The organism is Herbaspirillum sp. RV1423 (assembly GCF_000577615.1).
Lineage (GTDB): Bacteria > Pseudomonadota > Gammaproteobacteria > Burkholderiales > Burkholderiaceae_D > Herbaspirillum.
Map to the genome: position 1 here is coordinate 1 of NZ_CBXX010000004.1, position 113,203 is coordinate 113,203.

The window sequence follows — 113,203 nt, forward strand, 5'->3', positions numbered from 1 at the left end:
GAGAGACGCTTCTTGAATGACTCCAGGTTGCGTCGGATCCATACCGACCGTACCCCCGATGGAGAAACGAAGATGCCGCGCTTACGCAGTTCGTTGGAGACACGGACCTGACCGAAAGCCGGCTGTTCCAGGGCGAATTCGGCCACAGCCACTTCCGTGGCCTCTTCAACGCGATTTCTGAGATTGGGCTTGCGACGATTGGCATCGATCAGGGCATCGACGCCACCGGCTTCCAATGCCGTTTGATAGCGATAAAACGTATCGCGGGAAAATCCCATTACCTTGCAGGCACGAGACACATTTCCAAGTTCTGCAGCAAGATTGAGCAGGCCAACCTTGTGCTTGATCACATTCTGAGGAACACTACGCATGGGGTTACTCCTTGGCGCTTAGGCGCTGGTTTAATAAAGATTCGCACCTCTATCAAACCGGGTAACCCCACCATTTGGCAAGGCCTTACTGTCCGATCAAGTCGGAACTACTACAAATGAGAGAGGCGTTAGCTCAGTTGGCAGAGCAGCGGACTCTTAAAAGTATCTTCCCCGACGACAAAGAATCTTCGGCATTTTACCTCCCAGTTTCCACCAGAAAATCATATCGGCATCAAAGAATGTCGCGGCATTAAAGATTCAATTGCAAGAAGTTTTTCTAAAATAGAATTTCACGAATTACATTAGCTACCTAATCGACATTCTGCGCACTGCCCGCGCCAGCATTTGATTGCTGATGTGATCATCGTATTGAGTGCCCGTGCCAAAGAACTGATTCCAGGCATAGAATGAATCTGCCGCATGCTTTTCACTAGACCAATACCATCTATCTTGGAAACATTCCCTGCGATTAGCAAACAGCAATGCCAATTCTCGCCTGCTGGGCAAGTCGCCCCCACTATCTTGCGCCCACTGGTTCGCAGTCTGCCAACTGACTCGTAGCGCTTCGCCCGGAAGCAGAATCAGATGATGAGACTGATGGCCATCTTTTCCCAAAATAAGCCCTACATACAGTTCGCCGGAATGAATTTCACATCGAACCTCATCCACTAAAATCATCATCAACTCCACGAAGGTTATTTACTCTCATACACAAAATTCTAAAATGCGTAAAAACTGCCTTTGGGAATAGGTAACCACGCCACGGACGAAGTTCCTGACGTTGTTGAGCATATTGCATCGAACAGCCAGAAGCATTTCCACACGAGATTACAACCGACTTTTGTACAGATGAGGATTTCAATAGGCCTAAAACTCGTTTCATAAATGCCTGCGAAGCAAAATCATAGAGCAAGCGAGATAACTGATCGATCCGGGCACCGGCACCTCTTGGCCGACTGAGAATTTACCAGTGGCGCCGGAACACAAGCGCAACAGTGTCTAAACCGATCATCATTGGACAGCGCAGGGGAAATCATAGAGACTTTCTTCAGGCGCATGAAACCATCCATCGTGGACGACATGGACACGCCTGCCGTCACTATCCCATCCAGGAACAACAACGCCAACGAGAAAGCAGCCACTTGCGCCGCGCCAGTAGATACTTCAAACACCTAACTACACACCAGTGACCTGCCTTCGCTCACTCCTTTTTGATTTGTGACAGGGCTAACCATTGATTGACTACAACCAAAGAGCGTATTCAACTACCAGTTGAATACAAGGGTGTTGAACGGAAATCACTATTGGTTTTTATAATTTTTATCGCCACATCGATAGCCATTGCAGAATAGCGCAGCAATCAGGCGTTTCGGATCAAGCAATTAGAAAATGGAGGAATGGCGGCACAATGAAGCCGTATTACGTGATTAAGTGCACTCAACTGGCAGAGGTCTCAACGTAAAAGAAGCTGCATTGGCGGCGACATTGGAAACAGAGCACAATGAAGATAAGAAGAAAGAGCTTGCGGAAATGCTATCCCCATCCTATAATGCGTCCTCTCTCGAAACGAGAGGGGGCGTTAGCTCAGTTGGTAGAGCAGCGGACTCTTAATCCGTAGGTCGAGTGTTCGAGCCACTCACGCCCCACCAAAGAATACAAAGGGTTACAGCGCATGTCGTCTGTAACCCTTTTCTCTTTCGGGTTCATGTAACCGCTATGTAACCCGATTTGCTCCTCGCCGATCCATCTCAATCATCATGTTGTAAGCTATGGTCTGAAGATACGTTATAAACGGAGCTTGGGGACAGCAGTGACAAAAACAGAATTGATGGGGCCGAGTGCGAGTGCGTTCTGGCTTGAAACCTTACACAAAGTCGATCTGCCCAAGCGCGAATACATACCTCTTGCCGATGCAGCAAGCGAACTGAAACGTTTACCGAGCGAATTACTTGACAAAGCGATTTCCGGGGAACTTGATATATACGCACCGGTTCTGGACGAAGGCACGTATGTATGGCCTGTGACAGAGTATGGGCTTCGGCACTCGCGCATATTGGGTAAGGCCGATCCGATATTTACCGTGAGGCTCAAAATCGGCGACTATGCAATCCTCACAATCCCTGATCTCAAAAAAATCAAGCTGGGAGCGTCGGTAAAGCCCGAAGGTTTTATTTGTCCTGCAATAACGTTGCTCTTCATTGATGACTGGGAAACGGAACGACAGTCCGAGCAAGCGCTAAAAAAGCAGATGTCGGCCCTCTTATATCCTCGGGTAACATGTCGAAATGGCGGAATGCCGCCGGTGAGCGTATGAAAGCGCTTGTCAAAGAAGTTGCGTGGACCGCATCATTTGATCAGACAGTGGAAAAGCTTACGGTTAGAGCTGACATGCTGTGGATTGACAGTAGCGACATGCAGCATTTGCAAGAGGGGCCGGAGCGTCCTCAGTCCATCACGGAAAGCCCAGCAACCTCCACTCAACACAAAACCAGCAGACCGGGCAAGCGGCCTGGACTTTACCAAGAAATTATCCTGGCCCAAGTCGAAGCCATAGAACGACAGCACGATCCTCAAAATGCTGATGTGATCTGGGGCATTCTGTGTAATGGCGTAGGTGCCTCCACGTATCCGCGCTTGCATAAGTATGACCGTAATGGCATCTGGTTCCACTCCGGTGATGGGCTAAAGCCCTATACCCTAGGCGCATTAAAAAAATACCTAAACCCGAACAAGACCAAAAAGCACAAGGCGGTCACCAAAAAGAAGGCGGCAAGCAGCACCAAGTAATAAATCTCCCTAGCCGTTATCCCCCGATATTCCCGGATACCCCCGGCACTATCGCCATGGCGTTCTCTATCCTTAATGCTGTTGCATGTTGATTCTTTTCGACATGCGTAGCAGCGCCGCATCCTGCGCTGTTTATCAAGGAGAGGGAAATGTCCCTGATTTTGAATGCCACCAACGGTGCTAGCTTTGTCTGGACGACTGGAAAATTCGCGGAAGCTAACTTAGTCAAAAGCCAGACCGTCCGCAAACGTTTTTGTGCGACAGGTAGTTACCACGGTGTAGTACCTACCAAGTTGGCGAATGGTCGCTTGCTTTGGCCTGACGTGATTGTCACGCTGCGTGATGGCGCCATTGCGGCGAACGATGCTTCTCAGCGCATCAATAACGAAATGGCGGTGTAATGAACACCTCGACGCAAACGGCCCCGGCTACGACCGTGGTCAGTACCTACGCAAAGCTCCACCGCGCCTCTCAAGTATTTGGACTGGTTCATTCTGCCGATGGCGAGGTCACCGTGTTCCGCGACCACTTGGCGCGCCATCTTTCCAACGCAGTGAACATTACAGGGAAGGCCTTGGGCGGTGACAATCCTCTGCGCGTTACCGTCCACCAGCAGGACGGCGCGATGGATGCCATCACTTTGTTAAAAGCGTTAAGCGACTGCGAGCAACTTGTCCGTTACAAGGATTTGGGCTTTGTGTCTGCCGTGGAGTACCTCGTACACAACCCGCAGTATGAAGACGTGGTTGCGATCGGTAATTTCTGGTCTTCGGACCCTTACGGGGAGACGGCTCGACTGAACAAGCTGCTGGCAGATCTGCATCATGGCGGCCTTCGCCAGCACGTCACCACGCAGTCGGTCGGGTGGCAGAAACAGTCCGATGCACGCTGGGCCAGTATTCAGTCCAGTATCGAAGGCGTGTTTGCAGCGAATGACACAATCTTCGCCTGCAAGGCCGATCTTCTCCATCAGGATTATGTGCCGAAAAATAAGGTGCAAGTGATGACGCGTTATGACCAGCTTACGCAAGGGCAGACATTCACGCACGCAGATGTAGGCCAAGTTCAGTCCTGGCAACGCGCATTCCATACGGCGCTGTCTGAATCCATTACTTGCCAGCAGAAATTGCTTGCCTGGGTTTACGTTACCAGTTATTCGCGCATCACCGGGCCTTACACCACAGCCGTCCTGCTTTTCGATGGAGCAGGTGTCGCTCCTGACGAGGTACATGACGTGTTACAGACGTCCTGGAACACCGCAACGGACGGTCAAGGCTATTGCTTTCACTGGTCGTCGTCCAAATGCCTTTGGGCGGGCAGCATCGAGCCCTGCGACGATATCAAGCGCCACGGGTTACTGCATGGCCTGGAATGCGTAGCGCTGGCAGAAATGTATGTGCGCCCCCACTGCCTGAAAAACCTGTCGACCTTTGTAGTTGGCAATATTTTTTCTGAATTGCATAAGGAATCCGAACATGGACACCCCTAAAAAAAATGACGGCATCATTCTGAACTTCGCGAATGAAATTATGCTGCAAGCCATGTCATGGTTGTGGCGCTTCTGGATCGCCTTGGGCAAAGTCCATCTGTTGGTCGGCGACCCTGGTTCGGGTAAAACGACCTTGCTAGCAGACCTGTTGGCAGCTTTTTCCACAGGTGGTCTATTGCCGGATGGCGAACGCGCACCCAAGGTCTTTTGCCTATATTGGCCGGGAGAAGAGAGCATTGAGGATACAGTGGCGGTGCGCTTAAAGGCGGCTGGTGCAAATCTGCGCAACATCATTATTCTGCGTGGTGTAGCGGAACACGGCTGCAAACGCTCTTTCCAGCTATCTGACTTGCCTATTCTGGTCAATAAAATCAAACAACTACGCGCCCAGGGTATTGATGTCCGCGTCATTGCGATTGATCCGCTGCTTATGGGGTCCGGCAATTCCAACAGCAACGATAACGTTCGGCGGCTCCTCGATCCGCTACGTGTCTTAGCCGAAGAAGAAAGTATCGCCATCATTGGTGTGCGCCATCTGAGCAAAGCATCAGCCAAGAAAAAACTGGCAGATCGTATCAATGGCAGTGTAGCAATCTCAGCCCTCTGCCGCCTCGCAATGTTTGTTATCAAAATTGCTGGCACCGGTACTTCACCGGACAACCCGACTCGCGGCGTGGTAGTGCGCGCCAAGACAAACATCGGCCCAGTAGAGGGTGGCTTTGCCTTTACGATAGCTCCAACGAGCATCGAAGTGGAAGGCGGTACAGCAGACAGCACCACTCTGAAGTGGGATGCAGATTCACTTACTGGCGATCCCGAGTCTATCGTTCGGACAGCAGAATCTAATGCTGGGGCTTCTATCGATAATGACCTGACTGGGGAAATTCGCTTCCTGCAAGACATGCTGGAGCGTGGCCCGGTGCATTCCAACGAGGTGCTTGCGCTTGGCAAAGAGGAGGGGTTCACCCCTGACAGGCTGCGTCAGGCACTTGTGACGCTGGGCGGTAACTCGGGAAAAGAGCCAGGTAGGCCACGCGGCCCATGGTACTGGTGGTTGCCTGAAACAGGTTTTGACGACCGCCGAGATCGTCCATATGACGGCGATCGTTACCCGAATCGCCATGATGATAACCGGCGCACAGCCTCTCGCCAGGAAACCAGTACGCAGGGCTATGGCCGTCTGCATTTGCACCCACGCAATGAGGGCCGCTTCGACGACTATAGCGAGAAAATGTCGAAAGACGAAAAACACGGCAAAGTCGAAAAGTCGGCAAACCCGGAACACGACCGTACGCCGCGCTGGTCGCCTCAGATTGATTTTCCTGGCAATGGTGATGACGACCTTGCCGGTGATCCCGTGGGTGTCTAATCATGGTGCATCCCCGCTTACACCGTCCTGCCGCCCTCGGCATGGCATTGGCGGCAACAGGCACAGCGCTGTGCCTGTCAGTCTCCGTAGCGTGGCATCGCGTCCCTGTCCTGTGGGAGCAGGTACTGGGGGCGGCGGTGGCTGTCCTCGTCACTCTGGGCGTTCACTTATTACCGGCACTGGTGCAAACGCCCATACGCATGGGGCGCGGTGCTGTCCGTGCCGCGTGGTGTCTGGGCGCAAGCTTGCTTTGGCTGATGGGCATGATGTGGGTGTTATACGGCCACGCGACATTCATGCTCGGCGTTCAGGCTAATGCAGGGCAAGCGCGCATGGACGCCGTTTCATCCTTGTTCGAAACGCAGGAACACATCCCGTTCCTACCTACCCACAGTTTGACAGTAATCGCTCAGGAAACCACCAAGCTCGTTGCCGAGCAAGGTAGGCTTGCCACCCTTTCCTGCGAAACACGCTGTGCCAGCTTGCAAGCTAAACGCGCAACATTGGCGGCACGGCTGGATGCACTGTCCGTAGAGGCTAGTGAGGTACGCCGTTGGCAGGCCGAACGTGACCACCAGGAACAAGCGGCCCCTCGTGAGCAGGCACGCCGTGACGCGGCGCGTGACGATGCGGTGATGGCGACCGTGGCCACGTGGGTGCGCATCCCGGTCGCAACGCTGCAATGGATCATGGCAGTAGGCTTGGCCGTTTTCCTTGAAGGATTCGCGTCGCTGTGTTGGGTGCTGGCGTTACCGCAACCAGAACCGCATGTTCCTGACCCCGTAACATCCGAGCAACTCGCCGTAACGGATGAGGCATACGATGATAACCACATGCTCCTGAAGGAAGTCCCAGATGTTACGGTAAGAAATTCCAGTGCCGATTCCAGTTACGAAGTTCGGTTACGCTGTGCGCGGCAGGCGGTGCGATCAGGACAGCTTAAGTGTACCGTTCGAGCTGTCCGACATTACCTTGGCTGTGGAAGTGATGCAGCCAGCGCCATTTGCAAGACATTGATTCGCGAACAGGAGGCATGACTTTCTACTGAGCGGGAGCAATATGGCGCGGCAGAATCCGCGCAATTTGTACTCTGTGGCCTGTTGCATATTCGGAGGAAAGAAAAATCGGCATAGACAACGTGATTTCTCGATAGGGTATGGATTCCCTAATGGAAAGCGTGGTTCTTTCATCCATGTCATAGCCCATCAGAAATTGCAGTCCCTATGTAATAGGTTCTAGAAGCAAGTCTCTACTTCAATTCATTCAAGCAATAATTTCTTATCGCATGACCTGATCCGTTGGCATAACCACCAACGAGGTCAATCATGATAGATAGCAGCAAGAAGTACTGGTTCGATAAGAACGATGATTCCCATACCCAGAAACGCAAGAAACAACGTTTCATCAGAAATCAGATAACAGGTCTGAACTTTGAGGATGAGATGTTCGAGTTACGCAAGAGCTATCAAATACTGTATCCCACCCTCAAAATCGATGAACGGTTACGCGATGACGTTACCTTCATCACCATGCAGGGTTATCGAGATCGCCTATTCCAGCGCATCAAGGATGCACATGCCTATGAACGAAAACGTAGACGTATAGGTAAACCGCTCAAGGACTTTGAACGCACCATTCTGAATGACATCCACGGGTTGATTTGGCGACAAGAATACGGCGAGGATTGTGGGGCGCATCACATCCATATCGTTGCCTTCGCATCAGTCAGTAGACGTGATCATGTCACAGCTTGTGATGATTTAGGCATGGCATGGGTACGGGTAACAAACGGATGGGGTGATTTCCATAACGGAAACCGTTATGTGCACTCATACAGAAACAAGTGGGGCGTAGCCATCGGCTATGTTCACCGCGATGACGATAAAAAGCGTAGTGCCTTGCAGAAGCTCATCGGCCTATATATGGCGAAAGTTGCTGGCCAGGAGCCCATTGATCGTGGCGAAGACGACAAATTGTTCGGAAGGCGGATGTTTGATCGGTGAGGCCATGATGACTTTAACCCATCGGACAGTTTGGTTAGATCAAGTGTAGTAACTTAAACTTGACCTGACACGCAACGTCAGATAGGAAGCGGCTTTCGGCCCGTTGCGGCCATTCCAACTGATTTGCCCAATGTCTACCTAGCAGCGAAAGCGTCCCTGCCGCTAAAGTAGGTGATTCATTGAGAGCGATAATCTCATGTCGCCTTGAAGATGCTCGGCAAACTCCACATATCCCTCGCCCATCTCGCGCGGCTCATTCGGTGGTAGCGCTCTTTTTTTAGTGCTCGGCCTGCAACTCTGCAACCAACTCCTCCCTGGTCGCAGCGGTGTAGTCATCTCGCTTAAGCTTGAGGTTGTCGAGCATGAAGCCGTGCGTCAGCTCAAAGCCATCAAGCAGCGTGTACCAGTTCATGACGTATAGCTTCATGCGCGGATCATCAGTCACGAGGCCCGGGTCGTTGCGCAAGACATGAGCGTTCAACCGACTAGTGATGATGGAGTCCGCAGAGGAAATCTGGCGCCCAAGGAGGATAAGCTCAAAGTGCATCTTCTCCGACTTGAACTGTGGCTCGCTAGCGATGATTTCCGCGTAGTCCTCAAGCTGCCGAAGGTGCTTCTTGTTGAGCGATATTGCCGGCCGCTTTATCTCCACCACGATGCATTTGTAGACCCTGTTCCCCAACGAATCAAAGGCTGGGAATTTTCGTGCCATGAAGAGGTCAACTTGCCGCTGTGCACCGGGGAAATCTGCCTCCTCATCGACGTCTTCCATGCTCAGCGGCGACCGTGCCATGACCTCGTCCCGCATGCGGCGAACAATCTTGGCGAAGGTGTCCTCCTCCGCGCCTATGGTCTCATAGCGCGGCCCGAACAGCCATGTGTTGCTCTCGATGATCTTTTGCAGGTCAGGCGTCTCAAGGACCTCGCGGTAGTGCTCGTTCATCACGTACCGCAGTTGCTGTACCGCGTTAGCTCGTCGTTGCAGTACCTCGATGCTCGCGACAATATTCTCGAGCGTCGTTCGATGCAGTTGCTTTGCTAGGTCTTGCATCGACTTCGCATCGAGGTCGAGCGCGCCTTCGAGCACCTCAAACAGGGCATCGTTCTCGTTTGAGACGGCGAGCCTATCTAGAAGTCGAATGATGAGCTTCGCCTGCTTCTTGGTGGTGTTGTGGAAGACACGCGGTTCAGCGATGTAGATGTTCCGCACCAACTCGCGGGTATGCTGGTGCCGCCATACTTTCTCCGTGTCATCCATTCCCGCGTAGCTCGGAAAGTAGCCTTCATCTTCGTAGACCTGCACCACTTCCTCGGCTCGCTTGCGCAGGAAATCGTCGTAGACGGACTGACTCAAGCGGTCAAGCTGTGACTTGAATTTCTTCCACGTTGGCGATGCCGGCGTGTGCGCTTCCGGAGTCAGCAAATCCTGCTCTTTCGAGAAAGTATCAGCCCATGCAGATATCACGCATATGCTGGTGAAAAAGTTGGGCTTCTGGTTTAACGAACTTAGCAATTTGTAGACCGGTGCACCACTGGAATTGAGCAGGTATAGGTATGACTTCTCCGAGGTGGGCCGTTGCTCCCAGCGAATCACTTGGACCTGGAATACAACGTCGTCGGCCAAAATTTCCTTCTGAACTGCTTCATGTTTCGGAACCAGAAGGGGAACTCCGTTCAGTACCACCTGTTTCACCGGATGCACGGCAAGATACCACCCAAACTCGACGGAGAACTTCTCGCGAAGCTCATCCAACTCCGGCAGAGCGCCTGTGAAATGCGTGAGCTCCACTAGAGTGCCCTTTCCTTGCGTCAGCAGCTCCAGCTTTTGCTCGGACCTCTCCAGAAGCCGCCCTTCAAAATCTTTGATGGTCGACTCGGTGACGTCGATTACGGCATCGACGTTGTTGAACCTAGTGAACCATGATGCGTTGCGGCAAAGCAGATGGAACGCGAGGCGCCCGCGACCATGCTCTCCCTTCATCGAAAGGTTGGCCTTCTTCGCCGAGTCGTTGAAGCTACCGAACGTGTCGTTCAGGGTATCGAACTCTATGCCGTCACCGTTGTCCAGCACGACCACGCGCTCCACGCCGTGCATATCGTTCTCGACTACGGTGACGGATACGAAGCTCGCGGCAGCATCAAAGCCGTTCCAGACCAGCTCGAATAGAGGTTGCCAAGGCTCCGCATTCTTGAAGTGCTTCTTGATACCAGAATTGCCGATGGCGGCGCTGCCTTTGAAGACAGTATTCGTTTTCATACGCTCCTCCGTCATATTTTGGACGATTTTTACATACCTCCTCGGGATGAAGCGAGGCCGCTTCCAGCTTGAAACAGTCAACCAAGAAAAAGTGCTAACCGACTGCTTCTGGCCGAATACGAACTAGCCCGACTAGCAGTCTTTGTAAGGTCAAGTCTGAGCTACAACAGATCAAGCTTAATCGAGTACAACCAACACCTAGGATTTTTGTCAAAGATCTTGAGGTCTTACTCATTCACTACGATCCATAATCTTTTATTAGGGCCAGTCCCTCCGCTTTTCCCTTAGCCAAGACATCAAGAAGGACAATGCACTGTTTCTCGGTTGGAATCTTTGTCGGTATCTGCATGGCCACCTTGAGCACTCCTGCTTCCTTCGGCATTAGAAGCCCTTTCTGCAATAGCAATTGGTGGACTCTGGCCCACTCCAAGGCAGGTATCGCTACTACTTGTCGTTGAGCCTCAATGCCGTCGTCTACCCTTTGTATTTGCTTCGCAGTTCGTATGGTAGCGACCTGATCATCGAGCGGAACAAGGCAATCATAGAAGTCCGAAGACATGAGCTTTGCGATGGCTTCAGTACGAGTCTGTATCCTAGTCCAGCATGCGTCTCTTTTGCACCACTCGGAAATATTCGAAATACCCTGCGGTGGCCTGATGATGTCATCACCAACCACTGCCGATACTGTAACAATGGCACTTTCGAGCACCGAATCGATTCTCTGCGCATTCCAGATGACCAAGAAATCGATGCTCTCTTTTCTGCTCTTCGTAATCTCTCCAAGCACTGCCAACGTATAGGCCACGATGTTGGCCCGATATCCGCCGTTATACCAAGGTTGTGCAGAAACGATGCGTTCCGCAGACCGGAAGATCAAGCCGCGCGCAACAGCTCTCTTGAAATAGAATTCATTAAATGTGTCGGACGATTTTTCCCACTCACTACCAATTCGTGCGGCATATTGCGCAAAATTCTTTTGAGAACCGAGATTCACCCACTTTGGGTGGTCATCCCAAACGTTCTCAAACTTCGCAAGATCCGTCTTCGTGAACATTTGCGGCTTGGGATGCTCCACCTTGAAACGACGCTGTTCAGCAGGAGTGAGTTTCGACTGCGCATCGGCATATTGACCGCGCGCACGTTCGTAGAACCATCGTGTTTCGCGCTGCGCTCCGTTCTCCGCCGGAGCCCAGATACGCCGAGAAAAACCTTCCATCCGCACATGAAATGGATGGTTCGAGAAAAAATCGGCGGCGTTCACCCGATTCTGGGTGTTGGCGTACTCCGAAATTCTTTGAACGACAGTTTCACCCTGCTGGCTATCAATAACGGACAGTTTCATTTGAACGAATATTTGCGAAAGATCCGCCTTGTCACGCTTCCGGGTGTGGAACAGTGATGCTGTTGTTTGCCCTCCATTGACAACCTGGAGATCAACAACTCTCGTGATTGCAAGACCAGAGTCCGTTATTTTGGTTTCGACATTCTGTGCAGTAGCCGTAATTCCATTGTTATAGGCAAAAAACATTCCCGGTTCGTTCAAAATCGTTGTTCTTATTCCCTTATTCACATTGCCACGGGCTTGCAAGAATGTTCGGACGTTTTGTTCGAGCAGTCGTGCTCCGAATTTTTCATATAGAGTCCCCAATACTTCGGCAGGCATGACCATGAGATAGGACTGATACGCATCGGTCCCCAGATGCGCAGGAAGACAGGCAATTCCCCTGCCAAACATCTGCTCGAAGTCCAGATCGAGCGGTTCCTTGTGACTACGCGAACTTCGCTGACGATGGAGTCGTGAGAGATCCCAAATTTGATGAGTGGTAGGAATACCTGCCACTTCAGTATCCTGAAGAACTTGGATTTTTTCGCTGAGCGTGCGTTCGGAGAAAAGAACCAGGTTAATTTGGCTGATAACATCACTACGATCGCCAATCTGTCTGGCGAGGCCATACTCCGGCGAGGTGACTTCCAATTCGCCAGCCAAATTCTTGTTGGCGCTAGCTTCAAAGAAATTTGTGACACGCTTAAATGCCGCGTCCACTTCGGTCTTGCCTAGGGATGCCAGTTCACTACGGGAGTCAAAGTCCGCGATGAAAAGATCCAAGGCGCCCTCGTCATTGAACCAGTAACCGTCCACTCGCATACCGCGCTGTGCACGGAAATGGCAGAATTCGAACCCTTCCGCGAAGCCCGTCTCGATAAGCTCGTTCGCGACTGTCTCCATGAACTCAGAAAGCTGAAAAGCGCCATTGGCATGGGCACCTGCCAGCAATTCCTGACGGAAGTCGTGGAAGAATTCCTCTCTGGTCTGCTCCATCACATCTCCTCGAAGACGACTGCGCCGTCACATTCGAAGGGCTCGAGCGTTTCGAGTCTGATGTCGTAAGCTACGCTAGCAATCCCTGTCGGCAGTTGTGATCGCATGAGACGCGGGAATCCGTTGCCGACACGATAGCTGCGCACGTTGCTGACGACGAATCGTGGCTGGTCATAGTCAGGAAGTGGTGCGTAACCATACGCGACCAGTTTTCGGTCGAAGGCCTCGACGGCCCCTGCTTCGCTGAGACGCGCATGCACTGAAGTCACGATCTCATTGAGCGAACAGGCGCCTGTCGCATCGGTCAGACTACTCAGTCGGTATATACGCAAGAACAGCGCATCGTTCAGTGATTCGAGCTGATCTTCGGACGAAATACGGACGGTACTTCTCTCCGCACCTGAAAGAGATTTAATCTCGACGGCCGTGTTGCCAAAAATGAAATCTTGATGCGATCTCTCTGGTCCGAGCCAAGCTTCGACTGCGGCATTGCTGGACATTCTTCCATCGCTCAGTTCCAGCAGGAAGGTGATTTCAGCAAAGAGGCCGCGAACGTCCTCGGCTGAAAGATGCTGACTGCGCCCGGCCAGAAAGGTCTTCCATCGACGGACATGTGCCAGCGAAACTGCAAGTGAACTAGCCGAATCAGTGGCATGCACGAGCGAGGAAGCAAGTGTACGGCAGAGTCCCTCGAAGAGATCGCGATCTACCTGTCTTTCAAGAGCGAGAACTAAACGCTGCGCCCCCTTATCCCCTAGACGAAGATCTATATCAATACCGTTCACCGTGACTGCATTTTTTCTATACTGGGCCGCATGGTCACCTTGAAGTTCCACAATAAACAAGCAGGCACCGTCGGCATCACGCCCCCAGAAACACGGAACGACCGTGTCTCCAGCAATTTGGCGGACATTGAAGTCGGAGCCAGGAACGGTGATGTCATCCCATGGTGAGGACTCAGGCATCATAGTCCTCCTCCTCGTCAGGATCATCGGCCGGACCCTGGATCTGCTTGAGCCACACTTTGTTCACGACAACGTTGATAGTTGTTAAATAATCTCCGTAGGGAAAACTGACACCAAATGCAGCAATCGGACCGATCACCGATTCACCCTTGGGCTCCAAACTATGGATCATGAGAAGCGGCTTGTTACGGACCATACGGTAATGTGTGTCCGATACCGCTCCTGTGCCATCTTTGCCGACAGCCAGGGCCTCTGCCTCTCTAAGTTGTGGGTCACTAAGTCCAAGCCTCTCATCGCCACGTGAAGCAACCCTGTCCTTGTTCAAGTGCCACGATGTGCCTTCCGGCTGCCCCTCGCCAACGGCGCGAACCTGATTTCTCAGAGTGAATGGACTTTCGCCGCCCAATCCGCCTACCGGGGAAATTAACAGAACATCAGCCAGCGGACGTTTCGCCGCAATCCGTTCAAGATAACTCACAACAGATGACTTCGTACCTGCAAAGGACGAATGGCATTCGAATCGAGTAAGAAATTCATCGATTATCTTGACTGGCACATCTTTGAAGATGCACCCCTTTTCTATTGGTGTTTCCGGTCTTCCCCCGAAACCATTCCGCCAGTAATCTGCTATCAACTCGAAGTTTTTGGCATTCACACCCAGATCAGTGGAGACGATGTAGCTCTCCCGCAGTCTCCCGCTAAAACTCTGTTCGACTGTGAGTTCTTGACCAGACCGCATCTTGTTGGCCGCAGTTATCAGCAGACTGTCAGGATGTGAGCGTACATAAAGGCCAAAGTCCTGTGGGCTGAGCTTATCGCGCCGCATTCGCTTAACCTGCTGCACGAGCTCTTCGGCGGCATCAGCGATATGAGAATACCAGTTGATGGAATCTCGTGATAGGTGAACCCGACACAAATCTTCGAATCCCGGCCGATAACCAAACCACCGGCCCATCTGCATGAGGGCGTCGTACATTCTTGTGTTGCGATACATGTAGCTGACAGTAAGTCCCTCGATAGTCAGGCCACGTGAAAGACTTAGGCCGCCGACTGCGACCGCAGTCAATCCGATACCTTCCTTTTCATACCGTGCGTAGTCGAGCACCTCATCACTTTTGCTATTGATGACATAAAGATGGAGATGCTCGAAAACTTTGTTGAGTTCAATCTTCACCTTCTCCCAGGTGAAGCCAGCATCAGAATACTCTTCGTCAAAAACATTTTTCAGACTCTGCATGTAGATGTTTTTTGAGGAGATTTCTTCTGGCATCGCGTAGTTGGCGCGGACTGCTTCCCTGATCTTCTTTTCCCTTAGGCTCAAGAAGTCACGCACCGCCTTCTGCACTGGCACAAAACGCGATACGTTGACCATCATGGAGCAATGCTTCCCGGTTTGCCCACGGAGGTTTCGAATAGCACGAGCAATAATGAATTCATCGAGCGCACGATAGAGGCTGGGCGGTAATTCTTGGACGGGGTCGTCGCGCTTGTGCGCGAATGGGATAAGATCCTCGCAGTCGTCGATCGGTCTCAAGACTAACTGACTTGTCTCTTCATTAAGGAAAACTTTCTCGGCACCGAAATATGTCGTTGGCGCGTCTAAGCAATAGATAAAGTCGCGTGGGAACAAATCTTCGCGTACATCAGGAAGATATGTGTCAGGATTGATAAATATATTCGCAAATGGTGTCGCCGTGTAACCTACATAGCAAGATTTCGCAAACAAACCGAGAATTTCTCGGATTTTTGCGTTGGTCTGTGTAGGGTCCAGATCCTCTTTGTTGGTATTAATTGATGCGTTGTCGGCCTCGTCATCTATCAACAACATTGGCACATCTGAAATCCGACCCGCATCCCCCGCATTTAACTCCTTAAGCCATTTGTGAAGTGACCTCAGAGTGGAAACATTCTTCTTTATAATGAAAATTACTGGCTTGCTAAAATCATTTATTTTCCAGCCACTATCGTCAGCGGTTTTCTTGGTAAAGTCTCCATTGATGTTGGTCACAGTAACCGGATGCGGATAACCTGGGGCAAGACCTACACCAATATTCCGGCGATCCTTTGGATCACTTGATCGGCCGATAAACGCCTCGTCAATACGTTGTTGGGTCTGTTTGCGCAAGTTATTGTGAATACCCGCAATGACGATAATAAACTTGTAGCCAGCATCGGCAGCGCGCGCAATCAAGCCGGTGTAGTTAGCCGTCTTTCCTGACTGCACATGGCCGATGACCAATCCACGGCGGTTCCAAGCTGCACCTTCACTTAGTGGATCCTGTAGATGGCCAAGAATGCGAGTCGTCACATCGCTCAATGACTGGACCATTTGCGGAGGCCAGCCTTCGTTGCGAAGAAATTCCTCGTAGGCTTTTGCATAGGCCCAATTAACATCTTCGCGCTTGTGAACCCACTGGTCGTCATGGTCCGCATTGACATCAACCAGTGACGTACCAGCACCCATGCTGGTTACAACAGAGATCCTCGCCTCGGAAATGATATTCCTGAGATCTCCCGTGTAACCAAAGATCGCAGCTATTTGTTTTGCTTTCTCCTCCACCTGCTCGGGCGTCGGTATTTCGGTCATATTGCCAAGGCCCGAAATGAGTGCGTTGGCGATGTTTCGTTCTTCCGTAATGACTTTAGTACTCATGCAAAAGCCTCGTTGATGAATTTTTCGGCCACTTCGATCTGGTCATCAAAAAGATGTGTCGAGAGTACGATCTGGAGAAAAGCATTCGGATCACCCGGCCCATCGCCAAAGAAAACCTGCTTGAGACTCTTCAGGCGATCCAGAGTCTGACCTTCATCCACTGCCTTCTGATTGATCTCGCGTGGATGAGTCGAGTAATCCGAATAGATCATTTCCACCGGCAGAGAGGCGGCGATCGAATCGAGCAGAACGCGAAGCAGACCTACATCCTCGGATGAGAGCCTTGTACCCAGCGACGCGACAAGCGGGTGCTGCCCATTGATTCCAAACCGGATGCCTTCATGATCGGCATAGCGTTCCCAGAATGGAGCTTCGCTTTCCTGAAACAATTTTTGCCCACGACCCCGATGTACCGTTACGCTGCGAGCGGTAATCTTGGCGATAATCTGGCGTAAGCGCTCCCGCACCGCATGCGGCGGGCGGGCCCGTGATTTCTTGATGTCGATGGTCCAAGCTTCATCCAGACTGTTGGGAAAGTCGATTTGTACTCGTGCCAGTTTCGTGGCCTCGCCTTTCGGTACAAGCCTGAACCAGTCGCCCCAAGCCATCAGGCGCCCATTTCGATATACATAGGCACCTTGGTTCGAGATGAAATCGCTGCGATCCTGATAGTAGTCATAGTCGGATGTAGACAGACGACTGTGGTGTGGCAGCACGTAGGGCTGTAAGCGCACCTCCGCATCACCAATAGGGACGCGCTCTTCTGGAAGCAATTGGGTAGCTGGATTTTTTCTACAAAAGGGATCAAATGCGGCGATTGGATGACCATTGATGCTGAGCGAAATCCTAAGATGTCCCTTGACCTCACCGGAGAGGAACCGATGAAAAACGAGAGATAGATGTCTGCGCACGGCTTCAAGCTTCTCGTTGACGATCTCGTCTCGACGATCCCCTGCCTCATCTTCCATCAATCGGTCGAGTTCTCTCCAGATGACGGCTGTACCTCGGCGACCGAGGTGCTCGACATACGGCAACGTCTTGATGTCCGCATCATCCAAGATGGACAGAATCCAGTCATCTGCGGCATCAATGCGATCCAGGTTCCATTCTGCTCCACAAATGGAATCATCCTTTCTGCTCACGACTGTCAGCGAGCGACACTGAGAAAACGAGGCTGTCTTCAGACCAAGGCCAAAGCGCCCAAGGTCCTGGGGCACCCGATACTGCTTGGGACTGTCGGTCCCGTGACGCATTGCAGCCAGCAACTCGCCCTCTCGCATTCCTTTTCCATTATCAAGAATGACCACCGCCGGATACTTACCAGACACATCGCAGATGATGTCGATGGTAGTTCCACCTGCAGAAATGCTGTTGTCGATCAGATCAGCGATGGCGGTCTCGAGCGAGTACCCAAGATCTCTCATCGATGCCGAAAGGCAGGCTGCGCTCGGTGGATGTCTGTATTCGCGAGCCATCAGTTTTCCCCTGTGTATTATCGTAAATCGTCTTCATGCTAAGCTCTTAAGCGTCAATTCTGGCTTTCTCTCCATTCACTTGGATTGCTTGGCAGATGCGTGAGCTTACCGTTTCTAAACAAATTCTTGCAGCATGCCTTCAAGACCATGCGTATTCCTACCACTCCCCAACGCAGCCGCATGATGTCGAGTATTCGTGGAAAGAATACATGGCCGGAACGAACACTCCGTTCCCTTCTTTTCGCCAGAGGATTCCGGTATCGACTTCATGTGCGAAAGCTACCTGGCTCTCCCGACCTTGTATTCCCCAAGCACAAGGCTGTGATTTTCGTTCATGGCTGTTTCTGGCACCGACATGAAGGCTGCCGATATACAACCACCCCGAAGACCAACGAAGACTTCTGGCGGCATAAATTCCAAGGGAATGTCGATCGCGACAGACGGCATGCAGGAATGCTCCTCGCTCTTGGATGGCGCGTGGGCGTAGTCTGGGAATGCGCCCTGAAGCATTCTCTCGAGAAAGCTACGCAAACGGTTGATGAGTGGTTGCATGGCAATGACGCTGTTCTGATAATTGGTCAAACTGATTAGGCCACTTCAGCAAACAATGGAACATCAGGTTGTTGCAAAGGGTTCCTTCGCGCACTTCCCGATGGTCTCTTATTCAGGGAATCACTTGGCTGCCGATTCTTATTCTTGTTCATTTCGTTCAGCAGACTGCGCACGACCTTGGCTAGTTTGTGGGCAAGCAATGGAGGCACTGCGTTGCCAACTTGGGTATATTGTTCTGTGCGATTACCTGCGAAAAAATAGTTGTCGGGAAACGTCTGAAGGCGGGCAGCCTCTCTGACTGTGAGGCTCCTGCACTGGGAGGGGTCGTAATGGATATAGTAGTGACCGTCCTTGGCAATGTGTGCCACCACCGTAGTGGCCGGCTCGTTCCTGCACTGCACTCGGAATCTGTCATTGAACGGAATAGAATCGGATTTTTGTTTTACATGCGCATTTGCATGGTCAGGAAGTAACTTCTGAGGAAATAGTTCCAATCGAGGTGAATACCCTCTCGAATGAGCGAAGCTAGCCGAAAAAAGATAACGTGCAAGATCTGATGCCATATGTCCACGTGCCTCATGTTGGCAGATTCCATTCAAGCTTCGGTCATGCAGCCACCGCTGAAGTTCTGTCTTTTTTTTGGGTTTTCTATAATTCCGTGAAATGAAGGCGCCTCCAGTCGTGGTACTGGTTGCCATAGCGGCAAATGCGTACATTGTTTCGATCATTTCAGACTCATTTTCGTCGCCCCATCCTCTGACGTAAGAGGGAGCAGCATGAACAGCCTTGCGCCAAGCATCCAGTGAATCGTTGCGCGATAGACGGCTACGAAGTCGGGGGAGATCATCTATGGCATGCCTAGCAGTTACAGGCCTGGGTACAGGCGTCAACAAACGATGTTGTGACATTCCCATTTCCTTCCTTACTCCAAGCAAAATCACTCGATGCCTACTCTGCGGTATTCCATAGCGTTCCGAATGAATGATGTAGTCAGTAGGATCAAGTGACTCACTATTGCCCCTCTTTATAAATGAGCGAATTTCATACTCGAGTCCCTCAGCAGGCATAGAAAGATCCCCGATGATCTTTTCGAACATAGGGTTGCCGGCGTGTTTAGAGGATAAAAGCCCCTTTACATTCTCCATCACGAAGATGGTTGGCTTGTGTACCTGAATAATTCTCAGGTACTCCCTATAAAGAAAGTGCTTCACGTCTTTGTGAAACTCCTTGTCTTTGGCACGCCTAGAACGGCCAGCCAAGGAATAAGCTTGACAAGGTGGCCCACCGATCAACACCCAGGTCTTTTGGTCTTTTAATGCAGCACGAATTTCTACGTCAATGCTGATTTCATCTGACTTGCCCAACTCCAAGCATCTCGCCTCGATGGCAGCATGTTCGAACGCATTAGCCACGGCGGGAACGTTGCGAAACGTCGCTTCGTCAGTCTCGCCGCGAATGTAGCTGTAGTAGTGCTTTATGTCTTTTGTACCGCGTAGACGCCTGAACACTGCTCTGAGCATTAACGTCCGATGAGCAATAGCATCTTTCTCTATGGAAAGACCAATCTCAAAAAATGCCTGCTGTTTGGAGCCTCGAAGAGAAGAAAAACCCTCGGCAAGTCCTCCCGGACCTGCAAAAAGATCAATTATGGGCACTGGCATTCTTTACCTTCTTAATATTATTTACACAACAACGTTCCAGTTGCTAATCAGACCCCGGTCTGCCAGTCTACCGCGCTGTGTATTTTTTCCAGTTGAGATCAATCAATATTCGCTTTACGGCAATTCTAATCTATCCAATATATGCCCGCAGCCTTGATGAGAGAAAATCATCGGCTTGTCCCTTGAGGCAGTTAGCATCGAAAGCAGGTTTCTGAAGAGTATTCCAAGCCTAGCCCCACAGATTAGAATATTTCATCCATATATCACCTCATTGAGTACGCATTCGTGTACTTGGGCAGCGTCGCTCTGCCTTAACCTTCATGAGGCTGATATGAACCATTTCCTTTGCTGTCCTCGCTGCAACTCCACCAAAATCTCCACCCGCGACTATGCCCGCAAAGCCGGCAGTGTCGTAGGTACTGCTGCGGGCGCAGCAGGCAGTGCTGCTGCTGCACTAGGTGGCGCCGAAGCCGGTGCTGCGCTCGGCATCGTCGCAGGGCCTATTGGCTCCATCTTTGGCGGCTTGGCCGGTGCTCTCATGGGCGCTCTGTTCGGTGGCGCCGCCGGTTGTGCTGCTGGCGCTGCTGTCGGCGAAGTCATCGACACTACCGTACTTGAAAACTACGAATGTCAAGACTGCGGCCATGCCTTCAGCAAGCCCCCGTCTCAAAGCTAAGCATCTCCGATGTAGCCTTTCTTCTTCACTCCATCACATGAAATACCTACAGCCCCTCCCGGGCTGTAGGTATTTTCTGTTGTCCATTTTTATCCTTCTCTATTACAGGAATATTCATCATGCATCTTGTTCAATCTATGGCCTACGTTAATGAAATACCGTGGCACGGCCTCGGCAATCAACTCGCTCCCAAGCAACCACTCGAAGTCTGGGCGTGGCAAGCTGGCATGAATTTTCGCATTGAAGAAGCCGAAGTGCGTTTCGTCTCTGATAGCGCTGGCTCTACCCTCGGCTCGATCCATGCCTTTCCTGAACAAAAAGTCCTATATCGCTCCGATACGAAGACACCACTTTCCGTGGTGTCGACCCGCTACAACGTGGTGCAACCGGCAGAAATTCTCGAATTCTATCGAGACCTCACAGAAGTCGGTGGCTTCGAATTAGAAACTGCCGGTGTGCTGAAAGATGGCAAGAAGCTGTGGGCACTCGCTAAAACTGGCCAGACTGCAACGCTCAAAGGCAAAGACCGTGTTAACGGCTACCTGCTACTAGCCACGGCCTGTGATGGCACGCTAGCGACCACCGCGCAATTTACCTCGGTGCGCGTAGTCTGCAACAACACCTTGGCCATCGCCTTGGGTGACGGCCAAGGTGCGATCAAGGTTCCCCATCGCAGCCAGTTTGATCCCCAAGCGGTCAAGCGCCAGTTGGGCATCGCCATTTCTTCTTGGGACGGTTTCCTCGCCCGGATGAAGGCGCTGACCGACTGCAAAGTCAAGGATGATGCGGTCGAGGCTTTCCTGCGTCGTGTGCTGACCTATTCGGTCAATCCCACTCCTGATGGCAGCACGTCTGCTGTTAATGATCGTGCCATGAAAGTGGCACATGAGCTATATACCGGTCGCGGCCAGGGTTCAGATATGGCCTCTGCCTCCCGCACAGCCTGGGGGCTGCTCAACAGCATCACCGAGTATGTGGATCACCATCGCCGCGCCCGCAGCGGCGATCACCGCCTTGACGCTGCTTGGTTCGGCTCAGGCGCAACGCTCAAACAAAAAGCCTGGGATGAAGCACTCAAGCTCGTCGCATAACCTTTCTCTATTCTCAATGACGTCAGGCCCGGCAGCGCATGAGCGCTACCGGGCCTGTGCTTTAAGGAGGTCTCAACATGGCTGTATTGAAACAACAATCTACTTCTCGCCCAGCACTTCGTTTAGTCGATACCCGCAAGATCGAGCGAGCCGACTGGTTGGAAGTACGCAAGACCGGCATCGGCGGTTCAGATGCCGCTGCCGCTGTAGGTCTCTCTCCCTACAAGAGTCAACTTGAACTATGGTTAGAGAAGACCGGTAGAGATGCCGATCTTCCTAAGCCCAATCCTGACGACAGCACGGAGCCTGTCTATTGGGGAACGCTGTTGGAGCCCATCGTCGCGGCAGCTTATACCAAACAAACCGGCCATCGTGTCCGCAAGATCAATGCCGTGCTGCAGCATCCCAGCATCCCCTTCATGCTGGCGAATCTGGATCGCGAAGTGGTGGGTGTGCCTGGTGTGCAGGTGTTGGAATGCAAAACGGCAGGCGAGTATGGCGCGAAACTTTGGCAAGAAGGCGTACCAGAATACGTCCAGCTTCAGGTACAGCACCAGCTTGTCGTCACAGGCAAGCAAGCTGCTGATGTCGCCGTTCTGATCTGCGGCCAGAAGCTTGAAGTCCATCGCATCCAGCGCGACGATCAGTTGATCTCCCGCCTGATACCGTTGGAAGCCAAATTCTGGGAATACGTCGTCAACGACATTCCACCACCGGTCGATGGCTCCGAATCGGCAGAACGAGCGCTTCGCTGTCTGTACCCGGGCAATTCCACTTTCGTCGACTTCAGCAATGATCGTCGCTTGTCTGCAGTCTTTGCCGATTTGATCTTGCTGCGAGAAGACATCAAGGCTAAAGAAGCTCAGGCAGAACAATTCAAGCAGACGCTACAGCAGGCCATGGGCGATGCCTCGGTCGCCCGGCTTGAGACCGGCAAGATCACGTACAAACGCAGTAAAGACAGCGCCAGTATCGACCTCGACAAGTTGCTTGCCGATCACCCCGCGCTGGCGCTGGAATACGCTATCACCAAGCCTGGCTCACGGCGCTTCCGTATTTATGACTGATAACAATCCCTCAATCACAGGAGCCTTGATATGCTGAAAGGACTAGCAATTACGCCGCCCGTTATGGGGCGCATTTCCATTGGTCGTGTCGTTGAGAAAAACGGCAAGCGGCTACCGGAGAAGGACGACCAGTTCACGATTACCTCACAAATCCAGTCCAGAGATGGCTGGATTCCCCATCCCTACGATGCAACACTGCGACATGGCCCCAATGCCAGCAAATTACGCATGATTCCCATCCGGGTGCTGTTCAACGATCCTGAATTGAACCTGCGTAGCGAATACTGCCTATTCGACCGCACAAATGGACGACCACTATGTGCAGGCAACGGAAAGGAATGCCGACGCTATTCGGATGGGCAAGTAAAGTCACTGCCCTGCCCATCACCGGATGATTGTGAATTCTCTGGGGGCCTGTGTAAGCCATATGGCCGGCTGAACGTAAAAATCGATGACGAAGATGATCTGGGTACGTTCATCTTCCGAACCACTGGCTACAACAGCATCCGTAACCTGACTGCACGCTTGCATTACTACCAGGCGGTGTCCGGTAATCGACTGGCTTGTCTGCCGTTGCAACTGCAATTGCGCGGCAAGAGCACGACGCAAAGCCATCGTGCACCGATCTACTACGTGGATATCACAATTCGCGATGGTTTAAGTCTGGTGGATGCTATTACTCGCGCCAGGGAAGAACAACAACTTCGCCTGGATGGCGGGTTCGATCAGGAGGCGCTGGATACCGCAGCGGCCCATGGCTTTGCAAATGGCGCTTTCGAGAACACAGCCGAAGAGATGGTGGATATTGCCGAAGAATTCTTGCTAGGACAGCATGGCAGTGCCGAGACTGGGACGAAAGGAGAAACTACCAAGCCCAGCCTCGCCGACAAGCTTCAGAACAGGATCGAGCAACAGTCATCCGGCTGAGTCATCACTGGCTACAAGTTGTCCTGTAGTTGGTTGACCAGTTCTTCCACCAGGTAGCGCTTATGCGGCGGCAAAGACTGGATCTTTTGTGCCAGTTTGATCGCGTCAGCCGACGCTGCTACCGCCTTCTTGCCCTCTTCCTTGGACGGCACAGGGCCGTAATGGAGCCAGTGTTCGTCCACGTTCAACCACTTGGCAAGAGTCGCCAGCTTGGCGTGGGTCGGAATCGCTCGGCCACTAAGCCACTTGTGCGCCGTTTGCGTCGAGACAGGTGTTCCCTCTTTGTAACGCAAGTTGAAACGATTCGCCAATTCGGTCGCGCCGACAACCATGCCTTCGCTGCGGCGTAAGGCAAGTTCCAGACGTTTCGAGAAGGCGGTTTTTTCGACATTGGTAGGCATTCACACATTGTGCGTTGTCAGATCATGTCACATTACAACTTTTAGAGATACAATTATCTTAATTAGTTTAAATTCATTTACTTTCGGTCGTTATCTTTATTTTCAAACAAGGAGAAAAACTTGAAATACGCATTCCGATTGCTCGCCCTCGCCAGCGCCATGACAACCTGCACAGCGTCCAACGCCGGTGACGCCCCTTTTGATGTGTCCACGCACATCGAACAGAATGTTCCCATCATTCAGCTTGAAGCCGCGACCGATCAGGTTGTACTCACAGGCTTCAATGTCAACCGGGGCAATTGCAAAGCCAAACTTGGTGGCGTCTACCCACTGCCGCTTACCTTCAAATTTGGACAGGGGGTCAAGCTCTTTGCCTATAGCTGCAAGGTCAAAGAAGTTGTATTGACCACGGATCAAGGCAATTACACCTACTCGTTCCGCTAATACACCATGCAAACTCTCATACAACGGTCTGTATTAATTGCCTCCGCACTGGTCTCGTTATCGTTAGCAGCTTCTAGCTCTGCGCAATCTCCGAGCCAGACGAGCGATTCAGTTCTCAAACCGGTCCCTGGGGCGGTCTTCCAGCACAACGTCCAACAAAACAACTGGCACGTCTCCTGGAAAAACAAGAAATACGCCCTACCCAATGCCAGTTGGGACACGATGACCATTCATCAAGTCAAGAATTACGGTGTCTCGAAGATCGTCCTGGCGTCCGGCAGCTCTGGTCGTGCCTGCGAACAGGAATATCGCCTGTACCTTTTCACGCCGTCTGGGGAAGTAGATGAGTGGCGCGATTTCAAGATCTGTTTCGCTCAAAAGCAGTCCATCACGGTGAAAGGCGACTACATCACCGTGACGCTTGATGGAAAACGCACTGACATCAATCCAAATGAAGATTCGGCAGCAAGTCCGAATGCCCTTCGTTGAACATGAAAATGCCTCCGATATCGGAGGCGTTTTCTTAATCATTTAATCCCGAGGCATAGGCCACAACAAATGAAATCCCTTCCTATTAGTTTTATTTTTTGGTTCTTTCTGTCCATTTTTGTGGGGCTCGTCGCAAAAGGGTCTGGGCGTACCCATGCAATAGGACGGGCGATTCCGGCATCTTGCGAGCAGTAGATCAGTGCCGTCAAAGTTTGTACGCAAAACTCCATGGCTATATGGAGCGTGCCGATCCGGCTCGCATAAAGTCTGCAAAGGAGGCTTTAGCAAGCATGCGTGGCCTACGGACCAAAATTCAAGATGTCATAGCTAGGGAAGACTCTGACGTTATTGCGGAAAGATGTACTCGTCCTGAATTCATCAAGGGCATGAACAACTCAGTCTCGGGGATTGCTACCTACCTGAGCTTTCATCATGCGCTAAGCAAGGACTGCAAAAAAGAAAATTCAGGGAATGCAGGTTCCGGCGTAGAGCAGGTCAATGCCGCGAACACGAACAACTACAGAAAGGTTTTCATGGACGACAAAGAATTGCCACGAAGAATTGCCGCCTTAGAACGCAAGGTTGAAGCTTTACAGGAAGAACTCAATCAAAGAGCGTTGGTTTTCGAAAAACTGACGCAGGAATTGACTGCAAGATCTAATGTTTTCTATCGAACTGAGGTTGCTTTATTGAGGAGGCATCCAGAGCGCGCTGCAATTGCAAAAGAGTTGCGGTTGTCTACACAGTTAGAGCTTGACGATAAGGCGCAGCAGGCACATATGATGCCTCACTATAAAGCTGTGACGCTTTTGGCCTTGAACGCCATGCTTTGCGCTGCTGGTGAACCACCGAGACTATAAATGAGTGGCGTGGCGAATGCGGGCTGCCTTCACTCTAACCTGTCAATTCAAAACAATCTTGGGAAGCGCGCTCAAACTGGCCGCTTCTGTTTTTGTACTGTCTGCTTACTTTTCACCCACTGCAATGGGCTGGCAAGTATTTGATAACCGATGAAAGAATTACGGTGGATGAACGATTAATTCTATCGTGAACGTTTACCAAGGCTTGGCAAGCCTCCTGACATTGGAAGCCCTTTAAATTTGGCTCCCTCATCAACCTTATTAAAAAAATTCTTAGGGCTACGTTGATCAGGTCTCGTTTGTATTTCCTTCTCCTCATTGGCGAGAATTTTTTCATTGTTCTCTTCTAACTGTCGGCAGAATTCAATTAACTCACGATGAGCCGACTTGATCTGAGTAAGTTCATTCTCCAGCAGGGATTTTTCGTCAGATATATTTTTCAGGATGGCGACATGACTTTCCTCCAGTTCTTTACTGCGTATCCGAATCGCCTTCTTATATTCGTTTTTTTGCGCTTTTAGCTCTTGTTTGTATGCCGCGCATTCCCGCTCTAATTGATCAACTTTTGCGGCATGTTCGATCGTACGCCTTAAAGTAGTAGGGAGCACTTCTATTCGACGTTGAGCACGGCCATCCACCGTATATTCCATTATGGAATGAAAGCGAAAACCTTTAAGAAATTCAAAGCCTTTCGGTAAGTCGCTTTTGTGCGAAGCGAAATCTGACGCATTTAATCGCTTGGGGCGGGCCATTTTTTCATCCAGAGGTAAGAAAATTAGTTAGCGTATTCTCGACAATTATTAGATAACCGAGTTGCTCCATTATAGTCACCTTGCCATCAGACTTGGGGAGGCCTATGCAAAAATATTGACCAGACCAGCCACCTCATCGACGGGCTATCAAACGGTAATTGCCCATCCCACCAGCCCTACCACTAACATCCACTAGAAAAAATGTGCCGTGCCTGTATGGACGGCATTCCTTGCCTCAAAAATTAGCTTAAGTTCAAGTCTCAACTGGAACCTTTGTTGTTTCGTTTTTTGCTTGAGCATCGGAATACTCTTCGCTCACTCTTGGGAGGAGCGAAGAGTATTCCGTCGGCCCTTTCAGTTATTGCATTTCCGCCAAGACCGGCAAATAGCAACTGCCAACCAAAATCGCAAGACCGAGAATCTCGTCAAATGATAAATCGGTCATTTCGCCGTAACAATTTAAGTATAAATTTTATAGCGATCTATGAAAAAACATATGATCACATCCTTAAATTTTATATTTTATTGGAATTAATTATGAATTTTATAACTGAATACGAAGACGTGTCTTCTACGTATCAATACACAAATGACCAATCTACACAACTGCGGGAGTTGTCCTCTTTGGAGGCTATTTCGGTATCCGCAGCACTGCATGACTCCACTCAGCCCCTTTCGTCCCCTGCCAAGCCTCTTTAATTAGAGCGCTCGCCCGATCGTGAGTAGTGCCATCGGGCGTTAGTACAGTCAAATAAAAATAGAGAAAAGTTCATGATGAAAAAAGTGATCGACAACACCATTGTGACTGCAGTGGCTGCGGCAGTTCATTCTCGAATTCCACCTACAGAAAAAATTGCCTTTTCCTATTTATCAGGCTCGGTCACAGAAGGATTGGCTACGCCGAAATCGGACTACGACGCGTATGTCGTAATGCGTGAACCCGTTGAAGAGACTGAAATTCAGGTCGCGACCGAGATTGGCATGGTGGAGATAACCCTACTTTCTCTTCAGACATTTATTGCGATATCAAGCAAACTCTCGATGGGATACTCGAATAGAGAAGGCGTTCTAACTCTCTATGAATTGCACCTGGCACATCGCCTAGTAACGGGAGTCGCGCTACACAACCAAGCGGAATTCTCAAAGCTTCAGACGAAAATTAACTCTCGTGAATTGAGTTCGTATCTGGCTCAATTTTCGGCCGCATTCGCTGAAAAATGCTACTCCGATGCATTTGGAAATCTGCTTGCCAATGACGAAGATAGCGCTATTTTCAACGCGGATAGAACTGTCCACCTGGCGTTAGATTTATTGCTAGCACACAAAGGAAATACCTCCTCCCTTGTGAAATGGCGCTCTCGTTATGCCAAAGCAATTTTGAGCGAGGCTCATCCAGTATTTATCAGATACATGGACCTCATATCCGCTATGCCCAGCCATAACAGGAGGCGAAAGCGTGAATATATTGCACATGTGGGCCGCTTTTGGCAGTCAGTTCTAGATTATGTGCATGCTCAAAAATACTTCCCGAACGCCCACGTCGAATTCACTGAAGCCAGAGTATATGGACGAGATGAGCTAGTCGAGCATCGACCCGGGGTGCTAAAAAAAGCACCCTGGGCCAGAGTGATCGATAAAGATCACAAGCTATATATAGTTGGCCATACTCCTCTCTTCGAAATCTCACGCGATTTTTTACTCATTTGGCTCCTAATCGATAACGAGTCCACAGAGGGCGATATCTCACTTCGACTAGAAGAGTCGATTTGGGACCAATCTCGCCCCAAAAATCTGTCAGCCAATATCTCCCAACTCAAAGAGCGCGGACTAATTCTCTAGTGTCAACTATAAAAGTCGTTCACAGAAAATATGTTTGCTCACGCCCAGTTGAAGCGCATTTCGATAATTAGAAAAGTCACCATTCCTGCGAATCGACTTGCATATGAAAAAAGGCATGCTGTTCTGGAAGATCTCTTTCTCCTCGTCGAACTAGGGCGAGATGCCGCGAGAACCCTGGCGACGAGTGTCCTTGAAAGTTTTACAAATCCTTCGCAGGTTGAAGAGAAGATCGCTGCATCTCTCAATCTCAGCCCTGGCTCGGCACACGTGACCGGAACCGTAGAAGATCGCCTAATCTTCATCTTCATGAACAGCAATACAGGAGTCGTCTGTTCGCTAGGAGCCCCGCTCAAGCAGAGAGAATCACATCCACAATCGGCGACATATAGCCTGACATCGGAAATATCAGAGTTCATAGGCCATTTCCACCTAGATCATCAGCAGCGCTCTAGCTTACTAAGGCCCTACACCTATCTTGTCTCTCTCTATCACCCGGAAAACTTCCCGCTACCAAGATTCTCGCTTGGCATATCAGATATAGCACGTGCAATCAGAAAAGATATGAGAGGAAAAATACGCCTCTTAGATATGCAACTTGGGATCACTATTCGGGAAATTGTTGACGACCTTATCAGAGAAAAGCCCGATGTCCTGGGAATATCTGCAACGTTTGGTCAGCACGACATTCTCGAACTTCTGTTGGAAGAGCTAAAACAGCGATGTTCCCACTCACCACTTATCGTGGTCGGAGGGAGCTTAGGAGTCCTCAATAAGGAGATTTTACTCAAACAGCATGCCGTGAATTTCATAGCAACTGGTCCGGGTGAGAAGACTATGCGAGACATAGTTAGCTATTGGAATTCGGAAATCAGCGAGAACGCAATTAACGATGCGTGCTATTTAGACAGCACTACCGGCAATATAGTCCATACCCAACGCGTCAATAACCGGCACTACGATGACATATTGCCGGAGCTAGATTTGCTTGATGACACCCTACGGAAAGGGGGCGTAATGCAGCTCGAATCGAGTCGCGGGTGTAGTTACGCCTGTTCATTCTGCCCGAGAGAACATAAAGGTATCTGGGCCGGAGAAGATGCCAATGCTGTAGTTTCACTCATGCCAGAGATTTCTGTAGTTTTTGATCGCTACCCAACAACGGATCGAAGAATTTTCTTGGTAGACGAAGAATTTGTAGGCTATGAAACCGACGAGCTCTCTCTCAACCGGTGCCTGAATTTTGCAAAAGCGATCAAGCAATACAACTTTGACTTTGAAACCAGCTCCAGAATCGATCAAGTCCATCGTCCGCGCAAAGATAAAGCATGGCACGTGAACAGAATAGAATTTTGGAAAAATCTAAGAAAAAATGGCCTTTCAAGATGCCTATTCGGAGTTGAGTCTGGCGTCGACTCGATACTTCAGAGATTCAATAAGAAGACAACCTCTCATCAAAATTCCCTTGCTATCCGCATACTGACCGCCATCGGACTCCCACTTCGCTTCACCTACATCACCTTCGATCCATTAATGAGTTTTGAAGAACTGGTTCAGACATACCAATTTCTTGGAAGAACGGACTTGGTGCTCCGAGAATGCAAAGAAATAACGCCCGACGCCTTATGGGATGGCCTGGAGAACGAAGATTTTATTCGAGATCACTCTACTAACACCCCATTCTTTCAGCATGTTTCCTACATGCTGGTATCGATGGAGGCGCTAACTAATTCCCCCTATCTAAAAATGGTAGAGGAAGCGGGGCTAGCCGGCGAGCTCAATCCTCTGATGGGGCGGCGAGAAGTAATCTATCTAGATAGTCGGATAGGAACTATCAGTGAGATCAGCCAACGCTGGATTGATCGTAGCTTTAGCCTTGATTATCTACTTAAGAGCTACGAGAAAACCACTTCTGGCGATGAACGTCAGAGCCTTCGATCTCTACGCGTATTTCTTAAGAATTCTTCGTACGACCTGCTCGGAGCGCTCCTCATTCAATTCGGCATGAAGAAGAAATTTTCTAACCTGGCACTTGACATCCCCGAAATCCAATTTGATCTATCCAAAACTTCAGAAAAATTAGCGTTCCTGAATAGGTCATTTTCGGTGCTAGCTGGTGGATTCAACACAGAGCTAGGTAATTACAAGACGGCTCTTTCATCTGCCATTTTCAACGAGATCAAGCGACACGTAGCTGACTGGTCTGCACGTAGCGAATGGACATTAATCAACGGTGCATGCGAATAACCTTAGCGATGAAAATCATGAATGACATTCAAATTAAAATGGAATTGTTGGCATTCGGAGTAACGTTGAGCGAGAGTTTCATGCGTAAATACGGAGCGCCATACCTGCTCAAACGACGAGCATACGGTAATTCCGACTCACTCTCAGCACTATCATCATTTGTCCCCCAAGAAATCTATATTGGCGATCAGCACCTGGTCTGTGCCGTGAATATTCGAACGGGCTCTTCATGGCAGCTAGACTACAGGGACGGGCAATTCGTGCTGGTCAATCTGCACCTAAAAATTGAGACGAAGATTAGCTTCCCTTTCAGTCCAAAGTACTACGGCTACATATGCGAAGACGGTTTTCGCCCCGACAGCGTAGTCACCTTATACGGAGGAGCTGCGCTAGGCATCTTCGTGTATGGAGACTGTTCATTGGTATCTCGAGGAAAAGCTTGTCATTACTGTTCCATAGAACCAAACAGATCCCGATCAACCAGCTTTCTTCCCGTCATTTCTCCGGCCCATGTTGAGAGGTCAATAGAGATCTCATTGCAAATGGACGAAGGCTCAGTTACGCAAGTGATGCTCAACGGCGGTAATTTCCCGGATCTAGATCGCAGCTTCGCATACTACGTTTCTATAGCCACGGCTGCTAGAAAAGCAGTAGATAAATCGGGGCGATCCATACCAATTCATCTGATTGCTTTTCCACCAAAAGATATTTCACTTATAGACAGACTGGCCGATATCGGGGTTGAAGTCGCATTTAACTCGGAAATATATGATCGTTCCTTATTCAGCAAGTACTGCCCTGGGAAAGCAGAAGACGGTGGTCATGATCATATTTTTTCAGCACTAGAACATGCTGTCAAAGTACTCGGGCCTAGTCGCGTCTTCTCGATATTTGTTGGCGGCCTGGAACCAATATCTAGCCTAAAGAATGGCCTTAACCATGTTGCATCACTTGGCGCCACGCCCATAATCAACGTATTCCACAATGACCCACAAACCCCTTTAGAAGCACATCCCGTATCAACCCCTGCAGAAATTGCATCCATGGGACGTTTGCTTCAAGACGTATATCGAGAATTTAAAATTAAAGAACCGTTCTACGCAGGCTGCGGACGCAATTCAATTGACGCAGAGGCATTTACGGGACTTTTCTGATACGGAGTCAAATCAATGAGCTATTTGAATGGTTTTTTTGTTTTTGAAGGGATTGATGGAGTTGGGAAGTCCAGCGTTGCGAGCCTCGTCCAGGAAGAACTAAACTCCCGCTACCAGACAGATGTTTTCTATTGGGACAAAAAGGACACTTCCTACAAAGATAATTTTGCAACAGAGCAAATGACCACAATTAAGCAAGCGCTGTGGGACTATCGAAAAAATGCAGACATAAGCGTGATGGGTGATACGCATTGGCTTTTCTTACTGGCATCTTGGTTTCACGCCATTGACGACATACTAATTCGCCCAGCTATGCGCGCGAAAAGGAGCATTCTCATGGATAGCTGGCACTACAAATTCTCCGCTCGATATCGATTAAAAAAACATTTCCCCCCTAGTCTCATTGATTCTGCATTTGGCTCACTGTCCATTCCGAATTTGGTAATCCTACTTACGGTAGATTCTTCGTATGCAGCAGATCGGAAGACAGGAATTTTTACTCCTTCTGAATGCGGAGTTCACGACCAACCGCAACTGGTAGGGCGTGATCGCTTTATAGCTTATCAGGAGAAAGTTCAAAGGCAGCTTATTTCCGAGCTTCCGGAGAATGCAACCGTCCATCTGGATACAACTGGGTTAACCTTGAACGAGGTTGTCGACAAAGCAGTTGAAATTCTCAGTTATCGGCGCACGAATGACTAATGCGAGAAATCACTCAAGCGCCGATAGTCGCATTGGTTTGCTTAGAAAATATTCGCCAGCTCGACAAGTAGTCTTTTCTATCGCAGGAAATCAACTTGGATTGTATTTCGATTTGGCCTTAGCCTTTTCGTTGATTGTCTACGAATTGAATGGAACGGCGTTCGATGCCGCCTTTTATTCTTGTAGCTACGCGCTACCAGTAGTGCTGATTAGCCCATTAGCTGGTGCGCTGGTGGATCGCCAAAATAATGTACGTCCATACCTGATCGTTGCCTCCCTATGTTGCACTGTTTTCTCCTTTCTGCAATTCTTAAGCCACGATTTATGGACGTTCTTACTACTGGTAGTTCTCAAAAATTCCGCCCGAATTTTCGTGGGTCCTGCCAATATGGTTATACTGCGAAACTCTGTACCGGAAGATGTTATTCCCAGAATCTTAGGTATAGGCCAGACAATCCAACATGTCAGTAAGGTCGCTGCCCCTGCTATCGCAGGTGCCTTGCTCTCTATTTTTTCAGCGCGAAGCCTATTTGCGTTAAGTACAGGTTGCTACCTTTTTGCTTGCTTGGCATTCTGTGCTCTTAAGCCGGCCAGTCCTACTCACAGAATCTCTCACCGTGAGAAGCGAAGAATAATCGACGATATACTGGCTGGCCTACGTGGTCTAACCACGAGCCCGAAACAAAGAGTGGTCGTCACCTCAATGGCTCTTGTGACATTGTGTTATTTCGTTGCAGATAGTCAGCTCTCTATCTTTTTGAAGTATTACGGCCTAGAAGCTAGTGACTATGGATTGATGCTAGCTGCAGCAGGAGCAGGGGGAGTTACTGGAGGTCTAGTAATAAGTAGCGGGAAATTCTCGACACGCCCCACGTTCCTAATAATTTCTGGGGCAATAACAGAAGCGATCGGTTTTTCGGGAGTAGCATCCAGCTCGCTTTTTAACGCTCCCTTATTATTAATACTGCTTCCCGCAGTTTTTCTGATAGGCCTAGCCTCTACAAGTACCGGAACCGGTTTTTATGTCTTGATCCAGAAACGTACAGACATTTCGGAGATCGGGCGTATGACAAGCTTACTTAGTACGTTAAATGGTGCAGTGCTTTTTGTAGGCCCGATGCTGGGAGCCTATTTGTTCAGCAATCTATCCATTCTTGCACCATATGTTTTCTCGATCTTGGGGCTGTTAGCAGTTGCGGTCATTGTAGGAATCTCAGAGGAGAATTCTCGCTTTAATGCGCACCCCAAAAACTCTAAATATTAATTCTGAGCTTAGGCCATTTATCCAACCAACGCTTAGATCTAATGCGTTCATCGAAAATGTGCTTTTTTTCGCTTTTAAAGCGTGGTGTGGGGGTTAGCCGCGCCTCAAAAAGGTCTTCAAGAAAATATGGAGCTAAAACCTCTATGCCGTCACTATTTGAATATCGAATTCCAACTGCGGTGGCTGTGTCAGGCCAAAATCTTAAAGCGTCGGCAGATGATGCATAGGGAAGATCGCTATTTCCAACATGCATGCGCGCTTGATTCTTTACAGACCATCGCCAAGTACCATCAAGGTTGCTCAATAGGCTTTCAATGAAGATCTCTCTATTCTTATCGACATTCGATGAATCAAAAAAAATGACATCTATGTCTCCTTCCGGAGACCTCGGTACCATGCCATGAATATGATCCCAGACGGCATCACGAACAAATCCCGCACCTATCCAACAGTCTGGCAAAGACAATTGGTACACGATCTTCAATATGTGCATGCGATGCTGATCCGCAAGGATGAGCTCTTTTAGATCTGATAAATAGTTCACGGGATGGCGAGAAAACATAAAAATTTGAATTTTTAATCAATTTGAGTTTCGTATAAGACTGCTGCACAGCCCCTATCTCAAAGCCAGTAGCGGGATGGATGAACAGATCGTCGGTGCAATACTGGTGATTTTCGGTGTCAGCGGCATCATGGTAACCTGCTTGCTAGCTGCTTGTTGATTTACTGAGACACCCCGACACCACTACAAGGACGAAACTAGTGTTTCATCCAATTTAGACGTTGAGGTTTGTCATGGATATCAGCATTCTCGGAACTGACTTGGCTAAGCGCGTGTTCCAGTTACATGGAGCGGATCGCGATGGATCTGCAAAGTATGGCGCTAAGGTGATGCGCTCGGAGTTGCTGGCTACGGTACGCAAGCTGGCCCCTCGAATGCAAATGACTATCTATCAATTTTCTTGAATTTATAAACTGAATACGATTCCACTGGTCCAGTCGGAATGTTAAATGAAAGGGGCTTGGCCCCTTTCATTTATGCCGCTGAATTAACGTGCATCGAGTCTAGTAGTGATTCAATCTTGGATCTCTTGCTCTACCCAAGCAACGCGGCCGCCGCCTAACGAGACAGCCTTAGAGAATATGTAGATAGTGGACCGGCGTAGACCGGTTGATTGACTGACGTCATTGAGTCGAATAAGATGCATGTTGTCGCCCCTGTCTGGTTAATCCAGACCATCAGCAACATCGATTTTTTTATGGGTAAAGACTTTCCTTGCCCAAGATATCGGAGCCAAGCGAGTAATTTATCGAAGTTCCTCAATGATTAGCCTCGGCTACCGAGATCAAGGCCAAAATCGTCTTGCAACCACTAATAATCAAAAGAGCAGTGCTAAAATCCCCTAGAAGGAGTCGGCATGACTGAAGATAACGAAAATGAAGTAGTGGTGGGTTCGGTGATTTATACGTTTGCGTCTGCGGCCGTAGCAAATCCCTCTAAAGCCTATCTTGATACAAGAACCATTGCCAGTTGCAAATTGGATTATCCACCGAGGGATATTTATCCCCCCTTATTCATTTCGCCTACCCAATTGCCAAACAGCTTCTGATACGCACGATCTCTCTTGCGGCACTATAGATTAGCCGCGCACCCAGCCACTAATTTCGAGAGCGTATTTCCAATTAAGCTAGAATTCCTCTCGACAAGAGCCCGCGAAATTAACCTGATATGTGCTCAGGGACAAATTCTACTCCTGCCTCTTTTAACATCCATTCTTCGATCTTGTCGTGCCACATCCGCAATAAATCGAGAGGCCTACGCCGGTAGTGTTTCTCTGCGATTGCACTTGGTTTGTGCCCTTGAATCTGCGCAACTACACCAACGGGAACTTCGCACCATTCTGCGAGTGTTCCAAATGAACGGCGCAGACCATGCAGCGTTACATGCGGCAATCCTGCCGCATGTAACGCTTTGACATGAGCGATGCGCGGCTCGGATAACTTGCCATCCGCCGACGTCAAACTGGAAAACACCCAAGGAGAGGGTTTCCATACTTCCCCTCTAGCAGCCAGCGAGGCGATTCTCCTCTTATCAGGAGGAGTTTCGTTTATTTCTTTCAGCTTAAGCAAGAGGTCAAGCATATAAGGCGACAATGGAATGGTACGCCCGCCCGTGCCTTCAACCTTGTCGTCCAATGTCACACCACGCCATTGCAAGTCGAGGTCGTCCCAACGAACTCCAGCCCATTCTTCCCGGCGTGGGCCTAAAATCAATAGCCCCTGCAAGTAGACCGAGTGAACCAAATTCGGAATGCTACGTACTGCAGCAAACCACGCTGTAAGTTGCTCCCGCTGGAGACAGTCGCCATCCTTGGGCCGGACCCGTGGCACAGCATCCCTCACATCGCGCGCCTTATATACATCGGTAGAGATGATCCCTTGATAAGCTTTAGCCTCGGCAGCCCAACGGACAAAAGCCCGCAATAAACGATAGGACAGTGCAGCCATCGTGGGGCGCTCTTGCGATTGACCTAGCAACCACGCCGCAATCATTTCTGAGCTTAAATCGGGCAACTTAACGCAGCGCAATGTTGCAAGAGGTCCTGATTGTGTCAGCCCAACACCGCGTTTCTTAGGTTTACCGCCGACATCCGCATGCAGCAAATGATCGTTGTAATGCCGCTCACTCCAAAAAGGCTTCCTAGATTCCACGTATTTATCCCATGCCTCTCCGAAAGTCACGTCTTTTCGATATTCCTCTACTTTCCGAGCTTCATACGCGGCCTGCTGCTCTACGCGATGTTCGCGAGGATCTATACCGGTATCTACTAGCGTTTGAAGTCGCCGCGCTTCTTCCTGCGCTTTATCAATAGACCAACTACGAGGATCACCAATAGTGAGACGTACCGTACGCCCATGGATTTTCCCCTGGTAGATATAAGCTTTTGCACCACTGAGGGTCGCGCGCAAACCTAAACCAGGAGTCTTGCTATCCCATAGGAATTCTTGCGATTTTCCGGAGGCGCATTGAAAAGCTTCGACACGACTTGCCGTGAAATTGATTTTTGCCATTTCCGCCCTTTGTTTCGTCACTTGAATTTCATGTAACCACGATGTAAGCGAATTATGAGGAAATAGGGCAACACAAGTCAATTTCAATTTTTTAAAAAAATACTCTATCTATTTGTTTTAATTAGATTTATCTAAATTTATCAACATGAATCAATTTAGATCAACATGATTAACACTCGGACTCTTAATCCGTAGGTCGAGTGTTCGAGCCACTCACGCCCCACCAAAGAATTTGCGGTAAGAAAATCAAGCACTTGCGAGTAATCGCGGTGCTTTTTTTTCGTCTATACCCGTGGCATGCCGGTCTCAGAAACTGTCCTTTGCCGAAATTCGGCGTCGTGGGAGCGACTGAGCGGAATGAGAGGACTATCGAACGAGCCTGACGTCACATTTCCACCCACCCCGCCTTAAACCTCTCCTTCAGGTTCCAGCCGCCACCTACGACCAAAGCAAAAAATGTCCTGCACTCCGCAGGCATTTCTTCAACTCCCGTCCAGTTTTTGTTGCCCTTATTTCTCCAATACGGCCTCGCTTTCTGCACTGCATTTCGCGAACAAATAAAACTCCCCCCTTGCGCTCAAATCAAATACTGCTATTATTCTACGAAGTTCATCGTAATATATTACGATGAACTTATGAAACATTACAAAATTTAAAATTATTAATACGGAGACTGATATGAAACAATTTTCCCCCTGGCGTTGCGAACGACTGTTGCCGGTTCTTGGCTTATTCGCAGCATTGATCGGCGCTAATGCTGCCCATGCAGCGGACCCGGATACATTCAAAATCGGCGGTGTTGTCTCACTGTCGGGGACCTACGGTATTTTTGGAGAAGACATGCGCAAGGGCGTTGAAATCGCCATTGCCGAACGCGGCGGCAAGGTGCTTGGGAAGCCCATCCAAATTACCTGGGAAGATGACGAAACAAAACCGCAACCGGCCGTGCAAAAGGCCACCCGTCTGATCGCAGACGGCTCGCAGATGATTTTCGGCGCGGTTAGTTCGGCATCAACCATCGCCATCATGAACATCACCAAACAGCGCAAGATTCCGCATTTGGTCACCATGTCAGCCGATGACAAGATCACCTTGCCAGGCGGTTCGCGTTATACCTTTCGTACCTCCAACACGCTGGGCATGGAGCAACGCATGGCTTTGGGTTACAGCAAGGAGCAGAAGCTGAAACGCGTCTATGGCGTGACAGCCGATTACCAAGCCACGCGCGATAGCTGGGAGTGGTATCGCAAGGAAGCAGAAAAAGCCGGCATCGAAATCGTCGGCGCTGACTTCCCCCCACTGGGCAATCGCGATTACTCGTCCATCGTCGACAAGATTGCTCGTTCCAACGCCGATGGGGTGGCGTTGTTCATGACCGGCTCCGACGCTGTGACCATGGTCAAGCAAGCCGGCCAGGTCAATCTGGGCAAGACGCGCAAGATCTTCGGTCCCGTTATCGCGGATGAAACAATGGCCAGCGGCGTTGGCCCGACTTCGCTGGGCGTCAATTCTGGCGTGCGCTATCACTTCACGGTCGAAAACGCCGCCAATAAGAAGTTCGTCGAAGCCTTCCGTAAAAAGTACAACGAATATCCATCCAGCGCGGCCGGAGAGGCTTATGACGGCATGAGCTGGTGGCTGGACGTCGTCGAGAAAACCGGTTCCTGGGACAAGGAAAAATGGATTGATGCATTTGCCAACAGCGTACGCGACAACTCAGTTGAAGGTCGCAAAGAGATGAAGGCATGCGATCACCAGGCTCGCCAGGATGGGCTATGGGGAGAAGTTGTTACCGGTAAGCCGCCCTATCCTGCCTACATCATGAAGATTACAAAGGTCTACGCCCCCAAGGAAGTCTTCGAAGAGTGTTCCAAGTAATACCGGGACCTTCCACAAGAATCTTCCGGCCCTTAAGACGCTTCACGCCATGAGTGCAGCAACGAGAAACCATCCGTTGCTACGCTCGTCGGCAGCGTCGTCTCGTCCTTAACCAAAGCATTCGAGTATATTCATGTCCACCATCATCATCGGCCTCAGCCTTGGAATGCTGCTATTCCTGCTGGCGTCCGGTCTTACGCTGATCTTCGGCATGCTGGGCGTCATCAATTTCGCGCACGGCGCTCTGTACATGCTAGGCACCTACCTGGCATACGATATCAGCCTGCGAACCGGTTCGTTTGTCGCAGGAGTCATCGGCGCCACAATCCTTGTCGGCATCGTTGGCATCGCCATGGAGCGCTACGCCCTACGCAAGCTGTACGGTCGCCCGCATTTCTATCAATTGATCCTGACCTTTGGCTTCATTCTGGTCATCAGCGAAGCAGCCAAGTATTTCTGGGGCATGGGCTACAAGGAAGCTCCCATGCCGGCCTTGCTGTCCGGCGCCGTCGACTTGTTTGGCAGCACCATCCCGGTCTATCGGTTATTCGTCATCGGCTTTGGCATATTGGTATCCGCCGGCCTGTTCGCAGCACTCGAAAAAAGCACCTTCGGCATGTTGGTACGAGCCGCCAGCAGTGACTCCGAAATGCTGCGTACGCTTGGCCTGCCGGCGTCGCTGGTCCGTACCGCAGTGTTTGGCCTGGGGGCCGGCCTGGCTGGACTCGCCGGTGCAATTGCTGCGCCGCTATTTCCCATCGAGCCAGGCATGGCCGGAAACACGATCATTGATTGCTTCGTTGTCATCATCCTCGGCGGACTCGGCAACATCCGCGGCGTGGTCGCAGCCGCTGTCTTGATCGGCATGGTGCGTGCAATTGGCTACACCTTCATGCCGAGCTGGGTTGATGTCATGACCTTCGCTCTACTCATCCTCACCCTGCTGACCCGTCCGCAAGGTCTCTTTTCCCGTCCAGTGAGGTCAGCATGAATCTGTCGCGCTTTGATGTCGTCCTCGGCTGCCTGCTGATTCCCGCGGTCGTCGCGCTGCCGTTCGTCACGCATGACGATTTCTATCTCAACCTGGCCACACTAATCATGATCTGGGGGATCTTCGCCGTCGGGTTCGATTTCGTGTTCGGTTCGCTCGGTATGGTGTCATTCGGCCATGCCAGCTTCCTCGGCATCGGCGGCTATGCCGTCGCGCTCGGCACGCAACGTCTGGGTCTGCCGTTCGAAGCCGGCATGGTATTGGCCATGGCTGCGGCAGCAGCATGCGCCTGGCTGTACAGTTTTTTTGCGCTACGCGTGTCTGGCATTTTCTTCGCCTTGGTAACCCTGTCGTTGTCTCAGTTGCTGTACATCCTGGCCGACAGCAAGCTGCGGGAATGGACTGGGGGTGCCGATGGCCTGCCCGGCATAGCACGGCCGGACATTTTTCACATTGATTTCTTCGACCCGGTCAATTTCTATTGGTATGCGGCGGCGATCTTCGTGCTGGTCATGATGGTCATCGCGGCGCTACGCAGTTCGCCGTTCGGCCGCATCGTCATGGCGATACAACAGAACGAAATACGCACGGAACATCTCGGCTACAACACGCATCGCATCAAGCAGATCGCCTTTCTCATTTCGGGCGCCGTGAGTGGACTGGCCGGCGCACTGCTTGGCTCCCTGCTGTTGTATGTCAACCCACAGATGCTGCACTGGGGTACCTCCGGCGACGTCATCATCATGACTTTACTGGGCGGCGCCGGCACGCTATGGGGACCGATTGCAGGCGTAGCCATCTTCGAGATTCTAAAAGAGTTACTCAGCGGCTGGACCCAGTACTGGTACGGAATCCTTGGTGTCCTCTTCATTTTTTCCACGCTCTACTTCCCTCGCGGCATCTTGGGAGAAATCCAGGCCAGGGTGGAGCGTACACGGCATCCGGGAGAACCATAATGACAGATCGCAACGTACAGCAAGCAGTGCAGAACATCGCTCTGCGATGTGAACATGTGACGGTCAGTTTTGGCGCCCTTAAAGCCATTGAGGACGTCAATTACGACTTCGCGACCGGCGGCGTCTATGGACTGATTGGCCCTAATGGTGCAGGTAAGACCACACTACTGAACGTCTTGGCCGGACGTCAGTTACAACATCAGGGAACCGTTCGATGCAATGGCGACGATATTTCAAAGCTAGGCGCCAACCAACGCGCCCAGCGCGGCATCGGGCGCAGTTTTCAGATCACCAAAATCTACCCGGCGATGACGGTGGCTGAGAACCTTCGTATCGCTGCGCAAATCAAGCATTCCCGTTTTATGCCGTTCTGGATCTCTCCGCGTTACGACCGCAAACTGGCTGCGGACGTTGATGACATGCTGGAGCTGACCGGTCTGACGGCACACCGCGATGACATTGCCGGAGCCATGTCGTACGGCTTGCAGCGTGCATTGGAACTGGGACTGACGATATTGCCGCAGCCACGAATCCTGCTTCTCGACGAGCCTCTGGCAGGTATCGGCCACCATGAAATAGGACCAGCGACTCAACTGATCCGCAAAGCCTCGGAAGGACGCACGGTTCTCCTGATCGAGCACAACATGGATGTGATCATGGCTCTATCTGAACAGATCGTCGTCATGAGCAACGGTCGCGTCATTGCCAGCGGCACGCCGCAGCAAGTCAGGAGCGATCCGCTAGTCCGCTCGGTCTACCTGGGAGAGGAATGAACCCATGATTACATTGGAAAACGCGCATGTCCGCTATGGGCAAGCAAGCGTGCTGAACGAAATATCCATCTCGGCGTCGCAGGATGAAATCATCGCCATCATCGGCCGCAACGGTGCTGGTAAATCGACTACGTTGAAAACACTGATTGGATTATTGCCGCTGCATCAAGGACGGCGAGCTTATTTCGGACAAGACATTAGCCGCCTGCCCGTCGAGCAGATCAGCCGGCTCGGCGTGGCTCTGGTACCGGACAGCCGTCGGATCTTTCCAAATCTGTCGGTCATGGAAAATCTGCGCATAGGCGGACTCGGACACAAGCCGGGATATTGGACCATTCCGCGCGTGCTGGAGATATTTCCCCGATTGCAAGAACGCATCGGCTTCGGGGGCGATCAATTGTCCGGCGGCGAGCAGCAAATGCTCTCGATTGCCCGCGCCTTGCTCGGCAATCCGAAAATCCTGCTGCTGGATGAGCCGACAGAAGGATTGGCGCCGCTGATCGTCAACAACCTCATCGACATCTTCTCGCTGGTACATCAACAAGGCACCGGCATCGTGTTGGTTGAGCAGAATCTCAAAGTACCTATGCGGCTGGCACAGCGTCAATACGTACTCGATCATGGGGCAGTGGCCTGGTCGGGTACATCGGCAGAACTTGAGGAACAGCGCGAGCACGTGGAAGCAATCATCACTACAGGAGTTGAACATGTCCAATAACAAAACCTATATCGTCGGAGTCGGCATCACGGCCTTTGCCAAACAACTCGACACCAGTGTCAAAGAACTGGTGCGCCAAGCCGTCAGCGCTGCGTTGAAAGATGCAGACTGCGCGCCCGAGGCGCTGCAAGGCGCTTACTTTGCGACGGCCGGCCAGGGCGCCATCGAGGGCCAGTACATGGTCTCCGGCCAGATTGCGCTGGGCGCGATGGGTATCACCGGCATTCCGGTGACCAACGTCGAGAACGCCTGCGCCAGCTCGAGTACTGCGCTCAATGCGGCGCACATGTTCGTCTCCTCCGGCGCCGGCGACATCTGCCTGGCAGTTGGTGTCGACAAGCTCTTTTCCACCAACAAGGAAAAGAGCTTCGCTGTCTTCGACGGCGCCTGGGATGTGCATACCGCCTCCGAGCAGATGAAAAACCTCATACAGTTATCCGCCGACATCCTGCCTCCGCCGGACTATGTCGAACCTGGTAAGCGTAGTGTCTTCATGGACATTTACGCCAGCCTGGCACGACTGCACATGAAAACCTTCGGTACCACGCAGCGCCAGATTGCCGCGGTGGCCGCCAAGAATCACGTCCACTCCACCCGCAATCCGCACGCACAGTTCCAGTACCCGCTCACCATCGAAGAAGTGCTGGCCGCGCGCGCTGTCTCATGGCCGCTGACGCTGCCCATGTGCGCACCGATCAGCGACGGCGCCGCTGCGGCAATTGTCTGCAACGAAGCCGGTCTGCGCAAGCTGCAAGCCAGCCGGGCTATCCGTATCTGCGCCACGGTGCTGCGCAGCGCAACTGAGCGTGCGGCCGATGCCTATGACAAGCATCTATGCTATCTAGCTGCAAATCAAGCATACGACATGGCAGGCGTCGGTCCGCAAGACATGTCATTAGCCGAAGTCCACGATGCCACGGCCTTCGCTGAAATACAGCAAACGGAAGCGCTTGGATTCTGCGCCTTCGGCGAAGGCGGTCCAATGGCAGAATCCGGCGCCACCACGCTGGGCGGCAAGATTCCGATCAACGTGTCCGGCGGGCTGCTATCACGCGGCCATCCGATTGGAGCCACCGGTCTGGCGCAAGTCTACGAGATGGTGACGCAATTGCGCGGCGAAGCCGGATCGCGCCAAGTCGATAACGCCCGCTTCGCCATCGCTGAAAATGGCGGCGGTTTTAGCGGCGTCGAGGAAGCTGCTACCTCCATCATCATTTTAGGCAAACCATAAGACTGCAGATCCACGCGTGAATCTGCACATGACTATAACGAACAATCGTCTTCTATCATGAATCTCAGTTCTCTCTTTCAACGCAGCGTGCAGCAATACGGCGATCGCCCTGCCCTGGCTTGCGGCACCAGTGCGGCATTCAGCTACTCCGCGCTGGACCGGCGTGTACGATCGCTTGCCTATTGGTTGCGTCATGGCCTCGGCTTGAATGTGGGCGACCGCATCTTGCTGGCCATGAAAAACTGCCCCGAATATGCCGAGCTGATGCTGGCCAGTTGGCATGCCGGCCTGTGCGTCGTCCCTGTCAATGCAAAACTGCACATTAATGAAATCGAATATATGTTGCGTGACTCCGGCGCCGGCGCCTGCATGTCGCAGGGGACACTGTATCAATCATTGCGCTCGCTGGCAGACAATGACGTGGAGTTAAAAGTGATCGACGTTGCAGCCGACGATTACCGTGCTGCATTGTCCGGCCCGCTGTTGGACCCCATGTCGGTCGCGGCAAACGATCTGGCCTGGCTGTTTTATACCAGCGGCACCACCGGACGCCCCAAGGGGGTAATGCTGACGCATGCGAATATGGTCAGCATGGCAATGCACTTCCTCATTGATGTCCAATCGCTTGCCAGCGACGATGTACTGATCCACGTCGCGCCAATGTCGCACGGTAGCGGACTGTACGGCATCCCCTATTTCATCAAGGGAGCGCTGCAAGTGATTCCCGAATCGGGCGGGCTGGACGAGGCGGAACTGTTCGGCCTGCTCAATAGCTACGATAAAGTCAGCCTGTTTGCCGCCCCGACCATTGTGACGCGACTGATTCAGCATGCCAAACAGCATCGCGTCGCCTGGCCGGGCCTGCGCTGCCTGCTGGTCGGCGGCGCGCCGTTCTATGCAGAAGACATCAAGAGCGCAATACATTGCTTCGGTCCGCACGTAGCCCAACTGTATGGACAAGGCGAGACGCCAATGACGATTTCGGCGCTGCCGGCGGCATTGCTGGCCGATGCGGTCGCAAAAAACGACACGGCCATGCTGGCTTCGGTCGGCTTTGCTCAAACTGCGATCGGCATCACCATCGTCGATGCCGAGGACCATCCTGTTCCGCAGGGGATGCCAGGCGAAGTCATCGTGCGCGGCCCGACCGTGATGGCCGGCTACTGGGGCAATCCCGAAGCCACCGATAAAACAATAGGCAATGGCGCATTGCGCACCGGGGACATCGGATTGATCGACGAAAGAGGCTTGCTGCATCTCAAAGACCGCTCGAAAGACGTTATCATTAGCGGCGGCACGAATATCTACCCCCGTGAAGTCGAAGAAGCATTACTGACGCATCCGGCAGTCGAAGAAGTGTCGGTGGTCGGCGCCCCTGATCGAGAATGGGGCGAGTCGGTAGTGGCCTTCATCGTCTGTCATGCCGGGAAAACCGTCAATGAACAGGAGTTGGACGAGGTTTGCATTCGAACTATCGCACGCTTCAAACGCCCCAAGCGTTATGTATTCGTGGACAAATTGCCTAAGAACGGAACAGGCAAAGTATTAAAGCGAGAGCTTCAACAAAAGCTAAAAAGTACTGCATGACAACAACAGACAAATTGTTCGATCGAGAGGCCGTCAGTCAAACTGAAAAGGCCTACGTTCTGCTTGAAGAACTGATTGTTACCGGAGGCCTTCCTCCCGGTACTCAATGGTCAGAAAATATTCTCAGCGAACGCATTCGGATTGGCCGGTCGCCCACGCGTGATGCTTTGCAAAAACTGGCATTCCAGCGGCTGGTGCATATCGTGCCGCGCCAAGGCATCTTTGTTTCGGAAATAGACTATCAAGGGCAATTGCAGGTCATCCAAAGCCGTCGTGAAATCGAACGCCTGATCGTATCTCAAGCGGCACTCTGCGCAAACCAGCAGGAACGTGAAGAAATGCGTGCCCTTGTCATCCAGTTGGAGAAACTGAAAGTACAGAAGGATATGCGCATGTATATGCGCTTGCATTTCAATCTGACCAAAGTAGTCGGCAATGCGTCTCGCAATAGCTATGCTGCGGAGTTTTATGCCATGCTGCAGACTCTGGCTCGACGTTTCCTGTATTTCCATCAGGACCGTCATTCCGACCTGAGCGACATCTGCAATTTGCACATCGCCCAACTTGAGGCCATCATTGGCGGCGACCCCGCGTCAGCCATAACGGCAGCGGCCACACGTAATGATTATGCCGAAAACCTGGCCCGCAACATTCTGATGGAATTGATCAGTTCTTCTGCTGTGACCATTTCGGTCAGCAAACGCAAAACCTGACCGACATTAGCCTCGCCCCAGGCAATCAGCAAAGACCTTCGCTTGCCGTTTTCAACCGTTTTACCAACAAGATGTTGCGACGTTCAAGAGCAGCGTCTCGTTCCTGTAAGCGATTGAAAAAGAAAGCACATCCCAACCCGACAGAAGACTTTAAAATAGAATGCAGCAAGCTAGAACTCATTTCATCAATAGGCGTGAGATGCGTTCTTCCCAGAAAGGGCACTGGCAAGACGCGTGACGCGTCGCGTGGCGGTGCCACGCGCAAGGAGCGCAACGCGGCCAGCGCCCTTTCTGGGAAGAACCCGAAGGGAGCGACCTGTTTGGGCGAATTGCCGCGTTACGAATCGGGGGGCAAGACGTCCAGTCTTGACCCCGATTCGCGCCTTGCACTTCATCCCAAACAGGGAAAGCTCGCACTCATGCCTATTGATGAAATGAGTTCTAGGAACATTTCCCCCATTATCTTGAAAACCTGGCCGGAAGCGGAGCCCTTCCCCAGGCCACTGTCACGAGGAAACGCTATGTACATGAAAAATGTTCGTTCCGAAGCCATGGATTCGGTCGGTTACAACGCCGAAACTCGAACTCTGTATATCCACTTCACCAAAGATTCCAAGATCACGCAGTTCCCGGGCGTGCCGATGCATCTCTATGAGGGATTGATGGCGACCGTTCACAAAGGCGAATACTTTGCGGAACATATCCGCGATCGCTACCAGCCGGCTTGACCGCCTGGCCGGCGATTGTCGTTCAGTCAAGCTTGAAAACATCTTCCTTCATTGTCGCTCCGAACGACTGTCGTCCTCACGCATGTCAGGCCCCAGCGCCGTATCGGCCGTCTGCACGACATTGGGTCCCGGCATTCGCCGGGACGACTGCGATAGATGGGCACAGGCTTTAACTGAACGGCCTTGTGCATGGACGAGGATTGTCCAGCGCACGGCGGGAGCTTATGCGGCTTCCTTTGCCAGCGAAGCCATGTCGATCACAAAGCGGTAGCGCACGTCGTTCTTGACCAGACGCTCATAGGCGCTGTTGACCGACTGGATCGGAATGAGCTCGATGTCGCTGACGATGTTGTGTTGCGCACAGAAATCAAGCATTTCCTGCGTTTCGGCCATGCCGCCGATGGCCGACCCGACAATCGACTTGCGACCTCCGATCAACATGCCGCCGATGACCGGCGGCGACAGTTCCGTGAGAACGCCTACCAGCACCATGGTGCGATCGCGCTTGAGCAGGGCCAGATAAGGATTGGTGCTGTGCGGAACCGGGATGGTGTTGAGGATGAAGTCGAAGCTGGCGGCATTCTTCGCCATGGCGTCGGCGTCGGTGGACACCAGCACCTCATCTGCGCCCAGGCGTTTGGCGTCCTTGCCCTTTTCCGGCGATGTCGTGATCATCACCACATGCGCACCGAAAGCCTTGGCGAACTTGATGCCCATATGGCCGAGACCGCCCAGGCCGACGATGCCGACCTTCTGGCCTGGCCCCACCTTCCAGTGACGCAGCGGCGAATAAGTGGTGATGCCGGCGCACAGTAGCGGCGCCACGCCTTTGAGATCCATGCTCGGATCGACTTTCACGACAAAACGTTCTTCCACCACGATCTGATCGGAATAGCCGCCGAAGGTCAGCTTGTCGCTGTTGCGCTCGGTGTCGTTATAGGTCAGTGTCGAACCTTCCTCGCAATATTGCTCGAGGTCTTCCTTGCAGGCCGAGCAGACGCGGCAGGAATCCACCATGCAGCCGACGCCGGCATAATCGCCCGTCTTCAGTTTCTTGACGTGTTCGCCGACCTTGACGACACGACCGACGATTTCATGGCCGGGGACCATGGGATAAAGGGAGTTGTGCCAGTCATTGTGGATTTGGTGCAGGTCCGAGTGGCAAATGCCGCTGTAAAGGATTTCGATCTGGACGTCGTGCGGGCCTGGTTCGCGGCGTTCGAAGCTGAATGGCGCCAGCGGCGACTGGGCATCGTGGACAGCATATCCGCGTGCTTGGATCATGGTAGACTCCTTTTCGGTTTGATTAGCATTTTTCAATTGTAGGTCTAGGCATCTCCCAGTACAAAGTCTAATTCCGGCTTGAGCCAGTGAGAAAAATTCAACAATCATGCCCCAACCCAATCTCTCTCATTTATCGGTCCTGGCCGCCGTGGCCCGCCACAGCAGTTTTCGCAAAGCGGCCGAAGAGGTCGGCATTTCCACGTCGGCGGTCAGCCACGCGGTTCGCGGCCTGGAAGAGCGGCTGGGCGTCAGTCTGCTCAACCGGACCACGCGCAGCGTATCGCTGACCGATGCCGGCCAGCGGCTGGTGCAGCGAATGCAACCGGCGTTGCGGGACCTGGGCGATGCGCTGGAGGAAATGAACAATTTCCGCACCAGTCCCACCGGCACCTTGCGCATCAATACATCGCGCTCCGCGGCCCAGTTCCTGATCGCACCGATGATTCCGCGCTTCCTGGCGGCGTATCCGCAACTCCATGTCGAGATCGTCGATGAGGATGGACTGGTGGATATTGTGGCGCGCGGTTTCGATGCCGGCATACGTTTCGAAGAAAGCATTCCTGAAGATATGGTCGGCGTGCGCATCGGCCCGGGACGCGGCGTCGCCATCGTCGGCTCGCCGGACTATTTCCGGCATCGCGCCAAGCCGTCCCATCCGGATGAGCTGGCGCTGCATGAATGCGTGCGCCATCGCTTTCCGAGCGGACGCATTTACAAGTGGGAACTGGAAAAGGATGGCGTGAAGCTCGATCTGGACGTCAAGGGCCGCGTGACGCTCGGGGACCAGAACCTGGTGGTGCAGATGGCGTTGGAGGGAATCGGCCTGGCGTATGCGTTCGAAGATTATGTCGCCGGCCCCGTCGCGCAAGGACGGCTGGTGTGCGTCATGGAAGACTGGTGCCCGCGCCTTCCCAGCTTCATGCTCTACTATCCGCGGCAACGCAAGATATCGTCGGCGCTGCGGGCATTCATCGATATGGCGATGGAAGATCGCGAGCAGATGAGCGCTGCCGCCTGAACCGGAAACCTAGAGTTTTCCCGCCGCCACTTCCTCGTCGATCATCCGCCGCGCAATCGCTACCGCATTGTTTTCGGCCTCCTTGCGTGTATTGCCGCGAAACGGTTCGCAGCTTGCACGGCGGAACGGCACCGGGTTGTCGTTGCGGTGCAATTGGTAGCCGCCGGCCCAGGTGCCGTCCCGCTGTTCGTTACTTGTTGCCCTGATGAAATATCCGCGATGTTCGTAAGAATCGCCGTCGAGATCGGAGTCGATCAGCGCACGCGCAAAAGACGCTCCGGCCATCTGGGCGCTGTGAATCGATTCAAAAGGCGCGCCTTTGATGTCTGTGTAGACCTCGCCGTCGAATTCCACCGCGCAAAAGACGCCGTTCTTCCCGGGTCGGGTGCTGTCTTGCACGATGAAATGCTTGCCGCGATGAATAGAACCGTACTGCGCCATGTGTCCGCCTGAATAAATATACAAGAAGCATCGTAGCACACGGGCTTTGCGCATGACCGGCGCGGTCCCTGCCTGCAAACCGCTACAATACGCGTCAAACAAATCAACGGGACCCATCATGGAAGCAGAATTCTGGCTGGAGCGCTGGCGCGACGGACGCACGCATTTTCATCAAACGCGCGTGACGCCGCTGCTGCAAAAATACTGGCCGACGCTGGCCTTGCCAAAAGATGCGCAAGTACTGGTGCCGCTGGCCGGCAAGTCGCTGGATATGGTGTGGCTGGCGGAACAGGAACATCGTGTGCTGGGCGTGGAGTTATCGCAACTGGCGGTCGAGCAGTTCTTCAGCGAGAACCAGTTGCAGCCGCAGGTTCGCGACTCGGCTTACGGCAGCCATTATTCGGCCGGCAACATTGAGATCATTTGCGGCGACATCTTCAAACTGGATGCGGCGCTGCTGTCGGAGTGCATCGGCGTCTACGATCGCGCGGCGCTGGTGGCCTTGCCGGCGGCGATGCGCGCGCAGTATGCGCAGCATATCTATGGACAATTGTCGGATCGGTATCGCGGCATCCTGATTACGTTGGACTATCCGCAAGAGCAGATGGACGGACCGCCGTTTTCCGTGGACGACGGCGAAGTGCAGGCGATCTACTCATCGCACTCCGACGCCGTCATCATCGACCGCCGCGACATCCTCGACAAGGAACCAAAGTTCAGCGAACGCGGCGTCAGCCGGCTCGATACCGTGGTGTACAAGCTGCAGCGCAAACGCTGACAATACCGCCCCGCAGTCAACCTCAGTCGATCATCTTGATCTTGCGCAGGAAGGCTTCCACATCCTTGGCCGCCATCTCGCGGTATTTGTTATCGAACGAGCCCACGGTGACGCCCCTGACCATGCAGTCCTTGTAGAGCTTGCGTTCGTCGTCCAGCGACAGGCGTTCGCCGCCGGCAACCAGGCGCCTGGACCAGCTCGGGATGTCGGTTTCGGTCATCGGACATTCGCGCGTGGAAGTGCCCATCCTGAGGTAATGCACGCCCTGGTTGCCGTCGAAGCTGTGATGCGCCCCATCGTAGACGCGATAATCGATGACGCCGGGATACTCCGCCTGCATGCCCTTGATCTGGTCGAGGCAGAATGCCGCGGGCGTGTAGTCGTCCTTGCCGCCCATCAGGAACAGCATCGGCGCGCCGGTCTTGTCGAAGCTGCCGTTCTTGCGAAAGCGGGAGTTCTGGCAACCGGGATACGCCGGGATATGGAAGGCGAATTGCAGATTCTTATTGTCGCGCAATACGTTGTCGCGAAAGGATTTCGTCGCGGTTTCATTGGACGCGGTGCCGCCGCGGCTGAAGCCGATGATGCCTATCCTGTCGGCGTCGAAACGAGGATCGGCGGCAAGGAATTTCAACGCAAAGAAGGCATCTGCCGTATCGGCGGCATTGCTGACCAGGCTCTGGTCATCCACCGTGCTCTCGACGCCGCGCGGCGTGAAGGAGTCGACCACGAACGTGGCAAAGCCCAGCTTGTTGAAATACGGCGCCCAGAAACCGGTGTCCTTGCTCTGTACGCCGGCGCTGCCGTGGGCGATCACCACTGCGGAGATCTTCCCCGCAGGCGGATTCTCCGGCAGAGTGAGATAACCGAAAATCTGGATCGGCTTGCCCACCTTCTTGGCCATTTCAAACTTGTTGGCGTATTCGGCGGACGGAAAATAGATTTTCTGCTGGGCGCTCGCGACGCCGAATGCAGCCAGCAGGAAAATCGCGGCCAGGATGTGCATGCACAGCCGCAGGTGGCGCCATGGGACGCCCGATGTCTTGTTCGATTTCATAAGTCCCCTCGAAGGATGGCGCCTATGATGCCATTCTTCGAGGGAAACCGGTACAACGCAAAAAACGGACTTGCCCCTTGCGGGCGGCAAAGCGTCGAACGCCCTGCGGGGTCGATCAACGCAGCGCCGGCAGGCGGCCCGAAACCGGCGCCTGCAACTGGAACACCGATACTGCCTGCGCCAGCTTGACCGCCTGCTGCGCCATGTTGGCCGCGGCGCCTGCGGCCTGTTCCACCAACGCTGCATTTTGCTGGGTAACCTCATCCATCTGCGCCACGGCCTTGTTGACCTGGTCGATGCCGAGATTCTGCTCCTGGCCGGCCACGGTGATGTCGTTCATCACGCTCATCACCTGCTGCACCGAGGCGACGATGTCGTTCATGGTGCGTCCGGTGTCGCCGACCAGCCCGGTGCCGACGCGAATGGCATTGACCGACTCTTCGATCAGGCCTTTGATTTCGCGTGCGGCGGTGGCCGAGCGTTGCGCCAGGCTGCGTACCTCCGTGGCGACCACAGCGAAACCGCGCCCCTGCTCGCCGGCGCGCGCGGCCTCGACGGCGGCATTCAATGCAAGAATATTGGTCTGGAAGGCGATACCGTCGATCAGCGAGATGATTTCAACGATGCGTCCGGCTGAACTGCTGATGTCGTCCATCGTGGTGCTGGCCTTGGCGGCGACTTCGCCGCCCTTGGCCGCCATACGCGACGCCGAGATCGCCATCTCGTCGGCTTGCATGGCGTTGGCGGTATTGGCTTTCACGGTGGCGGTGAACTGCTCCATGCTGGCGGCGGTTTCTTCGAGGCTGGCAGCCTGCGATTCGGTGCGCCTGGACAAATCCATATTGCCGTTGGCGATTTCCGCCGCGCCCTGGCGAATCGCTTCGACGTTGTTTTGCACGTCGCGGATGATCGACGACAGATTGACATTGAGCTGCGACAAGCCGCGCAGCAACTGCCCCATGTCGCCGCTGCCGCCTGCGCTGAATTTGACCTGCAGATCGCCGCCGGCCAGCGCCAGTACGACGCCGGTCGCCTGCCGCAGCGGACGCACCACGCGACCGTTGAGGCTGATCCAGATCGCCGCCGCCCACAGACTGCCGGCAACAGCGACAGCATAACCGGCCAGACGCGCATCGATCAGGTCACGCAATAATATCGAGGCCCAGAAGAACGCCAGCAACACCCCCAGATGAACGGCGATCTGCCAGTTCTACGGCATCTTGCCCCACACTTTCAACCTGCTCACAATACCCTTGCGCACCGCCGCACCCTGTTCGATCGCCAGCCCCTTGGCTTGGTTGCGGCGAAAGCGCGCGTAGATGTCTTCGGCAGCGAGGATGTCGCCGCGTTCGGGCTTGGTGCGTACCGACATGTAGCCGGCGACGCGGCCGTTTTCGCGGATCGGCGTGACATTGGCCTTGACCCAGTAGAAGTCGCCGTTCTTGCGTCGGTTCTTGACCATGCCGGTCCAGGGACGGCCGGCCTTGAGCGTGGCCCAGAGGTCGGCATAGGCTTCGGGCGGCATGTCGGGATGGCGCACCATGTTGTGCGGTGAACCGATCAGTTCGGCCTCTTCAAATCCGCTCGCTTCGATGAAGTAGGGATTGACGTAGGTAATGCGGCCTTTGAGGTCGGTTTTGGACACGATGGATTCGCCATCCTTCATGACGTATTCGACCTGCGTGACGGGCAAATTGACGCGCATGTTTTTCCCTTTCTGAGTGAGATGTTTTCTGTCGACGATTCAACTGCCGGAACTGCGCAACACCAGCAAATCAAAAAAAGAATCCTGATCTCATTGAAGCACACAATGCGCGGCAACAATGCAATACAAAATGTTAAACAGCAATTACATGACAAATATCAATTTCTCCACGGCACAAGTTCTCAACAACGCACATATCCGGCGCCATCAAAACCGTCCGAAACAAGACTCGGATAGAATCGCCAGCATTCCCATCACACTATCTCCAACGATGAAACTCAACGACAACGACAACGACTTCGGCCGGATCATCGACAACACGCCTCTCGTCGCCATTGATCTGATCGTGCGCAACTGCCAGGGACTCGTTCTTCTGGGCCAGCGCCGCAACCGTCCCGCACGCGACTATTGGTTCGTTCCGCCGCATTCGCAAGAACGAAAAACTCGCGGATGCCTTGCAGCGTATTGCACTGACGGAACTTGGGAAGATGGTGCAGGATGGCGTCATACTCGGTGTATTCGAACATTTCTACGAGGACAATGCACTCGACTTGCCGGGCGTCAATACCCACTATGTCGTGATCGGCTATCAATGCAGGATCGATGGCGATGCGATTTCAATGCATGACCAGCAGCATGCGGAATTTCAATGGTGGAGCCCTCAGGACTTGCTCGACAGCGACGCCGTGCATGACAACACCAAAGCCTATTTCGCCTCTACGCCCACCAATGGGTTCAATGCCGCCAGCGCCGATACGGGCTTGCCTCCTGCGCCGCTATCCAAATAGTGCGCATTCGCGGCAAAAAAAGTCCGATAATGCTGCTCTTCATACGCCAGCGTCCAGCCAAGCCAGCCACCAATTTATGCGCGATCAGGAACAAGACTCCGACGATCTCCAGCCCACCAGGCCGTGGATTGTCCTGTCGACCACGTATGACGTGGAAGCATGGATAGACAATTACAACCGGGATTTGCAGCAGGCGGTCAAGAAGGACAACACGAAAGGCTATGGCATCTGCTTTTGCATGGAGTTGGGCGGCGAGATTTACATGCATACCACCTCAGAGGGCGACATCCTGCTGGATGTGACGGAGGAAGCGCAATGGGTGGCGCCGGTCATCACGGCGGCGACCGGTGTGGCGGCGCCTTCGTCATCGATATGGGCCTTGCCCGGCGATACGCTGACGCAATTGGTGCTCGGCCTGAGCGGACTCATCGCGGCCACGCGCATCGTGGTCAGCCACGCCTACAAGACACCGAAATCGTGGCCGCAACGCTATTGAAGCAGCACACCCGCGAAGCAGGCGTTATTGCGACTTCGGCTTGGTATTGATGGCGCGGCGGGCGTCGGCGTCGCGCTCGGATTTTTTCTCGAAGTCTGTTTTTTCGCAGGCGCACAGGATAAATGCGATACATGCGGCCAGCGACAAGGCGATAAAGCGTTTCATGATATTCCCCATATAGATGGGCCGATGCCGCTTGAGACTGCCTGAGACGGCCTGACATCGCACCCGATATTACTCTGGGACAAGAGTCTAACCCAGCGCCTGCCAAAAACAAAGACGCCCCCTCAAAATCCCCTCAGATGGTGCGTTCAGATGCCGCCGCTGCGGCTTGCCGCCAGATCGTATTTTCTGATTTTGTCGTAAAGCGTTTTGCGGGGAATGGCCAATTGTTCGGCCGCCAACGCCACATTGCCGTCAGCCGCTGCCAGCGCTGCTTCGATCAATGCGCGTTCATAAGCATCCAACTGTTGCGGCAAGGACGTTGCCGCCGGCATCGGGTCGACAACAATGGCATCAGTCACGCCAAGCACCCAGCGGTCGGCGACATTGCGCAGTTCACGCACGTTGCCCGGCCAATCGCGCTGCTGCCATTGCGCCATCTGTGCCGCAGTCCACACCGGCGCTTCGCGGCCATAGCGGATCGCCGCGGCATGGATGAAATGCGCCAGCAGCAGCGGGATGTCTTCGCGCCGCTCGCTCAAGCGCGGCAGATCGATGCTGACCACACCGATACGGTAATACAGGTCTTCGCGGAATGCGCCCTGCCCGCTCAATTGCAGCAGGTCGGCCTTGCTCGCCGCGATCACGCGGCAATCGACGGCAATCGAGTCGTTGCCGCCCAGGCGTTCCAGCTTGCGCTCCTGCAGTACGCGCAACAGCTTGACCTGCAAGGCCATCGGCATGCTTTCAATTTCGTCGAGGAACAGCGTGCCGCCGTTGGCGTATTCCAGCTTGCCGATGCGGCGCTTTTGCGCGCCGGTGAAGGCACCCGCTTCATGGCCGAAAATCTCGCTCTCGAACACGCTCTCCGGCAACGCGCCGCAATTGATCGCGACGAACGGCCCCTTGCGTTCGCTGGCGGCATGCAACTGGCGCGCCACGACTTCCTTGCCGGTGCCGGTCTGGCCGTTGATCAGGATATCCACCGCCGCCGGACCGACGCTGCGGATCAGCGTGCGCACGCGCTCCATGGCGGCCGACTGGCCGACCAGCGGCGGCAGATCGGGATGGGGATCGGCGAGCCAGGCTTCTTTCAGGCGGCGATTGTCGAGGACAAGGTTACGTTTCTCTTGTGCGCGACGGGCGGTCTCCAGCAGGCGGTCGGCGGCGAAGGGCTTTTCGATGAAATCATAGGCGCCGGCGCGCATTGCTTCCACCGCCATGCCGACGTCGCCGTGGCCGGTGACCACGATGACCGGCAAGTCGGCGTCGGCGGCCACCGCGTGCGCCAGCACTTCCAGCCCCGAGCGTCCCGGCAACCGCACGTCGGTCACGACGATGCCGGGAAAACCCGCGTGCAGCAGCGGCAACGCCTGCTCGGCGTCGGCGCAGGCCTGCACGCTGAAGCCGCCCAGCTCCAGCGTTTGCGCCGTCGCCTTGCGGACGCTTTGTTCGTCCTCGATCAAAATAGCTTGTGCGGTCAATGACTTCTCCATGATGTTTCCACTAATGTCCCGCCTCCGGCGCCGGCAGGCGCACGATGAATTCGGCGCCGCCCTCGGGCAGATTATGCGCCGACAGCCGGCCATTCATCGCCTGCACGATGGAAGACGAAATCGCCAGTCCCAGGCCCAGCCCCTTTCCGCTCGGCTTGGTGGTGAAGAACGGCTCGAACAGGTGCGGCGCGACTTCGTCCGGGATGCCGGGGCCCGTGTCGCGAATGCGGATGACGGCCTCGTTTGCCTCACGCTCGACGATCACAGCGACGCGCTTGTCGGCCACATATTCGACAGCCTCGACCGCATCGATGGCGTTGCGCAGGAGATTGATGAGCACCTGCTCGGTGCGCACCGCGTCGCCCATTACCTGCACCGGACTACGCACGTCGATCTCGATGGCGACCGCCTGCTGACGAAACTCGTTGCGCAACAGCAGCACCGCTGCTTCCACCGTCTGCGCCAGGTCGACCACGGCGATATTGTCTCCGCTCTTGCGCGCGAACCCCTTGAGCTGGGCGATGATCTTGCCCATATGGGCGCTGGCGCCGCTGATGTGTTCGAGGTTCTCTTCCACTTGCGGCAACTGGCCGCGACGAATGAATTGCACAGCGTTGTCGGCGAAGGCGCGGATCGCCGCCAACGGCTGATTCAGTTCATGCGTAACGCCGGCGGCCATCTGCCCCAGCATGGCCAGCTTGCCGGCTTGCACCAGTTCGTTTTGCGTGGAACGCAGCAGGCTTTCAGTCTGCTGCAAGGTGGCGTATTTTCCTTCCAGCGCCTGGTTGGCGACGCGCAGCTCTTGGGTGCGCACGGCGATGATGACGTCGAGTTCCTGGGCTGCGCGGCGCAAGGCGTCGCGCGACTCCAGCCGCTCCTGCAAACGCCGCCGGCGCTGGTACAGCGCCCACAGAGAAATCGCCGCGATCGCCATGACCAGCGCCACCCACATTGACCATAGCATGGCGATACGGGCAATGCGTGCCTGCGACGGAAACAGCATCAATTGCCAACCCTGCTTGTCGATGGCGCGTGAGACGTGCTCGCCGAAGCCGCGCCGCAACTCCTTCGGCATGCCGGCCACTGGCGTGATCGGCTGGTCGGCGTATTGATGAGTGTCGGCCAGTTCCTGCTGCAGGCCCTTGTCGATCGGACGCAGGCTGTGATATTTCCACTCGGGACGATTGCTGAGAAACACCACGCCGCTGCGATCGGCCAGCGTGATCGGGTCTTCATTGCTGCGCCAGGTATGTTCGAATTCGGACAGGTCCACCTTGACGGTCATGACACCAATCGGTTTGCCTTGGCCGCGCGCCGTACCCGTAGCGTAAATCGGCTGCGCCATGAAATATCCCGGCTCGCTGGAGATATTGCCGATGCCGTAAAAGCGGCCGCTGCGCCCGGCCAGCGCTTCCACGAAGTAAGGACGGAAGCCGAAATCGCGGCCGACGAAAGTGGTGTCTTCGCTCCAGTTGCTGGCCGCGAGCGTCATGCCCTTGTCATCCATCATGTAAATCGCCAGCACCTTCGATTGCCGTTGAATCGCCTGCAAACTCAGGTTGAGACGCCGCACCGCCGCCGCGTCGTCGGGATGATGCAGCACCTGGTCGACGTCGGCCAGCGCGCCGAGCGCATAAGGCATGATCTCGAACTTGTCGAGGATGGATTGCAGATCCAGCGCGACGATCTGCAACTGGCGCTCGCCGGCTGCATGCAGGTCGCTGCGCGCCTTGCTCGCCGCCAGGAAATACGTCGCAAAAAAAACCGCCGCCGCGCATAGCGCGACGACGGCAATCGAAAGGGGAATCTTGCGGGAAGTCATGGCGGGCAAAGCGATCGAGGTCTGAATAATCCGGCCTCTATGATAACCGCGAGCGCGCATCGCCCGAACCTTCCCGCAACGCCATCAGTCTTCGTCCTTCAGATAGCCGACCTTGGTCGGGTCCGGCATCCAGAAGGTGATCAGCAAGGCGATCGCGCACAGGATGGACACGTACCAGTAGAAACTGGACTCCATGCCGGCCGCCTTGAACGACAGCGCGACGAACTCGGCCGAGCCGCCAAACAGCGCATTGCCCACTGCATACGACAGTCCGACGCACAAGGCGCGCACCTCGGGCGGAAACATCTCGGCCTTGATCAGGCCGCTGATCGAGGTGTAGAAGCTGACGATCGCCAGCGCCAGGATGGCCAGGCCGAAAGCCGCATACGGATCGGTGACATCCTTGAGCAGATGCAGGATGGGCATCGTGCACAGGGTGCCCAAAACGCCGAAGAACAGCATCATGTTGCGACGGCCGATCTTGTCGGACAGCGCACCGAACAACGGTTGCATGATCATGTAGACGAACAGCGCGCCGGTCATCACGGCACTGGCGGTCTTGGCGTTCATGCCGGCGGTATTGACCAGATACTTCTGCATGTAGGTGGTGAAGGTGTAGAACATCAGCGAGCCGCCGGCGGTGAAGCCGACCACGGTGAAGAAGGCGCGCTTGTGCTTCCACAGGCCGGCGAAGGTACCGGCGTCCTTCTTCTTGCGGGTTTCGTCGGTGGCGGTTTCCGTCAACGATTTGCGGAGGTACAGCGCAATCAGCGCACCGCCCGCGCCCAGCACGAACGGCACACGCCAGCCCCAGGCGCGCAATTCTTCATTGCTCAGGGTCTGCTGCATGACCACCAGCACCAGCACCGCCAGCAACTGGCCGCCGATCAGGGTGACGTATTGAAAGGAGGCGAAAAAGCCACGATTGTTCTTGGGCGCGACTTCACTCATGTAGGTCGCGCTGGTGCCGTACTCTCCACCCACCGACAGTCCCTGGAACAGGCGCGCCACCAGCAGCAGGAAAGGCGCCACCGTGCCGATTGTTGCGTACGTCGGCATGAAAGCGATCATCAGCGAGCCGCCGCACATCATCAGCACCGAGATCATCATCGACGTCCGGCGGCCATGCTTGTCGGCGATGCGGCCGAACAGCCAGCCGCCGATCGGGCGCATCAGGAAACCGGCGGCGAAAACGCCGGCGGTGTTCAGCAATTGCGTCGTGGTGTCGCCTTTTGGGAAAAATGCCGGCGCGAAATAGATGGCGCAGAAGGAATAGACGTAAAAGTCGAACCATTCGACCAGATTGCCGGACGAAGCGCCGAGGATCGCGAAAATGCGCTGCCGCGTCGTGGACGGAGCGGCAGAGGCGCCGGCCGTTGCTCCGGCGACGCCGGAAGGCGCGGAAACTGTTTGGGTCATTGTTATCTCCAGATTGTTGATGGAAAGGCTGAACGCGCCCGCGATGACTCAGGGACGCAGGTACGGCCGGTTGATGGCGAATGCCTGCAATCGCGTCCGCCACGGCGGTGCGACAAGAGCAAGAAAGAGACGTTGATTTGCTGGATTACAGCGAGGAAAGCGGCGTCACATCTGTCTCCCGTTTTATTGTTTTGAGAGAGCTATTGCAGGCTTCATGCCAATAACCGGGAAAAATACAAACCACTGATTTAAAAGGATTTCCATAGAGAGAATTGCCTCGCGAAAGCAATTTTCTTGCGGAAAACCGGAATCGGAAAAGCGAGCATTCCGAATATCCAGCCGCCAACGAAAAAAGCCCGGACCTTGACGGTGCGGGCTTTCCGAAGTGCGAGGTCCGGCATTTATTGCAGGCGCGGTTCCTTCGGCGTGATGTCGATGGTGCGGTGCGCAGCGGGCAAGGCAGGCATACCGCTCAGCGTGAAAACGCTGACCAGTTGCGCCAGGCTGTCGGCCTGGGTCTGCATTGATGCCGCAGCGGCTGCAGCCTGCTCGACCAGCGCCGCGTTTTGCTGGGTCACCTGGTCCATCTGGGTGATCGCGTGGTTGATCTGTTCGATGCCGGTGGTCTGCTCCTCACTGGCGGAACTGATCTCGGCAACGATGTCAGTCACGCGCTTGACGCTGTTGACCACCTCTTCCATGGTCGCCCCGGCCTGCTCGACCAGCTTGCTGCCGTTGCCGACTTTTTCCACCGAGTCGTTGATCAGCACCTTGATCTCTTTGGCTGCGGCGGCGGAGCGTTGCGCCAGGCTGCGCACTTCGCTCGCCACCACGGCGAAACCGCGGCCCTGTTCGCCGGCGCGCGCCGCTTCCACTGCGGCATTGAGCGCCAAAATATTGGTCTGGAAGGCGATGCCATCGATCACGCTGATGATGTCGACGATCTTCTTCGACGACGCGTTGATGGCGCCCATGGTGTCAACCACCTGGCCGACTACGCCGCCGCCCTGGGTGGCGATATCGGAAGCGGACACGGCCAATTGGTTGGCCTGGCGCGCATTGTCGGCGTTCTGCTTGACGGTGGAGATCAGCTCTTCCATCGACGACGCGGTTTCTTCCAGCGCGCTGGCTTGCTGCTCGGTGCGCGAGGACAGGTCGAGGTTGCCGGCGGCGATCTCGCTGGACGCAGTGGCGATGGTGTCGGTGCCGCTGCGCACGTTGCTGACAATCCCGCGCAGGCTCTTGTTCATGTCTTGCAGGGCTTGCAGCAACTGGCCGGTTTCATCCCTGCTGCTGACCGTCACGTCGGCGGTCAGATCACCTTCGGCGACGCGGCGCGAGATGATCACGGCGGAATTGATCGGACGCGTGATGCCGACCGTCAGGTACCAGGCGCACAGGACGCCCAACGCCAGGATCAAGCCCTCCAGCACCAGCAGCAGGATGCGGCTGTCGTCGGCGATGACGTCAATGTGCTGGGCGGTCTCGTCGATTTCCTTGCGCTGCAGTTCGACCAGTTGGCGCATGGTGTCCTGGTAGGCGTTGGACGCCGGCACGAAGGTTTTGTCGAGTATGCGCGCGGCTTCCTCGATATTTCCCGCAGCCTTGGCCTTGTTGATGTCGTCGCGCGAAGACAGGTAAATCTTGCGCTGCTCGCCGATCTTTTGGAACAGCTTCTTTTCTTCGTCACTTTCCAGCAGTGCTTCGACCTTCTTCTGGTATTCGCCGGAGCTCTTCGATGAAGCTGCGGCTTCTTGCGCGAAATACGGACCGAGCGCCGGATCGCTGCTCTTGGCGATGGCGATGGTGCGGCGAATGCCGCTGACAAGGTTGGCGTACCAGTCGCCGATCAGGCGTTCTTTCAGCAGAGGCTGGCTCATCATGTCGCGCGTGGCGGACGACACCGTTTGCAAACGCCAGATGCCGATGGCGGTGATCACGATAGAGAAGGCCAGAATGATGGCGAAGCCCAGAGCAAGGCGCTTGCCGATTTTCATGTTTCCGATAATGTTCATTGCTTGTGTTCCATCCCGTTTTTATCCGCCGCTGCGGCAGCTTGTTTTTTCAAATGCTCGATCTGACTGGTCTTACCACGTCAGACCATCATTACAAAGCAAAACGGGACATTTGATTCACGGCAACATAGCCTGAAAAGCCCCGTAAATCAGGGCTTTGACGCAAGGCAACGAAGAGATCGGAAATCGAAAAGGATGAATCATTTCCCTTTCGTCAACACCAGCCGATATCTGAGTCTCATCAATCGAGGCCCGCCACGATCAATTTGCCGACATCAGCCAGCACGGCATTGCGCCGTTCCGCCGGCGCCTTGGTCTCGGTCAGGTAAATGGATGCCAGCAAAGGCTTGCCCTGCGGCGGCCAGATAATGGCGACGGTATTGGTGGTGCCGTGGTCGCCGGAACCGGTCTTGTCGCCGACCTTCCAGCCGGGCGCCATGCCGGCGCGGAGGCGCTGATCGCCGGTCTTGTTGGCAGCCATCCACGCGGTGATCTGGCGACGCGATGCGGGAGACAAGACGTCGCCCAACAAAACCTTGTGCAGATTGGCGGTCATTGCCGCCGGCGTCGTAGTGTCGCGCGGATCGCCTGGGATGGCGCTATTGAGCTCGGTTTCGAAGCGGCTCAGCCGCGTGACGCCGTCGCCCAGCGACGCCACGAAATCGTTGAACGGCTCCAATCCTCCAATACTACGAAGTATCAGGTTGGCAGCGGTATTATCGCTCAAGGTGATGGCCGCCTCGCAAAGTTGCGCCAGCGACAAGCCGTCGCCACCGACATGTTTGGCGGTCGTCGGTGAATACGACACCAGCACGTCTTCGCCGTAGACGATGCGGCGATCTAGTTGCTCGGCGCCGGCATCGACCCGCTTGAGCACCGCCGACGCCGCCAGGAACTTGAACGTGCTGCACATCGGAAAGCGCTCGTCGGCACGATAACCCCAATGCTTGCCGCTGGCAGTATCGAGAATCTCCACGCCGAGACGGCCGTTGACGCCGGCTTCCAGTTTGGCCAGCCGGGAGACGACTGACGACGACCCCATAGTTTTTTTTGCCTTTGCTGCATCTGCCGCCCATGCTCCTGTGGCGCAGCCTGCCAGGACGCTTCCTGTCATGGCGAGGAAATGTCTTCTGCCGATCATATTTTCTCCTTGCATAAATGGGAATGAAGCGAAATCATAGGCAGCAACCAATGCCGTCGCAATTCATCATAATTTGCATCAGACCAAAGAAAAACTGATACCAAAGATCATCATGCACCTTCCTCTCAACGCCCTGCGCGCCTTCGAAGTGGCGGCACGCCATCTCAGCTTCACCCACGCCGCCGACGAGCTGAACGTGACCCAAACCGCCGTCAGCATGCAGGTCAAGAACCTGGAAGAGCGCATGGGCGTGCTCCTGTTCCGGCGCCTGCCGCGCGGCTTGGCGTTGACCGACGAAGGACTGGCCCTGCTGCCGGTGCTGGCGGAATCGTTCGGGCGCATCGCCACGGTGCTGGGCCAGTTCGAAAACGGCCGGATGCGGGAAGTACTGACGCTGGGCGTGGTCGGGACGTTTGCGGTGGGCTGGCTGATGCCGCGGCTGCGCGAATTCCAGCAGACTTATCCTTTCGTCGACCTGCGCCTGCTCACGAACAACAACCGCGTCGACCTGGCCGGCGAAGGACTGGATTACGCGATCCGCTTCGGTGACGGTGCCTGGCACGGCACCGAGGCCGAGCGCCTGTTCGCGGCGCCGCTTTCGCCGATGTGCGCGCCTGCCGTCGCCGAGCGCTTGCGCCGCCCGCAGGATCTGGCCGGCGAAACGCTGTTGCGCTCTTATCGCACCGATGAATGGAACAACTGGTTTGCCGCCGCCGGAGTTCCCTGCCCGCCGATCCGCGGCTTCGTGTTCGATTCGTCGCTGACCATGGCCGAGGCGGCGGCACAGCAAGCCGGCGTCGCCTTGCTGCCGATGAATATGTTCGAACGAGAACTGCACCAGGGCCGGCTGATGTGTCCTTTCGAGATTTCCGTCAGCAATGGCGCCTACTGGCTCACGCGCTTGAAATCGAGACAGGAAACCACTGCGATGCTGGCCTTTCGCACGTGGCTGCTAGGCCAGCCGGCGTAGGGAAAAGACCACAAAAGCATCAGGAATTGCCTGATAACCGAGAAAGAAGGCACACCGTAGAATAAATGATATAAACTATTTACAGGTCGCTTGTTCTGCGGTTTGCGCGATCAATGCAAACGATTACAAGCGGTTGGCAACATGTCTCAACAAGGAAAAGGGGGACATCATGAAAAAATACTTCTCTACGCTGTACAGGAAACTGGTCGACTACCTGAACGACTCCAGTACCCTGACGACCGGTTCGCATCGCGGCGAACCGCATTGCTGCGGCATGTATTCCGGCCTGTCCGACCTCGACCAGCGACACGGCGAGAATTGAAATCCACACCCGCCCCCGCGCAAGCGGCCGGGCGGGCATGCCCCCCCCCTCTCCGGCTTTGCTGCCCTTTCCTTTTGCCCGTCCTTGCAGACATCCCGCCTTATAATTCTGCTTTCTGCTGTTCATCGTCGCTGCCGTTCCCATGTCCGACAACACCATCGCCCGCAACAAAGCCATGACCCGGTTCGACCAGCACGACAGCGTGTGGCTGTTCGGCTACGGCTCGCTGATCTTCAAGGCCGATTTCCCCTTCATTGAGCGTCGTCCGGCGCACATCGTCGGCTGGAGCCGCCGTTTCTGGCAGGGTTCGCACGACCATCGCGGCACCGCAGAAGCGCCCGGACGGGTGGTGACGCTGATCCCGGATGCCGGAGCGACCTGTGCCGGCATGGCCTATCTGATCACGCCGGAAGTGTTCGACCATCTCGATTACCGTGAGAAAAACGGCTACCTGCGCCTGTCCACCGATATCATTTTTGAAGACGGCGACAGTACCGAAGGCTTGATCTACATCGCCACGGAAGAAAACGCCGCCTTCCTCGGCCCGGCCCCTGAACGTGACATTGCGCGTCAGATCGCCCGCGCCGAAGGCCCCAGCGGACGCAACGCCGACTACCTGCTTGGACTGGCCGTGGCCTTGCGCGAGCTAGGCAAGGACGATCCGCACGTATTCGAGATCGAGCGGCACCTGCAACTGCTCAACGAAATGCATCGGGACGCATGATCCGGGCGGTTTCCCTCCCACCGAATCGCAACAGGAAGAAGACGTCCCGCCGCACTCACTCGGGAAAAATTACTGGCGCGCAGCCAGCAGCAAGGCGCCGGCACCGATGAAAAAACCGCCGGTGGCCTTGTTCAGGCGGGCGACGCCGCGCGAGGTGCGGATGAAGCGGCGAATCTGCTTGCCGCAGGCGGAATAGACCGCGCTGGAGACGAACTCCGCGCACAGGTAGATGGAACCAAGTACCAGGAACTGATGCGCGGCCGGTCGCGAGGGGTCGATGAACTGCGGGAAGATCGCCGCGAACAGCATGATCGCCTTCGGATTGGTGATGCCGAGCAAAAATTCCTGCACGACCAGCGCGAAAGCGCCTTTTTGCGCCGGCACGGCATGGGCGCCAACACCGTCAGCCAGTTCCAGGCCATGGAATTCACGGCTGCGCCAGGCGCGCCAGCCGAGATAAAAAAGGTAGACCGCGCCGATCCACTTGACGGCAGTGAAGGCGGTTTCCGACGCCAGCAGCATCGCCCCCAGCCCCACCGCCGAAATCGTCAGGAAAATCGCGAACGCCGTCACGCGCCCGAAGGTCGCCAGCAAGGCCATGCCGACGCCCCGGCGAATGCCGTTGTTGAGCGCGCAAAAATTGTTGGGGCCGGGCACCAGCGCCAGCATGATGGCGACGGGAATGAAGAACAAGGCATCCATGCTGAATCCGTTTTCAGAACGTGGGGAGAACAAGGATTCTATCAGCCGCAATCCCCATCGAAAAAATACTTGGCAAATACTTGACAAGACGGCGCGGGAGGCATTAATTTACCAACTGGTTAATTAATTGGCAAACGCCCTCATGCCCCCCGATCACCTCAGCGCCACCTTCTCCGCTCTTGCCGATCCCACCCGGCGCGCCATCCTGGCGCGGCTGGCCTCGGGCGAAGCCTCGGTGAAGGAATTGATGGAACCGTTCGAGATCAGTCCCCCAGCCATCACCAAGCATCTCAAGGTGCTGGAGCGCGCCGGATTGATTACGCGCGGACGCGAGGCGCAATGGCGTCCCTGCAAGCTGGAGGCCAGACCTTTGCACGAAGTGCATGACTGGATCGGGCAATACCGCCAGTTCTGGGAAGCCAGCTTCGACCGGCTGGAGGATCATCTGCGGGAACTGCAGGCCAGAGACGTCCCGAAATAACGCGAAGCACCGTACAACAACAAGCCGTCGCAAGCAGCGACGCATCCCTCATCCAATTGAATAAGGAGCAGACCATGCAATTACATGCCTATCTCAATTTCGACGGCCGTTGCGAAGAGGCTTTCAACTTCTACCAGAAGGCGCTCGGCGGCGAAATCCAATTCATGATGCGCAACGGCGATTCGCCGATGGCCAAGGACATGCCGGCGGAACAGCATGGCAAGGTCATGCATGCGCGCATCCGCATCGGCGACCAGGTCGTGATGGGGTCGGACATGCAAGCCGGCTGCATGGAAAAGCCGCAAGGTTTCCAGATCACCATCAATACCTGGGACCCGGCGGAAGCCGAACGCGTCTTCCAGGCATTGCAACCGAATGCCGAGATTCGCATGCCGTTGCAGGAAACCTTCTGGGCGGTGCGCTTCGGCATGCTGACCGATCAGTTCGGGATTCCCTGGATGATCAACTGCGAACGGCCGATGCCGTCCTGAAGCAACACGGCCGACGACCGCAATCTCTCTGAACAATTTGATAAGGCAATCAAGGAGCACTACCATGACGGCTGCAACACTTGCCATGCAGATGATGACTTCGACAGACCGGGCGCTGTGCATCACGCGCACTTTCGATGCACCGCGCGAACTGGTTTTCAAAATGTGGACCGATGCAGAACATGCGCGGCGCTGGTGGGGGCCGCCGGCCCACCCTGCCGCCGTGCTGGAAATGGATGCGCGCCCCGGCGGCGTCTGGCGCGGCTGTCTGCACGGCGTGGAAGACGGCCGCAAGCTGTGGCAAGGCGGCGTCTTTCGCGAGGTGAAAGCGCCGGAGCGGCTGGTATTCACCTTCGCCTGGGATGAAGAAGGCGAACGCGGCATGGAGACGCTGGTCACCATCGATTTCACCGAACGCGACGGCAAAACGCACATGCGCTTCCACCAAGCACCGTTCCAGTCGCTGGCCGAGCGCGATGGCCACCAAGGCGGCTGGAACGGCAGTTTCGACCGACTCGCCGATCATCTGCTCCATTCCTCTTTTTGATCGCCATGAACATTCCTTCTCGCAATTTTTTCGCCGCCGTCGCCAACGACGAATTCTTCGCCACCTGAAAGAACCGATCGCGACCATCAACGCGTGCTGCCTCGGAGATATCGATCTGGTTGCACTCAAGCGCATCCCCACGACGGCCGCAGCGCCTGAAGAGGCCGGGAACCGTCGGCCGTTGGTGTAAAATTCCGGTCCGCCTCCGACTCCCCGGGGCGGATCAGGGATGCCATGAATATCACGATCAACGACGAACTCCTCCAATACATCGATCCGCTCACCGCCAACGAATACGCCGCCCTCGAGCGCAGCCTGCTGGCCGAAGGATGCCGCGACGCGCTGGTGCTGTGGGGGGACGTGCTGGTCGACGGCCACAACCGCTACGAAATCTGCCGCAAGCACGATATTCCATTCAAGACCGTGCAAAACACCGGCTTCACCTCCATCGAAGACGTCATGCTGTGGATGATCGACAACCAGCTCGGCCGCCGCAGCGTCACCGATTTCCAGCGCGGCGTGCTGGCGCTGCGCAAGCGCGACATCATCGCCGCCCGCGTCAAGGTGGAGATGGACGCGGTCATCGCCACCAGTGAATCCGCCACGGCAGCAATGCCGGCGGTAGACAGCCCCGCCGAAACCGCGATCCCGAGCGCGTCCATCAAGACCCGCGAAGACATCGCCCGCGTCGCCGGCATCAGTTCCAACACCATTGGCCAGATCGAAAAAATCCGCAAGACCGCCGCGCCGGAACTGGTGGAGGCGGTGCGGTCCGGCGCCATTTCCATCAACGCCGCGGCAGCCGTGGCCTCGCTGCCGAACGAAGCACAAGTGAATGCCGTGGCCGGCGGCAAGAAGGAATTGCGCCAGGCCGCCAAGATGGTGCGCGAGCAGAAGGCCGCCAATCGCACGCCGCGCGTCGCGCCGGAGGGAACCGAAACGATCGCGCCGGCATCGGACATCAACGGCGGCGACGATCCGGCAGCGCTGCGCGCCGAAATCGCCGCACTCAACGCCCGGATTGCCGCACTGACGGCAGAGAACCAGGCTCTGCAGGCAGAAATCTCCACCCTGCGCGGCATGGCGGCCTGACCGCAGAAACCTCACACCGGGATATTCGTCTTGCCAACCTACACGCTCGCCGCCGCTGTCGAGATCGAACTCGACATCCGCAAGAGCCGCTTCATCGGCATTGTCATGCCGGTCGACAACCGCGAGGCGGCGCTGCGCCAATTGGACCGGCTCCGCGCGCAGCACCGCGCCGCCACCCATGTCTGCTGGGCACTGATGGCGGGCGGCCAATCGGGCATGTCGGATGACGGCGAACCGTCCGGCACAGCAGGACGGCCGATGCTGGAAGTGCTGCGCCACCATGAGCTTGACGGTGTGCTGGCTGCAGTGGTGCGCTATTACGGCGGCATCAAGCTCGGCGCCGGCGGACTGGTGCGCGCCTATACCGAGGCCATTGCCACGGCGCTCAAGCAAGCCCAGCGTATCGAACGCATTCCCTACGCCGAAATCGAAATCGCCGTCGCCTACGCCGACGAATCGCAACTGCGCTACTGGCTGCAGCAAAAGCAGTACCTGCTGCTGGGCAACCGCCACGATGCGCTGGCGCGGTTGCTGGTGCGCCTGCCTCTGGCGGATCTTGAGCAGCTCGGCGACAAGCTGCCGCGGCTTTCATCCATAGCGACGATCACGCCGGCGATATAGTTCAATGCCCGCCTAGGCATTCACCATGCTTCGTGTCAGAATCACTGTTGCCTATTCTGACAGATGAAATGCATTCCCATCCCCGATAAAGGAAGCAGCAATGAAGACACCGATCACTGCATGTCTGCTGGCATTAGCGCTGGCCGCATGCGCCATCCAGCCGGCCGACGAGCAACCCACTCCGACCAGGCAAGTGCCGGAAGCGCGCGTCTACATCAAGAGCATGATGCAACAATCCTCGGGCACGGCGGAGGTCCAATTCTCGCGCACCTCGACTTTCCTGTTCGGCAACTCGCCGCTGGAACTGGCAATCAACGATGTCGTTCTGGCGCAGATTCTTTCGGGAGAGCATTTCAGCATCTGGCTCCAACCGGGCACCAGCTATACCTTCAGCATCAAGCCGGTACATACTCTTAATAGCCCGTCTTATCCGCAGACGCAGCAAATCACCCTGGATCTGAAAACCGCCGGCGTATACAAGGTGCGCATCAGCGCCAACATGAAGGGCCCGACACTGCAGCAGGAAAACTAAGGCTGTTTTCAGTAGCCCCCAGTACTGCCTGTTGCTCACCTTCCCCCGTCCTGATATTCAACAGATCGATAACTGGTATTGGCAATCAAAATTGGAAAAGAGAGGGCAAACCCCGCATACTGCAATGCAACATAAATCACTTTTTGCGGAGCCTGCCATGCGTATCCTGATCGATGTCCTGCCATACACCCTGCTGATCGCTGCAATGGTTGCGCGTTATTTCGCGTCGACACGCTGATCCACAGGCGGCCAGCCTGCCGCGGGCAACCGCAGGCAGCATGAAATGAACAAAGGGCAGATTCTTCTGCCCTTTTGTTTTGCCGGTTCCGACGGCAACCGGTTCAACCGGACCGAGACAACGTATCTTTACAATCTCAGCAACCAGTTCAAGTATCCGCCCTCGCAGTCGTTATGCTGGTGGAGAGCCAAGATCGCTTGGCTTACACTCCACGCTTTTATTTCATTTCGAAAGACTGCTCATGCCGCGCATCATGACCATCATTCTCGCTGCCGCAGTGGCGCTGGCGATCACCGGCTGTGCTTGCGCCCCGGGATTCGTGGGCTTCGACAGTCGCTGCGGCTTCACCAACCTGCCCAGCGGCCAGCCCTGAGACATATTTACACTTGTAAATTCAGGTTAAATTTCAGTTTCCGACATCCTCCTGTGCGGCGCAACAAAAATATCCTTTCGCATCACCTCATTCTTGATGTAAGTGCAGCTCCAGCCATGCAGTCAGATCGCGTTGCGCGCGCAAACGGCGCTCCGCCGATTCATTGAAAATCTCGTGATAGGCGTCGTCGTAGCAATGGAAAGTCTTGTCGACCTGCGGCACGCGAGCAAAAAAAGAATGGCTGCCGGCAGGATCGACAAAGGCATCGTCGCCGGCAATCTGCAACAACAAGGGCAACGTGAACGTCCCGGCATCGCGCTGCACCTGCGCCATGGCGTCGAGCATGAAATTGACCACGCGCGCCGATACCTTGTCGTGATTAAGCGGATCGGCCTGATAGGCCCGTACCGACTCGGCATCATGCGACAGTCTCGCGGTGGGCAGGCTGGTCGACACGGCCAATCCAGGTGCAATCCGCGTGGTCAGCGCCAGCAGGATCTTCTGGAAACACGACATGCGAATTGCCAACGCCGGCGATGACAACAGCAGCCCCCGCACTTTGGATAATCCGCCGGTGGCGAAGCGCGCCGCCACCAATCCGCCGAGGCTGTGTCCGAACAGGAATGGCGTGGTCTGCCGGCCGGCTGCGAAATCGTCGAATACCAGCTTGAGATCGGTCAGGAAATCCTCGCTCGCGCGCAAGCTGCCGCTCGCACCTTCCGACCTGCCATGGCCGCGATGATCGTGAATCCGCACCGAAAAACCCGCCTCATGAAAAATCCCGGCCAATGCATCGTAGCGGCCGCCATGCTCGCCGAGTCCATGCACCAGCACGACGGCGCCGCGCGGTTGATGGTGCCGCCATTCGCGGTAAAAGAGTCGGATGCCGTCTGCTGCCTGGAGAAATCCCGTATTCTGATCATTTTCGGACATGATGTTAAAGAGTGTTGATATTGTGGTTGAGATGCCTTCCCGCGTTTTCAGCCCGCGGCCTGGAACGCTAGAGTGGCCGGATCAACGCCGAACGGACGATGCATTGCATATTGCACTAAAAACCGTCGCACAGAGCAAGCAACCGTGCTTTTACCGTTGCAGGGCTGACTTGTTCCGACCGGGAATCATCGACGACAATGGTCGGCTATATACCTTTCCTTTCCAATATGAATTCCATCGCCAAACTTGTCAGCGTCGCCCTGTTGTTCCCGCTTAATCTTTTGCTGCTTGCCGTTCTTGGCTTGCTGTTGCAGCAGTATTGGCGCCGCGCGGTGTGGCTCTGCTGGGTCGCGCTGGCATCGCTCGGCCTGTTCAGCACCCATGCCGGCGCCTTGCTGCTGGCGGCGCCGCTCGAATCGCAGACGCCGGTGCTCGCAACCATTCCACCGACTGCGCAAGCCATCGTCGTTCTTGGCGGCGGCAGGTTATCCAAAGCGCCGGAATACGGCGATGCCGACACGCCCAATTACCTGACGCTGGCGCGATTGCAATATGCCGCACGGCTGCATCGCGCCAGCGGTCTGCCCGTCCTCGTCAGCGGCGGCAAACCGGACGGTTCCGCCGAAAGTGAAGCCGAAGTCATGGCGCGCAGCCTGCAACGCGACTTCGGCGTGGAGGCGAAATGGCAGGAAAAAGATTCCGACACCACCGCCGACAACGCCATACTGTCCGCCCGTATCCTGCGTCAGGCCGGCGTGCGACGCATCCTGCTGGTGACTGACGCCATGCACATGCCGCGCGCCGTCCTGAGTTTCCGCAAGGCGGGCTTGGAGGTCATGCCAGCACCGACTGTCTTCTTCAGCCGCGAGCGGCTGAACTTGTTCGATTTCCTGCCTGGCGGCGAAGGATTGCGACGCAGCAACTATGCTTTGCACGAATGGATCGGCATGCTCTGGTACCAGCTCCGATAAGGCAAGATAAGGCGCACTAAAGCCTCATTGATCGGGGTTTTCCTTTTTTCTACCATGTTTAAAGTTAACGTGCTGACGCGCCATTGACGTCAACAACTCGGGTAGACATATCCAAGTTTTCAAGGCCTGCACAGACTCGCCGGAAATCACAATTATCAATCAAAGAAAACTCTGGAGATCATCGGGATGAAACTCTCATTCAACCAACGGCTATGGGCACCGCTCGTGCTCAGCCTCATTGCCTTGCTCGCTATTTCGATCTTCAATGCCAATCAGGCGCGCAACATCCGCCTGGAGGAACGCAAGAAGGACCTGATCAATGTGGCGCAAGTCGCCATGAGCACGATCAAGGAATACGGCGATCTGACCAAGAGCGGTGCAATGAGTAAGGAAGAGGCGCAGAAGGCGGCCCTGACGCGTGTGAAGAGCATGCGCTATGGTCAGGATGGCTATTTCTCCATTTCCAATTCGGCTGCGATCACCATCATGCACCCGATCAAGCCGGAACTGAACGGCAAGAACATGTCCGACTTCAAGGACCCGGCCGGCAACCAGATATTCAAGGATATTTCCAAAGCCGGCGCATTGCCCAATGGCGATTTCATCCATTACATCTGGCCCAAGGTCGGCTCTTCCGACCCCGTCCCGAAGCTTTCCTATGCTTTCCGCTACGAGCCCTGGGACTGGATCATTACGACCGGTATCTATCTCGATGATGTTAATGGGGCTTTCATTCGCTCGCTCTATCAGCTCGCGGCAATTTTCGTTGGCTTCGCCATCCTCCTGATCGGCCTGGTCGTGTTCAACAACCGCAGCATCCTGCGCACCATCGGCGGCGATCCGGGCGATGCGGCGGAAATCGCCAATCGCATTTCCGACGGCGACCTGACGCTGACCATTCACACCTCCCCCGGCGATACCTCCAGCCTCGTCTATGCCTTCAAGCGCATGCGCGATTCGCTGATGCACACGATTTCGAACATCAAATCGTCGGCGGACACCATCGCTACCGCCTCAAGCGAAATCGCCAGCGGCAACCTCGACCTGTCTTCGCGCACCGAGCAGCAGGCAGGCTCGCTGGAAGAGACGGCGTCGGCGATGGAAGAACTCACCTCGACCGTCAAGCAGAATGCCGACAACGCCCGTCAGGCAAATCAACTGGCGGTCTCGGCCTCCGAGGTCGCGGTCCAGGGGGGCGCAGTGGTCGGCCAGGTAGTCGACACCATGGGTTCCATCAACGACTCATCGAAGAAGATCGTCGACATCATCAGCGTGATCGACGGCATCGCCTTCCAGACCAATATCCTGGCATTGAACGCCGCGGTGGAAGCCGCACGCGCCGGCGAGCAAGGCCGCGGCTTTGCGGTGGTGGCAAGCGAAGTGCGCAGCCTGGCGCAGCGCTCCTCGGCTGCGGCGAAAGAAATCAAGACGCTGATCGACGACTCCGTTTCCAAGGTCGACGTCGGCAGCAAGCTGGTGCAGCAAGCCGGCGAAACCATGAGCGAGGTGGTCGCCAGCGTCAAGCGCGTGACCGACATCGTCGGCGAAATCAGTGCGGCCAGCCAGGAGCAAAGCGCCGGCATCAACGAAGTCGGCCAGGCCATCACGCAAATGGACGAAGGCACCCAGCAGAATGCCGCGCTGGTGGAGCAAGCCGCCGCCGCCGCGCAATCGCTCCAGGATCAGGCGGTGACGCTGGCCAATCTGGTCGGACGCTTCAAACTCGATGCCTCCACCCCTGTCCAGACGGCCCCGGTCGCGAGAACGGCAGCGCCTGCTGCGACGCGCCCTACTGCGACAGCGACGCCCAAGTCCGTGAGGGCGCCGGCCAAACCGGCAGCCCTTGCCGCCAGGACCAAACCGGCGACAACGCCACGCCTTCCCCCCGCTCCTGCCAACAAACCGGCCGGCTCGTCCAAGGCGGCAATGCCCGACTCCGATTCGGATTGGGAAACCTTCTGACGGGCAACTGTCGGCATGAAGCGCGACGATGAAGGGCTTGCACATGCAAGCCCTTTTTTATTTCCCGGTCTCATTTTTCCCCCTCATCCACGCTAGCCTGCGGTTCCGGCTATCTTCCGAACCAGCCATTTTTTGAGATTTTTCCCATATTAATCCAGGGCTCAAATCACGAAAATGTATTCATCGCGCTGAAATATGGCGCTCACCTTGAAACCGAACGCCATGAAACGCCTCTTCACCCACGTCGCTCTGACATCCGCACTATGCGCTGCCGCTGCAGCCCACGCTGCACCGTCCGTCGAATTGCGTGTCACAGGCGTCATCCGCCCTGCCGCATGCACACCGACATTGGGCAACGGCGGTACAGCCGACTACGGCACCATCTCCGCAAAATCACTGGTTGCCGGCCAATACAAAGTTCTGGAAACCAAACAAGTCAATCTGTCGGTCACTTGCGACGCGCCGGCCAAAATCGCCATTGTAGCCGTCGACAACTGCGCCTCTTCCCGCGTTGCCGGCATCACCGACAGCCTGAAAACGGACGCTGCCTACAACTTTGGATTAGGCAGTGTTGCCAACAAGAACATCGGCGGCTATGTAGTCTCCTTTTCCAGCGGCGCAACTGCGGACGGCAAAGCGGCCGGCAACATCTCGTCCAAGGACAAGGGTATTTCCTGGAATGGCAACACCAGCTATGTCGACCATGAAGGCGGCTATTTTTCCTTCAGCCAGGATGGCGCCACGCCGATTGCCATGAAGACGCTGTCCACCGTCATCCATGTACAGGCCGTCCTGAACCGGCCCGAAAACTTGCCATTGACGCAGGAGGTTCAACTGGACGGCTCCACCACCATCGAGATCAGGTATTTGTAACAGGGCCGCCTTCTGCGTCATGTATGGTTCTTGCACACATTTTCTGCATCCGACGCAGACAAATCGAAATTGGGCTTAAAATAAACCGGCATGCCTGTGGTCAGTTGTTCACTTCAGTCATTCGTGACGTCCGAAAGTGTGTTCTGGCAGGTCCGTCCTGTCGCACCCGTTTAAGGAAAGAGACATGGCAGACTCTCCCAAAAACATCTCCAGCCTGATGTGCGAGCTCAGTGTCGCACTGGCCGACCTTGCCGAAAAAATGAGCAATCTGGCAATCAACCTGGAAAATCAGTACCTCGATTCGGATGCAGAAGAGCCCGTGGCCATGAAGGAAGCTGCACGCTCGACGATAGAAAAAGCCAAGAGCAACTGACGCTCTCGCCGGCTATGACTTTGCGGCGACGTCATCCACCCAGAATCCCCGCCCTTCCGCCTGCACCCGCTCCATGATGAAATCCGCCACCACATTGACCCGCAAGATGTCGCGGGCATCGGCGTGCGTGATCAGCCAGTAGGAACGATAAAGTTTCACCTCAGGCAACAAACGCGCCAGTTTCTTTTCTCGCCGCGCCATGAAACAGGGCAGAACGCCCAGCCCTGCTCCGCCGACGACCGCCGCCATCTGGCTGATGATGTTGGAAATGCGGATACGCGGTTGCAGCGCAGGCGCGATCTCAGACAAGTAATCAAGTTCGCGCGACCACATCAAATCTTCGACATAGCCGACCCAGGGATGCTCTTCCAATTGCGCCTTGCGGTCGACGCCGCCGTATCGGCGCAGATAGTCGCGCGCCGCGTAAATCCCCAGTTCGTAATCGTTCAGCCGTCGCGCGTACAAGCGCCCTTGCTCGGGCCGCGTCATGCTGACGGCGATATCTGCTTCGCGCTTGGACAGGCTGAACATGCGCGGGTTGGCGATCAGTTCCACTTCCAGTTCGGGGTGCTGCTGCGCCAGCAGGCTCAGTTGCGGCGCCAAGAAGTAAGTGCCCCAAGCCTCGGGCGTGCCGATGCGGATCGAACCGGTCAATCCTTGTGCCGGATCATCCTGGCGCGCACGGATGCGCATGGCAAGGCTCTCGACCGCCTCGGCATCAGGGATCAGTCGTTCACCTTCCGCCGTCAACGCGTAGCCGGCCGAACGACGGTCAAACAGAACCACGCCCAGCGATGCTTCCAGTCCGGCAATGCGCCGACTCAACGTCGAATGGTCGATGCCAAGCTGGCGCGCAGCCACGGTCAGACGGCCGGCACGCACCACGGCGAGGAATGCTTGCAGGTCGTTCCAGTCGAATTTAGGCATGCGATTTTTTGCACATGAAGTGTGTGATATTCGGCATTTACTGCGAAAAATCCCAATGCTACTCTTTTTCTGCGTGACATCCGTACGCCCTGCAAAAACAACGAATCGGCAAGAGAAGCAGGCGCCGGCACGACCATCACAATCAAGGAGACAGCATGGCAACCATGTTCAATCAGCTCAAAGCGCTGGCCGAAGCCGGCAAACCGGTGCGCGTCGGCCTGATCGGCGCCGGCAAGTTCGGCTCGATGTTCCTGTCGCAGGTGCCGCGCACGCCAGGAGTGCATCTGCTGGGTATCGCCGATCTCTCGCCGGCGCGCGCCAAACAGGCATTGGCGCGCGTCGGCTGGAAGGACGACATGCATGCCGCGCGCTCATGGGACGAGGCGCTGCGCGACGGCAGCACCTTCGTGCAGGACGACGCCGAGGCGATGATTGCGCATCCGCAGCTCGACATCGTGATCGACGCCACCGGCAACCCCGCCGCCGGCATCCGCCATGCGCTGCTGTGTTGCCGTCATCGCAAGCACATCATCATGGTCAACGTCGAAGCCGACGCGCTGGCAGGACCGCTGCTGGCGCGCCGCGCCGCCGAAGCCGGCATCGTCTATTCGATGGCCTACGGCGACCAGCCGGCGCTGATTGCCGAAATGGTCGACTGGGCGCGCACGTCCGGTTTCGATGTCGTCTGCGCCGGCAAGGGCACCAAATACCTGCCCATCTATCACCAGTCGACGCCGGACACTGTATGGGGCCACTACGGTTTCAGTGAAGCGCAGGTGGCATCGGGCGACTTCAATGCGCAGATGTTCAATTCCTTCCTCGACGGCACCAAGTCGGCGCTGGAAATGGGTGCCGTAGCCAATGCCTGCGGCCTGACGCCGGGCGCCAGCGGGCTGGCGTTCCCGCCGTGCGGCGTGGACGATTTGCCGAGCGTGCTCAAGCCTGCTTCGGCGGGCGGCATCCTGCCGCATTCCGGCACAGTGGAAGTGGTATCGTCACTGGAGCGCGACGGCCGTCCGGTGTTCCGCGACTTGCGCTGGGGCGTGTACGTGACCTTTGAAGCACCCAGCGATTACGTACGCGACTGCTTCGCCCAGTACGGCCTCAGGACCGACAACAGCGGCCGCTACGCCACCATGTACAAACCCTATCACCTGATCGGTCTGGAACTCGGCATCTCGGTGGCCAACATCGCCGTGCGCGGCCAACCCACCGGCAGCACACTGGCCTTCAGCGGCGACACGGTGGCCACTGCCAAACGCGACCTCAAGCCGGGCGAAAAGCTCGACGGCGAAGGCGGCCATATGGTGTACGGCAAACTGATGCCGGCAGTCGACTCGCTCAACGCCGAAGCGCTGCCGATCGGACTGGCGCATCACATCGTGCTGCAACGCCCGGTCGCCGCCGGGCATACTGTGTGCTGGAGCGACGTCGCCGTCGACAGCACGTTGCAGTCGATCCAGGTGCGGCGCGAGATGGAATCGCTGTTCCGCAAGGAGATGGGCTTGCCGGCGCCGCGTGCGAGCATCGCGGCCTGACATCATTGGACGACGAAAAAACCGCCGCCCGATTCTGCATCGGGCGGCGGCTTTCGTTTGTCCGACAAGCGGATCAGAAATCGTATTTCAGTTCCGCAAACAGAGTCCGCTGCGGAAACGGGTGGAACAAGAAGTAATCCTTGTTGGTGATGTTGTCGATGCCGACCGCGCTGCTCCAGTGCTTGTCGATCTTGTAGCGCACGCGGGCGTCGAAGACCATGTAACTGTCGAAGCCCTGGTAAGTGTTCGTATTGACATCGCTGTTGTCGACGGTCGCATACAGACGTCCGCTATAACGCCCCGCCACCGTATAAGCCCACTTGTCGTCGGGACGGTAGGTCGCCACCAGCGTCGCACGCCATTCCGGCACATAAGGCGTGCGCTTGCCGACCGAGGTCGTGGTCGCCGACACGAAACTGCTGTTGGCAAGAATGCGCGCATCGACGTAAGTCACGCTGCCGTTGAGTTCCAGTCCGCGGATCAGCGCATCGTCCTTCTGCACGACCAGTTCAACGCCGCGCTGGCGCGTCTTGTCGACGTTTTGCGTAAACGAGGCGACGCCGCTGCCCAATGTCGAGGTTTGCGAAATCAGGGCATCCGAGACTTCTTCTTGGAACAGCGACACGCGCGCCTTGCCTTTGTCGAGCGCGCGTTCGATGGCCAGCTCGCTTGACAAGACTTTCTCCGGCTTCAGGTTGGGATTCGGTTGCAGGAAAATGCCGCCGACCTGCACGTTCTGGTACAGCTCGCCCACGGTCGGGAAGCGCAAGGCCTTGCCGAACGACCCGGTGACCTGCCAGTTGTCGTCCGGCGCCCAGGCCAGCGAAAATTTCGGTGAGAAGCCGGAATGCTTCACCTCGGGCTGATTGACGCCGCCGCCCGCCGCGGCGAAGTTGTAGCCGTCGAACGCCTTCCACCATTCGTAGCGGCCGCCCACGGTGGCCTTCCAGTTCTGCGACAAGCGCCAGACATCCTGCGCCCACAGCGCGGTCGTCCGGGTCTTGCCGCGCGAATCGACCGACAAGGCGTCATTGTCGCCGGACACCCAATTGCCGGTCAGATAAGTCGGGCTGACCAGCTTGTACTCGTCGGCATGCCCGCCGAAGCTGACGACGTGCGCGCCGCTGACGCCGTCCGGGCGCCAGGTGCCTTTCAGGTCGAGCGTATTCCAGCCGGTGCCGCCGGCATCGGCGATGGTGCCGGGACCGCCGCTTTGCGCGGCCGGATAAGCGCCGGTCGAGGTGCGCGTGACATCCCTGGCGACGTAAAAATTGCTCGCAACGGCTTCCCAGTCCCAGGCGCCTTGCGTCTTGCTCCTGACCGCCAGGCTTTGCATCCATTGCTCCTGCTCGGTGTCGTTGCTGGAAAAGGCGCTGGTGTAAACCTGCGCGCCGGCAGCATTGCGGAGGTAGGACTGCGCGTGCGCATCGGCATTGTTTTGCCAGAAACCCAGCGTGTAAGTAGCGGTGAGCGTCGGCGAAAAATCGTAGGCCAGCTTGAGCTTGGCGTTGTCCTGGACGGTGTGCGTCAGGTTGCCGGCGCCGAGCACATAGAGATTCTTGCCGGTGCGGTCTTGCGTGAGATAGGCGCCGCTGCTCCCGGCCGGCGCACTTGCCGCCGTGATGTAAGTCACCGGCTGGCTGTAGCTGTCCAGATGATTGGCGCTGAACCACCACGACAGGTCGCCGCTGCGATTGCCGAGCGTGGCGCTGAATTCCTGCGAGCGGTAGGTATTGCCGGTGCCGTACTGGCTGAAATCCTGGAAGGCCGTGTTGGCCTTGACGCTGGCTTCGAAATGCTCGGGCATGCGCGTGGTGATCTCGGTCACGGCGCCATAGGAATTGCCCGGATACTGCGCGGCGAATGGGCCGTACAACACGTCGATGCGTTCCACCTCTTCCGGCGCAACCATGAACCAGCGCGGCGAACCGTTGCCGTTATTGTTATTGATCAGCGCCGACAACAATGTGCCGTCGGCATAAATCAGGCTGCGCGCGCCGGCATTGATGCCGGTGGTGCGCGTGGACATCGGCGCCTGCGTGTCGCCGATGAAACGCTTGCGCACCAGCACGTTGGGCAGGTACTTCAGCGTGTCTTCGACATTCATGGCGTTGACGGTGTCGGCAGCCTTGTCCGCGGTGATGCTTTCGGTGGTGGTCGGCAGCCTGTTCTTTTCGCTGACCGATTGCGACTCCTTGACGACGACTTCGGGCAAGGCGGCATCGCTGCCTTCGGCCTGGGTCAACGGACTCCATGCAGCGATCAGCGCCAGCAGCAGCGGCCGCAATTGAGCGGGGAAGTAAGCGGGGATTGAGGTTGTTTTTTTCATGTTGGGATGGACCGGCCGCGCCCGCGTGGCTTCGGCAGCGCAGGCGCGTGACTCAATGAGAAGGATGCTTCGGAAACTGACTCAGGAGCGTGTCGGCGGCGCCCGCGAAGAGGCGACGGTCCAGGCAAACAAAGGCTGCGGGGAACAATAGAACAGCCCAGGCAGGAAATAGGAAATCAGGAGGATCGCCCCACCCGCGGCGACGTCATGCGGCGGCAACGTCGCGTCGGCGTGCATCAGGCAGTACGGACAAGACGCCGACAAGGATTTCGGTTCGGAAGAATCGGGGAAACCGGACGCAGCGGCGGCCGAAGGACTCTTGCCGAAAGCGCTGCAGATCTCCATCCAGAACGCGCCGCCGGAACGATCCTGCGCGGATGCGGACAGCGCGTGCGATATTGACGGCGCAAGCGCCATCATCAGCATCGCCAGGATGGCGGCCCATGTTGTGATTGTCAGTCTGATTGTTTTGCGCTTCCCCATCTCGCGAATGTAGCACGCAGGCTCGCCGGAACGCAGCCAGGGTGATGACTGCCGCGCCGGTCGGAAGGCGTTTAAGGCGCCGGCAATATTGCGCGAAAGCCTTGCCGGTGGCGACAGACGAGCGGATGCGCCGCATGGCGGCAACCCGGTGCGGCAAATTGTCGCACCGGGCGCAAGGACGTTTTTCTGCCTCGCAGCACGATGCCATCCTGACAAAAACCTGATCGCACAAAAGCCGATGCGATGGCCGCGCCGCCCGGCGGTTCTCGTCCAAACAAGGTATCATCCGGCATCTTCAATCTCAGCTTCAGGAGATCGCAATCCATGCTTCGACGCAATCCTTCCGGTGATTTGCCCCGGGTCCACGAATCCGCTTATGTCGACCAGACCGCCATCCTGTGCGGCAAGGTCGTTGTCCATGAAAATGTCTTCATCGGTCCTTATGCCGTAATCCGCGCCGATGAAGTGAATGAAAAAGGCGAGATGGAAGCCATTGTCATCGGCGCCCACTCGAACATCCAGGACGGTGTGGTGATCCACTCCAAGTCCGGCGGCGCCGTCACCATCGGCGAACGCACCTCGATCGCCCATCGCGCCATCGTGCATGGCCCTTGCACGGTCGGCCACGACGCCTTCATCGGCTTCAACAGCGTGCTGTTCAATTGCGTGATCGGCGACGGTTGCGTGGTGCGCTACAACGCCGTGGTGGATGGCTGCCATTTGCCGCCGGGGTTTTACGTGCCGTCGACGCTGCGCATCGGCCCTCAGACCGACCTTGATGCCCTGCCGCGCGTGTCGGCGCAGGCATCGGAGTTTTCCGAAGACGTCGCGCGCACCAACAATGAACTGGTGCAAGGCTACAAAAAACTGCAGAACGAATTCTGAGCAGCGGACGCTGGAAACGCGTTCAACTTCCTCTGTACGTCGAATAGGCCCACGGCGACACCACCAGCGGCACATGGTAGTTCTGCGCGGGATCAGCGATGCCGAAGGCGATCACGACATCGTCGATAAAGCGCGGCGTCGGCGCCTCGACGCCCTGCGCGGCGAAATAATCGCCGGCGCCGAACACCAGTTCATAGCGTCCCGCCTGCAATTCATCGCCTTGCAGCAACGGCGCGTCGCAGCGGCCGTCGCCGTTGGTGACGGCATTCTTCAGCAAGATTTTTTCATTGCCCCTGACTGCATACAAGGCCACCCTGACGCCGGCGCCCGGCTTGCCCTGCGTGATATCCAAAACGTGCGTGCTCAGTTTCCCCATTGCATTTCCTCTCGTTTGCGGATTTTGTAGACCATTTGACGGCCAAATGATATACCCCTGCCATCAGGTCCATATATGTTCAGACTTATATCTGTCATCAATTCTGAAGACATAATTCGGCGAAGACGTAAAACACAAGTTTAAGGCAGGAGACATGAAAGATCCCAACTATCCCCGCGACCTGGCCGGCTACGGCCGCATTCCGCCGCACGCCCAATGGCCCGGCCGCGCGCGCATCGCCGTCCAGTTCGTGCTCAATTACGAAGAAGGCGCGGAGAACTGCGTGCTCGACGGCGACGGCGGTTCGGAGACTTTCCTGTCCGAAATCATCGGCGCCCAGAGCTTCCCGGCGCGCCACATGAGCATGGAATCGCTCTACGAATACGGCTCGCGCGCCGGCCTGTGGCGCGTGTTGCGCATGTTCGAGGAACGCAAGCTGCCGCTGACCGTCTTCGGCGTGGCGCGCGCCTTGCAGCGCAATCCTGAGGCGACCGCCGCCTTCCTCGAAGGGGGCCACGAAATCGCCTGTCACGGACTGCGCTGGATCAGCTACCAGAACGTCGATGAAGCCATAGAACGCCGCCACATCGCCGAAGCCGTCGCCATCGTCAGAAAAATCACCGACAACGCACCGTTGGGCTGGTACACCGGTCGCGATTCACCCAACACGCGTCGCCTGGTGGCTGAACACGGCGGCATCGCCTATGACGCCGACAGCTACGCCGACGATCTGCCGTATTGGGAAGAAGTGGAAACACGCAAAGCCGACGGTACGCAGGCCGTCGCACCGCAACTGATCGTGCCGTACACGCTGGACAGCAACGACATGCGCTTCACGGCGGCACAGGGCTTCAACTCCGGCGTACAGTTTTTCGATTATCTGAAAGATGCCTTCGATGTGCTGTATGCCGAAGGCGATCCGGCGGGACTCGATCGCCCCAAGATGCTGTCGATCGGTCTGCATTGCCGCATCGTCGGACGTCCGGCACGCGCCTCGGCGCTGGCGCACTTCCTCGATTACCTGCAACGACACGACAAGGTATGGATCACGCGCCGCATCGACATCGCCGATCACTGGCGCGCAACGCATCCATTCAGGCGTTGACGGTTTGACCCACCGCCGTGGCGGCACCACGGAACACCATAACAAAGCAGCACCACATACCATTCAATGGAGGAGACAGCATGCATGCGATATTACGCAAACCTTCGGCCGGACATGTTGCGGCCGGTCTGATCGGCCTGTCGGCGCTGGCCGCAACGCAACACGCCAACGCCGCCGACTGGAGCGACAATGCGCTGGGCTACCGCTACGGCACCAAGTTCGCCGAGCCGTACAACACGCAGGACATCAGCAAGAATATCCTAAGCTTCACGCATGCCAGCGGCTACAAGTACGGCACCAATTTCCTCAACATCGACATGCTCATGTCCGACAACAAGGATAGCAATGCGCAGGAAGCCTACATCACCTACCGCCACACGCTCGACATCGGCAAGATCAGCGGCAAGGACCTGTCCTTCGGCCCGGCGCGCGGCGTCGGCTTCACCCTGGGGTTCGACTGGAACACCAAGAACGATCCCGGCTACGGTTCCAAGAAGCGCATGATCGTCGCCGGTCCGACCCTGATGATGGACGTGCCGGGCTTCCTCAACCTCAGCCTGCTGGAACTGTGGGAAAGCAACCAGCCGGTCGGCATCTCCAGCCGTTATTCGTACGATCCCCATCCGATGTTCAACGCCGCCTGGGGGATTCCTTTCGGGTCCAGCGGCCTCGCCTTTGAAGGCTACGTCAATTACATCGCCGCCAAGGGCCGCGACGAATTCGGCAGTCCGACCAGTCCCGAACTGAATTTCGACGGCCAGGTCATGTACGACGTCGGCATGCCGCTGGGTCTGGGCAAGAACACCTTTCGCATCGGAGTGGAGTACCAGTACTGGCGCAACAAGTTCGGCAACCAGCATGTCATCCCCGGCACGCTGGCCAAGACGCCGATGATCCGCGCCGAATATCATTTCTAGACCGCAAACAAAAACGGCGTGCCTGAAACGCCAGGCACGCCGCTTTATATCTGCATGGGCAGGCTCATTCCGACAATACCGGTTCCACCTTTTCTTTCGAGGCGAAACGGATCAACGGCACCCGCCGCACCATCCACAAACCGATGAGCGCCGATACGACGGCCAGCGCAATGCCCATATGGATCGCGCCGACCAGCGCGTCGCGAGCGGCGTCGAGCAAGGCCGAACCGTTGTGGCCGGCTTGCAGCATTTGCGCCAGCAAGGTCGACTGGATGTCGTGGTTGACGAGGATTTCCGGATCCTTGAATTCGGCCAGCCATTGCGCGGCATGGTCGCTTTCCAGCGCGCGTTCGACACCGCTGCCGTACATCTGCGCGACCAGCGTGCCGGTCACGGCAGTGCCGAGCATGCCGCCGATCATGCGCAACGATTGCAGCAAGGCGGTGGCGATGCCCAGGTGCTCGCGGCTGGCGGCCTGCTGCGCGAAAACGGTCAGGTTGGGCAAGACAAGGCCCAAGCCGAAACCACCTGCCAACATTGCCGTCAGCATGAATCCGGTGGGCGTGCTGCGTTGTGACAGCACGATGCCGAGACAGGAGAGCGCGATCAATACGAAACCGACATACATCATCATGTTGGGATTCGGGATGCGCGTGACGATGCGACCGTTGACGATGCTGGCCACGGTGATACAGGCTACCAGGGGCGTGATCAGCAAACCGGCTTCACGCGGCGACATGCCAAAGCCGCCCTGGAACAGCAGCGGCGAATACATCAGCATCGAAAACATGGAGAAGCCCGCCAGGATGGACAGGAGGAACAGGCTGGACAACGCCGGATCCTTGATCATTTCGAACGGCAGGATGGGCTGCTCGACGTGGCGCTCCCATTTCCATAACGCATAGAAAGCGCCCACGCTGATCACCAGCAAAGCCAGCATGCCGCCCGTCAGGCCGCGCTTGGGCAACATTTCGACCAGCAGTTGCAAACTACCCAGCGCGGCAGCGATCAGCACCGCGCCGAACCAGTCCAGACGGATCTTGCCTTCGTGCTTGACATGCTGAATGTGCGGCATATAGCGCAGCACAAAGAACAGCGACAAGGCGCCCACCGGCACGTTGACGTAAAACACCCAGCGCCAGCCCAGCGACTGTGTCAGGAAACCGCCCAGCGATGGACCGACCGACGTTGCGATGCCGTATGCCGCGCTGAGGATGATCTGCCAGCGCAAGCGCACATGCGCATCGGGAAAAAGATCGGCAACCGAGGCGAAGGCGGTGCCGACCAGCATGCCGCCGCCGATGCCCTGCAAGCCGCGCGCCAGCACCAGGAACAGCATACTGTCGGCCCAGCCGCACAACACGGAAGCGACAACGAAAATGATGCTCGATGCGATCAGGAAAGGCTTACGTCCGAAATAATCGCCGAGCCGCCCGAAAATCGGCACCGTGATGACCGACGTCAGCAGGTAAGAAGTCGCCACCCACGCGTACAGGTCAAAGCCTTTCAGCTCAGCTACGATGGTAGGCAATGCGGTGCCGACGATAGTCTGGTCCAGCGCCACCAGCATGATGACGAAACAGATGCCCAACGTGGCCATCAGGGATTCTCGGAAAGGCAGGACTTGACCGCTGGAATACGCAGTGTCGGCAGAAGGGGTCATATTGGCTGGACAACAATTGAGGGAGCAATGCGAGCGTTAACACGCCATTCTATCAATAGACCGCAGGCATTGCTGGCCATCCTTCCAAACAGCCCCCTCAAACTATCGCAGCAAAAAGAAGAGAAGCGGGACTCACCGGACTTTCTTGCGCTCGACGTAATGCAGCACCACCCGCTCGTTCAACGGCTGCACATCGCGATTGTTATGGGCGTAGTAGCTTTTGAATCGTTCGATCTGCGCACCCGACAATTCCATTTTCCGATCCAGTACATACCATTCCACATTTTCAGTCAGCGGCGGCGTCGTCAGCGAGCCGAGATAATGGTAATAGTTCTTATGCGCAGGCAACAGCTTGTTGATGTTGACGCTCTTGACAGACGCCGACTGCCCGCGCACCACCTGCTGCAAAATGCGATCGAACTCGGCATTGCCCTTGCCCTCCCGGTACAGCACGGCGATCACGGCAAGCCGGCCGTTCTTGGCTTTGTAGACAAAATGCCCTTCCAACGGAAAATGCTCCCCGTCGATCGTGTGCTCGCTGGCGGCATGGAAATGGAATTGCACCAACTGGAAACGGCGACCGCGAATCGTGGCGCTATCGCCATGCGACAAATTGATCTGGATGGAATGGCCGTTGTCCACTACCTTCCCGTCAAGCGCTACGTCGAAGACCCGGATATTGTCGTCATCGTCATCATCCTTGTCGACCTTCGCCTTCGCCGGTTCTATGTTGACCGGCGACTCCATGTCGCCATGCACGGCATGCCAGTCTGCCTGATGATCGTAGTCGAAATGCTCACCTTCTTCGCCAAAAGCAAGACGACTTGCAAAAGCAAAGGCGATGATAAAAAAATACGTTCCGCATCGTTTGAAAGAAATAGTGGACATGTCGACTCCTTTATTCAGTCTGGCGGTAAATGACAATACGGCGAAGATCATCTCCGCCTTCCTATTGCATTTCCGCCAATACTAAACCGAGCCCGAGGTCGGTTTAAAGCCAAATAAAGCAGGTTTCGCCGCACTGTTCAGATTTGTGGCGTAAATGACGCGGAACAGCCACACAATGTCGGTCAGTCTCCCGCCACGGTCATGTTTTCCAGCAAGATCGAGCCGGTTTCCTTGGTGCCGCGGATCAACGTGTCGTTGCCGATGGCGACGATCTGGTTCAGCATGTCTTTCATGTTGCCGGCAATGGTGATTTCCTCGACCGGATACTGGATCACGCCTTTTTCCACCCAGTAACCGGACGCGCCGCGCGAATAGTCGCCGGTGACGTAATTCACACCCTGCCCCATCAGCTCGGTGACCAGCAGACCGGTATCGAGTTTTTTCAACATGCCCTTGAAGGTGTCCGCAGCCGTCGTCAGCGACGAGGTCAGCGACAAATTATGCGAACCGCCGGAGTTGCCGGTAGTCTGCATGCCCAACTTGCGCCCGGAGTATGTCGACAGGAAATAACCTTGCACCACGCCATCCTTGACCACGTCGCGGCGCTGGGTCTTGACGCCTTCTTCATCGAACGGCGCGGAACCGACGCCGCCGATGACGTGCGGATCTTCAAGAATCTGGATGTGATCTGGAAACACCTGCTTGCCGAGCGAGTCGAGCAGGAAGCTCGATTTGCGATACAGCGCACCGCCCGACACCGCCTGCACGAAAGCTCCCAGCAAACCCGCCGCCAGCGGCGCCTCGAACAGCACGGGACATTTGCGCGTCGACAGCTTGCAGGCGTTCAGGCGCGCCAGCGCGCGTTCGGCGGCATAGCGGCCAATGGCTTCCGGCTTGGCCAGCTTCCTGGGATCGCGCATCGACGAATACCAGTCGTCGCGCTGCATGTTGGCGCCTTTGCCGGCGATCGGAGCCACCGAAATCGTATGGCGGGAGAACGGATAGCCGCCGATGAAACCGCGCGAATTGGCGGCGACGAAATGCGATTGCTGGGCGTAGACGCTGGCGCCCTCGCTGTTGGTGATGCGCTTGTCGACCGCCAGCGCGGCGGCTTCGCAGCGTTGCGCCAGTACCACCGCTTCTTCTGCGGTGATCAGCCACGGCGTGCATAGCTTGAGATCGCGCGGATGCATTTCGAGGTTTTCCACCTCGGGCAAACCGGCGCAGTCGTCGATGGCGGTAAAGCGCGCAATGTTGTAGGCCGCTTCCACGGTTTCCTTCAACGCCTGCTGCGAGAAATCCGAAGTACTCGCATTGCCGCGCCGCACATTGCGGCCCTCGCCGATGTAGACGGTGACGCCGATGCCCTTGTCCTTGTTTTGCTCGATGGTTTCGACTTTGCCCTTGCGCACGGCCACCGATAGCCCGCTACCTTCGCTGATATCGACCGCCGCATCGGACGCGCCCTTCTCCTTGGCGTAACGCAACACATCCTGTGCAAGCTGCTTCAATTGGTCTTGGGTATGGGTAAATACGGTATCGCTCATTGGCCTGTTTTCTTCGAAATGCGGATAAAACGGGTATCATAGCAGTCGTTTAGCTTATTTTTCTGAATCATGCCAAATCCCAATCGCGGGTCCTGCGGATTTCAATCCAACGAATTCGAGCAGGAATACGACCGTCCCTCCAAATCCCAACTGAAACGCGAAATGACCGCGTTGCAAAAACTGGGCGAAGAACTGGTTGCCGAACCACGCGACCGCGTCAAGCGCGTGCCTATGCCGGAGGATGTGCGCGACGCCATTCTCGAATGCCAGCAAATCAAGGATCATGAAGGCCGCCGCCGCCAGATGCAATTCGTCGGGAAGAAAATGCGCACCCTCGACGAAGACGAAATTGCCGCCATCCAGAAGATGCTCGATAGCTGGCGCGGCCTGTCCAAGGCAGACACTGCCGCCATGCACGCGCTGGAGCGCCGCCGCGAAAAGTTGTTGAAAGACGACGGTGCCCTGACCGAATTGCTGGCGCAATATCCCGACCTCGACGTGCAGCATCTGCGCACGCTGATCCGCAACGCCCGCAAAGAGCAAGCCGAAAACAAGCCTCCCAAAGCCTATCGCGAAATTTTCCAGATCCTCAAGCAATTGCAGGGCGAATCACGCGCTGCCGCTGCGGAAGACGACGCCGACGAGCTGGACGATGAGCACGAAGACTGATCCCGCGCCTCGCCATCCCGATGAACTCCTGATCGGCCTGGTGTCCATCTCCGACCGCGCCTCCGGCGGCGTCTACGAAGACAAGGGCATTCCGGCGCTGCAAGACTGGTTCGGCACCGCGCTGACCAGTCCTTGGCGCATGGAAAAGCGGCTGATCCCCGACGAACGCGCGCTCATCGAGCAAACCCTGATCGAACTGGTCGACGCGGTCGGCTGCCATCTGGTCCTGACCACCGGCGGCACCGGCCCTGCGCGCCGCGATGTCACACCGGAAGCCACGCTGGCAGTCGCCACCAAGGAAATGCCCGGTTTCGGCGAACAGATGCGCCAGATCAGCCTGCAATTTGTGCCGACCGCGATCTTGTCGCGCCAGGTTGCCGTGATTCGCGAAACGGCCGATCACGCAGCCCTGATCATGAATCTGCCGGGCCAGCCCAAGTCCATCAAGGAAACACTGGAAGGCATCAGGGACGCCGACGGCAAGCAGGCAGTGGCGGGAATTTTTGCCGCCGTGCCTTACTGCATCGACCTCATCGGCGGCCCTTACATAGAAACCGATGAAGCCGTTTGCAAGGCTTTCCGTCCCAAGGCGGCAATCCGTCCAGCCAAATAACGCCGAACCGGCCTCAGAACCCCTGTTCACGATCTGTAGCGAGAGCTGCTCTCAGGGCGGACAAGGCGGCTGCTCCTTGCCGCCGCACAGCGTGGCATGGTTCAGCAAGTCCAGGTAGACCTGCAGTTTCTGCGGCGTGATGCGCCAGCCATAATCCTTCAACTCGTTCTCGGTCGCCGGCCGCCAGCCGAACTGCACCAGGAACAAATGCTCCTTGCCTTCGACCACCGCAATCATGCTGCCTTCACCATAAGGTGCGACTGCGCCGTAGCGATCGCAGAAACCGCCGCTGATCGACGTCGCTGCGCCATTGGTCATGGTGTCCTTTCGCTTCATTGCCGCGAAATGCCCCTGGCAATTGAGCTGGGCGCCTTGCAGCACACGCTGGACGATCTGCGACGACATGCCGGCGGTGCCGTCAATCGCGCCGCGCTGCACCGACATGTAGCCTTCGCGCCAGGAGTCGTGGCTTTCGTTCTGCGGCATGAACTCGACTACATAATCGCCATTCGGATCGCCGTTCATATACGCCAGGCGCCAGCCTGAGGGCGGCTGGATGATCAGGTTCTCGCCGTTGGGCTGGAATATACTGCCTTCCAGCAGCGCGGCGTTTGCCTGCAGCGGCGCCGTCAACGTCACGGCAGCCAGCCAGGCGCTCATCAACAGGGAAGTGAATATCTTTTTCATTGCTGCTCTCCATCGGACCGGGCGCAGATTTTCCGCCGGGATCGTCGTATCATGATGCATTGGCGCGTCTGCGCCGCAAACATTATTGTGCACCAAGCTGCGCCAACCTGATCCGAAGAAAAAACATGTCCGCTCCAGCCCCGCTCCAGACCATCGAAATCGAAACCGCTCCGAATCCGACCGCTGCCGTCATCTGGCTACACGGACTCGGCGCCGACGGCAACGACTTCGTGCCTATCGTGCGCGAGCTCGACCTGTCGGGCTGCCAGCCTATCCGTTTCGTCTTCCCGACGGCGCCGACCATGCCGGTCACCATCAACGGCGGCTACGCCATGCGCGCCTGGTACGACATTTTCGCTCCCGACCTGGTGCGCCGCGAAGACGAACCGGGTCTGCGCGCTTCGCAGGCATTGGTCGAAGCATTGATCGCCAAGGAAAAGGCGCGCGGCATACCGGCCGGGCGCATCGTCCTCGCAGGCTTCTCGCAAGGCTGCGCGATGGCGCTGCAAACCGGGCTGCGCCATCCCGAACAACTGGCGGGACTGATGTGCCTGTCGGGTTACTTGCCGCTGGCCGGTACGATTGCAGCGGAGCGCCATGCCGCCAACTACGCCACGCCGATCTTCATGGGGCACGGACGTCAGGACCCGGTCGTGGTCATTCCGCGCGCCGAGCAATCGCGCGATGCATTGACTGCGCTCGGTTACCGGATCGAATGGCATGAATATCAGATGCAGCACTCGGTCTGCATGGAAGAAGTCGAGGACATCGGCCACTGGCTGGCGCGCGTATTGCCGAAATAAGGCGATGCAGCAAAGGCTGCCCCTCCCACCCAAATAAAAACGGCGCAGTTCTTTCGAAATGCGCCGTTTTGCTTGCGTACCTGATGTATCTATTCAAATGTCCAACCGGAATCAACGCTCCGATATTGCATCCATGACGCACAAGGCGGTCATGTTGACGATACGGCGCACTGTTGCCGACGCGGTCAGGATATGCACCGGCTTGGCGCAACCCAGCAGGATCGGGCCGACCGCCACGCCGTTGCCGGACGCGGTCTTCAGCAGGTTGTAGGCGATATTGGCGGCATCGATGTTCGGCATCACCAGCAGGTTGGCGTCGCCCTTCAATGGCGAATCCGGCATGACATGATGCAGCAGCTTCTCATCGAGCGCGGTGTCGCCATGCATTTCGCCGTCGACTTCCAGGTCGGGCGCCAGCTTTTGCACCAGCGCCAGCGCGGCGCGCATCTTGCATGCCGACTCGCTGTTGCTGGAACCAAAGTTCGAATGCGACAGCAGCGCCGCACGCGGATGCAGGCCGAAGCGACGCATTTCCTCAGCGGCCATGATCGTGATTTCCGCCAGTTCCTCGGCGGTCGGATTTTCGTTGACGTGGGTGTCGACCAGCACCAGTTGGCGGTTCGGCAGGATTACGCCGTTCATCGCGGCATAGACGTTGACGCCTTCACGCTTGCCCAGCACCTGATCGATGTAATGCAAATGCAATTGCGTGGTGCCGTAGGTGCCGCAGATCATGCCGTCGGCGTCGCCCTTGTGGATCGCCATGGAGCCGATCAAGGTGTGGCGGCGACGCATTTCCAGCTTGGCGTATTGCTCGGTGACGCCCTTGCGCTTGCTCATTTCAAGGAAAGTCTGCCAGTAGTCGCGATAGCGGCTGTCGAAGTTGGGATTGATGACTTCGAAGTCGATATGCGGGCGCAGGCGCAGGCCGAATTTCTTGATGCGCTGTTCCAGCACTTCCGGACGACCGACCAGAATAGGCTTGGCCAGGCATTCGTCGACGACGACTTGCACCGCACGCAGGACGCGCTCTTCTTCGCCTTCGGCGTAGACGATGCGCTTCCTGGCTTCCGGCGCTTTCTTGGCGGCCTGGAAAATCGGACGCATGAACGTGCCGCTGTGATAGACGAACTGTTCCAGCTTTTCGGCGTAGGCGTTCATGTCCGGGATCGGACGGGCGGCGACGCCGGATGTCTCGGCAGCGCGCGCGACCGCCGTCGCGATCTTGATCATCAGGCGCGGATCGAACGGCTTGGGAATGATGTACTCCGGACCGAACGACAGGTTGGTGACGCCATAGGTCGCCGCGACGACGTCGGATTGCTCGGCTTGCGCCAGTTCGGCGATCGCGTGCACGGCGGCGATTTCCATTTCGCGCGTGATCGTGGTCGCGCCGGAATCCAGCGCGCCACGGAAGATGTACGGGAAGCACAGGACGTTGTTGACCTGGTTCGGATAGTCGGAACGGCCGGTGGCGATAACGGCGTCGTCGCGCACTGCCTTGACTTCTTCCGGCAGGATTTCCGGCGTCGGATTGGCCAGCGCCAGCACCAGCGGACGCGGCGCCATCTTCTTGACCATGTCCGGCTTCAGCACGCCGCCGGCGGACACGCCGAGGAAAATGTCGGCGTCGGGAATCACCTCGGCCAGCGTACGCGCATCGGTCTCGCGCGCGAAACGCTCCTTGTCCGGATCCATCAGTTCGGCGCGGCCCTTGTAGACCACGCCGGCCAGGTCGGTGACGTAAATGTTTTCGATCGGGAAGCCGAGGTCGACGATCAGGTCCAGACAAGCCAGCGCCGCGGCGCCAGCGCCGGAAACCACCAGCTTCACTTCCTTGATGCTCTTGCCGACGACTTTCAGGCCGTTCAGGATGGCCGCGCCGACGATGATCGCCGTGCCGTGCTGGTCGTCATGGAAAACCGGAATCTTCATGCGGTCGCGCAACTTGCGCTCGATGTAGAAGCACTCGGGCGCCTTGATGTCTTCCAGGTTGATGCCGCCGAAAGTCGGCTCCAGCGAGGCGATGATGTCGCACAGCTTGTCCGGATCGGTTTCGTTGATTTCGATATCGAAGACGTCGATGCCAGCGAACTTCTTGAACAACACGCCCTTGCCTTCCATCACCGGCTTGGAAGCCAGCGGGCCGATGTTGCCCAAGCCGAGCACGGCGGTGCCGTTGCTGATGACCGCGACCAGATTGCCGCGCGCAGTGTATTTGAAAGCGTTGGCCGGATCGGCGACGATTTCTTCGCAGGCCGCAGCGACGCCCGGAGAGTACGCCAGAGACAAGTCTCGTTGATTGGTCAACTGCTTGGTGGGCGTGACGCTGATCTTGCCCGGCGTTGGAAATTCGTGGTATTCCAGCGCTGCCTGGCGAAGTTGCTGACGCACTTCTTCTTTCTTGCTGATCATCGAATCCATACTCTGCGTTCTCTTTTCTAGACGTGTCGAAGACCTGCAATTTTAGCAGAGGTCGGCCCGCTCTCATAGGCCGGAAGGGCCTCCATTTATGGTGCAGCGCGGCATTTCGATGTCCTTTGCAGGTTCGCTTCCGGTATGATTTGCAGGCGGAGATTATCGGCGAGACCAGGACGCAATGGTCCTACCAATCACCATCCGCAAGTGTGCGAAAACCTGCGACGCATCATATGACGTATTGGTTACAATCATGTCCATGCTCACCGAATTTGAACTTATCTCACGCTATTTCACGCGGCCCTCGCGTGCCGACAGCCGCGCGGCGCTCGGCGTCGGCGACGATTGCGCGCTGCTGACGCCGGCGCCGGGCATGCAACTGGCTATATCGACCGACATGCTCGTCGAGGGTAGGCATTTTTTCCCGCATGCCGATCCTTACGCATTGGGCCACAAATGTCTTGCCGTCAATCTGTCCGATCTCGCCGCCATGGGGGCGCAACCGATTGCCTTCACGCTGGCCTTCGCCCTGCCGGAAGCACGCGAAGACTGGCTCGCGCCATTCTCGCAAGGCATGCTCAGACTGGCCGACGAGCACGGCTGCGAACTGATCGGCGGCGACACCACCAAAGGGCCGTTGACAATCTGCATTACCGTGTTCGGCGAAGTGCCCTTCACCCAGGCCCTGCGCCGCGACGCCGCCCGCGATGGCGACGACATCTGGATTTCGGGCACGCTGGGCGACGCCCGTCTGGCGCTTGCAGCCTACCGCCGTGAACTGACGCTGACGGCCGACGCACACCACATGGCGGCGCAACGCATGCATCAGCCGACACCACGCGTGGCGCTCGGCATGGCTTTGCGCGGCATCGCGCATGCCGCCATCGATGTCTCCGACGGCCTGGCCGGCGACCTCGGCCACATCCTCGCGCGTTCGCGCGTCGGCGCGCGCCTGGATGTCGATGCGTTGCCGGCGGGCGCCGTCCTGAGCACCCAGACGCAAGCCTTGCGCCGCAATTTCACACTATCGGGCGGCGACGACTACGAACTTTGCTTCACCGCTCCCGCCAGCCGGCGCGAACAAGTGCTTGCCGCCGCGGAAAAAGCCGGCGTCGAGGTGGCCCGCGTCGGTGCCATCGAATCGGCGCCGGGCCTGCGCCTGGTGGATGCCGGCGGCGAACCGCTGGACCTCGTACCTTCTTCTTTTGACCATTTCGCTTCATGACAGCAACAATAGACCAGGGTCGCAAACCTTATTCGACCAAACCCGTCCGCCCCACTTCGCGCTTCATGCTGGCGCATCCGGCGCATTGGCTGGCGCAAGGCTTCGGCAGCGGTCTCTCGCCCATCATGCCCGGTACCTCCGGCACCCTGTTCGCCTGGCTGGCGTATGCCGTCCTCACGGCGCGCTGGCCCGCCGTCTTTACGCCGCTGACCTGGCTGGCCGTCATCGGCGTCGGCTTCGTGGTCGGCATCTGGGCCTGCCATCGCACCGGACGCGACCTCGGCGCGCCCGACCACGGCAGCATGGTGTGGGATGAAATCATCGCCTTCTGGCTAGTCCTGGTGATGCTGACGCCGGCGGATCTGTCGACGCAATGCTGGGCCTTCGTCTGGTTCCGCTTCTTCGATATGGTCAAGCCGCCGCCGATTGCTTATTTCGATCGCCGCTTCAAAGGCGGCTTCGGCGTCATGTGGGACGATATCGTTGCAGCGTTTTATACCTTGTTGGTATTTGCCTTCTGGCGCGCTATGTAGACCCGCGCCAACAAGAGTATGCTTGGCACATCGGAGACGCATTTCCCGACACGTTGACAACTACCGGAACTGATAAGGGATGACATCAACATGGACACCAAGATTGATCTCGCCGCACGCGTCGGCCAAGCGCTCAAAGCCAGGAATCTCCTGCTCTCCACCGCTGAATCCTGCACCGGCGGCGGCGTAGCCCAAGCCATCACGGAAATCGCCGGATCGTCGGAATGGTTCGACTGCGGTTTCGTCACCTACTCGAATGCGTCCAAGAACGAATTGCTGGACATTTCGGAAGCGCTGATCGCCCGGCATGGCGCTGTCAGCGAAGAAATCGCCGCCGCCATGGCCGAGGGTGCGATTGCCAACAGCAGTTCGGACGTGGCCGTCTCCACCACCGGCATCGCCGGTCCCGGCGGCGCGGTGCCCGGCAAACCGGTCGGCACCGTCTGTTTCGGCTGGAAAATCGGCGACCAGATTTTCACCGAACGCCTGGTGTTCGGCGGCGACCGCCAGGCCGTGCGCGAACAGTCGGTGGTGCATTCCTTGCGAGGCTTGCTGCGCCTGCTGACCTGAGCGTCGCGCCCCGCCGACGTAAAAAGAGCCGCGGCGATACGATCGCGGCGACTCCGTTTTTTGCTTGCCTTCGCTTTACTTCCTTGTGCCTCTACTCAACGATACTGATTGATCGCGTCGCGCGTTTCCAGCGCCACGCGTCGCGCTGCGGCTGCATAGTCTTCGCGGTCCTGCGCTTTTGCGTACAGAATCGCGCGCGAAGAATTGATCATCATGCCGGCGCCGGCCGCCGTCTTGCCAGCCTTGACGGTCGCCGCCACGTCGCCGCCCTGGGCGCCGACGCCCGGCACCAGCAAGGGCATGTCGCCGATGATGCCGCGCACCTGCGCCAGCTCGTCAGGAAAGGTGGCGCCGACCACCAGGCCGCATTGGCCGTTGGTGTTCCATTTCTCGGCCACCAGGCGTGCTACGTGCTGATATAGAGGCACGCCGTCGACCTTCAGAAATTGCAAATCGGAACCGCCCGCGTTGGAAGTACGGCATAGCACGATGGCGCCGCGGTCCTTCCATTCCAGGTACGGCGCAACCGAATCGAATCCCATGTACGGACTGACCGTCACCGCATGCGCGCCATAGCGTTCGAATGCTTCGCGCGCATATTGCTCGGCGGTCGCGCCGATGTCGCCGCGCTTGGCGTCGAGAATGATGGGAATATGCGGATAACGGTCGCGGATGTAAGAACAGATTTCTTCGAGCTGGTCTTCGGCGCGCAAGGCGGCGAAATAGGCGATCTGCGGCTTGAAGGAACACGCCGCGTCGGCGGTGGCGTCGATGATGCCTTTGCAAAAAGCGAGGATGGCGTCGGGCTTGTCTTTCCATTGCGCCGGAAATTTGGCGATATCCGGGTCCAGGCCGACGCATAGCAGCGAATTGTTGGCCTTCCATGCGGCGGATAATTTGTCGATAAATGTCACGATAAGCCTTAATATGCAAAGATGCGATATTGTAACGCGCCCGCACCGACCGGCCTCCATTTGAGGCGGCGCAGAAGGCGATGCTTGACGTTCAACCCTGGACTGATCACAGTAGCGAATGTTTTTAATGACTCTGAGGAACACGATGAAAAAATGGTTTGCATGGCTGGCGATCGCCGCTTCCGTATTGACCCTGAGCAGCTGCGGCTATAACGACTTCCAGGCCAAGGACGAAGCCACCAAGGCGGCCTGGGGCGAAGTCGTCAACCAGTACCAGCGGCGCGCCGACCTGATTCCCAACCTCGTCAACACCGTCAAAGGCTACGCCGCGCACGAGAAGGACACGCTGGAAGCCGTGACAAAGGCGCGCGCCGCCGCGACCAGCTTCCAGATCACGCCGGAAGTGCTGAACAATCCGGAAGCCTTCAACAAGTTCCAGCAGGTGCAAGGCGAACTGTCGTCCGCCTTGTCGCGCCTGATGGCGGTCTCGGAAAATTATCCGCAACTGAAGGCCGACACCAGCTTCCGCGATCTGCAATCGCAACTCGAAGGCACCGAAAACCGCATCACCGTGGCGCGTCAACGCTACATCGTGGCGGTTCAGGAATACAACATACTGGCGCGCAGCTTCCCGACCAACATCACCGCCAAGATTTTCAGCTATCAGGTCAAACCATCCTTCACCGTCGACAACGAGAAAGCGATATCCACCGCGCCGACCGTCAATTTCGGCAAGTAAGTTTCTCCTATGCCACGCTTCCGCCTCCTGTTGACGTTTTCCCTGACGCTCCTGCTCGCCGGCTTCCTGCAATTCGCCGGTGCGCAGGATTTCGTCGCCGTTCCGGCGCTGACTTCGCACGTCGTGGACCAGGCCCGCATGCTGGACGAACAACAACGGCATACGCTGGACCAGGTCCTGAGCGATTATGAGACCCGCACCGGCAGCCAGATCGCCATCCTGCTGATCTCCAGCACCGCGCCGGAAGCCATCGAACAATACGGCATCCGCGTCGCCGATGCCTGGAAGCTGGGCCGCAAAGGCGTCGACGACGGCGTCATCCTGATCGTCGCCAAGGACAACGACAAGGCGCTGCGGCGCCTGCGCATCGAGGCCGGGCGCGGCGTCCAGGGCAGCCTGACCGACGCCAAGTCCAAGCGCATCCTGGAAGACGTGATCGCCCCTCACTTCCGCCAGAATGATTACTATGGCGGCCTCGCGGCCGGCATCTCGGCGCTGACCAGCCTGCTCGATCAGGAAAACCTGCCGGCGGCGGAAAAGCAGAAGCAGGGCGCCGTGCAAGACGACGGCGGCTGGCTCAATGTCATCGCGCCGATCGTGTTCCTCATCGTCTTCTTCACGGTGATGCTAGTCGTGCGGCGCCGGCCGCGCAACAATCTCAACAGCAACGAGTGGGGCAACGCCGCCGGCGTCATCATCGGCAGCATCCTCAGCGAAGCCGCACACAGCCGCAGCGGTCGCGGCGGCTCAGGCGGGTTCGGCGGCGGCGGGGGATTTTCAGGCGGAGGCGGATTTTCCGGCGGCGGTGGAGGTTTTGACGGCGGCGGCGCCTCGGGGAACTGGTGATGAACAAATTTTCACGCATCCTGAAACATCTTGGCAGCACCCGCGTCGCAGCCAGGAGGGCTTTTCCGTCGGCGACGCTGCAGGCGATCCAGTCCTGCATTGCCGCCGGCGAGGCGCTGCACCGCGCCGAAGTGCGCGTCGTGGTCGAAGCCGCCCTGCCGTTTCCCGCGCTGCTGCGCGGCGAATCGGCACGCGCCCGCGCGCACGAGTTGTTTTCCCACTACCGGATCTGGGATACCGAAGAGAACAGCGGCGTGCTGGTCTACGTCAACCTGGCCGATCATCGCGTCGAGATCGTGACCGACCGCGCAGTCGGCCGCGCGCTCAAGCGGGCAGACTGGGAAGCGGTTTGCAGCACAATCACCCAGGGATTTGCCGGCCGGATTTACCATGACGGCATACTGCAGGCCCTGGCGCAAATGAATCAGATGCTGGCCCTGCATTTTCCTCAGTCGACACAGCACAAGAACGAGATTTCAAATCGTCCACTCATACTCTGACGTCGTTATTGCGACCTGACGTTTCACTCAGTGAAAGCGCCGACGAGGGCTCCCCTGACCTCAAGACTTTCGTCGGCGACGCTCAGCCTTTCTCGAACACCCATTGCAGCAAGGCGTCTTGCGCGGCCTGGCCGGACTGCGCATTCGGGTGATTGATCAGGCACACCACCACATACATCTTGCCCGACGCCGCCTGCACGTAACCGGCGATCGACCGCACATCATTGAGCGAACCGGTTTTGACGTGCGCCTGACCGGCCACGGTTTCGCCGCGCAAACGCTTGCGCATGGTGCCGTCGTAGCCGGCCAGCGGCATGGAAGCGATGAATTCCGGCATTACCGGCGAATGAAACGCCGCCACCAGCACCTGACCCAAGGTATTCGGCGCGACGCGCTCGTTGCGCGACAAGCCGGCGCCGTTTTCGATTACCACCTCGGCGCCGCCAATGCCCTTGCCGGTCAGCCAGTTGCGGATCGCCTGCGCGCCGCGCTCGATATTGCCGGGCGCCTGCGACATCTGCGCGCCGATGGTCAGCAACAACTGGCGCGCCATGACATTGTTGCTGTACTTGTTGATGTCGCGGATGACTTCCGGCACCGTCGGCGATTGCCATTCCGCCAGCAGCCGCGCCGCCGGAGCCACGTTGCCCGGCATGACCTTGCCGGAAATGGTGCCGCCCAGTTCGCTCCACATCTGTCGGAACACGGCGCCGAAATACCGGGTCGCGCTCATGCGATACGGATGGATGTACCAGACCTTCTCGCCGCAGACGGCCGGAAAGCTGCCGTTGAACATTGCCGCGCCGGTGCCGACATCGGCTTGCAGCTTACCCTGCCAGTCGCCGCAGACGGCGTCCTTCGACAGCCGCGGCGCCTGCAAGGCATAACCTGACAAGGGCGGCTCCATGGTGACGCTGACCCGGCCGCCGGCTTCGTCGGGAATGAAACGCAACGCCAGCGTCTTGTAATTCAGCAGCAAGGCGTCCGGTCCGACGTTATAGGGCTTTTGCGGATCGCCGTCGAATTGCGCCGGATCGTAAACGCTCTCCTCGAAAACGCTGCGGTCCAGCACCAGGTTACCGCGAATGTCGCGCACGCCCCTGGCGCGGATCTGGCGCAAGAACAGCCAGAAGTTTTCCATCACCAGCTTGGGATCGCCGCTGCCCTTGATGCTCAGGTCGCCGCTGAGGACGCCGTCGTTGAGCGCACCGTCGATGTAGGCCTGGGTCTTCCAGTTGAACGTCGGGCCGAGCAATTCGAGCGCCGCGTCGGTGGTCATCAGTTTCATTACCGAGGCCGGATTGAACGGCGCCGCCGCGTTGTAGGCCAGCATCGGCCGGCCGGCATCGACTGCCTGGACAAACACGCCGACGTTGGAAGCCGGGATTCTTGCCTGCTTCAGCGCATTGGCCATGACCAGCGGCAATTCCTGCGCCGCAGCCTGTCGCATGTTCGCGATGCCGCACACGGCAAGAGCGCACAGCGCGAATGTTCGTAATTCCTTGAAAATCTGCATGGGTAGCCAACAAATGATGACTCGGCATTATATGTCGACCTTTGGCCCGCCGTTCTGGCGATCAGGCGACATATGTTGTAACCTGAACATATTGGTTGGATGCAAGTCGCGCTCAATGTTAAGCTCCGTCTCATCATTCAGCGCCTGTCCCGCTTGACAACCCATCCTACGCCCCATGGATGCAATAAAAACACTCGCCCTGTTCGTCTTGACTGCGCTGGCCGAAATCATCGGCTGCTACCTCCCCTATCTCTGGCTGAAAAAAGGCGCGACACCCTGGCTCATCGTCCCCGCCGCACTCAGCCTGGCCCTGTTCTCCTGGCTGCTCACGCTGCATCCGACAGCCGCCGGCCGCGTCTATGCCGCATACGGCGGCGTCTATGTATGCGTCGCCGTGCTGTGGCTGTGGGTCGTGGATGCGATCAGGCCGAGCGTGTGGGATGCCGTCGGCGCCGGCGTCACCCTGCTCGGCATGTCCATCATCATGTTCGCGCCGCGCCATGCCTCCTGATCCTGTTATCTCTCCAATTGCCGTCGCCACCGGAAAACACCGCTGACCATGCCAGCTCGCAACGTTCCTCCCCGCAGTAACGGCTCGCATGCGAGAACTGCCTCCTTTTTTTCTTTCAGGCGCGCGCAACGCGCGTTCGGGGATTCGCCCTCGCCGGAAGAACTGATCGGCAAGGGCATACGCTTCGTCAAGCGCATCTACAAACTGCGCATGATCGGCTTGTCGATCGGCTTTTTTTGCGTGGCGGCCGCATTCCTGCAAAAACCCGTGGGATGGCCGTTATGGGCGCTGCTGGTTTTCCACGGCTACCTCTGGCCGCATGCCGCCTACCATCTCGCCCTGAACAACAAAATCCCGTATCGCGCCGAACGTCGCAACCTGGTCGCGGATACCGCCTTCGGCGGTTTCTGGGTCGTCGCCATGCAAGGCAATCTGGTGCCCAGCGCGGTGATCCTGGCCATGCTCTCGATGGACAACATCGCCGCCGGCGGCACCAGGCTGTTCCTGCGCGGCCTGGTCGGCAGCGTGGCCGGCGCCTTGCTGGGATTGCTGCTGCTCGATTTCCGTTTCGCACCGCAATCGGACCTGTACACTGTGGTCGCCTGCCTGCCGATGCTGGCGCTCTATCCGCTGGCGCTGGGTAAATCGACTTACGACATGTCGAAAAAGCTGGCGGAACGTTCGCGCGAATTCGAGACCGTCAGCCAGCGCGACGGCCTCACCGGCCTGCTCAATCGCCGCTACTGGGAAACGCTGCTGATCGAGGAATTCAACATCTGCCATGAAAAGAAGCAGAGTTCCTGCCTGTTGCTGCTCGATCTGGATCATTTCAAAAGCATCAACGACACGCACGGCCATCTGATCGGCGACGAAGTGTTGAAGAACTTCTCCCGACTGCTGAGGGACAACCTGCGCATCGACGATTTGATCGGCCGCTACGGCGGCGAGGAGTTCGTCGTCATCCTGCGCGACATCAGCCTGAAGGAAGCGGAGTCGCTGGCCGCACGCCTGATCGAACAGGTGCGCCTGCATCGGTCGGCGGAGAATACCTTGTGGGGCTGCACCATCAGCGCCGGCCTGGTGTCTTTCCACGGGGACATGGAGGCGCACTACTCATGGCTGCAACGTGCAGACCATGCGATGTACCAGGCCAAGAATCGCGGACGCGACTGTCTGGTGGTGGAAGGCGAATGACGAACACTTCCGTGTCGCTGCCGTTCATGCAGACAGTTCGCACAAACAAAAAGGCCGATGCGCCATCTCAGGAATGACGCACCGGCCCCGGGGAAATCAAGGTGGAACGCCCGACGAGTTACCGGAGCCGCTCCATGCGGACTCCCTCCGGCGTTCCAGCCACCGCCGCTTTCGCAGCGAACGAGCAAGAAAGCTCGTTAAATTAGCACTGGCAGTACCTCCAGCACTAAAAGCGCTATCAATGCTCCACCCACAGCACCGATCGCACGCAATACCGTCCTCACAAATTTCGATGCCACCGGCACTTCGCCGAACAGCACCAACCCGGCAAACGCCATCGGTAAAAAGAACATGAGATTATTCGTGACGATATTCGGCATGATGTTGTCTCCTCTATTTTCTTTATGGTTTGAGTATAGGATGCCTGCCGTATAAAACAAGGAGAGTTTCAGCCCGGCATGCCTTGCAACGTACGACCGGCGCAGCTTGCCGCACGATGAGGCGTCACCGGAAGGGTTGCCGGAACGTATTGCACTCGTCTCCGCGGGCTGGCTCATGAAGTGCGTTCGCCTCGGACAGGACTCATTTGACGAAATGTGCTCCAAGGCCTTGACCGCGTTCGACGCCCGGGGTTAGAATCCGCCCGTTCTTATTTTTATGGAGTCCCTTTCATGGGCACTTGTTCGAGTGACAGTTGTTGCCGGGAAATTTCCCGGACCGCCTCGGCAAGATAACGCAGGACTCCCCTGCCGTCATCTTGCAGGAGCAGATGATGGCATCAGGCCTACGCCGCTTCAGGCGTGTGCTTTTTCCACCATACAACACAGACTAACCCGCGCAGCTCTTCTCGCGCAACGACAATGCATTGCCGTTCGCAAACCGGAGCTACGCACACGATAACCGGCGCTGCGCCTTGTTGCGCACGCCAGTTTCCGGCACGCCGTTGCCAGCGGATCGCACCGCCGGCAATGTTCCCATGCCGTCAGCAGAACAGATGTCGACGAAAGGGACTTCGCAACCTTGCCTGCGGAGTCCCTATGCCTTATTCAGAAAACTAACTCATACCGCGTATCTGTCATCAATATGTCAGGAGGAGTCGTTACAGTTTGACGCTTTCCTCATTTTTCCCTTTCGATGACTGCACAAACCGGCTTCCTGCGCCGTATCCGACGCGAAGCCGGCCCCGAACTGCTGCAAAGAAAAAGAGCTTCATTATGAATCTGGATCTGTTGAAAGAAACCTTCGCCGGCTTCATCCGCGCACGCGGCATGGATCGCCACTTCCGCCGCCTTGGCATGGACATGTTCCGCAGCTCGCCGCTGACCAAGGAAGTCCCACAAACCATCGCCCAAAGCCTGGTCGCCTCGTCGCAGACCGATCTCGACGCGTTGCTGCGCCAACTGCATACCCGCACCGACGGCCTGACCGAACAGGAAGCCGACGCCGTCCGCGCCGAAGTCGGCCCCAATGAAGTCGAACACGAAAAGCCGCTGAGCTGGTGGGTCCACCTGTGGCATTGCTACAAGAACCCGTTCAACCTGCTGCTGACCGTGCTGGCTGCGGTGTCGTACTACACTGAAGATATGAAGGCCACCATCGTGATCGGCTCGATGGTGATCCTGTCGACGCTGATGCGTTTCATCCAGGAATCGCGCTCCAACAACGCCGCCGACAAGCTCAAGGAAATGGTCAGCAACACCGCCACCGTGATCCGCCATGACGTCGTGCAGGACATCGCCGAAGAAGCTCAGCGCTACTTCGACGTCACGCTGCATCCGAAAGGCGCCAAGCGCATCGAACTGCCGATCAAGAAGCTGGTGCCGGGCGACATCGTGCAATTGTCCGCCGGCGACATGATCCCGGCCGACCTGCGCCTGCTGTCCGCCAAGGACCTGTTCGTCAGCCAGGCCGCCATGACCGGCGAATCGCTGCCGGTGGAAAAATTCGCCGAGCATCGCGGCGCCGACGCCAGCAACCCGCTGGAGTTGGACAACCTGTGCTTCATGGGCACCAACGTGGTCAGCGGTTCAGCCACCGCCGTCGTCCTGACCACCGGCAAGCGCACTTACTTCGGCACCCTGGCCGAACGCGTCACTTCGACCGACCGCGAGCCCACCGCCTTCCAATCCGGCGTCAACAAGGTCAGTTGGTTGCTGATCCGTTTCATGCTGGTAATGACGCCGATCGTCTTCTTCATCAACGGCTACACCAAGGGCGACTGGGTCGAGGCCTTCCTGTTCGGTCTGTCGATTGCGGTCGGCCTGACGCCGGAAATGCTGCCGATGATCGTCACCTCGACGCTGGCCAAGGGCGCGGTCGCCTTGTCGCGCAAGAAAGTCATCGTCAAGCGCCTCGACGCGATCCAGAACTTCGGCGCCATGGACGTGCTGTGCACCGACAAGACCGGCACCCTGACGCAGGACAAGATTTTCCTCGAACGCCATACCGGCATCCTCGGGGAACCCAACGACGAAGTGCTGCAATACGCGTACCTCAACAGTTTCTACCAGACCGGCCTGAAGAATCTGCTCGACGTGGCCGTGCTGGAACACGCCGAACTGCAGCGCGAAATGGCGATCGCCTCAGCCTACCGCAAAGTCGATGAAATCCCGTTCGACTTCCAACGCCGCCGCATGTCGGTGGTAGTCAGCGAACGTGAAGACCACCATGAACTGATCTGCAAAGGCGCGGTGGAAGAAATCGTCTCGATCTGCACCCACGCGCGCAACAACGGCGAGATCGTGCCGTTCACGCCGGAACTGCTGGCCGAAATCCGCGAAACCACAGCCAGCCTCAATGCTGAAGGCCTGCGGGTGGTAGCGGTCGCCGCCAAGGATCTGCCGCCAACCAAGGAAACGTACAGCGTCGCCGACGAATCGGACCTGGTGCTGATCGGCTACATCGCCTTCCTCGATCCGCCGAAAGAATCGACGGAACCTGCGTTGACAGCGCTACGCGAACACGGCGTGACGGTCAAGATCCTGACCGGCGACAACGAACTGGTGACCGCCAAGATCTGCCGCGAGGTCGGTCTCGAAGTCGACGGCATGCTGCTCGGTTCGCAAGTGGAAAAAATGACCGATGCCGAGTTGTCGATTGCGGTGGAAAAAACCACCGTCTTCGCCAAGCTCAGCCCGACGCACAAGGAACGCATCGTGCGCGTGCTGCACGACAAGGGTCACGTGGTCGGTTTCATGGGCGACGGCATCAACGATGCGCCTGCCTTGCGCGCGGCCGACATCGGCATTTCGGTCGATACGGCAGTCGATATCGCTAAGGAAGCCGCTGACCTGATCCTGCTCGAAAAGAGCCTGATGGTGCTCGAAGAAGGCGTGCTGGAAGGCCGCAAGACCTTCTCCAACATGCTCAAATACATCAAGATGACTGCCAGCTCCAACTTCGGCAACGTCTTCTCGGTGCTGGTGGCGAGCGCCTTCCTGCCCTTCCTGCCGATGCTGCCTTTGCATCTGCTGGTACAGAACCTGCTGTACGACGTGTCGCAAATTTCCATCCCGTTCGACAACGTCGACAAGGAATTCCTGGAAAAGCCGCAGCGCTGGAATCCGGGTGAAATCGGCCGCTTCATGGTGTTCTTCGGTCCGGTCAGCTCGATCTTCGACATCAGCACGTTTGCGCTGATGTGGTATGTGTTCGGCGCCAATTCGCCCGATCATCAAACCCTGTTCCAGTCCGGCTGGTTCATCGAAGGCCTGCTGTCGCAGACGCTGATCGTACACATGATCCGCACCAGGCGCATTCCGTTCATCCAGAGCCGTGCCTCGTGGCCGCTGATGGGCATGACGCTGATCATCATGTGCATCGGCATCATCCTGCCAATGTCGCCGCTGGCCAGCTACTTCAAGCTGCAAGCGCTGCCGCTGAGCTACTTCCCGTGGCTGTTGGCGATCCTGATCGCGTACGGCGCGCTGATCCAGTTGATGAAGAAGTGGTACACCCGGCGCTACGGCTGGCAATGATGCAGAAGTAACGACGTAGCAGTTCCGACAAAAAAACGGGATGTGTGCAAACACATCCCGTTTTGTTTTAGTATCCGGAAAATCGAAAATCAGCCTGCCAGCCCCGCTGCGATATTGATCGACAAACCGAGAATCGCCGCATTGAACAGGAAGCCGATCACCGAATGCGCCAGCACGGTCTTGCGCAACGCCCGCGTTCCGACGCACACGTCGGAGGTCTGCACCGCCACGCTGATGGTGAAAGAGAAATACAGGAAATCCCAATAGTCCGGATTCTTCTCGCCGTCTGCAAAACGCAGCGGCTGCTCGGCATCGTCGTCTTCGCTGTAGAACAGCCGCGCATAATGCAAGGTGAAGATGGTGCCGATCAGGAACCAAGAGCCCAGCACCGTGCCCCCGGTAAACGCGTAATGCCACAATCTGTCGCTATCACCCAGATGCGATGCGCCGACAAGTTCGATGGCGATCGCCGCCAGGCTGGCGATTGCCGCCACGCACACCGTGACAAGCACGAGTTGCGCGCTTTCGTCCTCAGTCTCTGCCAGCCGTTTGACGTCGATGGCCTTGGCGCGGACCATCATGATCCAGATCGACGACAGGTAACACGCGACGCCGGCATTCCAGCCCACCAACAGGCGCGTCACAGTCGCACCGCTCGGCCAGAGCCAATATGCCACAACGCCGATGACAGCGGCGATCAGCAAACGTGGATGGACCTGGACGATATGACGGGCAACGGACATGGCGGATAGGAGCCCCAAGGCTCAGCGTGGTTGAATTGCCGCCACCTTATCATGACTGCCGGCCGCCAGACCCTCCTGTCACTTTTTGGAAACGATCCCGCGCGCGATTTCCTGCGCTTCCTCGAACGACGTGAAGCCGGTGATCGCAAAGCGGTTGCCGGAGAGCGGCGCCGATACCACCGGCGCCGTCAGGACTTCGCCGTCGATCATGACCGCCATGCGCTGCCGCAGCAATACCCGTGAGGCCAACCCCATGCGGGCGGTGCCGGCCGGCGTCGTCTGGATGACGATCAGAACCTGGCCGCCGAGGTCTTTTTTGGCATCAGCCAGCGCAACGTCGGCATTGTCGAGCAAGACTTCCGGAGCGATATAGACCGTCGTGCCGGGATCGTCGCGCAAATTGGCTTTTTGCCAATCCGGGCTTTCGGTCAAGCTGGCGGCATGCACTTCAAAACGCGTGGTCGATTGCGAATGGCCGGTCGCGCAGGCAACCAGGCCGACGCCCAGCACGAGCGCGGCGATGCCTGCTTTCAAATGGGGCAACATGGCGGCGCGCATCAGAACTCGTTCTCCTTCAGGGCGCGTTCGGCGCGTTGCCTGGCGTTTTCCAGCGCTTCCTGCATGGAGCCGAACAGACCGGCCGGAATATAGGTCTCGGCGACTTCGGGTTCGCGCGTCAGGCGCACGAAGACTTGCGCTTCGAAAACGTCTTCGTCTTTTTTCACCGCGTCGAAACGGGCGATATGGGTTCCGCTTTGTAGGACTTGCTCTGTCATACGACCTCCATCGGTATCAGCACTGATATTGGACCAAGGCATGCCGAACAGGTTCGGTGCAATTTAGGCAGTCGATACCGGCTGCGCGCGATCAGCCTTGGCGCGGAAAACGCACCGTGAATATCGTACCGCAGTTGGCGTTGCCGGAAGTCAGCGTGATTTCGCCGCCGTGGTCTTTGGCGATGTCGCGCACAATGGCGAGGCCGAGGCCGCTGCCGGCGATCTTGTCGTCGACGCGATAGAAGCGGTCGAAAATCAGTTCGCGATGTTCGGGGGCGATGCCCGGTCCGGAATCTTCCACCATCAGCAACGTGGCGTCCTCCTGCTCGCGGCAGCTCACCGTGACCGTGCTTTGCGGCGGCGAATAGCGCACCGCATTGTCGACCAGGTTGTCGATCAGGTCGCGCAGCATGAAACGGTCGCCCTTCATGCGCGCCGGCTGCAGATCGAAACCGAGGTCGATCTGTTTCTTGTCGGCCTGCTCGATGAAGTGCTGCACCGATTCTTCCACCAGCTTGTCGAGCGACAGGTCTTCCAGGTGGGTCGGCTTGAAACGGCTGGGTTCGGCGCGCGCCAATGCCAGCAACTGATTGCTCTGCCGCACCATGCGCTCAACCGACGACGTCATCAGTTCGGTGGAATGCGCGGTCTCCGGTTCCGCGGCATGGCGCTGGTGCAGCCATTCGAGCTGCAGACGCAAGCCGGTCAGCGGCGTGCGGATCTGATGCGCCACGTTCGCCAGGAAGTTCTGCTGCGCCGTTGCGCCCTTGCGGATGTTTTCGAGCAGGCTGTTGATGGCGCTGACGACCGGCGTCAGTTCTTCCGTGGTTTCCTTGAATTCGATCGGCGTCAGATTGTCGTGATTGCGCTGGTCGAGATTTTGCCGCAGTTCACGCAAGGGACTGAGGCCCTTGTTGACCGCGATCAGCACGATTGCAACGGAAAAGAAAGTCAGCGCGCCATCCATCAGCAACAGCGAGATCAGGATCACGTAGTGGGTCTGGTTGCGCTTGCGGAAGGTCTCGGCCACACCGATATAAATCGGCGTACGCTCGATGCTGACGTACAGGGCGGCGATACGGACCTGCTCGCCGTTCATCACGCCGTCGTATGTGACCGGCTCATTGGCGTCGGTGATGTGATTGACCAATGGGAAGTTGCGATCGCCGGCCAACGTCTCGCCGGCGGAGTCGCGCACCACAAAATACATGGTGTCGAAATGGTCCGAGCGCAGCATCTGCTCGGCCTGCTTGGTCAACTCCAGCGAGGTCTTGCCGCGCACGCGCTTGATCTGCGAGGTCAGCGCCCAGGCGGCATCGGTCAGACTCTGGTCGAAGGCGTCCTGGGCTGGCAGCCACGCCAGCCAATAGGTCAGGCCGGCGCCGATCAGGTTGACCGCGAGCAACGGCGCAATCAGCCATTTGAGCAGGTTGAATTTGATGCTGGAACGCATAAGCTGGTCAATGCGGGAACGAAAAAACCATCGCGGCCTTTTCGTTCATTGCTCAGGCTTCGCTTTTTTCCAGCATGTAGCCGAAGCCGCGGATGGTGCGGATCGCCACGCCCGAGCCCGTCGTCTTGGTACGAATGCGCGAGACATAGACTTCCACCGCATTGAGCGTGACGTCTTCGCCCCACGGCAGCACGGCGTCAATGATCTGCTGCTTCGAGACCACGCGCGAGGCTTGCTGCATCAGGTATTCCAGCACGGTCCATTCGCGCACGGAAAAGTCGACCTTCTTGCCGTCGATCGTGGCGCGTTTGGAAGAAGTATCGAGCGACAGGCCGCCGATGGTCAGTTGCGTCGGCTGCGGACTGCTGCGTCGGATCAGCGCCTTGATGCGCGCCACCAGTTCGGGCGTGGCGAAAGGCTTGATCAGGTAATCATCGGCACCCAGTTCCAGGCCGTGAACGCGATCGGGAATCGTGTCGCGCGCAGTCAGCAGCAGCACCGGCATGTTGCTGCCGCGGGCGCGCAGGCGGCGCACCACTTCAAAGCCGTCCAGGCCCGGCAAGCCGATGTCGAGCACCAGCACCGTGGCGGTGTAGCGCTGCAACAGAGCGTCCGCATCGGTGCCGTTGTTAACCGTATTGACGCTCAATCCATGCGACTTGAGCATGCGCGACAAGCCGTCGGCCAGCACCAGATCGTCTTCCACCAGCAGAACGTTCATATATCAGGACCAGAGTAAGAATGCGGGTTCTTCCGGGAAACCCGCACATAGCGAATACGGATAGCAGAGGTTCCCGGCATAAAGATTCTATTGTAGCGCCGGCAATACCGGCAAAAAACCGCTTTCCCGGACGCCATCGTTTTATTTTCACTACTGTCAGCGTTTCGTCAGTAAATAGTCAGCATATCGACAGCCGCACACTTTAGTCTAGCGGGCAATATATAGAAATGAGAATCGCAATCATCAACATCCAGATTGCATTCCAATCCTGCGCTTACAGCCAGCCAAACGGTGTCATCCGTCGTAGCCAGCCACCCACTTTTGTGACCAACCTGACGAAAACGACCACATGAACCGTCTCACGCCGATCGCCGCCGCACTTGTCGCCCTGTTTGCCGCCCCCGTTTCCCTGCATGCGCAACAAACCTCCGCTCCCGCCGCCCCATCCTCCTCGCTCAAGGAAGTCGTGGTCGAAGGCCAGCGCGATGATTTCACTCCCGGCGCCACGGCGCTGACCAAACTGCCCGCCGACCTGCATGATGTGCCGCAATCGGTGGTGGTGGTGAACAAGGCGCTGATGCAGTCGCAAGGCGCCGCGTCGCTGGCCGACGCGCTGCGCAACGTTTCCGGCATCACGCTGGGCGGTGCCGAAGGCGGCCAGATCGGCAACAACATCAACCTCAACGGCTTCTCGGCGCGCACCGACATCTACCTGGACGGTTTCCGCGACCGCGGCCAGTATTACCGCGATACCTTCGCCATGGATGAGATCGAAGTCCTGATGGGACCGTCGTCCATGCTGTTCGGCCGCGGTTCGACCGGCGGCGTGATCAATCAGGTGACCAAGAAGGCCAACCTCAGGCAATCGACCGAATTGTCGGGTTCTGTGACCACCAACGGCCTGGTGCGCACCACCGCCGATTACAACCATCCTTTGTCCGATACCTCCGCACTGCGCGTCTCGGCCATGGCGCAAAGCGGTCCTGCGACCACCCGTAACCAGACCGACGTGCAGGACTTCGGCCTGGCCGGTTCTTACGTGACCGGCATCGGCACCTCGACGGAAATCACCCTGTCGGCCCTGATCCAGCATAACCACGACATGCCCGATTACGGCCTGCCGCCGCTCAACGGCCATCCGGTCAAGGTCGACCGCGATACCTCCTACGGCCTCAACAGCGATCACACCGACCAGGACGTGGTATCGCTGAACGCCGGCATCAAGCACAAGATCACGCCGGACATGAGCTTGCGCAACCAGACGCAATTCAACTACGTGCGCACCAGCGCCGTCGAAACGGCGCCGCAAGGCATCGGCACGGTGGCGGGCGGCGTTTATACGGCGCTGACCGGCGCGGCCAGCAACCTGCCGCTGTCGAGCCTGTACGTGCGCGCGCAAAGCCATGACCGCGACATCCGCGACTATTCCATTTTCAACCAGACCGAGTTGTCGACCAAGCTCAATGGCCTGGGCATCAAACACGATCTGCTGCTGGGTTTCGAAGTGGGTCATGACGGCTACGACAACCAGGCCTATTCCCGCACCGGCACATGCAACGGCACGGCGCTTGCCGCCGGATTCGTCGATTGCGTCCCGGCGGTCAATCCGTCCTTCAATGCCGCCGATGCCGGCCTGCCTGAAGTCGCGGGCAATCATGCGGGCGGCTCCGCCAACACGCTGGCCGTGTACGGCAACGACACCATGGAACTGAGCCAGCAATTCAAACTGGTCACCGGTTTGCGCTACGACCGCTATATCGCCAACATCAGCAACACCGTCAGTTCCCCTGCTTCCGCCAGTCAAACGGTGAACTTCCTCAGCGTGCGCGCCGGCGGCATCTGGCAACCGACGGCGGCGCAGGCGTACTACCTGTCTTACGGCACCTCGTTCAATCCCTCGCTGGAACAGTTGACCGGCACCAACGGTACAACCGCCCTGGATCCGGAAAAGAACAAATCGTATGAGCTCGGCGGCAAATGGGATGTGGCCCAGAATCTCTCGACCAATGCGGCGATCTTCCAGATCACCAAGGACAATGCGCGCAGCCAGGTGTCGACCGGCGTGTACGAACTGCAAGGCACGGTGCGCGTGAAAGGCGCGCGCGCCGGCGCCACCGGACGCATCAACAAACAATGGCAAGTCGCCGCTGGCTACACCTATCTGGATGCGCAGGTGATCGACGCCTCGGCGATCGACGGCACGCTGGGCAAGATTCCGGCCAATACGCCGAAGCACACGCTGACCACTTGGACCACCTACGATGTCATGCCGCACTGGCAAATCGGCGGCGGCGCGACCTATATGTCGCAGCGCTACGCCAATCCGGCCAACACCGTGCAGGTCGGCGGCTACACGCGCTGGGATGCCACCCTCGCCTATACGCAGAAACAGTACGATATCCGCCTGAACCTGTTCAACCTGACCAACAAAATGTATTACGATGCGCTGATCCAGTCCGACGGCGGACGCTCGGTACCGGGCACCGGCCGCACTGCCATGCTGTCGGTCAACTATCGCATGTAACCTGAAATATAAGTCGAAGAAATCCGCCCATGCTGATCGCCATCCCCAAGCTGCTCGACGCGCAACAACTCGACACCGTGCGTCAATTGCTGGAACAGGCAGGCCCTGCGTGGGTGGACGGACGCGTGACGGCGGGCTACCAGGGCGCCGCCGTCAAGTTCAACCAGCAGATCGACGAGCGCTCGGACGCGGCGCTGCAATGCCAGCGCATCATCCTGTCGGCGCTGGAGCGCAATCCGCGCTTCATCAGCGCGGCGTTGCCGAACATGGTGTATCCGCCGATGTTCAACCGCTACGGCGAAGGTATGGCCTTCGGCGCCCATGTCGACGGCAGCGTGCGCATCGATCCGCATACCGGACGCAAGCTGCGCACCGATATTTCAGCGACCTTGTTCCTGTCCGATCCATCTGATTACGATGGCGGCGAACTGCAGATCCATGATACTTACGGGATGCATTCGGCCCGACTGGAAGCCGGCGACGTGCTGGTCTATCCCGCCACCAGCCTGCACCAGGTCACACCCGTCACGCGCGGCGTGCGCACGGCATGTTTTTTCTGGGTACAAAGCCTGGTGCGCGACGACGGCCAGCGCAGCATGCTGTTCGACATGGACAACGCGATCCAGACGCTCAACCAGACCAATGCCGACGAGGTGGCGCGGCGCACGCTGGTCGGCTGCTATCACAACCTGCTGCGTCAGTGGAGCGACACCTGAACGCTCTGTTCAATTGAAGTAGCGGGAATCCATCCGGCGAAACACCAGCGCCGACAGCAATGTCACCATGCCGACGCACACGAAGGTCAGCGTAAAACTCCATTCGCGCGCCCAGGCCACGCCGTCGAGTCCGTTCAGCATCGAACCGGCAATCGTCACGCCCAGGCCCAGCGCCAGCATCTGCACCATCGAGAACAGGCTGTTGCCGCTGCCGGCATCCTTGCTGCTAAGCCCCTTGAGCGTCACACTGTTCATCGCGGCAAACTGCATGGAATTGCAGACGCCGAACAGGGCCAGTTGCGCAATGCCGAGCGAAATCGGCCACGACGGCGAAATCAGGGCAAACGAAACGATAGCGACGCCGACCAGGACGGTATTGACCGCCAAGAAATTTTCATAGCCGTAGCGGCGCACCAGCGGCGCGATCCACGGCTTGGCGATGGTGCCGGCGACGGCTGCCGGCAACAGCACGAGGCCGGCGTGCAAGGGCGAGAAACCGAGCTTGACCTGCAACAGCAGCGGCAACAGGAAAGGCACCGCCGAAGAACCGATGCGACACACCAGATTGCCGATCAGCCCGATGCTGAAGTTGGGTTCATTGAACAAACCCAGGCGGAACAAGGCCTGTTCGTTTCCGCGCGCATGCACGACGTACAACCACACTGTCAGCGCCGACAATGCAAACAGGCCGCCGCTCCACCACTCGCGATAATTGTCCACCGGCACATCCAGCGCCAGCGAAAACGCCACCATGCAAGTCGACAGCAGGCCGCAGCCGAGTATGTCGAAACGCGGCGGAGATGCAATTTCTTCCGGCGGCAAAAACCGCTGTACGGCAAACATGCCGATCACGCCGACCGGCACGTTGATCAGGAAAATCCAGTGCCAGCCGATGGTCTGCGACAGCCAGCCGCCCAACACCGGCCCGAACACCGGGCCCAACTGTCCGGCAATCGAGATGAACGCCAGCGCCGAAATGTATTGCGCTCCCGGCACGCTGCGCAGCACCGCCAGCCGGCCGATGGGCAGCAGCATGGAGCCGCCCACGCCTTGCATCACGCGCGCCAGCAGCAATTGCGACAGCGTGTGCGCATTGGCGCACAGCAGCGAACCGAGCACAAAAACCAGAATCGCCAGGAAATAGACGCGGCGCGTGCCAAAGCGGTCGGCCAGCCAGCCGGAGGCCGGCGTCAGCGAAGCCATGGTCAGCGTATAGGACACCACCACCGGATGCATCGCCAGCACCGGCTCGCCCAGGCTGGCGGCCATCGACGGCAATGCGGTATTGACAATGGTGGTGTCCAGCGTCTGCATGAAAAAGCCCGATGCGACAATCCACAACAGGGCTTTTTGAGAACGGGAAGATGTGAGGGACATAAAAAAGGATTCTATCGTCCCTGCTTTCGCGGAAGCAAGATCAGAATGCCGCCGGACGCCATTTCAGCAGGCGCCTCTCCAGCGAAGTCAGCAGATAATCCGCCGCCAGCGCCACCACCGCCAGCACGATCATTGCCGCAAACACGCCGCTGGCGTTGAATGCGCCCTGCGCCGTGGAGATCAGCAAGCCGATGCCCTGCTTGGAGCCGAGGAACTCGCCCACCACCGCGCCGA

111 protein-coding genes, 1 tRNA gene and 1 pseudogene (1 of these 113 cut by a window edge) are annotated in these 113,203 nt (G+C 56.6%); 67 read left to right on the plus strand and 46 right to left on the minus strand.

The window, feature by feature from the left end:
- Together RV1423_RS04795 and RV1423_RS04800 are read right to left on the minus strand one after the other, a co-directional pair.
- The coding region (locus RV1423_RS04795) for a helix-turn-helix domain-containing protein (RefSeq protein ID WP_034294463.1) at window positions 1-371 on the minus strand (371 nt) is incomplete at its 3' end.
- A 306-nt stretch (window positions 372-677) separates the two neighbouring features.
- On the minus strand, window positions 678-1,052 hold the full coding sequence (locus RV1423_RS04800; RefSeq protein ID WP_231502055.1) for a DUF1566 domain-containing protein: 375 nt from the start codon (window positions 1,050-1,052) through the stop codon (window positions 678-680).
- Window positions 1,053-1,944: 892 nt separating this feature from the next.
- On the opposite strand from RV1423_RS04800, the gene RV1423_RS04805 reads away from it, so the two are divergent.
- The 8 genes from RV1423_RS04805 to RV1423_RS04840 all read left to right on the plus strand — a co-directional run bounded on the left by RV1423_RS04805 (window position 1,945) and on the right by RV1423_RS04840 (window position 8,019).
- Window positions 1,945-2,020, plus strand: a tRNA-Lys gene (locus RV1423_RS04805).
- 161 nt (window positions 2,021-2,181) lie between these two features.
- Complete coding sequence (locus tag RV1423_RS04810) at window positions 2,182-2,685, plus strand: hypothetical protein (protein WP_155835024.1); 504 nt, start codon at window positions 2,182-2,184, stop codon at window positions 2,683-2,685.
- On the plus strand, window positions 2,682-3,158 hold the full coding sequence (locus RV1423_RS04815; protein WP_034293832.1) for a hypothetical protein: 477 nt from the start codon (window positions 2,682-2,684) through the stop codon (window positions 3,156-3,158). Before RV1423_RS04810 ends, RV1423_RS04815 begins: the two co-directional genes overlap by 4 nt.
- Before the next feature lie 149 nt (window positions 3,159-3,307).
- Window positions 3,308-3,559 carry a hypothetical protein gene (locus tag RV1423_RS04820; RefSeq protein WP_034293833.1) on the plus strand — a complete coding sequence of 84 codons (252 nt, stop codon included), beginning with the start codon at window positions 3,308-3,310 and terminating at the stop codon, window positions 3,557-3,559.
- Window positions 3,559-4,647: a hypothetical protein gene (locus tag RV1423_RS04825; RefSeq protein WP_034293834.1), complete on the plus strand. Its 1,089-nt coding sequence runs from the start codon at window positions 3,559-3,561 to the stop codon at window positions 4,645-4,647. The genes RV1423_RS04820 and RV1423_RS04825 overlap by 1 nt, the downstream gene beginning before the upstream one ends.
- Complete coding sequence (locus RV1423_RS04830) at window positions 4,634-6,016, plus strand: AAA family ATPase (RefSeq protein WP_034293835.1); 1,383 nt, start codon at window positions 4,634-4,636, stop codon at window positions 6,014-6,016. The genes RV1423_RS04825 and RV1423_RS04830 overlap by 14 nt, the downstream gene beginning before the upstream one ends.
- 245 nt (window positions 6,017-6,261) lie before the next feature.
- On the plus strand, window positions 6,262-7,053 hold the full coding sequence (locus RV1423_RS04835) for a hypothetical protein (protein WP_155835025.1): 792 nt from the start codon (window positions 6,262-6,264) through the stop codon (window positions 7,051-7,053).
- 288 nt (window positions 7,054-7,341) lie between these two features.
- Entirely contained in the window at window positions 7,342-8,019 is a 678-nt protein-coding gene (locus RV1423_RS04840) for a hypothetical protein (protein ID WP_034293845.1), read from the plus strand.
- A gap of 277 nt (window positions 8,020-8,296) precedes the next feature.
- On the opposite strand, the gene RV1423_RS04845 is transcribed toward RV1423_RS04840, so the two are convergent.
- The 5 genes from RV1423_RS04845 to RV1423_RS04865 form a co-directional block, all read right to left on the minus strand.
- Window positions 8,297-10,276 carry an ATP-binding protein gene (locus RV1423_RS04845; RefSeq protein ID WP_034294470.1) on the minus strand — a complete coding sequence of 660 codons (1,980 nt, stop codon included), beginning with the start codon at window positions 10,274-10,276 and terminating at the stop codon, window positions 8,297-8,299.
- A 238-nt stretch (window positions 10,277-10,514) separates the two neighbouring features.
- Window positions 10,515-12,596: an AIPR family protein gene (locus tag RV1423_RS04850; RefSeq protein WP_034293848.1), complete on the minus strand. Its 2,082-nt coding sequence runs from the start codon at window positions 12,594-12,596 to the stop codon at window positions 10,515-10,517.
- On the minus strand, window positions 12,596-13,564 hold the full coding sequence (locus RV1423_RS04855; protein ID WP_231502056.1) for a PD-(D/E)XK motif protein: 969 nt from the start codon (window positions 13,562-13,564) through the stop codon (window positions 12,596-12,598). Before RV1423_RS04855 ends, RV1423_RS04850 begins: the two co-directional genes overlap by 1 nt.
- The gene (locus tag RV1423_RS04860; RefSeq protein ID WP_034293850.1) at window positions 13,554-16,214 is read right to left on the minus strand and encodes a Z1 domain-containing protein; all 2,661 of its coding nucleotides are present in this window, start codon (window positions 16,212-16,214) and stop codon (window positions 13,554-13,556) included. The genes RV1423_RS04855 and RV1423_RS04860 overlap by 11 nt, the downstream gene beginning before the upstream one ends.
- On the minus strand, window positions 16,211-17,689 hold the full coding sequence (locus tag RV1423_RS04865; protein WP_034293852.1) for an ATP-binding protein: 1,479 nt from the start codon (window positions 17,687-17,689) through the stop codon (window positions 16,211-16,213). Before RV1423_RS04865 ends, RV1423_RS04860 begins: the two co-directional genes overlap by 4 nt.
- A gap of 147 nt (window positions 17,690-17,836) precedes the next feature.
- On the opposite strand from RV1423_RS04865, the gene RV1423_RS28930 reads away from it, so the two are divergent.
- A complete protein-coding gene (locus tag RV1423_RS28930; RefSeq protein WP_081768717.1) occupies window positions 17,837-18,280 on the plus strand; it encodes a very short patch repair endonuclease in 444 nt (147 codons plus the stop codon).
- Here the strand turns inward: RV1423_RS28930 and RV1423_RS04875 are convergent.
- Window positions 18,277-19,902, minus strand: a complete 1,626-nt coding sequence (locus RV1423_RS04875) for a DNA cytosine methyltransferase (RefSeq protein WP_034293856.1) — start codon at window positions 19,900-19,902, stop codon at window positions 18,277-18,279. The genes RV1423_RS28930 and RV1423_RS04875 overlap by 4 nt on opposite strands.
- A gap of 454 nt (window positions 19,903-20,356) precedes the next feature.
- The gene (locus tag RV1423_RS29675) at window positions 20,357-20,536 is read right to left on the minus strand and encodes a hypothetical protein (RefSeq protein ID WP_155835026.1); all 180 of its coding nucleotides are present in this window, start codon (window positions 20,534-20,536) and stop codon (window positions 20,357-20,359) included.
- Window positions 20,537-20,697: 161 nt separating this feature from the next.
- Here RV1423_RS29675 and RV1423_RS04885 point away from each other — a divergent pair, with 161 nt between their 5' ends.
- The 3 genes from RV1423_RS04885 to RV1423_RS04895 all read left to right on the plus strand — a co-directional run bounded on the left by RV1423_RS04885 (window position 20,698) and on the right by RV1423_RS04895 (window position 23,663).
- Complete coding sequence (locus RV1423_RS04885; RefSeq protein ID WP_034293860.1) at window positions 20,698-21,669, plus strand: DUF932 domain-containing protein; 972 nt, start codon at window positions 20,698-20,700, stop codon at window positions 21,667-21,669.
- A 77-nt stretch (window positions 21,670-21,746) separates the two neighbouring features.
- The gene (locus RV1423_RS04890) at window positions 21,747-22,736 is read left to right on the plus strand and encodes a YqaJ viral recombinase family protein (protein ID WP_034293862.1); all 990 of its coding nucleotides are present in this window, start codon (window positions 21,747-21,749) and stop codon (window positions 22,734-22,736) included.
- Window positions 22,737-22,766: 30 nt separating this feature from the next.
- Window positions 22,767-23,663, plus strand: a complete 897-nt coding sequence (locus tag RV1423_RS04895) for a hypothetical protein (RefSeq protein WP_034293864.1) — start codon at window positions 22,767-22,769, stop codon at window positions 23,661-23,663.
- An 11-nt stretch (window positions 23,664-23,674) separates the two neighbouring features.
- On the opposite strand, the gene RV1423_RS04900 is transcribed toward RV1423_RS04895, so the two are convergent.
- Entirely contained in the window at window positions 23,675-24,064 is a 390-nt protein-coding gene (locus RV1423_RS04900; RefSeq protein WP_034293866.1) for a transcriptional regulator, read from the minus strand.
- 120 nt (window positions 24,065-24,184) lie between these two features.
- On the opposite strand from RV1423_RS04900, the gene RV1423_RS04905 reads away from it, so the two are divergent.
- From RV1423_RS04905 to RV1423_RS04915, 3 genes are all read left to right on the plus strand, one after another.
- Complete coding sequence (locus tag RV1423_RS04905) at window positions 24,185-24,508, plus strand: hypothetical protein (RefSeq protein ID WP_034293868.1); 324 nt, start codon at window positions 24,185-24,187, stop codon at window positions 24,506-24,508.
- A gap of 6 nt (window positions 24,509-24,514) precedes the next feature.
- Complete coding sequence (locus RV1423_RS04910; RefSeq protein ID WP_034293870.1) at window positions 24,515-24,997, plus strand: hypothetical protein; 483 nt, start codon at window positions 24,515-24,517, stop codon at window positions 24,995-24,997.
- A 236-nt stretch (window positions 24,998-25,233) separates the two neighbouring features.
- Window positions 25,234-25,857, plus strand: coding sequence for a hypothetical protein (locus RV1423_RS04915; RefSeq protein ID WP_034293872.1), 624 nt, complete (start codon window positions 25,234-25,236; stop codon window positions 25,855-25,857).
- A 182-nt stretch (window positions 25,858-26,039) separates the two neighbouring features.
- Here RV1423_RS04915 and RV1423_RS04920 read toward each other — a convergent pair whose 3' ends face one another.
- Window positions 26,040-26,609, minus strand: a complete 570-nt coding sequence (locus RV1423_RS04920; protein WP_034293874.1) for a hypothetical protein — start codon at window positions 26,607-26,609, stop codon at window positions 26,040-26,042.
- Between the two features lie 771 nt (window positions 26,610-27,380).
- Here RV1423_RS04920 and RV1423_RS04925 point away from each other — a divergent pair.
- The 5 genes from RV1423_RS04925 to RV1423_RS28940 are packed head-to-tail and all read left to right on the plus strand — an operon-like array spanning window position 27,381 to window position 33,812.
- Complete coding sequence (locus RV1423_RS04925; protein ID WP_034293876.1) at window positions 27,381-28,448, plus strand: nucleotidyltransferase domain-containing protein; 1,068 nt, start codon at window positions 27,381-27,383, stop codon at window positions 28,446-28,448.
- Between the two features lie 30 nt (window positions 28,449-28,478).
- Window positions 28,479-30,692 (plus strand): B12-binding domain-containing radical SAM protein, encoded by a 2,214-nt coding sequence (locus RV1423_RS04930; protein ID WP_081768695.1) that lies wholly within the window; start codon window positions 28,479-28,481, stop codon window positions 30,690-30,692.
- A 17-nt stretch (window positions 30,693-30,709) separates the two neighbouring features.
- Window positions 30,710-31,846: a radical SAM protein gene (locus tag RV1423_RS29680; RefSeq protein WP_155835028.1), complete on the plus strand. Its 1,137-nt coding sequence runs from the start codon at window positions 30,710-30,712 to the stop codon at window positions 31,844-31,846.
- A gap of 15 nt (window positions 31,847-31,861) precedes the next feature.
- Entirely contained in the window at window positions 31,862-32,548 is a 687-nt protein-coding gene (locus tag RV1423_RS04935; protein ID WP_034293879.1) for a hypothetical protein, read from the plus strand.
- Entirely contained in the window at window positions 32,541-33,812 is a 1,272-nt protein-coding gene (locus RV1423_RS28940; protein ID WP_081768696.1) for an MFS transporter, read from the plus strand. The genes RV1423_RS04935 and RV1423_RS28940 overlap by 8 nt, the downstream gene beginning before the upstream one ends.
- On the opposite strand, the gene RV1423_RS28945 is transcribed toward RV1423_RS28940, so the two are convergent.
- Window positions 33,802-34,374 carry a nucleotidyltransferase family protein gene (locus RV1423_RS28945; protein ID WP_081768697.1) on the minus strand — a complete coding sequence of 191 codons (573 nt, stop codon included), beginning with the start codon at window positions 34,372-34,374 and terminating at the stop codon, window positions 33,802-33,804. The genes RV1423_RS28940 and RV1423_RS28945 overlap by 11 nt on opposite strands.
- A 233-nt stretch (window positions 34,375-34,607) precedes the next feature.
- Between RV1423_RS28945 and RV1423_RS29685 the strand changes: the two are divergent.
- Window positions 34,608-34,751, plus strand: a pseudogene (locus tag RV1423_RS29685) (IS110 family transposase); the annotation flags it as partial.
- A gap of 137 nt (window positions 34,752-34,888) precedes the next feature.
- On the opposite strand, the gene RV1423_RS28950 reads toward RV1423_RS29685, so the two are convergent.
- On the minus strand, window positions 34,889-35,020 hold the full coding sequence (locus RV1423_RS28950) for an AlpA family phage regulatory protein (protein WP_081768698.1): 132 nt from the start codon (window positions 35,018-35,020) through the stop codon (window positions 34,889-34,891).
- A gap of 210 nt (window positions 35,021-35,230) precedes the next feature.
- On the opposite strand from RV1423_RS28950, the gene RV1423_RS29690 reads away from it, so the two are divergent.
- The gene (locus tag RV1423_RS29690) at window positions 35,231-35,422 is read left to right on the plus strand and encodes a hypothetical protein (protein WP_155835029.1); all 192 of its coding nucleotides are present in this window, start codon (window positions 35,231-35,233) and stop codon (window positions 35,420-35,422) included.
- Between the two features lie 109 nt (window positions 35,423-35,531).
- On the opposite strand, the gene RV1423_RS04940 is transcribed toward RV1423_RS29690, so the two are convergent.
- A complete protein-coding gene (locus tag RV1423_RS04940) occupies window positions 35,532-36,884 on the minus strand; it encodes an integrase family protein (protein WP_034294475.1) in 1,353 nt (450 codons plus the stop codon).
- 678 nt (window positions 36,885-37,562) lie between these two features.
- Between RV1423_RS04940 and RV1423_RS04945 the strand changes: the two genes are divergently transcribed.
- The 9 genes from RV1423_RS04945 to RV1423_RS28955 all read left to right on the plus strand — a co-directional run bounded on the left by RV1423_RS04945 (window position 37,563) and on the right by RV1423_RS28955 (window position 46,459).
- Entirely contained in the window at window positions 37,563-38,762 is a 1,200-nt protein-coding gene (locus RV1423_RS04945; RefSeq protein ID WP_081768699.1) for an ABC transporter substrate-binding protein, read from the plus strand.
- Between the two features lie 133 nt (window positions 38,763-38,895).
- The gene (locus RV1423_RS04950) at window positions 38,896-39,753 is read left to right on the plus strand and encodes a branched-chain amino acid ABC transporter permease (protein WP_034293882.1); all 858 of its coding nucleotides are present in this window, start codon (window positions 38,896-38,898) and stop codon (window positions 39,751-39,753) included.
- On the plus strand, window positions 39,750-40,709 hold the full coding sequence (locus RV1423_RS04955) for a branched-chain amino acid ABC transporter permease (protein WP_034293884.1): 960 nt from the start codon (window positions 39,750-39,752) through the stop codon (window positions 40,707-40,709). The genes RV1423_RS04950 and RV1423_RS04955 overlap by 4 nt, the downstream gene beginning before the upstream one ends.
- Window positions 40,709-41,482, plus strand: a complete 774-nt coding sequence (locus RV1423_RS04960; RefSeq protein WP_051516490.1) for an ABC transporter ATP-binding protein — start codon at window positions 40,709-40,711, stop codon at window positions 41,480-41,482. The genes RV1423_RS04955 and RV1423_RS04960 overlap by 1 nt, the downstream gene beginning before the upstream one ends.
- Before the next feature lie 4 nt (window positions 41,483-41,486).
- Complete coding sequence (locus tag RV1423_RS04965; RefSeq protein ID WP_034293886.1) at window positions 41,487-42,200, plus strand: ABC transporter ATP-binding protein; 714 nt, start codon at window positions 41,487-41,489, stop codon at window positions 42,198-42,200.
- Complete coding sequence (locus RV1423_RS04970; RefSeq protein WP_081768700.1) at window positions 42,103-43,431, plus strand: thiolase family protein; 1,329 nt, start codon at window positions 42,103-42,105, stop codon at window positions 43,429-43,431. The genes RV1423_RS04965 and RV1423_RS04970 overlap by 98 nt, the downstream gene beginning before the upstream one ends.
- A gap of 57 nt (window positions 43,432-43,488) precedes the next feature.
- Window positions 43,489-45,018, plus strand: coding sequence for an AMP-binding protein (locus tag RV1423_RS04975; protein ID WP_034293889.1), 1,530 nt, complete (start codon window positions 43,489-43,491; stop codon window positions 45,016-45,018).
- The gene (locus tag RV1423_RS04980) at window positions 45,015-45,731 is read left to right on the plus strand and encodes a GntR family transcriptional regulator (RefSeq protein WP_034293890.1); all 717 of its coding nucleotides are present in this window, start codon (window positions 45,015-45,017) and stop codon (window positions 45,729-45,731) included. The genes RV1423_RS04975 and RV1423_RS04980 overlap by 4 nt, the downstream gene beginning before the upstream one ends.
- Before the next feature lie 113 nt (window positions 45,732-45,844).
- Window positions 45,845-46,459, plus strand: coding sequence for a KTSC domain-containing protein (locus RV1423_RS28955; RefSeq protein ID WP_197034876.1), 615 nt, complete (start codon window positions 45,845-45,847; stop codon window positions 46,457-46,459).
- A 222-nt stretch (window positions 46,460-46,681) separates the two neighbouring features.
- Here the strand turns inward: RV1423_RS28955 and RV1423_RS04990 are convergent, their stop codons facing one another.
- Entirely contained in the window at window positions 46,682-47,743 is a 1,062-nt protein-coding gene (locus RV1423_RS04990) for an NAD(P)-dependent alcohol dehydrogenase (RefSeq protein WP_034293893.1), read from the minus strand.
- Window positions 47,744-47,849: 106 nt separating this feature from the next.
- Here RV1423_RS04990 and RV1423_RS04995 point away from each other — a divergent pair, with 106 nt between their 5' ends.
- Window positions 47,850-48,761 (plus strand): LysR family transcriptional regulator, encoded by a 912-nt coding sequence (locus RV1423_RS04995; RefSeq protein WP_034293895.1) that lies wholly within the window; start codon window positions 47,850-47,852, stop codon window positions 48,759-48,761.
- A 9-nt stretch (window positions 48,762-48,770) separates the two neighbouring features.
- Here the strand turns inward: RV1423_RS04995 and RV1423_RS05000 are convergent, their stop codons facing one another.
- Window positions 48,771-49,202 carry a DUF6566 family protein gene (locus RV1423_RS05000; protein WP_034293897.1) on the minus strand — a complete coding sequence of 144 codons (432 nt, stop codon included), beginning with the start codon at window positions 49,200-49,202 and terminating at the stop codon, window positions 48,771-48,773.
- Between the two features lie 118 nt (window positions 49,203-49,320).
- On the opposite strand from RV1423_RS05000, the gene RV1423_RS05005 reads away from it, so the two are divergent.
- Window positions 49,321-49,980, plus strand: coding sequence for a thiopurine S-methyltransferase (locus tag RV1423_RS05005; protein WP_034293900.1), 660 nt, complete (start codon window positions 49,321-49,323; stop codon window positions 49,978-49,980).
- 22 nt (window positions 49,981-50,002) lie between these two features.
- Here the strand turns inward: RV1423_RS05005 and RV1423_RS05010 are convergent, their stop codons facing one another.
- The 3 genes from RV1423_RS05010 to RV1423_RS30565 all read right to left on the minus strand — a co-directional run bounded on the left by RV1423_RS05010 (window position 50,003) and on the right by RV1423_RS30565 (window position 52,742).
- On the minus strand, window positions 50,003-51,037 hold the full coding sequence (locus tag RV1423_RS05010) for a dienelactone hydrolase family protein (RefSeq protein ID WP_231502057.1): 1,035 nt from the start codon (window positions 51,035-51,037) through the stop codon (window positions 50,003-50,005).
- A 115-nt stretch (window positions 51,038-51,152) separates the two neighbouring features.
- Window positions 51,153-52,187, minus strand: a complete 1,035-nt coding sequence (locus RV1423_RS05015) for a methyl-accepting chemotaxis protein (protein ID WP_231502058.1) — start codon at window positions 52,185-52,187, stop codon at window positions 51,153-51,155.
- Window positions 52,188-52,247: 60 nt separating this feature from the next.
- Window positions 52,248-52,742 carry a PAS domain-containing protein gene (locus RV1423_RS30565; protein ID WP_231502059.1) on the minus strand — a complete coding sequence of 165 codons (495 nt, stop codon included), beginning with the start codon at window positions 52,740-52,742 and terminating at the stop codon, window positions 52,248-52,250.
- 455 nt (window positions 52,743-53,197) lie between these two features.
- Here RV1423_RS30565 and RV1423_RS30570 point away from each other — a divergent pair, with 455 nt between their 5' ends.
- Both RV1423_RS30570 and RV1423_RS05025 read left to right on the plus strand, forming a co-directional pair.
- Complete coding sequence (locus RV1423_RS30570) at window positions 53,198-53,530, plus strand: NUDIX domain-containing protein (protein WP_231502060.1); 333 nt, start codon at window positions 53,198-53,200, stop codon at window positions 53,528-53,530.
- Between the two features lie 76 nt (window positions 53,531-53,606).
- Window positions 53,607-54,026, plus strand: a complete 420-nt coding sequence (locus RV1423_RS05025; RefSeq protein ID WP_034293902.1) for a hypothetical protein — start codon at window positions 53,607-53,609, stop codon at window positions 54,024-54,026.
- A 24-nt stretch (window positions 54,027-54,050) separates the two neighbouring features.
- Here the strand turns inward: RV1423_RS05025 and RV1423_RS30335 are convergent, their stop codons facing one another.
- From RV1423_RS30335 to bla, 6 genes are all read right to left on the minus strand, one after another.
- Complete coding sequence (locus RV1423_RS30335) at window positions 54,051-54,191, minus strand: hypothetical protein (protein WP_197034877.1); 141 nt, start codon at window positions 54,189-54,191, stop codon at window positions 54,051-54,053.
- Between the two features lie 146 nt (window positions 54,192-54,337).
- A complete protein-coding gene (locus tag RV1423_RS05030; protein ID WP_034293905.1) occupies window positions 54,338-55,684 on the minus strand; it encodes a sigma-54 dependent transcriptional regulator in 1,347 nt (448 codons plus the stop codon).
- 10 nt (window positions 55,685-55,694) lie between these two features.
- Window positions 55,695-57,506, minus strand: coding sequence for an ATP-binding protein (locus RV1423_RS05035; RefSeq protein ID WP_034293907.1), 1,812 nt, complete (start codon window positions 57,504-57,506; stop codon window positions 55,695-55,697).
- A gap of 84 nt (window positions 57,507-57,590) precedes the next feature.
- Entirely contained in the window at window positions 57,591-58,925 is a 1,335-nt protein-coding gene (locus RV1423_RS05040; protein ID WP_034293909.1) for an MFS family transporter, read from the minus strand.
- A gap of 401 nt (window positions 58,926-59,326) precedes the next feature.
- The gene (locus RV1423_RS05045; RefSeq protein WP_034293912.1) at window positions 59,327-60,940 is read right to left on the minus strand and encodes a methyl-accepting chemotaxis protein; all 1,614 of its coding nucleotides are present in this window, start codon (window positions 60,938-60,940) and stop codon (window positions 59,327-59,329) included.
- A 241-nt stretch (window positions 60,941-61,181) separates the two neighbouring features.
- Window positions 61,182-62,081 carry a class A beta-lactamase gene (gene bla, locus RV1423_RS05050; protein ID WP_034293915.1) on the minus strand — a complete coding sequence of 300 codons (900 nt, stop codon included), beginning with the start codon at window positions 62,079-62,081 and terminating at the stop codon, window positions 61,182-61,184.
- A gap of 112 nt (window positions 62,082-62,193) precedes the next feature.
- Between bla and RV1423_RS05055 the strand changes: the two genes are divergently transcribed.
- The 3 genes from RV1423_RS05055 (at window position 62,194) to RV1423_RS05060 (ending at window position 64,097) form a co-directional block, all read left to right on the plus strand.
- The gene (locus tag RV1423_RS05055) at window positions 62,194-63,051 is read left to right on the plus strand and encodes a LysR family transcriptional regulator (RefSeq protein WP_034294484.1); all 858 of its coding nucleotides are present in this window, start codon (window positions 62,194-62,196) and stop codon (window positions 63,049-63,051) included.
- Between the two features lie 169 nt (window positions 63,052-63,220).
- Entirely contained in the window at window positions 63,221-63,373 is a 153-nt protein-coding gene (locus RV1423_RS30340; protein ID WP_197034878.1) for a hypothetical protein, read from the plus strand.
- 142 nt (window positions 63,374-63,515) lie between these two features.
- Complete coding sequence (locus RV1423_RS05060) at window positions 63,516-64,097, plus strand: gamma-glutamylcyclotransferase (protein WP_034293918.1); 582 nt, start codon at window positions 63,516-63,518, stop codon at window positions 64,095-64,097.
- A gap of 69 nt (window positions 64,098-64,166) precedes the next feature.
- Here RV1423_RS05060 and RV1423_RS05065 read toward each other — a convergent pair whose 3' ends face one another.
- Complete coding sequence (locus tag RV1423_RS05065) at window positions 64,167-64,799, minus strand: LysE family translocator (protein WP_034293921.1); 633 nt, start codon at window positions 64,797-64,799, stop codon at window positions 64,167-64,169.
- Window positions 64,800-64,941: 142 nt separating this feature from the next.
- Between RV1423_RS05065 and RV1423_RS05070 the strand changes: the two genes are divergently transcribed.
- The 7 genes from RV1423_RS05070 (at window position 64,942) to RV1423_RS29695 (ending at window position 68,801) form a co-directional block, all read left to right on the plus strand.
- Complete coding sequence (locus tag RV1423_RS05070; protein ID WP_034293924.1) at window positions 64,942-65,280, plus strand: helix-turn-helix transcriptional regulator; 339 nt, start codon at window positions 64,942-64,944, stop codon at window positions 65,278-65,280.
- Between the two features lie 74 nt (window positions 65,281-65,354).
- On the plus strand, window positions 65,355-65,771 hold the full coding sequence (locus tag RV1423_RS05075) for a VOC family protein (protein WP_034293926.1): 417 nt from the start codon (window positions 65,355-65,357) through the stop codon (window positions 65,769-65,771).
- A 64-nt stretch (window positions 65,772-65,835) separates the two neighbouring features.
- Window positions 65,836-66,318, plus strand: coding sequence for an SRPBCC domain-containing protein (locus tag RV1423_RS05080; protein ID WP_231502061.1), 483 nt, complete (start codon window positions 65,836-65,838; stop codon window positions 66,316-66,318).
- A gap of 234 nt (window positions 66,319-66,552) precedes the next feature.
- A complete protein-coding gene (locus tag RV1423_RS05085; protein ID WP_034293932.1) occupies window positions 66,553-67,410 on the plus strand; it encodes a hypothetical protein in 858 nt (285 codons plus the stop codon).
- Between the two features lie 30 nt (window positions 67,411-67,440).
- Entirely contained in the window at window positions 67,441-68,031 is a 591-nt protein-coding gene (locus RV1423_RS05090; RefSeq protein WP_034293934.1) for a YigZ family protein, read from the plus strand.
- 100 nt (window positions 68,032-68,131) lie between these two features.
- Window positions 68,132-68,563, plus strand: a complete 432-nt coding sequence (locus RV1423_RS05095; RefSeq protein ID WP_034293936.1) for a hypothetical protein — start codon at window positions 68,132-68,134, stop codon at window positions 68,561-68,563.
- A 31-nt stretch (window positions 68,564-68,594) separates the two neighbouring features.
- Complete coding sequence (locus RV1423_RS29695) at window positions 68,595-68,801, plus strand: hypothetical protein (protein ID WP_155835030.1); 207 nt, start codon at window positions 68,595-68,597, stop codon at window positions 68,799-68,801.
- 460 nt (window positions 68,802-69,261) lie between these two features.
- On the opposite strand, the gene RV1423_RS05100 is transcribed toward RV1423_RS29695, so the two are convergent.
- Window positions 69,262-70,107 carry an alpha/beta hydrolase gene (locus RV1423_RS05100; protein ID WP_034293939.1) on the minus strand — a complete coding sequence of 282 codons (846 nt, stop codon included), beginning with the start codon at window positions 70,105-70,107 and terminating at the stop codon, window positions 69,262-69,264.
- Window positions 70,108-70,304: 197 nt separating this feature from the next.
- Here RV1423_RS05100 and RV1423_RS05105 point away from each other — a divergent pair, with 197 nt between their 5' ends.
- The 4 genes from RV1423_RS05105 (at window position 70,305) to RV1423_RS05120 (ending at window position 74,286) form a co-directional block, all read left to right on the plus strand.
- Window positions 70,305-71,078 (plus strand): YdcF family protein, encoded by a 774-nt coding sequence (locus RV1423_RS05105; RefSeq protein ID WP_155835031.1) that lies wholly within the window; start codon window positions 70,305-70,307, stop codon window positions 71,076-71,078.
- A gap of 186 nt (window positions 71,079-71,264) precedes the next feature.
- A complete protein-coding gene (locus RV1423_RS05110; RefSeq protein ID WP_034293945.1) occupies window positions 71,265-73,040 on the plus strand; it encodes a methyl-accepting chemotaxis protein in 1,776 nt (591 codons plus the stop codon).
- Window positions 73,041-73,262: 222 nt separating this feature from the next.
- Window positions 73,263-73,913: a DUF1120 domain-containing protein gene (locus RV1423_RS05115; protein ID WP_034294486.1), complete on the plus strand. Its 651-nt coding sequence runs from the start codon at window positions 73,263-73,265 to the stop codon at window positions 73,911-73,913.
- A 184-nt stretch (window positions 73,914-74,097) separates the two neighbouring features.
- Window positions 74,098-74,286, plus strand: a complete 189-nt coding sequence (locus tag RV1423_RS05120; RefSeq protein WP_034293948.1) for a hypothetical protein — start codon at window positions 74,098-74,100, stop codon at window positions 74,284-74,286.
- Between the two features lie 12 nt (window positions 74,287-74,298).
- Here the strand turns inward: RV1423_RS05120 and RV1423_RS05125 are convergent, their stop codons facing one another.
- Window positions 74,299-75,213 carry a LysR family transcriptional regulator gene (locus RV1423_RS05125; RefSeq protein ID WP_034293952.1) on the minus strand — a complete coding sequence of 305 codons (915 nt, stop codon included), beginning with the start codon at window positions 75,211-75,213 and terminating at the stop codon, window positions 74,299-74,301.
- A gap of 155 nt (window positions 75,214-75,368) precedes the next feature.
- Here RV1423_RS05125 and RV1423_RS05130 point away from each other — a divergent pair, with 155 nt between their 5' ends.
- Complete coding sequence (locus RV1423_RS05130; RefSeq protein ID WP_034293955.1) at window positions 75,369-76,751, plus strand: Gfo/Idh/MocA family oxidoreductase; 1,383 nt, start codon at window positions 75,369-75,371, stop codon at window positions 76,749-76,751.
- Between the two features lie 73 nt (window positions 76,752-76,824).
- On the opposite strand, the gene RV1423_RS05135 is transcribed toward RV1423_RS05130, so the two are convergent.
- Window positions 76,825-79,080, minus strand: coding sequence for a TonB-dependent receptor (locus tag RV1423_RS05135; RefSeq protein ID WP_034293957.1), 2,256 nt, complete (start codon window positions 79,078-79,080; stop codon window positions 76,825-76,827).
- An 81-nt stretch (window positions 79,081-79,161) separates the two neighbouring features.
- Window positions 79,162-79,563 (minus strand): DUF2946 domain-containing protein, encoded by a 402-nt coding sequence (locus RV1423_RS05140; protein WP_034294489.1) that lies wholly within the window; start codon window positions 79,561-79,563, stop codon window positions 79,162-79,164.
- Between the two features lie 324 nt (window positions 79,564-79,887).
- Between RV1423_RS05140 and RV1423_RS05145 the strand changes: the two genes are divergently transcribed.
- Window positions 79,888-80,448, plus strand: coding sequence for a carbonate dehydratase (locus RV1423_RS05145; RefSeq protein ID WP_034294492.1), 561 nt, complete (start codon window positions 79,888-79,890; stop codon window positions 80,446-80,448).
- Between the two features lie 22 nt (window positions 80,449-80,470).
- On the opposite strand, the gene uraH is transcribed toward RV1423_RS05145, so the two are convergent.
- Window positions 80,471-80,824, minus strand: coding sequence for a hydroxyisourate hydrolase (uraH, locus tag RV1423_RS05150; RefSeq protein WP_034293960.1), 354 nt, complete (start codon window positions 80,822-80,824; stop codon window positions 80,471-80,473).
- Between the two features lie 154 nt (window positions 80,825-80,978).
- Between uraH and puuE the strand changes: the two genes are divergently transcribed.
- Both puuE and RV1423_RS05160 read left to right on the plus strand, forming a co-directional pair.
- Complete coding sequence (gene puuE / locus RV1423_RS05155; RefSeq protein WP_034293963.1) at window positions 80,979-81,929, plus strand: allantoinase PuuE; 951 nt, start codon at window positions 80,979-80,981, stop codon at window positions 81,927-81,929.
- Window positions 81,930-82,009: 80 nt separating this feature from the next.
- Window positions 82,010-82,846: an outer envelope protein gene (locus tag RV1423_RS05160; RefSeq protein ID WP_034293966.1), complete on the plus strand. Its 837-nt coding sequence runs from the start codon at window positions 82,010-82,012 to the stop codon at window positions 82,844-82,846.
- A gap of 64 nt (window positions 82,847-82,910) precedes the next feature.
- Here RV1423_RS05160 and RV1423_RS05165 read toward each other — a convergent pair whose 3' ends face one another.
- The 3 genes from RV1423_RS05165 to pmbA all read right to left on the minus strand — a co-directional run bounded on the left by RV1423_RS05165 (window position 82,911) and on the right by pmbA (window position 86,944).
- On the minus strand, window positions 82,911-84,509 hold the full coding sequence (locus RV1423_RS05165; RefSeq protein ID WP_034293968.1) for an MDR family MFS transporter: 1,599 nt from the start codon (window positions 84,507-84,509) through the stop codon (window positions 82,911-82,913).
- A gap of 132 nt (window positions 84,510-84,641) precedes the next feature.
- Window positions 84,642-85,397 (minus strand): carbonic anhydrase, encoded by a 756-nt coding sequence (locus RV1423_RS05170; RefSeq protein ID WP_197034879.1) that lies wholly within the window; start codon window positions 85,395-85,397, stop codon window positions 84,642-84,644.
- A 182-nt stretch (window positions 85,398-85,579) separates the two neighbouring features.
- On the minus strand, window positions 85,580-86,944 hold the full coding sequence (gene pmbA / locus RV1423_RS05175) for a metalloprotease PmbA (RefSeq protein WP_034293970.1): 1,365 nt from the start codon (window positions 86,942-86,944) through the stop codon (window positions 85,580-85,582).
- 69 nt (window positions 86,945-87,013) lie between these two features.
- On the opposite strand from pmbA, the gene yjgA reads away from it, so the two are divergent.
- Together yjgA and mog are read left to right on the plus strand one after the other, a co-directional pair.
- A complete protein-coding gene (yjgA, locus tag RV1423_RS05180; protein ID WP_034293972.1) occupies window positions 87,014-87,613 on the plus strand; it encodes a ribosome biogenesis factor YjgA in 600 nt (199 codons plus the stop codon).
- Window positions 87,597-88,226 (plus strand): molybdopterin adenylyltransferase, encoded by a 630-nt coding sequence (gene mog / locus RV1423_RS05185; protein WP_051516495.1) that lies wholly within the window; start codon window positions 87,597-87,599, stop codon window positions 88,224-88,226. Before yjgA ends, mog begins: the two co-directional genes overlap by 17 nt.
- A 51-nt stretch (window positions 88,227-88,277) precedes the next feature.
- Here mog and RV1423_RS05190 read toward each other — a convergent pair whose 3' ends face one another.
- On the minus strand, window positions 88,278-88,913 hold the full coding sequence (locus tag RV1423_RS05190) for a hypothetical protein (protein ID WP_034293974.1): 636 nt from the start codon (window positions 88,911-88,913) through the stop codon (window positions 88,278-88,280).
- A gap of 125 nt (window positions 88,914-89,038) precedes the next feature.
- On the opposite strand from RV1423_RS05190, the gene RV1423_RS05195 reads away from it, so the two are divergent.
- Window positions 89,039-89,716, plus strand: coding sequence for an alpha/beta hydrolase (locus RV1423_RS05195; protein ID WP_034293975.1), 678 nt, complete (start codon window positions 89,039-89,041; stop codon window positions 89,714-89,716).
- Window positions 89,717-89,827: 111 nt separating this feature from the next.
- On the opposite strand, the gene RV1423_RS05200 is transcribed toward RV1423_RS05195, so the two are convergent.
- The gene (locus tag RV1423_RS05200; RefSeq protein WP_034293976.1) at window positions 89,828-92,140 is read right to left on the minus strand and encodes an NADP-dependent malic enzyme; all 2,313 of its coding nucleotides are present in this window, start codon (window positions 92,138-92,140) and stop codon (window positions 89,828-89,830) included.
- 253 nt (window positions 92,141-92,393) lie between these two features.
- Between RV1423_RS05200 and thiL the strand changes: the two genes are divergently transcribed.
- From thiL to RV1423_RS05215, 3 genes are all read left to right on the plus strand, one after another.
- On the plus strand, window positions 92,394-93,359 hold the full coding sequence (gene thiL, locus RV1423_RS05205) for a thiamine-phosphate kinase (protein ID WP_034294498.1): 966 nt from the start codon (window positions 92,394-92,396) through the stop codon (window positions 93,357-93,359).
- Entirely contained in the window at window positions 93,356-93,892 is a 537-nt protein-coding gene (locus RV1423_RS05210) for a phosphatidylglycerophosphatase A (RefSeq protein ID WP_034293977.1), read from the plus strand. Before thiL ends, RV1423_RS05210 begins: the two co-directional genes overlap by 4 nt.
- Before the next feature lie 90 nt (window positions 93,893-93,982).
- Window positions 93,983-94,462, plus strand: coding sequence for a CinA family protein (locus RV1423_RS05215; protein ID WP_034293978.1), 480 nt, complete (start codon window positions 93,983-93,985; stop codon window positions 94,460-94,462).
- 95 nt (window positions 94,463-94,557) lie between these two features.
- Here the strand turns inward: RV1423_RS05215 and pyrF are convergent, their stop codons facing one another.
- A complete protein-coding gene (gene pyrF, locus RV1423_RS05220) occupies window positions 94,558-95,376 on the minus strand; it encodes an orotidine-5'-phosphate decarboxylase (RefSeq protein ID WP_034293979.1) in 819 nt (272 codons plus the stop codon).
- A gap of 145 nt (window positions 95,377-95,521) precedes the next feature.
- Between pyrF and RV1423_RS05225 the strand changes: the two genes are divergently transcribed.
- The 3 genes from RV1423_RS05225 to RV1423_RS05235 are packed head-to-tail and all read left to right on the plus strand — an operon-like array spanning window position 95,522 to window position 97,461.
- On the plus strand, window positions 95,522-96,115 hold the full coding sequence (locus RV1423_RS05225) for a LemA family protein (RefSeq protein ID WP_034293980.1): 594 nt from the start codon (window positions 95,522-95,524) through the stop codon (window positions 96,113-96,115).
- A 9-nt stretch (window positions 96,116-96,124) separates the two neighbouring features.
- A complete protein-coding gene (locus RV1423_RS05230) occupies window positions 96,125-96,961 on the plus strand; it encodes a YgcG family protein (protein WP_034293981.1) in 837 nt (278 codons plus the stop codon).
- Window positions 96,961-97,461, plus strand: a complete 501-nt coding sequence (locus tag RV1423_RS05235; RefSeq protein WP_034293982.1) for a TPM domain-containing protein — start codon at window positions 96,961-96,963, stop codon at window positions 97,459-97,461. Before RV1423_RS05230 ends, RV1423_RS05235 begins: the two co-directional genes overlap by 1 nt.
- Window positions 97,462-97,543: 82 nt before the next feature.
- Here the strand turns inward: RV1423_RS05235 and dacB are convergent, their stop codons facing one another.
- Complete coding sequence (dacB, locus tag RV1423_RS05240) at window positions 97,544-98,977, minus strand: D-alanyl-D-alanine carboxypeptidase/D-alanyl-D-alanine-endopeptidase (RefSeq protein ID WP_034293984.1); 1,434 nt, start codon at window positions 98,975-98,977, stop codon at window positions 97,544-97,546.
- Between the two features lie 175 nt (window positions 98,978-99,152).
- On the opposite strand from dacB, the gene RV1423_RS05245 reads away from it, so the two are divergent.
- Both RV1423_RS05245 and RV1423_RS05250 read left to right on the plus strand, forming a co-directional pair.
- The gene (locus RV1423_RS05245; protein ID WP_034293985.1) at window positions 99,153-99,488 is read left to right on the plus strand and encodes a YnfA family protein; all 336 of its coding nucleotides are present in this window, start codon (window positions 99,153-99,155) and stop codon (window positions 99,486-99,488) included.
- A 48-nt stretch (window positions 99,489-99,536) separates the two neighbouring features.
- Window positions 99,537-100,682: a diguanylate cyclase gene (locus RV1423_RS05250; protein WP_081768703.1), complete on the plus strand. Its 1,146-nt coding sequence runs from the start codon at window positions 99,537-99,539 to the stop codon at window positions 100,680-100,682.
- A gap of 197 nt (window positions 100,683-100,879) precedes the next feature.
- On the opposite strand, the gene RV1423_RS30575 is transcribed toward RV1423_RS05250, so the two are convergent.
- Complete coding sequence (locus RV1423_RS30575; protein ID WP_231502063.1) at window positions 100,880-101,239, minus strand: hypothetical protein; 360 nt, start codon at window positions 101,237-101,239, stop codon at window positions 100,880-100,882.
- A gap of 657 nt (window positions 101,240-101,896) precedes the next feature.
- On the opposite strand from RV1423_RS30575, the gene mgtA reads away from it, so the two are divergent.
- On the plus strand, window positions 101,897-104,659 hold the full coding sequence (gene mgtA / locus RV1423_RS05260; RefSeq protein WP_034293986.1) for a magnesium-translocating P-type ATPase: 2,763 nt from the start codon (window positions 101,897-101,899) through the stop codon (window positions 104,657-104,659).
- An 89-nt stretch (window positions 104,660-104,748) separates the two neighbouring features.
- Here the strand turns inward: mgtA and RV1423_RS05265 are convergent, their stop codons facing one another.
- The 5 genes from RV1423_RS05265 to RV1423_RS05285 all read right to left on the minus strand — a co-directional run bounded on the left by RV1423_RS05265 (window position 104,749) and on the right by RV1423_RS05285 (window position 108,352).
- Complete coding sequence (locus RV1423_RS05265; RefSeq protein ID WP_034293988.1) at window positions 104,749-105,402, minus strand: DUF1345 domain-containing protein; 654 nt, start codon at window positions 105,400-105,402, stop codon at window positions 104,749-104,751.
- Between the two features lie 78 nt (window positions 105,403-105,480).
- Window positions 105,481-105,960 carry a hypothetical protein gene (locus tag RV1423_RS05270; RefSeq protein ID WP_034293990.1) on the minus strand — a complete coding sequence of 160 codons (480 nt, stop codon included), beginning with the start codon at window positions 105,958-105,960 and terminating at the stop codon, window positions 105,481-105,483.
- Window positions 105,960-106,178, minus strand: coding sequence for a hypothetical protein (locus tag RV1423_RS05275; RefSeq protein WP_034293992.1), 219 nt, complete (start codon window positions 106,176-106,178; stop codon window positions 105,960-105,962). Before RV1423_RS05275 ends, RV1423_RS05270 begins: the two co-directional genes overlap by 1 nt.
- 91 nt (window positions 106,179-106,269) lie before the next feature.
- The gene (locus tag RV1423_RS05280) at window positions 106,270-107,631 is read right to left on the minus strand and encodes a sensor histidine kinase (protein ID WP_034293994.1); all 1,362 of its coding nucleotides are present in this window, start codon (window positions 107,629-107,631) and stop codon (window positions 106,270-106,272) included.
- Window positions 107,632-107,683: 52 nt separating this feature from the next.
- The gene (locus RV1423_RS05285) at window positions 107,684-108,352 is read right to left on the minus strand and encodes a response regulator transcription factor (protein WP_034293998.1); all 669 of its coding nucleotides are present in this window, start codon (window positions 108,350-108,352) and stop codon (window positions 107,684-107,686) included.
- Window positions 108,353-108,701: 349 nt separating this feature from the next.
- Here RV1423_RS05285 and RV1423_RS05290 point away from each other — a divergent pair, with 349 nt between their 5' ends.
- Both RV1423_RS05290 and RV1423_RS05295 read left to right on the plus strand, forming a co-directional pair.
- Entirely contained in the window at window positions 108,702-110,876 is a 2,175-nt protein-coding gene (locus RV1423_RS05290) for a TonB-dependent siderophore receptor (RefSeq protein WP_034294001.1), read from the plus strand.
- Window positions 110,877-110,905: 29 nt separating this feature from the next.
- On the plus strand, window positions 110,906-111,592 hold the full coding sequence (locus tag RV1423_RS05295) for a Fe2+-dependent dioxygenase (RefSeq protein ID WP_034294002.1): 687 nt from the start codon (window positions 110,906-110,908) through the stop codon (window positions 111,590-111,592).
- Between the two features lie 9 nt (window positions 111,593-111,601).
- Here RV1423_RS05295 and mdtD read toward each other — a convergent pair whose 3' ends face one another.
- Window positions 111,602-112,969 (minus strand): multidrug transporter subunit MdtD, encoded by a 1,368-nt coding sequence (gene mdtD / locus RV1423_RS05300; RefSeq protein WP_034294004.1) that lies wholly within the window; start codon window positions 112,967-112,969, stop codon window positions 111,602-111,604.
- Window positions 112,970-113,009: 40 nt separating this feature from the next.
- Window positions 113,010-113,203, minus strand: partial view of an ABC transporter permease gene (locus RV1423_RS05305; RefSeq protein ID WP_034294006.1) — the end only. 661 nt of this gene lie beyond the right edge of the window; only the last 194 of its 855 coding nucleotides appear in the window; the start codon falls outside the window, past its right edge — the gene reads right to left on this strand; the stop codon is at window positions 113,010-113,012.

Excerpts from the sequence above, each read along its gene's own strand:
- RV1423_RS04800 (WP_231502055.1), bottom strand. The coding sequence starts at position 1,052 with ATGATGATTTTAGTGGATGAGGTTCGATGTGAAATTCATTCCGGCGAA.
- RV1423_RS04815 (WP_034293832.1), top strand. The coding sequence starts at position 2,682 with ATGAAAGCGCTTGTCAAAGAAGTTGCGTGGACCGCATCATTTGATCAG.
- RV1423_RS04820 (WP_034293833.1), top strand. The coding sequence starts at position 3,308 with ATGTCCCTGATTTTGAATGCCACCAACGGTGCTAGCTTTGTCTGGACG.
- RV1423_RS04825 (WP_034293834.1), top strand. The coding sequence starts at position 3,559 with ATGAACACCTCGACGCAAACGGCCCCGGCTACGACCGTGGTCAGTACC.
- RV1423_RS04830 (WP_034293835.1), top strand. The coding sequence starts at position 4,634 with ATGGACACCCCTAAAAAAAATGACGGCATCATTCTGAACTTCGCGAAT.
- RV1423_RS04840 (WP_034293845.1), top strand. The coding sequence starts at position 7,342 with ATGATAGATAGCAGCAAGAAGTACTGGTTCGATAAGAACGATGATTCC.
- RV1423_RS04845 (WP_034294470.1), bottom strand. The coding sequence starts at position 10,276 with ATGAAAACGAATACTGTCTTCAAAGGCAGCGCCGCCATCGGCAATTCT.
- RV1423_RS04850 (WP_034293848.1), bottom strand. The coding sequence starts at position 12,596 with ATGGAGCAGACCAGAGAGGAATTCTTCCACGACTTCCGTCAGGAATTG.
- RV1423_RS04855 (WP_231502056.1), bottom strand. The coding sequence starts at position 13,564 with ATGATGCCTGAGTCCTCACCATGGGATGACATCACCGTTCCTGGCTCC.
- RV1423_RS04860 (WP_034293850.1), bottom strand. The coding sequence starts at position 16,214 with ATGAGTACTAAAGTCATTACGGAAGAACGAAACATCGCCAACGCACTC.
- RV1423_RS04865 (WP_034293852.1), bottom strand. The coding sequence starts at position 17,689 with ATGGCTCGCGAATACAGACATCCACCGAGCGCAGCCTGCCTTTCGGCA.
- RV1423_RS28930 (WP_081768717.1), top strand. The coding sequence starts at position 17,837 with ATGCGTATTCCTACCACTCCCCAACGCAGCCGCATGATGTCGAGTATT.
- RV1423_RS04875 (WP_034293856.1), bottom strand. The coding sequence starts at position 19,902 with ATGCCAGTGCCCATAATTGATCTTTTTGCAGGTCCGGGAGGACTTGCC.
- RV1423_RS04885 (WP_034293860.1), top strand. The coding sequence starts at position 20,698 with ATGCATCTTGTTCAATCTATGGCCTACGTTAATGAAATACCGTGGCAC.
- RV1423_RS04890 (WP_034293862.1), top strand. The coding sequence starts at position 21,747 with ATGGCTGTATTGAAACAACAATCTACTTCTCGCCCAGCACTTCGTTTA.
- RV1423_RS04895 (WP_034293864.1), top strand. The coding sequence starts at position 22,767 with ATGCTGAAAGGACTAGCAATTACGCCGCCCGTTATGGGGCGCATTTCC.
- RV1423_RS04900 (WP_034293866.1), bottom strand. The coding sequence starts at position 24,064 with ATGCCTACCAATGTCGAAAAAACCGCCTTCTCGAAACGTCTGGAACTT.
- RV1423_RS04910 (WP_034293870.1), top strand. The coding sequence starts at position 24,515 with ATGCAAACTCTCATACAACGGTCTGTATTAATTGCCTCCGCACTGGTC.
- RV1423_RS04915 (WP_034293872.1), top strand. The coding sequence starts at position 25,234 with ATGGAGCGTGCCGATCCGGCTCGCATAAAGTCTGCAAAGGAGGCTTTA.
- RV1423_RS04920 (WP_034293874.1), bottom strand. The coding sequence starts at position 26,609 with ATGGCCCGCCCCAAGCGATTAAATGCGTCAGATTTCGCTTCGCACAAA.
- RV1423_RS04925 (WP_034293876.1), top strand. The coding sequence starts at position 27,381 with ATGATGAAAAAAGTGATCGACAACACCATTGTGACTGCAGTGGCTGCG.
- RV1423_RS04930 (WP_081768695.1), top strand. The coding sequence starts at position 28,479 with ATGTTTGCTCACGCCCAGTTGAAGCGCATTTCGATAATTAGAAAAGTC.
- RV1423_RS29680 (WP_155835028.1), top strand. The coding sequence starts at position 30,710 with ATGAATGACATTCAAATTAAAATGGAATTGTTGGCATTCGGAGTAACG.
- RV1423_RS04935 (WP_034293879.1), top strand. The coding sequence starts at position 31,862 with ATGAGCTATTTGAATGGTTTTTTTGTTTTTGAAGGGATTGATGGAGTT.
- RV1423_RS28940 (WP_081768696.1), top strand. The coding sequence starts at position 32,541 with ATGACTAATGCGAGAAATCACTCAAGCGCCGATAGTCGCATTGGTTTG.
- RV1423_RS28945 (WP_081768697.1), bottom strand. The coding sequence starts at position 34,374 with ATGTTTTCTCGCCATCCCGTGAACTATTTATCAGATCTAAAAGAGCTC.
- RV1423_RS28950 (WP_081768698.1), bottom strand. The coding sequence starts at position 35,020 with ATGCATCTTATTCGACTCAATGACGTCAGTCAATCAACCGGTCTACGC.
- RV1423_RS29690 (WP_155835029.1), top strand. The coding sequence starts at position 35,231 with ATGACTGAAGATAACGAAAATGAAGTAGTGGTGGGTTCGGTGATTTAT.
- RV1423_RS04940 (WP_034294475.1), bottom strand. The coding sequence starts at position 36,884 with ATGGCAAAAATCAATTTCACGGCAAGTCGTGTCGAAGCTTTTCAATGC.
- RV1423_RS04945 (WP_081768699.1), top strand. The coding sequence starts at position 37,563 with ATGAAACAATTTTCCCCCTGGCGTTGCGAACGACTGTTGCCGGTTCTT.
- RV1423_RS04950 (WP_034293882.1), top strand. The coding sequence starts at position 38,896 with ATGTCCACCATCATCATCGGCCTCAGCCTTGGAATGCTGCTATTCCTG.
- RV1423_RS04955 (WP_034293884.1), top strand. The coding sequence starts at position 39,750 with ATGAATCTGTCGCGCTTTGATGTCGTCCTCGGCTGCCTGCTGATTCCC.
- RV1423_RS04960 (WP_051516490.1), top strand. The coding sequence starts at position 40,709 with ATGACAGATCGCAACGTACAGCAAGCAGTGCAGAACATCGCTCTGCGA.
- RV1423_RS04965 (WP_034293886.1), top strand. The coding sequence starts at position 41,487 with ATGATTACATTGGAAAACGCGCATGTCCGCTATGGGCAAGCAAGCGTG.
- RV1423_RS04970 (WP_081768700.1), top strand. The coding sequence starts at position 42,103 with ATGGGGCAGTGGCCTGGTCGGGTACATCGGCAGAACTTGAGGAACAGC.
- RV1423_RS04975 (WP_034293889.1), top strand. The coding sequence starts at position 43,489 with ATGAATCTCAGTTCTCTCTTTCAACGCAGCGTGCAGCAATACGGCGAT.
- RV1423_RS04980 (WP_034293890.1), top strand. The coding sequence starts at position 45,015 with ATGACAACAACAGACAAATTGTTCGATCGAGAGGCCGTCAGTCAAACT.
- RV1423_RS04990 (WP_034293893.1), bottom strand. The coding sequence starts at position 47,743 with ATGATCCAAGCACGCGGATATGCTGTCCACGATGCCCAGTCGCCGCTG.
- RV1423_RS04995 (WP_034293895.1), top strand. The coding sequence starts at position 47,850 with ATGCCCCAACCCAATCTCTCTCATTTATCGGTCCTGGCCGCCGTGGCC.
- RV1423_RS05000 (WP_034293897.1), bottom strand. The coding sequence starts at position 49,202 with ATGGCGCAGTACGGTTCTATTCATCGCGGCAAGCATTTCATCGTGCAA.
- RV1423_RS05005 (WP_034293900.1), top strand. The coding sequence starts at position 49,321 with ATGGAAGCAGAATTCTGGCTGGAGCGCTGGCGCGACGGACGCACGCAT.
- RV1423_RS05010 (WP_231502057.1), bottom strand. The coding sequence starts at position 51,037 with ATGAAATCGAACAAGACATCGGGCGTCCCATGGCGCCACCTGCGGCTG.
- RV1423_RS30565 (WP_231502059.1), bottom strand. The coding sequence starts at position 52,742 with ATGCGCGTCAATTTGCCCGTCACGCAGGTCGAATACGTCATGAAGGAT.
- RV1423_RS05025 (WP_034293902.1), top strand. The coding sequence starts at position 53,607 with ATGCGCGATCAGGAACAAGACTCCGACGATCTCCAGCCCACCAGGCCG.
- RV1423_RS30335 (WP_197034877.1), bottom strand. The coding sequence starts at position 54,191 with ATGAAACGCTTTATCGCCTTGTCGCTGGCCGCATGTATCGCATTTATC.
- RV1423_RS05030 (WP_034293905.1), bottom strand. The coding sequence starts at position 55,684 with ATGGAGAAGTCATTGACCGCACAAGCTATTTTGATCGAGGACGAACAA.
- RV1423_RS05035 (WP_034293907.1), bottom strand. The coding sequence starts at position 57,506 with ATGACTTCCCGCAAGATTCCCCTTTCGATTGCCGTCGTCGCGCTATGC.
- RV1423_RS05040 (WP_034293909.1), bottom strand. The coding sequence starts at position 58,925 with ATGACCCAAACAGTTTCCGCGCCTTCCGGCGTCGCCGGAGCAACGGCC.
- RV1423_RS05045 (WP_034293912.1), bottom strand. The coding sequence starts at position 60,940 with ATGAACATTATCGGAAACATGAAAATCGGCAAGCGCCTTGCTCTGGGC.
- bla (WP_034293915.1), bottom strand. The coding sequence starts at position 62,081 with ATGATCGGCAGAAGACATTTCCTCGCCATGACAGGAAGCGTCCTGGCA.
- RV1423_RS05055 (WP_034294484.1), top strand. The coding sequence starts at position 62,194 with ATGCACCTTCCTCTCAACGCCCTGCGCGCCTTCGAAGTGGCGGCACGC.
- RV1423_RS30340 (WP_197034878.1), top strand. The coding sequence starts at position 63,221 with ATGAAAAAATACTTCTCTACGCTGTACAGGAAACTGGTCGACTACCTG.
- RV1423_RS05060 (WP_034293918.1), top strand. The coding sequence starts at position 63,516 with ATGTCCGACAACACCATCGCCCGCAACAAAGCCATGACCCGGTTCGAC.
- RV1423_RS05065 (WP_034293921.1), bottom strand. The coding sequence starts at position 64,799 with ATGGATGCCTTGTTCTTCATTCCCGTCGCCATCATGCTGGCGCTGGTG.
- RV1423_RS05070 (WP_034293924.1), top strand. The coding sequence starts at position 64,942 with ATGCCCCCCGATCACCTCAGCGCCACCTTCTCCGCTCTTGCCGATCCC.
- RV1423_RS05075 (WP_034293926.1), top strand. The coding sequence starts at position 65,355 with ATGCAATTACATGCCTATCTCAATTTCGACGGCCGTTGCGAAGAGGCT.
- RV1423_RS05080 (WP_231502061.1), top strand. The coding sequence starts at position 65,836 with ATGACGGCTGCAACACTTGCCATGCAGATGATGACTTCGACAGACCGG.
- RV1423_RS05085 (WP_034293932.1), top strand. The coding sequence starts at position 66,553 with ATGAATATCACGATCAACGACGAACTCCTCCAATACATCGATCCGCTC.
- RV1423_RS05095 (WP_034293936.1), top strand. The coding sequence starts at position 68,132 with ATGAAGACACCGATCACTGCATGTCTGCTGGCATTAGCGCTGGCCGCA.
- RV1423_RS05100 (WP_034293939.1), bottom strand. The coding sequence starts at position 70,107 with ATGTCCGAAAATGATCAGAATACGGGATTTCTCCAGGCAGCAGACGGC.
- RV1423_RS05105 (WP_155835031.1), top strand. The coding sequence starts at position 70,305 with ATGGTCGGCTATATACCTTTCCTTTCCAATATGAATTCCATCGCCAAA.
- RV1423_RS05110 (WP_034293945.1), top strand. The coding sequence starts at position 71,265 with ATGAAACTCTCATTCAACCAACGGCTATGGGCACCGCTCGTGCTCAGC.
- RV1423_RS05115 (WP_034294486.1), top strand. The coding sequence starts at position 73,263 with ATGAAACGCCTCTTCACCCACGTCGCTCTGACATCCGCACTATGCGCT.
- RV1423_RS05120 (WP_034293948.1), top strand. The coding sequence starts at position 74,098 with ATGGCAGACTCTCCCAAAAACATCTCCAGCCTGATGTGCGAGCTCAGT.
- RV1423_RS05125 (WP_034293952.1), bottom strand. The coding sequence starts at position 75,213 with ATGCCTAAATTCGACTGGAACGACCTGCAAGCATTCCTCGCCGTGGTG.
- RV1423_RS05130 (WP_034293955.1), top strand. The coding sequence starts at position 75,369 with ATGGCAACCATGTTCAATCAGCTCAAAGCGCTGGCCGAAGCCGGCAAA.
- RV1423_RS05135 (WP_034293957.1), bottom strand. The coding sequence starts at position 79,080 with ATGAAAAAAACAACCTCAATCCCCGCTTACTTCCCCGCTCAATTGCGG.
- RV1423_RS05140 (WP_034294489.1), bottom strand. The coding sequence starts at position 79,563 with ATGGGGAAGCGCAAAACAATCAGACTGACAATCACAACATGGGCCGCC.
- RV1423_RS05145 (WP_034294492.1), top strand. The coding sequence starts at position 79,888 with ATGCTTCGACGCAATCCTTCCGGTGATTTGCCCCGGGTCCACGAATCC.
- uraH (WP_034293960.1), bottom strand. The coding sequence starts at position 80,824 with ATGGGGAAACTGAGCACGCACGTTTTGGATATCACGCAGGGCAAGCCG.
- puuE (WP_034293963.1), top strand. The coding sequence starts at position 80,979 with ATGAAAGATCCCAACTATCCCCGCGACCTGGCCGGCTACGGCCGCATT.
- RV1423_RS05160 (WP_034293966.1), top strand. The coding sequence starts at position 82,010 with ATGCATGCGATATTACGCAAACCTTCGGCCGGACATGTTGCGGCCGGT.
- RV1423_RS05165 (WP_034293968.1), bottom strand. The coding sequence starts at position 84,509 with ATGACCCCTTCTGCCGACACTGCGTATTCCAGCGGTCAAGTCCTGCCT.
- RV1423_RS05170 (WP_197034879.1), bottom strand. The coding sequence starts at position 85,397 with ATGTCCACTATTTCTTTCAAACGATGCGGAACGTATTTTTTTATCATC.
- pmbA (WP_034293970.1), bottom strand. The coding sequence starts at position 86,944 with ATGAGCGATACCGTATTTACCCATACCCAAGACCAATTGAAGCAGCTT.
- yjgA (WP_034293972.1), top strand. The coding sequence starts at position 87,014 with ATGCCAAATCCCAATCGCGGGTCCTGCGGATTTCAATCCAACGAATTC.
- mog (WP_051516495.1), top strand. The coding sequence starts at position 87,597 with ATGAGCACGAAGACTGATCCCGCGCCTCGCCATCCCGATGAACTCCTG.
- RV1423_RS05190 (WP_034293974.1), bottom strand. The coding sequence starts at position 88,913 with ATGAAAAAGATATTCACTTCCCTGTTGATGAGCGCCTGGCTGGCTGCC.
- RV1423_RS05195 (WP_034293975.1), top strand. The coding sequence starts at position 89,039 with ATGTCCGCTCCAGCCCCGCTCCAGACCATCGAAATCGAAACCGCTCCG.
- RV1423_RS05200 (WP_034293976.1), bottom strand. The coding sequence starts at position 92,140 with ATGGATTCGATGATCAGCAAGAAAGAAGAAGTGCGTCAGCAACTTCGC.
- thiL (WP_034294498.1), top strand. The coding sequence starts at position 92,394 with ATGCTCACCGAATTTGAACTTATCTCACGCTATTTCACGCGGCCCTCG.
- RV1423_RS05210 (WP_034293977.1), top strand. The coding sequence starts at position 93,356 with ATGACAGCAACAATAGACCAGGGTCGCAAACCTTATTCGACCAAACCC.
- RV1423_RS05215 (WP_034293978.1), top strand. The coding sequence starts at position 93,983 with ATGGACACCAAGATTGATCTCGCCGCACGCGTCGGCCAAGCGCTCAAA.
- RV1423_RS05225 (WP_034293980.1), top strand. The coding sequence starts at position 95,522 with ATGAAAAAATGGTTTGCATGGCTGGCGATCGCCGCTTCCGTATTGACC.
- RV1423_RS05230 (WP_034293981.1), top strand. The coding sequence starts at position 96,125 with ATGCCACGCTTCCGCCTCCTGTTGACGTTTTCCCTGACGCTCCTGCTC.
- RV1423_RS05235 (WP_034293982.1), top strand. The coding sequence starts at position 96,961 with ATGAACAAATTTTCACGCATCCTGAAACATCTTGGCAGCACCCGCGTC.
- dacB (WP_034293984.1), bottom strand. The coding sequence starts at position 98,977 with ATGCAGATTTTCAAGGAATTACGAACATTCGCGCTGTGCGCTCTTGCC.
- RV1423_RS05245 (WP_034293985.1), top strand. The coding sequence starts at position 99,153 with ATGGATGCAATAAAAACACTCGCCCTGTTCGTCTTGACTGCGCTGGCC.
- RV1423_RS05250 (WP_081768703.1), top strand. The coding sequence starts at position 99,537 with ATGCCAGCTCGCAACGTTCCTCCCCGCAGTAACGGCTCGCATGCGAGA.
- RV1423_RS30575 (WP_231502063.1), bottom strand. The coding sequence starts at position 101,239 with ATGAGCCAGCCCGCGGAGACGAGTGCAATACGTTCCGGCAACCCTTCC.
- mgtA (WP_034293986.1), top strand. The coding sequence starts at position 101,897 with ATGAATCTGGATCTGTTGAAAGAAACCTTCGCCGGCTTCATCCGCGCA.
- RV1423_RS05265 (WP_034293988.1), bottom strand. The coding sequence starts at position 105,402 with ATGTCCGTTGCCCGTCATATCGTCCAGGTCCATCCACGTTTGCTGATC.
- RV1423_RS05270 (WP_034293990.1), bottom strand. The coding sequence starts at position 105,960 with ATGCGCGCCGCCATGTTGCCCCATTTGAAAGCAGGCATCGCCGCGCTC.
- RV1423_RS05275 (WP_034293992.1), bottom strand. The coding sequence starts at position 106,178 with ATGACAGAGCAAGTCCTACAAAGCGGAACCCATATCGCCCGTTTCGAC.
- RV1423_RS05280 (WP_034293994.1), bottom strand. The coding sequence starts at position 107,631 with ATGCGTTCCAGCATCAAATTCAACCTGCTCAAATGGCTGATTGCGCCG.
- RV1423_RS05285 (WP_034293998.1), bottom strand. The coding sequence starts at position 108,352 with ATGAACGTTCTGCTGGTGGAAGACGATCTGGTGCTGGCCGACGGCTTG.
- RV1423_RS05290 (WP_034294001.1), top strand. The coding sequence starts at position 108,702 with ATGAACCGTCTCACGCCGATCGCCGCCGCACTTGTCGCCCTGTTTGCC.
- RV1423_RS05295 (WP_034294002.1), top strand. The coding sequence starts at position 110,906 with ATGCTGATCGCCATCCCCAAGCTGCTCGACGCGCAACAACTCGACACC.
- mdtD (WP_034294004.1), bottom strand. The coding sequence starts at position 112,969 with ATGTCCCTCACATCTTCCCGTTCTCAAAAAGCCCTGTTGTGGATTGTC.